The sequence below is a fragment of the Nocardia sp. NPDC003269 genome (assembly GCF_042888005.1).
Classification (GTDB): domain Bacteria; phylum Actinomycetota; class Actinomycetes; order Mycobacteriales; family Mycobacteriaceae; genus Nocardia.
The window spans coordinates 1,823,789-1,933,489 of the sequence record NZ_JBIAPA010000001.1 but is presented as its reverse complement, the minus strand read 5'-3'; the positions used below and the strand labels follow the sequence as shown (position 1 = coordinate 1,933,489).

The following is a 109,701-nucleotide window of genomic DNA, read 5'->3' as shown; positions in this document are numbered from 1 at the left end:
ACTGGCCCCGCTTCCCCAGGAGGGCATGGGTTTCGCCGCGGCGTGGCCCGTCCGGGCTGGCGACGTGGATCCCTATCACCGGCTGCGCTTCGATGCCGTGGCGCGCTATCTGCAGGACATCTCCTGGGACGAACTCCACCAGACGGCCCTGCACCGCACCGACCCCACCTGGATCGTGCGCCGCACCGTCATCGATGTCCTCCGGCCGGTCACCTGGCCCGATCAGGTGCACCTGACCCGCTGGTGTTCGAGCATGTCGACCCGGTGGACGAACATGCGCACCCGGATCACCAGCGACGGCGGCGGCCTGATCGAGACCGAGGGCTTCTGGATCAATCTCAGCGAGTCCAGCAACCTGCCCGCCCGGATCAGCGACGAGGGCCTGGCCTACCTGGCCCGATCCACCGATGAGCACCGGTTACGCTGGCGGCCCTATCTCACCGATCCGGCGCCGCGCGAGTCCGACACCGATCTGCCGTTCCCGGTGCGCGCGACCGATATCGACCAGTACAACCACGTCAATCACACCTGCTACTGGCAGGCCGTCGAGCAGTTCCTGGTCGACTATCCCAAGCTGGTCGCCGGACCGCACCGCGCGGTCATCGAATACGTGGCGCCCGTGCTGGCCCGCGAGCACATCACGGTGCGCGGCCGCTACGAACCGGGTGACCGGACCGGCCGCCCGGTGCTGCGGCTGTGGTTCGTGGTCGGGGGGATCACCACGACCGTCGTCCGGATCATGCCCCTGCCGGACTAGCCCCGGCCCGCCGCGCGGACCGGGGCCTTCCGGCTAGCCCTTGGCCGCTTTGAGCAGGTCGGCGCGGGTGGTGAACTTGACCCGCGGCCTGCCGGCCGCCTTGCCCGCCGCCTTCTCGGCCTGGTCGATGGTCTTCCAGCCCTTGCGGTCGACCAGCTCCGGCTGCCGCTGCGCGAGCAGGGCCTGCAGCGCCGCCCGGTCACCGGTCGGCGCGGTCAGCTTGCCCGCGATGAAGTCGGCGATCAGCGCCTCCACCGTCTCCTCGGCGTCGACCCGGTTGGAGCCGATCACGCCGCGCGGACCGCGCTTGATCCAGCCGGAGACGTACACGCCCGGCACCGGCTCGGTCGCCTCGATGACGCGGCCGTGCTCGCTGGGCACGGTGCCGCGCCGCTCGTCGAACGGCAGGCCCGCGATCGGCACGCCGCGGTAACCGATCGAGCGCAGCACCAGACCGGTGTCCAGCGACTCGGTGCGGTCGGTGGCGGTGGCCACCAATTGCCCGTTCTCCTCGGTCAATTCGTTGTGCGCGAATTCGATCGAGGTGGCATTGCCCTCGCCGTGCACGGCGGTCGGCGTGGTCAGGTAGCGGAAGACGATCCGCTTGTGCGCCGGGTCGTGCTCCGCGGTGGCGTACTCCTGGGCGAGGGTGTACTTCAGCCGCAGCGACGGCTCGATGTTCGGGTCGTCCAGCAGGGCCTGGCTGTGCGGGTCCAGGACCATATCGGCCGGATCGACGACGACGTCGACACCCTTCAGGTGCGTCAGCGACAGGAACTCCGGGGTGCTGTAGGCGGCCTGCAGCGGGCCGCGCCTGCCGAGGATCACCACCTCGCGGATGTTGCTGTTGCGCAGCGCGTCCAGGGCGTGGTCGGCGATGTCGGTCTTGGCGAGCTCGTCCGGGTCGACGGTGAGCACGCGGGCGACGTCGAGCGCGACGTTGCCGTTGCCGACGATCACCGCGCGCTCGCCGGACAGGTCGAACTCGCGATCGGCGAAGTCGGGGTGACCGTTGTACCAGGCGACGAACTCGGTGGCCGAGTGGCTGCCGGGCAGGTCCTCGCCGGGCACGCCGAGCTTGCGGTCGCTGGACGCGCCGACCGCGTAGATCACCGCGTGGTGGTGATCGAGCAGTTCCTGGTGGTCGATGTGCTGCCCCACCTCGACGTTGAGGTAGTACTGCAGCGTCTCGCGGCGGAAGGCCGAGTCGAACATGTTCGCCACGTTCTTGGTGCCCGCGTGGTCGGGCGCGACGCCCGCCCGCACCAGACCCCAGGGGGTCGGCAGCCGGTCGAACATCTCGACCTCGACATCGCTGCGGCGCAGCAGTTCGTCGGCGGCGTAGCAGGCGGCCGGGCCCGCGCCGACGATCGCGACGCGCAGGGTGCCCAGGTCCTTGGGCGGACGGGTCGGGGTGGCCAGCGGATCGAAGTTCGACTCCAGCGGGTGGCGCTGGAAGTAGGCGGCGTTGATCTCGCGGTACCTGGCCAGCGAGGCGAGCAGGTCGTCCTCGGAGAAGATGGCGTCCACCGGGCACGCGTCGACACAGGCTCCGCAGTCGATGCAGGTGTCGGGGTCGATGTACAGCATCTCCGCCGTGGCGAACTCCGGCTGATCCGGAGTCGGGCGAATGCAGTCGACCGGGCACTCGGTGACGCAGCTGGCGTCGTTGCAACAACGCTGCGTGATGACGTAGGCCATAGTGTGCAGATCCTCGAAATGTGTGGTCGGTGGCTCGAGACGTCGTCCGGAGCGGGCCCGCGGCGGGTGTGCCACGAACACATCTACGGTGACGCAGCTTTCAGTGTGCCTCGAGTGTGACCGCGACCTCACCCGCGGTCGGGATTACGGTGGTTCCCATGGTGGCGACCCTCATCCTGATGCGGCACGGAAAATCGGCGTACCCCGACGGAGTCGGCGATCACGCCCGCCCGCTGGCGCCGCGTGGGCAGCGGGAGGCGGCCCTGGCCGGTGCCTGGCTGCGCGACACCCAGCCGCCGATCGACGCGGTGCGCTGCTCGACGGCCACCCGGACCAGGCAGACGCTCGCCGCGACCGGGATCGACGCGCCGGTGGAGTACACCGACGACATCTACGAGGCGAACCCGCACACCCTGATCGAGCTGATCCAGCTCACCGACGATGCCGTCGGCACCCTGCTCGTCGTCGGCCACGTGCCCGGAATCCCGTGGACCGCTTGGGAACTCGCGGCCAATCGCGACTCGGATCAGGCGACCGAGCTCAGCCGCAAGTTCCCCACCTCGGCGCTGGCCGTGCTCGAGTTCGACCGGCCGTGGGCACAGCTGGACCCGGGTTCGGGTGAACTCACCTTCTTCCACGTTCCGCGCTGAGGCGGCCGCGGCTACTTGAGCAGCTTGCCGCCGACGACGATGCCGACCCCGAGCAGGGCGAGCAGCACGAAGGCGACGAAACCGTTCGTCAGCCACCACACCACGCCGAGCACCAGCACCACCGGCGCCACCGCGATCGCGGTGATCACCGGGCTCTCCTTGACCGTCTCCCAGGCCGATCGGGCCCTGACGCGGTCGATGTTCTTACCAGCCATGTGATCCAGACTACGTTTCTGTCGGCCACCGGTGCCATGCTGAACGGCATGGATTGGAAAATCGAACTCGTTGCCATCCCGGTCACCGACGTCGATCGGGCCAAGGACTTCTACACCAGCATCGGCTTCAACGCCGATCACGACCACACCCCGAGCCCGGACATCCGCTTCGTCCAGCTCACCCCGCCCGGCTCGGGCTGCTCGATCTGCATCGGCCGCGGCCTGACCAGCGCCGCCCCCGGCAGCGTCGAGGGCATGCAGATGGTCGTCCCCAGCGCGCAGCAGGCCTACGAGCAGCTCGTGGCCGCCGGCGTGGAGGCCAGCCCGGTGCAGGACATGGGCTGGGGCCTGTTCACCTTCTTCGCCGACCCCGACGGCAACCGGTGGGCCGTGCAGGAGCTGCCGAAGTACAACTGAATTCGCTCGTCCCGCGAGAACAAGTCTTGCTTGGAGCGCACTCCAGGTGGATAACGTCGGTGGGGTTCCACGAGAAAGGGACGAGCACGATGGACAAGGACGCGGCCCTGCGCACCACAGCCGGGGGCGACGATCGCGAACGCCCGCGCTACTCGATCGGTGAGGTCGCCGAACGCTCCGGGCTCAGTCGCGACACCCTGCGCTGGTACGAGCGGATCGGGCTGATGGGGTACGTCGGCCGCGACCACACCGGCAACCGGCGCTTCAGCGACCGCGACCTGGAATGGCTGGAGCTGATCAGCCGGTTGCGGCTCACCGGCATGCCGGTGGCCGACATGATCCGCTACGCCGAACTGGTCAGGGCGGGTGAGCAGACCTACCCGGAGCGGCTCGAGATGTTCCGGCAGACCAGGTCCGACGTGCTCGACAAGATCGCGGAACTCCAGCAGACCGTGGCCGTCCTCGACTACAAGATCGCCATCTACGAGGGCAGATCCGAGGCCGATCGGCCGGCCACGGGCACCGCGCACACGAGCGAAGGAACCGATACATGAGCACCACCGCGACGCTGCCGACCACCGCCCTCGGCACCGACGGGCCGCTGGTCGGCGTGCAGGGCCTGGGCTGCATGGGCATCAGCGAGTTCTACGGCGAGACCGACGAGGCCGAATCGCGCGCCACCCTCGAGCACGCGCTCGAACTCGGCGTCACCCTGTTCGACACCGCCGACATCTACGGCTCGGGCCACAACGAGGAGTTCCTGTCCGGGTTCGTCCGCGCGCACCGCGACGAGCTGGTGATCGCGACCAAGTTCGGCATCGTCCGCAAGGCCGACGACCCCGGCTACCGCGGCTTCGACAACTCCCCGGGGTACATCCGCGCCGCGGTCGACGCGAGCCTGCGCCGCCTCGGCATCGACACCATCGACCTGTACTACATGCACCGCCGCGATCCGCGGGTGCCGATCGAGGAGACCGTCGGCACGCTGGCCGAACTCGTCACGGCGGGCAAGGTCCGCGCGCTCGGGCTCTCCGAGGTGACCGGCGACGAGCTGCGGGCCGCGCACGCGGTGCACCCGATCGCGGCCGTGCAGTCGGAATGGTCGCTGTTCTCCCGCGACGTGGAGCGCACCGCGGTGCCCGCCGCCGCCGAACTCGGCGTGGCCTTCGTGCCGTACTCGCCGCTGGGCCGCGGCTTCCTCACCGGCGCCTTCCGCACCGCGAACGACCTCGGCGACAAGGACTTCCGCCGGTTCCAACCCCGCTTCACCGGCGACAACGCCGAGCACAACGCCGAGCTGCTCGCCCCGCTGGCGGCGATCGCCGAGGCCAACGGGATCACCAGGGCCCAGGCGGCGCTGGCGTGGGTGCACGCGCGCGCCGAGGCGCACGGCCTGCCGGTCGTGCCGATCCCCGGCACCCGCAAGCGCGCCCGGCTGGCCGAGAACGTCGCGGCGGCCACGGTGCGGCTCACCGCCGAGGAGCTCGCGACGCTGGAGCCGATCGCCGCGCAAGTGGCGGGCAACCGGTACGCCGACATGTCCTTCACCTCCGCGGGCCGGGAGTAACCGTCGGCGCGCCGCGGTCCGACGGGCCGCGGCGCGCGGCGCTAGCATCGCCAGGGTGACCGAACGCCACGACCGCGTGTGGATCGACAAGCAGCATCCGGCGATCTTCAAGGCGCTCAGCGCGACCGCCGCCGAGATCCGCGCCGCCGCCGCGGCCGCGGGGATCGAGCGGCGGCTGATCGAATTGATCAATCTGCGGGTCTCCCAGATCAACGGCTGCCCGTACTGCCTCGACGTGCACGAGCACGCGGGCCTGGGCGCAGGCCTGTCGGCGCAGGAGATCGCGGTGCTGCCCGCGTGGCGGCGCGGCGGCACGTATTCGGCCGCCGACCGGGCCGCCCTCGGGCTGGCCGAGGCCGTCACCACGCTGCCCGACGAGGAGCGCACCGATCGGGAATACGAGATCGCGCGCGAGCATTGGTCCGATGAACAGATCTCGGTGATCGTCTGGATCGCCGTCGCGATCGGCGCGTTCAACCGCGTGTCGATCCTGAGCGCGCACCCAGTTCCGGTGCGGAAGGAGCGCAAGAAGATGTCCGAGACCACCCCCGCCGCCCAGCCCGCGTCGACCGAGCCGGAGCGCCGCGTCGCCAACAACCCGGCGAAGAACCGCTACGACGTGTTCTACGACGGCGAACTGGCCGGCTTCGCCGAGTACATCGAGCGCGACAACGACACCGATTTCATCCACACCGAGATCGACGGCGCGTACGCGGGCAAGGGTCTGGGCGGTGTGCTCGCCCGCCAGGCCGTCGAGGACGTGATCGCGCGCGGCCGCACCATCACCGCGCACTGCCCGTTCATCCGCGGCTGGCTCGACAAGCACCCCGAGTACGACGCGCACGTCGTCGGCAAGGGCATCGCCAAGTGAGCGATATGGAGCTCGATCCCGCCGAGGCGCTGTGCGAACCGTCGCCGAGTCCGGGACCGATCACCGAGCTGTACCCCGCCAGGGAGGTACCGCTGGGTGGCGTGCGCGGCGTGTACGTGGAACGCACCCTGCCGCAACGTGACCTGCCGACCGTCGGCGCGTGGTGCTTCCTGGACCGGTTCGGCTCACCGACCGTCACCCGGACCGGCGCGTCGCCCGATATCCTGCCGCACCCGCACATCGGCTTGCAGACGGTGACCTGGCCGTTCGACGGCCGGATCCGGCACCGGGATTCGGTGGGCTCCGATGTCGAGATCGAGCCGGGCCAGCTGAACCTGATGACCTCGGGTCGCGGCATCGCGCATTCGGAGTTCGGCGTCCCCGGCGCGCACGCGGGCAACGGCCTGCAGCTGTGGATCGCCCTGCCGGGCACCGCGACCGGCGTCGAACCGCATTTCGAGCAGCATCGCGAGCTGCCCGTATACGAGGAGCCGGGGCTGCGGGCCACCGTGCTGATCGGCTCGCTGGGCGGTGTCACCTCGCCGGCGCGGGCCTACACCCCGATCGTCGGGGCCGATGTCGTGCTCGACCCCGGCGCCGAGGTGCGGCTGCCGCTGGAACGCGCGTTCGAGCACGCGGTGCTGGTCGTCGAGGGCACGGTCGTCGTGGACGGCACCGAGCTCACCGCCGGGCCCCTGCTCTATCTGGGCACCGATCGGGCCGAACTGCGCCTGGCGAGCTCCGAGGGCGCGCACTTCGCCCTGATCGGCGGCGAGCCGTTCGCCGAGGAGCTGGTGATGTGGTGGAACTTCGTCGGCCGCAGCCACGACGAGATCATCGCGGCCCGCGATGCCTGGGAAACGCACGACACCAGCCGTTTCGCCGGGGTGGTCGGCCATCCGCCCGAGGAGCGGATCCCCGCTCCGCCGCTGCCGCCGCTGCGCTTGAAGCCGCGCAAGCGGGCCACCGGCTGCGCCCACCGCTGATCCGGCACCGCCTGCCGCGGCGCCGGATCGGCGATCGCTAGCGACCCTCGGCCAGCAGTACGTCGAGGGCGCGGTAGCTGTCGTTGAGGCCGCCTTCCATCCCGGAGGCGAGCATGCCCGCGCATTCCTCGGCGGTGTGGAAGATGCTGTCGGTGACCACCCTGGTGCGGCCGTTGCCCAGGTCGACGAAGGTGGTCGAGTCGATCGAGATGTGCGCGGGCATGCCGTCCCATTCGAAGGACTGCACGATCCGCTCCTTCGGGGTGATCTCGCGGAAGCGGCCCTCGAACCCGTAGGACTCGTCGCCGTCGTGCTCGACGAAGCGCCAGTGCCCGCCCTTGCGGAATTCCCAGCGTTCGACGTCGACCACATGCCCGCGGCCCCACCAGCGCGAGAGCTGCTCGATCCGGCTGTAGGCGTTCCACACCCGGTCCAGCGGTGCGTCGAAATCGCGTTCGATGTGGACTTCGCGGTCCGAGGTCGAGGTGATGACCGCGTCGTTGGTCGTTGTGCTCATTGCTCTGGCTCCGTTCGTTCGAGGAATTCACCGAGACGGTCCATCCGGGCTTCGAGCATCTGCCGATAACCCTGCATCCAGGCCACCTCCCGGTCGAAGACGTGGTCACCGATCCGGCAGTACCGGACCCGCCCACGCTTCTCGGTGACCACCATGCCCGCGTTCTCCAGCAGACCGATGTGCTTCTTGATGCCGGTCAAGGTCATCTCGAAGTGCTCGGCCAACTCGCTGATACTGGCGGGCCCACGCCCGAGTCGCTCGAGGATGCCCCGCCGGGTGGGGTCCGCGAGCGCCCCGAACGAGGCATCCAGGAAGTCATACTGAACCATCTAGTTCAGTATTGCGCGCCCACCTCCGGTCGTCAAGGGCTGCCCGGAATTTCCGAAAACCATGGACCGCGCCCGGACTCGCCTACTACGCTTTGTCGTAGACAATGGCGTTCGAGGGGGTTCTGATGGACAAGACCACGTGCTGCATCGTCGGCGGCGGACCGGCGGGCACGATGGCGGGCCTGCTGCTGGCCAGGGCGGGCGTCGAGGTGACGGTGCTGGAGAAGCACCCCGACTTCCTGCGGGATTTCCGCGGCGACACCGTGCATCCGTCGACCGTGCGGCTGCTCGACGAACTCGGCCTCGGCCCGGACTTCGCCCGGCTGCCGCAATCCGCGCTCACCAGGATGTGCATGTACGCGGGCGACCGGATGGTCGTCGCCGCCGATCTCACCCGGATCCCCGGTCGGTACCGGCACATCGCGATGGTTCCGCAGTGGGATTTCCTCGATCTGCTGGTCCGTGCCGCCGCCACCGAGCCGACCTTCACCCTGCGCATGCGCTCGACCGTCATCGGCCTGATCCACGAATCCGACACGGTCACCGGCGTGCGCTATCGCGACGCCGACGGCATCGAGCACACCCTGCGCGCCGACCTGGTGCTCGCCTGCGACGGCCGCGATTCGGTGGCGCGCGAGGCCGCGGGCCTGCGTCAGCGAACCGAGGACGTACCGATGGACATGTGGTTCTTCCGCATCCCGAAATCCGCCGACGACACCGAGGGCGGCGCGGTACAGGCCCGCTTCACCAGCGGGAACTCCGCGGTGGCGATCGACCGCGGCGACTACTACCAGACCGGCTACATCATCGAGAAGGGCCGCGATGCGACGCTGCGCGCGGCCAACGACGTGGCCTGGCTGCGCGACCGGATCACCGAACTGTTCGGCTGGCCCGCCGAGGCGACCGCGGCGATCGGCTCCTGGGACGACGTCAAGCTGCTCGAGGTGACGGTCGGCATGCTCGACCGCTGGTACGTGCCCGGCCTGCTGTGCATCGGCGACGCCGCGCACACGATGTCGCCGGTCGGCGGTGTCGGCGTGAACCTGGCGATACAGGACGCCGTCGCCGCCGCGCGCCTGCTCGCCCAGCCGCTGCTCGACGGCACGGTGGGCCTCGCCGACCTGGACAAAGTGCAGCGCAGGCGGATGCTGCCCGCGAGTTTCACCCAGCGTTCCCAGCGCGGCGAACACGACCTGCTCATCGCCCCCGCCCTGCGCGGGACCCTGCACACCGCTCCCCTCCCGCTGCGAGTCGTCGACGCGGTGCCGGTCCTGGCCGGGCTCACCGCGTACCTGGGCGGTATCGGCCTGCGCCCGGAACACGCACCGGAGTTCGCCCGTCGTCCACCCATGGCCGACCTGTCGTCCGCGGCCCGCTGACCACCGGCCCCACGCACGCGCGCGACAGTCCGACAACTTTCCGAAAAGCGTGCCAGCGGTTAGGTTTGCCGCGACGGACGGGACGATCGGCTCCCGGATAGGACAGCGGGAGGCTTGGCGGGATGAGGATCGGCACGGGGATCGGCGCGGCGCTGCTGGCTATGGGGGTCACCCTGGCGGGTACGGGAGTTGGCGCCGCCGAGCCAGCGCAGCCCGGCATCCAGCTGCGCGGCGTCGACAAGGACGTGAACTACCAGGTCGGCGTGTCCGAGGATCGACGCGCCGTGGTGACCACGCTCGACGCTGGCCGGTTCCAGCTGGCGCACGACGCGAAGGTCGTCACCGTCACCGATGCCGCGGGCGCGGTGATCGCCGCGCTGCCGATGGTCGTGCGGCTCGGCGAGCACGAGGTGCCGCTGACGCCCGCCATCGACGCGGCGGGCACCAGCCTCACCCTCACCCCGATCGGCGAGTCCGATACCCCGGTGCGCGACATCAGCGCCCAGGAACGCTTCTTCGCCGAGACCCAGCGGTTGCAGCCGGAGATCATCCAGGGCGCGGTGATCGGGGCCGCGATCGGGTTCGTCCTCGGGTTCCCGCTCGGGCTGTTCGTCCTCGATTTCATCACCGTGCCGGTGGCGACCGTGGCGGGCGCCGCGATCGGCGCGCTGGCCGGATACGCGCTGGCGGGCGGGCAGCCCGCCGTCGACACCGCGCTCGCCTACGTCACCGGGGCGCCCTGACGCCTCACGCCGGGCTCAGCCGCTGGGTGCCGATCACCCGCAGCAGCGCCATCTTCTCCGCGGCGTCGGTACCGGGCCGGGGCAGGTAGACCAGCAGGCGCTGGGCCGCGTTCCGGGTCACCAGCACCTCGCAGACGGTGTCGATCAGTCCCACCTCGGGATGGACGAAGCGTTTGGCGTCGGTGACCCGCACCGCCACTTCGTGTTCGTTCCACAGCGCCTCGAATTCCGGGCTGTTGCGCCGTAATTCGGCGATGTAGTGGGTGACCTCGGGGTCGTCGGCCCGGCGCGCCGCGGTGGCGCGCAGGTCGGCGACGTGGCTGCGGCCGAGCCGGCCCCAATCCTCTTCCGGGAAGACGGTTCTGGCGGCGGGATCGGTGAACCAGCGCCAGGCGTAGTAGCGATCGAGCCCGCTGCGGTCGCCGTGGTCGCCAGCCAGCAGCGTGTGCATGCGGTTCTGCACGAGCACCTCACCCAGCTCGGTGACCACCGCGGCCGGCGTGTCGTCGAGCTTGGACAGCATGTGCAGCAGCCCGGGGCCGACGTGCTTGTCCCGCAGCTCGCGGTCCGGTGACGGGTGCCCGCACAGGTGGAACAGGTGGTCGCGTTCGTCGGCGCTCAAGCGCAGGGCCCTGGCCAGCGCGGTGAGCACCTGGGTCGACGGACGCGGACCGCGCGCCTGCTCGAGCCGGGTGTAGTAGTCGGTCGACATGCCGGTGAGCAGGGCGACCTCGTCGCGGCGCAGGCCCGGCGTCCGGCGGCGCACCCCGGGCGGCAGGCCGACGTCGGCGGGCGTGAGCTGTTCACGATGCCTGCGCAGGAAGTCGGCGAGCTCGGTGCGGTCCATGTCTCCATGGTGCGCCTACCCAGCTCCGCCCAGCCAGGGACCGGCGATCCCCCGATGAACGCTCTCTGCCGCGCGCCGCCCGGCCCGCGCAGGCTGAGGTCATGACGAACTCCCCGCACACCCCCTCGACCACCCTCGGTACCGGCGGCCCCCGCGTCAGCCGCATCGGCCTCGGCGCGATGGGCATGTCCGGCATGTACGGCGCGACCGACGACCGCGAATCCACCGCCACCCTGCACGCCGCGATCGACGCGGGCATCACCCTCATCGACACCGGCGACTTCTACGGCGCGGGCCACAACGAACTGCTGATCGGCAAGGCCATCGCCGAACGAGCCCGCGAGGACGTACTGCTCAGCGTGAAGTTCGGCGCGCTGCGCGGCCCCGACGGCTCGTTCGCCGGCTTCGACGGCAGGCCCGCCGCCGTCCGCAACTCCCTCACCTACAGCCTCACCCGGCTCGGCGTCGACCACATCGACATCTACCGCCCGGCCCGGCTCGACCCCGATGTGCCGATCGAGGACACCGTCGGCGCCATCGCCGACCTGGTCGAGGCGGGCTACGTCCGCCACATCGGCCTGTCCGAAGTCGGCGCCGACACGCTGCGCCGGGCCGCCGCGGTGCATCCGATCGTCGATCTACAGATCGAGTACTCGCTGATCACGCGCGGCATCGAGGACGAGATCCTGCCGGTGGCACGGGAACTCGGCGTCGGCATCACCGCCTACGGCGTACTCTCCCGCGGCCTGCTCAGCGACACCTTCCGCGCGGGCGGCGCACCCGCCGATGCCACCGACTTCCGCACCCACAGCCCGCGCTTCCAGGGCGAGAACCTCACGCGGAACCTGCGTTTGGTCGACGCGCTCGCCGACATCGCCGCCGCACGCGGTGTTTCGGTGGCGCAGCTGGCGATCGCCTGGGCGCTGAGCCGGGGCACCGACATCGTCCCGGTGATCGGCGCTCGCACCCGGGCCCGGCTGAGCGAGACACTCGACGCCCTCACCGTCGCCCTCACCCCGGCGGAACTGGCCGCGCTGGAGGCCGCAGCCCCGGCCGCCGCGGTCGCGGGCGATCGCTACGCGCCCGCGCAGATGGCGGCGCTCGACAGCGAGCGCTGAGGGCCGTGCGGACTCTCCGCTACCGTTGACGGAAGGAGAGTTCACACGTTGTGAGTGGGTGGTGAGAGACGTGTTCGACCCGCTGGCCGATATCGATCGGGCCCTGGCCGAGCAGGCGGGCTGGACCTGGTTCGACGACTACCTGCTGTACACGTGCGGCGTGGTCGAACTGCTTGCGGCGGGCCACGGCGACCGGATCCCGTCCACCGCGACCAGGGTCCGGCTCGATCCCGGCGAGATCTGCTTCGCCGACGGCGGCGTCCAGTGGTTCACCTGGCGTGGACCGGGCACCGGCAAGTGGGTGCGCGGCCAGGTGCGGGCCGACGGGCGGACCCCGCTCGGCGCCGTCGCGCACCTGGGCAACGCGGTGCGCAACGAGTCACGGCGGCTGCGGGCCGAGGCCGCGGCGCAACCGCGCTGGGTGGCCGAGCGGCCCGGGTCGGCGATGATCTCCGATCGGCGGATCCACCTGGCCAATCCGGAGCGGTCGTTCTCGCTGCACTGGTCGGCGCTGGAGAGCGTCGACCTGACCGCGCCCGACCTGGTCGGCTGCCGGTTCCCCGACCGCGGCGGGACCATGCAGCAGTTGCAGATCCGGAGTGCTTGGGCGCCACTGATCTTCGTCACCGCGGCCCTGCGGCATTTTCCCCACCATCCCCTGCTGCGCACCGGGACGTGGCTGCCCGCGGGCTTCGAGGACAAGTGTCATCTGGCGGGCAAGAAGTGCCCGAAGGTGCGATCGCTCTAACGCTGCCTGGCCCGATAGGCCGCGACCGCGTTGCGGTTGCCGCAGGCGGTGCTGCAATAGCGGCGGGACCGGTTGCGGGACAGGTCGAGGACCAGGCCGTCGCAGGTGTCGTCGGCGCAGATCGACAGGCGGCTCAGGTCGTCGGCGCGGATCAGGTCGATCATGGCCATCGCGGTCTCGACGGCGATGCGGACCGGCAGCGGGGCCTCGGGCGGGACGGCGTGCACGTGGTAGTCGACGTCGCCGTGCCGGACTAGCTGGGGCACCGCGCGATGCTCGGCCAGCGTCTCGTTCACCAGCACGACCGCGCTGTCCCGGTCGCTGGTGAGCATCCGGCGCAGCGGCGCGCGTAGGGCCCGGACCGCGGCCAGCTCCGCGGCGTCGCCGGTGTGCACACCGGTGTAGACGTGCCGCACGAAGAACTCGTCGAGCTGGTCGGCGCCGGTGAGGGTGTCGGGGTCCTCCGCGGAATTGACCAGTTCGACCGCCGCCAGCAGCGCCGCCTCGGTGTCATGAGCGAAAACCACGTTGACATATTACCGCAGCCTCCTTACCGTCATTAGTCATGGCGACTTTGACTCATGACGGACTGGCGAGCAGCCGGATCCGCACCGGCCTGCTCTTCGCGCTGGCCTCCGCCACCTCGTTCGGCCTGTCCGGCCCGCTCGCGCGCGGCCTGATGGACGCGGGCTGGAGCGCGGCCGCCGTGGTCGCCGCGCGGGTGCTGCTCGCCGGAGTCGTCCTGCTCCCCATCGCCCTCCCCCAGCTGCGCGGCAACTGGAATCTGGTGCGCGCCAACGCGACCCTGATCGGGCTGTACGGACTGCTCGCCGTCGCGGGCACCCAGCTGGCCTATTTCAACGCGGTCGCGCACATGGAGGTCGGCGCCGCGCTGCTGATCGAGTACACCGCGCCGATCGCCGTCGTCGGCTGGATGTGGGCGCGCCACCGCCAGCGCCCCGGCGCGGCCACCCTCGCCGGGGCCGCGCTCGGCATCACCGGGCTGCTGCTGGTGCTCGACATCCTCGCCGGGGTGTCCACCGATCCGATCGGCATCACCTGGGCGCTGGCCGCGATGATCGGCGCCGCGGCGTACTTCGTGCTCTCCGCCCAGGGCGGCGAGTTGCCCGGCACGGCGCTGGCGGCGGGCGGTCTGCTGATCGGTGGGGTCACGCTGGTCCTGGCCGGACTGGTCGGCATCGTGCCCCTGCGCGCCACCACCGCGACGGTCGTGTTCGACGACTTCAGCACGCCGTGGTGGGTGCCGATCCTGCTGATCGGCGTCGTCACCGCCGCGATCGCCTACGTCACCGGCATCGCCGCCACCCGCCGCCTCGGCTCCCGGCTGGCCTCGTTCGTCGCGCTCACCGAGGTGCTGGCCGCACTGCTGTTCGCCTGGGCCCTGCTCGGCGAGGCGCCCCGGCCGATCCAATTGCTCGGCGGGGCGCTGATTCTCGCCGGCGTGATCATCGTCCGCCTCGGCGAACCCGAACCGCTGCCGGTCGGTGATCCCGAGGCACGGGCCGTCGCCGAGGTGCCCGCGCGCCCCGAGGCCTGAACTACCAGCGGTAATCGAGGAACTTGCCGTCGAGGGTGATGACGACGCGGTCGCCGTCGGGGTGCGGGCGGCGGGCGATGTCGATGTTGAAGTTGATGGCGCTCATGATGCCGTCGCCGAATTCCTCGTGGATCAGCGCCTTGAGCGCCGGGCCGTAGACCGAGACGGCCTCGACGAGGCGATAGATGGTGGGATCGGCCAGTTGCGCCGGGTCGGCGCCGCGCGAGGGCTGCAGGCGCAGACTCTCCGCGACCGTCTCGTCGAGTTCGAGCAGCGCGCAGACCGCGGCCGCCTGCTCCTCGGTCATCGGGTGCTGACCGAGCAGGGCCGCCGTCGTCCAGACCAGCGGCGCGCCCAGCGATTCCGCGATGGCGGCCCAGGTCAGGCCCTTGCGGATGCGGGCGGCGACGACCAGGTCGGCGGCGGCGGACTTGCTCATGATCGGTTGCATTCGGGCTCCTCGGTCGGGGACCCCGCCAGCCTGCCATCCGCCCACACTCGACCGCCATAGTGGAATACCACTATTTACCGGGCGGCAACTTCCGGTGATCGCGAGGCAATCTCGACCGCGAAAACTACTGTGCTGGAAGCACTACGAAGGGGTCGTATGTCCTATCTCAAACCAGCGGACTTCGTCGAGAAGATGGTCGACGCGGGCGAAGCCAAGGCGTTCATGTCCACCAGGGACACCGTGATCCGCGCCTACATGGCGGGCGCGATCCTCGCCCTCGCCGCGGCGTTCGCGGTCACCATCACCGTCAACACCGGCCAGCCACTGCTGGGCGCCGTCCTCTTCCCGGTCGGCTTCTGCATGCTGTACCTGCTCGGATTCGACCTGCTCACCGGCGTTTTCACGCTGGTGCCGCTGGCCCTGCTGGACAAGCGCCGCGGCGTCACCGTGCGCTCGATGCTGCGCAACTGGGGCCTGGTCTTCGTCGGCAACTTCGCCGGCGCGTTCACCGTCGCCGTGATGATGGCGATCATCCTGACCATGGGCTTCTCCATGGACCCCAGCGCCGTCGGCCAGAAGCTCGGCGAGATCGGCGAGTCCCGCACCCTCGGCTACGCCGAATACGGCGCCGCAGGCATGCTCACCCTGTTCATCCGCGCCGTCCTGTGCAACTGGATGGTCTCCACCGGCGTGGTCGCCGCCATGATGTCCACCTCGGTCTCCGGCAAGGTCATCGCGATGTGGATGCCCATCATGCTCTTCTTCTACATGGGCTTCGAACACTCCATCGTCAACATGTTCCTCTTCCCCTCCGGCCTCCTCCTCGGCGGCGACTTCTCCCTCGCCGACTACCTCATCTGGAACGAAATCCCCACCGTCGTAGGCAACCTCGTAGGCGGCCTCACCTTCGTAGGCCTCACCCTCTACGCCACCCACGCCCGCACCGCCCCCACCCGCCAACCCGCCGAGTCGACGACCGATTGATCGTCTGAGCCCGCCCGCGCGGGTTACACAGACCAGCCGACCGGAGCGATCCGGGCCGGATGCCCCGCTTCCGGCCCGGCGGGAGGTGCCTGACGACGGGTTCCGGATGCGGTCGAGACCGCTATCCTGGATAACCCGAAGCAGCGCGACCCAGGCGGTGAAGGTGCACGATCCGATGGCAGACGTCGACAGGGCGCTGGCCGCGCAGGTCGGCTGGAACTGGGTCGACGACCACCTCGTCTACGCCTGCGAGATGCTGGCGCGGCTGCGGGCGGGCGGCGTTGCGGCACTCGAGCCGTACGCCACGTCGATCGTCATGGCGGAGCAGGAGACCTGCCTCGGTGAAGGCCAGGGCGTATGGGCGGCGTTTCGCAGTCCCGACGTGCCACCGCCCCCGCCGCCGACCATTGCCCCACCGGTGATCGCGGCTGTCGCTCCGACGACGCCGGTCTTCGTGCCGCCGCGCGGCAGCTCGCGCCGCGATATCCAGCGGGCGCGCACGGCAGCCAATGCCGCGGCCTTCAACGCCAGACAACGCAGCGAGCGCATGGCGGTCCAGATGGTCCAGGCGGCGGCCGAGGCGGCACGCGCGGCGAATGCCGCGGCGGCAGCGGCCCGCGACCAGGCGATGCGGCCACGCTGGATAGCGGAGCCGAGCGGTCGCATCACCCTCACGAATCGGCGAATCCACCTCACCAACCAATACCGCTCGTCGCCGATCCCACTAACAGCGCTGGAGCACATCGAGTTGACCCAACCCGACCGGCTCCGAATCCGATTCACCGAAGCGGCCACCTCGCACTACCTCGAATTGGCGACACCGTGGGCGGCACCGGCGTTCCTCATCGCCAGCCAAGCGAGATTCCCCCATCACCCACAACTGGTCAGCGGCTCTTGGCTACCCCACGGCTTCGAGGAACGCTGTCACATCGCAGGCAAAAACTGCCCCCGAGTCCGCTGACTCAGAAGTCGGGGCCGCCGTAGGACCGCATCACGTACGAGGCCGAGCAGGTTGTCGTGTTCATATCCTCAGTTACCGACTATTTGATGACATAATGGGCGGATGGAGTCAGATACCGCGTGGCCCCCTGTCACGTGGGAATCCCACGACTGGGTCCCGACGATTCCGGTCGAGTTGCTCTCGCGACGAGTGCGAGAACGTCATCGTGGGCCGTATCAGTCGGCGATCGCACCGTCGATCGCCGCACGAGCGGTCCACTTACCCACCGATGTCCTAGCCGTAGCGGACGCGGCAACCTTCGAGATCACCCGGTTCGACGCCATGGTCGGCGCCGATCTCACGCCGTTCGGCGCGATCCTGCTGCGAACGGAGTCTGCGTCCTCGTCCCAGATAGAACACCTGACCTCGGGGGCGAAAGCGATCGCGCTGGCCGAGATCGGCGGGAGCGACCAGCGCAACGCGGTCGAGATCGTCGGCAACGTGCGCGCGATGCGAACCGCGATGAATCTGGCCGAAGGCATCGACGACGAGCTGATCTTGGCGATGCACGCCGCACTGATGGTCCACGATCCCGCGACGGCAGGCCGGTGGCGGTCTCAGCAGGTATGGATCGGTGGCGACAACGTCGGCCCCCACGAGGCAGCGTTCGTCGCGCCGCACCATGCCCGCGTGCCGGATTCGATCGACGATCTCCTCGGGTTCATCCGGCGCGACAACATTCCCGTGCTAGCCCATACCGCCATCGCGCACGCGCAGTTCGAGACGATCCACCCCTTCATCGACGGCAACGGCCGAACCGGTCGGGCACTGATGCACGCGATGCTGCGGACGAAGGGCGTCACCGAGAAGGTGATCGTCCCGATCGCCGCGGGACTGCTGACCCGGGTGGACGACTACTTCGCCGCACTGAACGCCTACCGCGCCGGCGATCCGGCGCCGATCGTGAACCAGGTGGCCGAGGCTACCTTCACCGCCCTCGCCAACGCGCGGTTGCTGGTCGAGGACATCCACGGCATCCGTGCGCGGTGGGAGTCGGTGATCCGTGCCAGGCGCGGATCCACCCCGTGGCGTTTGATCGACATCGCGCTGCGGCAACCTGTTTTCGACGCCACGACCGCGGCGAAGGCCCTCGGCATCGCCGACTCCAACGCGGTGCGGGCCATCAACGCACTGGTCGAGGTCGGTGTGCTCACCGAATTCACCGGCATGCGGCGCAACCGCCTGTGGCAGGCGCGCGAGGTTCTCGACGCGCTCGACGACTTCGCCCGCCGGTCGGGCAAACGGACCCACGGAAACTGAACAGGCCTGTCACCACCAACCAAAACGGCCCCCGCTCCGGAGAGCGGGGGCCGAATTGTTGTGCCTGGCTAGGACTTAGCGGTAGTCGCTGAAGCCGTAGTCGTCCAGCGGCACCGCGGCACCGGTGGAGGAGCCGAAGCTGTCCGGCGAGTAGTAGGTGTCGTCGTAGGACGGCACCGCGTACGCGGCGGCGCGGGCTTCTTCGGTCGGCTGCACCTGGATGTTGCGGTAGCGGTTGATACCGGTACCGGCCGGGATGAGCTTACCGATGATCACGTTCTCCTTCAGGCCGATCAGCTTGTCGGAGCGGCAGTTGATGGCCGCGTCCGTCAGCACTCGGGTGGTCTCCTGGAAGGAGGCCGCCGACAGCCACGAATCGGTGGCCAGCGACGCCTTGGTGATACCCATCAGCACCGGACGGCCGGAGGCGGGCTCGCCGCCCTCGGCCACCACGCGACGGTTCGAGGCCTCGAACTCGGCGCGCTCGGTGAGCGAACCGGGCAGGAACTCGGTCGCACCCGAATCGATGATCGTCACGCGACGCAGCATCTGGCGCACGATGACCTCGATGTGCTTGTCGTGGATCGACACACCCTGCGAGCGGTAGACCTCCTGGACCTCGTGGACCAGGTGGACCTGCACCTGACGGGGACCCATCACGCGCAGCACCTCGTGCGGATCGGCAGCGCCCTCGAGCAGCTGCTGACCCACCTCCACGTGGTCACCGTCGGCCAGCAGGCGCTCGGTGCCGTCGTCGTGCTTGAACACACGCAGACGCTGACGCTTCGAGAGCTTGTCGTAGACGACCTCGTCCGACCCGTCATCAGGGATGATCGTGATCTTGTAGAAGCGGTCGTCGTCCTCGAGCCGCACGCGACCCGAGACCTCGGCGATGGGCGCCTTGCCCTTGGGCACACGAGCCTCGAAGAGCTCCTGCACGCGGGGCAGACCACCGGTGATGTCGTCACCCGCGACACCACCCTGGTGGAAGGTACGCATGGTCAGCTGGGTACCCGGCTCACCGATGGACTGGGCGGCGACGATGCCGACGGCCTCGCCGATGTCGACCAGCTTGCCGGTGGCCATCGAGCGGCCGTAGCAGGTGGCGCAGACGCCGGTGCCGGTGGTGCAGGTCAGCACGGAGCGGACCTTCACCTCGGTGATACCGGCCTCGAGCAGCGCCTCCAGGGCCGGGTCGCCGAGATCGGCGCCCTTGGCCACGACGACGTTGCCGTTGGCGTCGACCGCGTCGGTCGCCAGGGTGCGAGCGTAGGTCGAGGTCTCGACGTGCGCGTCCCGGATGAGCGAGCCGTCGGCCTGCTTCTCCGCGATCGGCACGACGATGCCGCGCTCGGTGCCACAGTCGTGCTCGCGCACGATGACGTCCTGCGAGACGTCCACCAGACGACGGGTCAGGTAACCCGAGTCGGCGGTACGCAGCGCGGTGTCGGCCAGACCCTTACGAGCACCGTGGGTGTTGATGAAGTACTCGAGCACGGTCAGGCCCTCACGGAACGAGGACTTGATCGGGCGCGGGATGAACTCACCCTTCGGGTTCGTCACCAGGCCCTTCATACCGGCGAGGGTACGGGTCTGGGTGAAGTTACCGGTCGCGCCCGAGTCGACGATCGTGATGATCGGGTTGTCGGCCGGGTAGTGCGAACGCAGCGCCGTACCGACCTCTTCGGTCGCTTCCTGCCAGATCTTGACCAGGGCGTTGTTGCGCTCCTGGTGATCGAGCGCACCACGCTGGTACTTCTTCTCGATCTGATCCGCCATGGCCTCGTACCGCTCCATGATGTCGGCCTTCTCCGGCGGAACGAGCACGTCCGACATGGAGACGGTGACACCCGAACGCGTGGCCCAGTAGAAGCCGGCGTCCTTGAGCTTGTCGACGGTCTGCGCGACGACGATCATCGGGTAGCGCTCGGCCAGATCGTTGATGATCGTGGCCTGCCGCTTCTTCGGCATCGGCTCGTTGATGAACGCGTAGTCCGCCGGGAGCAGATCGTTGAACAGCACGCGACCCAGGGTGGTCTCGGCCAGCCACGCGTCACCGCGGTGCCAGCCCTCCGGGAACAGCTCCGCCTCGATCTCGCGCGGCGGGCGCTGCTCGGTGAGGCGCACCTTGATCATCGAACGCACGGTCAGCTCACCGCGGTCGACGGCCATCTGGGCCTCGGCCGGCGAGGAGTACACGCCCGACTCCGGCTCGTCCTTGCCGCCGGCCTGGTAGGTGCCGACACCCATCTCGTCGAGACGGGTCAGGTAGAACAGGCCGGTCACCATGTCCAGACGCGGCATCGCCAGCGGGCGACCCGACGCCGGGGACAGGATGTTGTTCGACGACAGCATCAGGATGCGCGCCTCGGCCTGCGCCTCCGCCGACAGCGGCAGGTGCACGGCCATCTGGTCACCGTCGAAGTCGGCGTTGAACGCCTCACACACGAGCGGGTGCAGCTGGATGGCCTTGCCTTCGACCAGCTGCGGCTCGAAGGCCTGGATACCCAGGCGGTGCAGGGTGGGCGCGCGGTTCAGCAGCACCGGGTGCTCGGCGATGACCTCTTCGAGGACATCCCACACCTGGGGACGCTGACGCTCGACCATCCGCTTGGCGGACTTGATGTTCTGCGCGTGGTTCAGGTCGACCAGACGCTTCATGACGAACGGCTTGAACAGCTCGAGCGCCATCAGCTTGGGCAGACCACACTGGTGCAGCTTCAGCTGCGGACCGACCACGATGACCGAACGGCCCGAGTAGTCGACACGCTTGCCGAGCAGGTTCTGACGGAAACGACCCTGCTTGCCCTTGAGCAGATCGCTCAGGGACTTCAGCGGGCGGTTACCCGGACCGGTGACCGGGCGACCACGACGGCCGTTGTCGAACAGGGCGTCGACCGACTCCTGCAGCATCCGCTTCTCGTTGTTGACGATGATCTCGGGCGCGCCCAGATCGATCAGTCGCTTGAGGCGGTTGTTGCGGTTGATCACGCGGCGGTACAGGTCGTTCAGGTCGGAGGTGGCGAAGCGGCCACCGTCGAGCTGGACCATCGGGCGCAGCTCCGGCGGGATCACCGGAACGGCGTCGAGCACCATGCCCATGGGCGAGTTGCCGTTGGCCTGGAAGGCCGCGACGACCTTGAGCCGCTTGAGCGCGCGCAGCTTCTTCTGGCCCTTGCCCGAGCGAATGGTCTCGCGCAGGTTCTCGGCCTCGGCGTCGATGTCGAAGTTCTCCATCAGCTTCTGGATGGACTCCGCACCCATGGCGCCGGTGAAGTACTCGCCGTAGCGGTCGACGAGCTCGCGGTAGAGCACCTCGTCGACGATGAGCTGCTTGACCGACAGCTTGGTGAAGGTCGTCCAGATCTCGTCGAGGCGGTCCAGCTCACGCTGGGCGCGGTCGCGCAGCTGACGCATCTCGCGCTCGCCGCCGTCCTTGACCTTGCGGCGCACGTCGGACTTGGCGCCCTCGGCCTCCAGCTCGGCCAGGTCAGCCTCGAGCTTCTGCGCGCGGGCCTCGAGATCGGCGTCGCGCTGATCGGCGACAGCCTTCTTCTCGACCTCCATCTCGGCCTCGAGGGTGCTGAGCTCGTTGTGGCGCAGCTCCTCGTCGACACCGACGATGACGTAGGCGGCGAAGTAGATGATCTTCTCGAGATCCTTCGGCGCCAGATCCAGCAGGTAGCCCAAGCGCGACGGAACGCCCTTGAAGTACCAGATGTGGGTGACCGGTGCGGCCAGCTCGATGTGGCCCATCCGCTCACGACGCACCTTGGCGCGAGTCACCTCGACGCCACAGCGCTCACAGATGATGCCCTTGAAGCGGACACGCTTGTACTTGCCGCAGTAGCACTCCCAGTCCCGGGTGGGGCCGAAGATCTTCTCGCAGAAGAGCCCGTCCTTCTCCGGCTTGAGCGTGCGGTAGTTGATGGTCTCCGGCTTCTTGACCTCGCCATAGCTCCACTGGCGGATGTCTTCAGCGGTGGCCAGGCCGATCCGGAGTTCATCGAAGAAGTTGACGTCTAGCACGTAACTTCCTTTCCCCTGTTCGGGTCGAATTCGAGCAAAAGTTCACTAGTTGATCGTGCGCGGTGCGCGGTGCGGGACGAGCCCGCACCGCGCGTACCACCTAGTTCGCCAGATCGTCGACTGTGGCCGCTTCGTTCCTGGACAGGTTGATGCCCAGGTTCGCCGCGGCGCGCTCCAGATCCTCGTCGTCGCCGTCACGCATCTCGATCGCGGCGCCGTCCGAGGACAGCACTTCCACGTTGAGGCACAGCGACTGGAGTTCCTTGAGGAGCACCTTGAACGACTCCGGAATGCCCGGCTCCGGAATGTTCTCGCCCTTGACGATCGCCTCGTAGACCTTCACGCGGCCGACCACGTCGTCGGACTTGATGGTCAGGAGCTCCTGCAGCGTGTACGCCGCGCCGTAGGCCTGCATGGCCCAGCACTCCATCTCACCGAAACGCTGACCACCGAACTGCGCCTTACCACCCAGCGGCTGCTGCGTGATCATCGAGTACGGACCGGTCGAACGGGCGTGGATCTTGTCGTCGACCAGGTGGTGCAGCTTCAGGATGTACATGTAACCGACCGCGACCGGGTACGGGAACGGCTCGCCGGAGCGGCCGTCGAACAGGGTCGCCTTGCCGTTCTCGTCGACCATGCGCTCGCCGTCACGGTTCGGCAGGGTCGAGCCGAGCAGACCGGTCAGCTCCTCGTCGCGGGCACCGTCGAAGACGGGGGTCGCGATGTTGGAGTCGGCCGGGGCACCCAGCATCTCCTCCGGCAGGTTGGCCGCCCAGTCCGGACGGGTGCCGTCGGTCGCCACGTCGACATTCCAGCCGGCCTTGCCGATCCAGCCCAGGTGGGTCTCCAGGATCTGGCCGATGTTCATACGACGCGGAACACCGTGGGTGTTCAGGATGATGTCGACCGGGGTGCCGTCGGGCATGAACGGCATGTCCTCGGTGGGGAGGATCTTGCCGATGACGCCCTTGTTGCCGTGGCGGCCTGCGAGCTTGTCGCCGTCCTGGATCTTGCGCTTCTGGGCCACGTAGACGCGGACCAGCTCGTTGACACCGGGGGGCAGATCGTCGTCGTCCTCGCGCGAGAACACGCGGATGCCGATGACCTTGCCGGACTCGCCGTGGGGCACCTTCAGCGAGGTGTCGCGCACCTCGCGCGCCTTCTCACCGAAGATCGCGCGGAGCAGGCGCTCCTCGGGGGTCAGCTCGGTCTCGCCCTTCGGGGTGACCTTGCCGACCAGGATGTCGCCGTCGCGAACCTCGGCGCCGATGCGGATGATGCCGCGCTCGTCCAGGTCGGCCAGCACCTCGTCGGAGACGTTCGGGATGTCCCGGGTGATCTCCTCGGCGCCCAGCTTGGTGTCGCGGGCGTCGATCTCGTGCTCTTCGATGTGGATCGAGGTGAGAACGTCCTCTTCCACGAGGCGCTGCGACAGGATGATCGCGTCCTCGTAGTTGTGGCCTTCCCACGGCATGACGGCGACAAGAAGGTTCTTGCCGAGCGCCATCTCACCGTTCTCGGTGCAGGGGCCGTCCGCGAGGACCTGCCCCTTCTCCACCCGCTGGCCCTCGTCCACGATCGGACGCTGGTTGGAGCAGGTGCCCTGGTTCGAGCGGTTGAACTTGCGCATCCGGTAGGACTTGCGGCTGCCGTCGTCGGCCATCACGGTGACGTAGTCGGCCGAGACCTCCTCGACCACACCCGGCTTCTCGTTCACCACGACATCGCCGGCGTCGACCGCGGCGCGCAGCTCCATGCCGGTGCCCACGATCGGGGACTCGGAACGGATCAGCGGCACGGCCTGACGCTGCATGTTCGCGCCCATGAGGGCACGGTTGGCGTCGTCGTGCTCGAGGAACGGGATCATGGCCGTCGCGACCGACACCATCTGGCGCGGCGAGATGTCCATGTAGTCGACCTGCGCCGGGGTCACGAACTCGACCTCTTCGCCGGCGCGCCGCACGAGGACCTTCTCCTCGATGAAGCGGCCCTGCGCGTCGACCGGGGAGTTGGCCTGCGCGCGGACGTAGCGGTCTTCCTCGTCGGCGGTGAGGTACTTGACCTCATCGGTGACGGCGCCGTCGACGACCTTGCGGTACGGGGTCTCGATGAAACCGAACGGGTTCACCCGCGCGTACACCGACAGCGAACCGATCAGGCCGATGTTCGGGCCTTCCGGGGTCTCGATCGGGCACATGCGGCCGTAGTGCGACGGGTGGACGTCGCGGACTTCCAGGCCGGCGCGCTCACGGGACAGACCACCCGGGCCCAGCGCCGACAGGCGGCGCTTGTGGGTCAGACCCGACAGCGGGTTGTTCTGGTCCATGAACTGCGACAACTGGGAGGTTCCGAAGAACTCCTTGATCGCGGCGACGACCGGGCGGATGTTGATCAGGGTCTGCGGCGTGATCGCCTCGACGTCCTGAGTCGTCATCCGCTCGCGGACCACGCGCTCCATGCGGGACAGGCCGACCCGGATCTGGTTCTGGATCAGCTCGCCGACGGTGCGCAGGCGACGGTTGCCGAAGTGGTCGATGTCGTCGATCTCGACGGGGACCTCTTCGCCACCGGGGGCGGTCATCGAGCGATCACCGGCGTGCAGACGCACCAGGTACTCGATGGTGGTGACGATGTCTTCCTTGGTCAGCACCGAGGAGGTCACCGGCTCGTGCACGTGGATGCCGAGCTTCTTGTTGATCTTGTAGCGACCGACGCGCGCCAGGTCGTAGCGCTTCTCCTTGAAGAACAGGTTCTCCAGCAGGGTCTGCGCGGACTCCTTGGTCGGCGGCTCGCCCGGACGCAGCTTGCGGTAGATGTCGAGCAGCGCCTCGTCCTGGCCGGGGGTGCTGTCCTTCTCCAGGGTGGACATCATGATCTCGGAGAAGCCGAAACGCTCGACGATCTCCTCGGTGGTCCAGCCCAGCGCCTTGAGCAGCACGGTGACCGGCTGACGGCGCTTGCGGTCGATGCGCACGCCGACGGTGTCGCGCTTGTCGACGTCGAACTCCAGCCACGCGCCGCGCGACGGGATGACGCGCACGCTGTGCAGGTCCTTCTCGGTGCCCTTGTCGATGCTGTGATCGAAGTAGACGCCCGGGGAGCGGACCAGCTGCGAGACGACGACGCGCTCGGTGCCGTTGATGATGAAGGTGCCCTTGTCGGTCATCATCGGGAAGTCACCCATGAAGACCGTCTGGCTCTTGATCTCACCGGTGTTGTTGTTGATGAACTCCGCGGTGACGAACAGGGGCGCCGCGTAGGTCATGTCCTTCTCTTTGCACTCTTCGATGGAGGCCTTGACCTCTTCGAAGCGCGGATCGGAGAACGACAGGGACATCGAACCGGAGAAGTCCTCGATCGGCGAGAGCTCCTCGAGCACCTCCTCCAAGCCGCCTGCGAGACCGACGTCGCCGCGTGCGGCCGCCTTCTCACGCCAGTCGGGGGTACCGACCAACCAGGCGAACGAGTCCGTTTGTAGGTCGAGAAGTCCGGGCACCTCCAAGGGCTCACGGATCTTCGCGAACGAAACCCTCAACGGGGCTCCGGGGATTCCAGCCTTGGTCTGGGTGGAGACTGCCAAGATGCGTCCTTCCAGCACCTCACGCGCGTCGCGTGGTGGTCCGCGACCGTCGCTTGTCTGCTACGAATTCCGCTGGTTACAACCCGAACGAAACCCGAACAGGCAGCAGCGGAAGTAACACCGGAAGGTGGAACTTACGTGTGCGAATCAAGGTGTGGACAGGAGGCAGCCAGCGCAACGTCCAAACTTACACCCACATATAGAGGGGTGTCAACATACCATCCGTGCGACCGCTCACACGGCAAACGCGCCGAACTCCCGTGACGCTGGCCGCGTCGGTCGTTCTGGGCGCTGGGGCCCCTGCGCAGCTGACACTGCTGTGAATAGGGTGACGGTTCGCGCGCGCCTCGTCAAGTGGCGCGGCGCGGTCTGTCCGAGAAGTGAGATCGCCTGGCGCGCTGGGCATCCCCGGCCGGAACCGCGGCTATTTTACTCGCGACACGCCGAAGACGCCAACCCGGGAAATGCCCGTTCAGCGGCTGTTTTCCGACATGAACGCAGCGAGCCCCGGCCGTGACGGCCGGGGCTCGCTGGTATCGCCGGGTGCGCTCAGCCGTTGATCTGGCCGTGCGGAATCGTCTTGCTATCGAAGGCCGCGGTGGGGTGCTCGCTGCCGTAGGCGGCCATCACCTGGGTGTCGTCGGACTGGTCCAGCGACTCGCGAATGGCGACCTGAGCCGCGTGCGGCAGGGTGTGCATGATCTCGCGCACCCGCGCCTGGCGGCGGAACACGGCCTGGCGCACCGGCATGCCGGGCTCGGCCTTCATCTGCGGGATGATGCCCTCGATCTCCTCGGCGCCACCGTGGTGGTGACCGGCGTCGACGAGCGCCTGCTCGCGCGCCATCTGCGCCTCGTCCTTCTCCTCGGACATACCGATCGGGCCGATCATGCGGCCGTTGAGGAACTGCTTGACCACGGGCTCGTCGCTGGTCAGCAGCACCTCACGGGGGCCGAACATGACCAGCTGGCGGCGGAAGAGCATGCCGATGTTGTCCGGCACGGTACGGGCCAGGTTGATGTTGTGCGTCACGATCAGGATCGTGGCGTCGATCTGCGCGTTGATGTTGAGCAGCAGCTGCGCCAGGTACGAGGTACGCACCGGGTCCAGACCGGAGTCGGGCTCGTCGACGAGGATGATCTGCGGGTCGAGGACCAGGGCGCGGGCCAGGCCGGCGCGCTTGCGCATACCGCCGGAGATCTCGCCGGGCAGCTTGCCCTCGGCGCCGAGCAGACCCGTCAGCTCGAGCTTCTCCATGACGATGCGCTTGATCTCGGTTTCCGACTTCTTCGTGTGCTCACGAAGCGGGAAAGCGATGTTGTCGAACAGATTCATCGAGCCGAACAGCGCGCCGTCCTGGAAAAGGACGCCGAACAGTTTGCGGATCTCGTAGAGCTCCTTGTTGGAGCAGGTGGTGATATCGGTGCCATCGATGAAGATGGAGCCGCGCTCGGGCCGCAACAGGCCGATCAGCGACTTCAGGAACACCGACTTACCCGTACCCGAAGGGCCGAGCAGGGCGCTCACCTCGCCCGAAGGGAGCGTGATCGACACGTCCTGCCAAATACGCTGCGACCCGAAGGATTTGGTAACACCCTCGGTCCTGACCTCGACGCCCACGCCTACCTCCATTGTTGCCTGCGAGCAGCCCACCCCGCTGACCGCGCGCTTACATCACGGCGGTGCGTCACGACACTGTGGGTCCGGTCACTGTATCCCATCAGTGAGACAGGGCACACCCTTCATCTGACTGAAGAGTAACCCACCCGGTTGATACAGCGCGTATCACCATCCCATGTCCGGATATACAACAAACGGGCGGCCCCCGAAGGGACCGCCCGTTCGCGAACGCGAAGCGCCGAATTACTTGACGGCAACCTTGGCGCCGGCCTCTTCCAGCTTGGCCTTGGCGGCGTCGGCGGCCTCCTTGGTGACCTTCTCCAGGATCGGCTTCGGGGCACCCTCGACCAGGTCCTTGGCTTCCTTCAGGCCCAGGCCGGAGACGATCTCACGGACCACCTTGATGACCTGGATCTTCTTGTCGCCGGCACCCTCGAGGATGACGTCGAACTCGTCCTGCTCCTCGGCGGCGTCAGCCGGAGCGGCGCCACCGGCGACCGCGGCGACGGCGACGGGGGCAGCAGCGGTGACCTCGAACTTCTCCTCGAACGCCTTCACGAAGGAGGACAGCTCCAGGAGGGTCATCTCCGAGAAAACGTCGAGCAGCTCTTCGGTGGACAGCTTGGCCATGATTGTTCCTTTCGGTAGTGAATGTCTGTTTGCGCGGGCGGTAACACCCACACGGGGGTATTACTCGGCAGCGCCTTCGGCCTGCTTCTTCTCCTGCAGCGCGGCGGCCAGACGGGCCACCTGACCGGCAGGAGCCGAGAACAGCCCGGCAGCCTTGGACATGTTGCCCTTCATCGCACCGGCCAGCTTGGCCAGCAGGACCTCGCGGGTCTCCAGGTCGGCGATCTTCTCGACCTCGGACACGGACAGCGCAGCGCCGTCCATGTAGCCGCCCTTGATGATGAGCGCCTTGTTGTCCTTCGCGAAGGTCTTGAGGGCCTTCGCGGCGTTGACCGGCTCACCCTGGATGAAGGTGATGGCGGTCGGTCCGACGAACAAGTCGTCCAGGCCCTCGACGCCCGCTTCCGCGGCCGCGAGCTTGACCAGGGTGTTCTTGGCGACGGAGTACGTGGCCTCGGCGCCGAGCGCGCGACGCAGCTCGGTGAGCTTGCCGACCGAAAGACCACGGTATTCCGTGACAACAGTGGCCGTGGAGTTCTTGAACTGCTCCGCGATCTCCGCGACAGCGGTGACCTTTTCAGGCTTCGCCATACTTCGCCTCCTCTCTGATGTCGGTTCGTGAACGCGCACTACCGAATTCAGGGGCCGGCGACAAAACTAACGCCCCGGACGCAAGGCGTACCGGGGCGCGAAAATATCGGCCTCAGCTCTCCCTGCGTGGGCCGCCGGCAATGTCGCCGGACCTTCGATCGACACCGCGCAAGCGACATCGACGACCAACGGTCTTCGGTAGAACGAATGGGTAGTCATCGAACATGTCGATGACCGGAGTCCACTGTACCGGCACCCGCCCCGATCTGCCAAAACGCCCCCGGCGGTGCCGGATTCGCCGACTTTCGACGTGACTCAGCTCACATTCGATGGTTCGAAGTGGCAGCAATCTCACCGGAAAGGTGTTACGTTCGGTGACAGTAACCTGCTTCACTTCTCAACTATGGCAACCTCCATAGTCGCTCCATCAGTGCTGCTGGACCGGCGTCCGCAGCGATTCCTCGCACTCGTCGTCATCTGCCTGGCCGAACTGCTGGTCGTCCTCGACAACACGATCGTCAACGTCGCTCTCCCCTCCATCGGCGTCCAGTTGCAGACCGGCGTCTCCGGCCTGCAGTGGGTCGTCGACGCCTACACCCTGACCTTCGCCGGATTGCTGCTCGCCGCGGGCAACCTCGGTGACCGCTACGGCCGCAGGCGGATCATGATCGTCGGCCTGATCGGCATCGCGGTGATGTCGGTCGGCGGCGCGCTCGCCGGATCGATGACGCAGGTCATCGCGGCCCGCGCGGCGATGGGCGTCTTCGCCGCCGCGGTCTTCCCGGCCACCCTGGCCCTGATCATCAACATCTTCACCGACAAGCGCGAACGCGCGCTGGCCATCGCCGCCTGGACCGCGATGGCGGGCTTCGCCATCGCCATCGGCCCGATCTCGGGCGGCTGGCTGCTCGAACACTTCAGCTGGCACTCGGTGTTCTGGATCAATGTGCCGGTGGCCCTGGTCGCGCTGGTCGCGACGCTGATCTGGGTGCCGGAATCGCGCGCCGAACAGGTCGGCAGGCTGGACCTGCCCGGCATCTTCCTCTCGATCGCGGGCATCACGCTGGTGGTGTGGGCGATCATCGAGGCGCCGCACAACGGCTGGCTCTCGCTCACCACCCTGTGCACCGCGACCCTCGGCGCGCTGCTGCTCGCCGCATTCGTCGTCTGGGAATTGCGTTCCGCCGCACCGATTCTCGATATGCGGCTGTTCCGGAACCGCCGATTCTCGCTGCCCGCCTTGGCCATCGCGATCGGGTATTTCTCGATGTTCGGCTTCCTGTTCCTGATCACCCAGTATTTCCAGGGCGTGCGCGAATACACGCCACTCGAATTCGGTATCGCGTCTTTGCCGTTCGCGTTCTCGGTCGCGATCGGCGCGCCGGTGGCCACACTGCTGGCACAGCGGGTCGGCACGACCGCGGTCCTGGTGATCGGCCTGCTGCTCACCGGGCTGGGGCTCTATCTCGGCGGCCAGGTCACCGTGGACAGCACCTACCTGATCGGGGTGCTTCCGTCGATGGTGTTCATGGCGCTGGGCCTCGGCATCGTGCAGGGCCCCGCGACGGAATCGATCATGTCCTCGCTCCCGCTGGACGAGGCGGGCGCCGGGTCGGCGGTCAACGACACCACCAGGGAGATCGGCGGCACCCTCGGCGTCGCCGTGCTCGGCTCGATCGTGGCCTCGTACTACACCAGCCGAATCGGTTCCAGGATCGACGCCATCCCGGTCGGCATCATGAACGAGCGGGAGAAGGAACTGGTCAAGGCGAGCCCGCTCAGCGTGCTCGAGCTGCGCAAACGCGAACTGGCCCCGTTCTTCGAGACCCAGCGCGAGAACCTCATCGTCGCGATGAAGTCCGCGACGCTGCAGGGCGCGCACACCGCCTCCCTCGTCGCCGCGGGCGCCGTGCTGGTGTGCGCGATCATCGTGGCGATCTTCCTGCCGTGGAAACCGCAGGGCGGCGATTCGGTGCTGCTCGGCTGGCGCACCACCACCGACGACGACCAGAACTGACCCGGAAAACCGCGAGGGTGGGAACGCAGTGCGTTCCCACCCTCGTGGTCGATCAGGAGCTACCTGTCAGTCGAAGCTCACGCATCCTCGTCGAGGAGGTTGCGGGTGCGGTTCGGGTCCACCGGGATGCCCGGTCCGGTGTTGGTCGAAACCGTGATCTTCTTGACGTAGCGGCCCTTGGCGGTCGACGGCTTCACACGCAGGATCTCGTCCAGCGCGGCGCCGTAGTTCTCCACCAGCTTGGCGTCGTCGAAGGACGCCTTGCCGATGACGAAGTGCAGGTTGGCCTGCTTGTCGACGCGGAAGTTGATCTTGCCGCCCTTGATGTCGTTGACGGCCTTGGTCACATCGTTGGTGACGGTGCCCGTCTTCGGGTTCGGCATCAGACCGCGCGGGCCGAGGACACGCGCGATGCGGCCGACCTTGGCCATCTGGTCCGGGGTGGCGATCGCGGCGTCGAAGTCCAGCCAGCCGCCCTGGATCCGCTCGATCAGGTCCTCGGCGCCCACGGCGTCGGCACCGGCGGCCTCGGCCTCGGCGGCCTTCTCGCCGGCGGCGAACACGATGACGCGGGCGGTCTTACCGGTGCCGTGCGGCAGGTTGACGGTGCCACGGACCATCTGGTCGGCCTTACGGGGGTCGACGCCGAGACGAACGGCGACCTCGACGGTCGCGTCGGTCTTGGTGGTCGAGGTCTCCTTGGCCAGGCGCGCGGCGGCCAGCGGGGAGTACAGCTTGTCGCGATCGACCTTCTCAGCAGCGGCGAGATACGCCTTGCTTCGCTTTGCCATGATTCTCTGTCCTTAATGTTCTGGTGTCAGATGTGGTTTTCCGGGCCTGGCCGGCCCTCCCACATGGAGCGAGAGTTCGCTCAGCCCTCGACGGTGATACCCATCGAACGGGCGGTACCGGCGATGATCTTCGCGGCCTGATCGAGATCGGTGGCGTTGAGATCCTCGGCCTTGGTCTTGGCGATCTCCCGGACCTGGTCCATGGTGACCTTGGCGACCTTGGTCTTGTGCGGCTCGGCCGAGCCCTTCTGCACACCGGCGGCCTTGAGCAGCAGACGCGCGGCGGGCGGGGTCTTCAGCTTGAAGTCGAACGTCCGGTCCTCGTACACCGAGATCTCGACCGGGATGACGTTGCCACGCTGCGACTCGGTCGCGGCGTTGTACGCCTTGCAGAACTCCATGATGTTGACGCCGTGCTGACCGAGCGCGGGGCCGACCGGAGGAGCCGGGTTCGCGGCGCCGGCCTGGATCTGCAGCTTGATGATCCCGGCGAGCTTCTTCTTCTTGGGGGGCATCTTTCTTCCTTGGGTTTCGGGTTCCTTACGGTTGCCGTAAGCCTGTTGCGGGATCGCTCCCACGCCGGGTCCAAACCCGGCATTCGCGCACGACCACGACACCGGGCGGAAAACGCCTGGCGCGGGTCTACACACGAACTGTCACACTCTACCGAACCGCGCCGAAGCGGCCGCAGCCGGGAGGGTCGATCAACGACAACGGCACCGCCGAGGCGGTGCCGTTGCGAAGCTGGTTCGAGCTAGATCTTGGAGACCTGGGTGAAGTTCAGCTCGACCGGGGTCTCGCGACCGAAGATCGAGACGAGCACCTTGAGCTTCTGCTGCTCGGCGTTGACCTCGCTGATGCTGGCGGGCAGCGTCGCGAACGGGCCGTCCATCACGGTCACCGACTCGCCGACCTCGAAGTCGACCTCGATGATCGGCTTGGCCGACACCTCGCCGGTGGACTCGGCACCGGTCGACGTCGTCGCCGCCGCGGCCGCCTTCTTCTGCTGCGCACCGGCCGGGACCAGGAACTTCACGACCTCGTTGATGGTCAGCGGGGTCGGCTTGGCGCCGGGGCCACCGCCGGTCATACCGACGAAACCGGTGACGCCGGGGGTGTTGCGGACCGCGCCCCACGACTCGTTGTTCAGTTCCATCCGGACCAGGATGTAGCCCGGCAGCACCTTGCGGTTGACGTGCTTGCGCTGGCCGTTCTTGATCTCGGTGACCTCTTCGGTCGGCACCTCGACCTGGAAGATGTAGTCCTCGAGGCCGAGGTTCTGCACGCGGGTCTCGAGGTTGGTCTTGACCTTGTTCTCGTAGCCGGCGTAGGAGTGCACGACGTACCAGTCGCCGGGGACGCGGCGCAGCTTGGCCTTCATCGACTCGACCGGGTCGGCTTCGGGGTCTTCCTCGGTGGCGACGGCCTCGACGACGGTCTCGTCGGCGTCAGCGAGCTCGGTGGTGGCCTCGACCTCGTCGGTGGCGTTCTCCGCCACGGCGTCGTCGACCGGGAACTCGTCGTTTGTTTCGTTCTCCGGGGTGCTCACTGGGGCACTCGCTTCCTGTGTCGTCACTACATCCTCTGGGCCGGGTCGGGAGTGCGGAGCGCACACTCCGCCGTTCCGGCCCGGGATCGGCTACCGGCGTCGGTGTCGGCGATCAGCCGAACAGCCAGTCGACACCCTTGATGAACGCCGTATCCAACCCGAATATGAACGCGACCATGAAGACCACGAACACCAGAACGACGGTCGTATACGTGACCATCTGCTTCCGGTTGGGCCAGATCACCTTACGCAGTTCCGCGATGACCTCTCGCAGGAACTTGATCAGCCGCTTGAACGGGTTGCCCGTGGACTTCCCCGCAGTCTTGTCCGCCTTGCGAGGGGACCGATCCAGCGTGGCCACCGAACCGGTGTCCACCGGAGCATCCGACGTGCGCGCACGGCGAGCTGTCCGCTTGCCGCTCGGCCGAGTGGCAGCGGCGGTGTCGTCGCCGTCTTCGGCGCGAGTATCCCGCTCGTCGCTCACGTCGATCCTTCCTCGTCGCTGGCATTCAGGGCAGGGGCGACAGGACTTGAACCTGCAACCTGCGGTTTTGGAGACCGCTGCTCTGCCAATTGAGCTACGCCCCTTCGGTTGGACCAGCCTGAGCTGTAGTGCCCAACCACAGTCGATATTCGATTATCGAGCTCTGGTGCCACACAACATGCGCGCCGCTTCCATGGGGATCAGATCCCCGGGAAGATCAGCGCGCAGCAGCCGGTGACCCCAGAGTCCCGAGTGTACGTTACCGCGTGCGGTATTTGCCAATCCGGGACAGCCGACCAGGTCAGGACAGCTGAACGGTAGCCGTGGCCCGCCCGAAGATCTTCTTGCCCGCCGACTTCGCCGTGATGGCGACGACCGCGGTCCTGGTCTCCGGATCGACCGACTTCACCTTACCGGTGAACTCGACCTCGGCCGGTGCGTCGGACCCGACGTAGACCGGGCTCGTGAAGCGGACGTTGTACTCCTTGACCGCGCCGGGATCGCCGAGCCAGGAGGTGACGAAACCGCCGCCGAGACCCATCGTGAGCATGCCGTGCGCGACCACGTCGTCGAGGCCGACGAGCTTGACGATCTCGTCGCTCCAGTGGATCGGGTTGGCGTCACCGGAGACGCCCGCATAGTTCACCAGATCGCCACGGGTGAGCCGGACGGTGCGCGGGGGCAGTTCATCGCCGGCCGTCACGCTGTCGAAGGACCGGGCGTGGGTGCTGAAGAACGGCTCCGGCTGCTTGGTGACCGGATCCGGGGTGATCTCGGTGGGCAGGTCGGCGGGCGCGTGATGCGCGGGCTCCTCGAGGCCGTGCATCAGGATGTTGCGCACCGCGTCCGACATCGTGGGATCGATGTCACCGCCGCTGCGGCCGATGAGCGTGGTGTAGGTGGTGAGCACCAGCTCGTCGTCCTGCGCGGTGACGATGTTCTTGGTCACGATGATGTCGCCGCCGAAGGCCTGCCGGAAGGAATGCAGGTACACATCACAGGTCAGCTGGTCGCCCACCCGGATGGGGCGGTGGAATTCCAGGATCTGGTCGGTCTGCATGATCTGGCTCAGGTCGTAGCCCGTGACGATCTGCTCGAACAGCTTGCGCTGGGCCAGGATGCCGACCAGCGAGATGAAGGTGAGCGGGGCGAGCAGGCCGTCGTGGCCGTGCTCGCGCGCGACCTCTTCCTCCCAGTGCACCGGGTGGTAGTCCTGGACGGCACGGGCGTATTCGCGCACCTTCTCGCGGCCGACCTCGTAGTAGTCGTCGACGCGGTAGTGGTGGCCGACCATCGCCGCGGCGTGCGCGGCGGGATCGACCGGTGCGGCGGCTGCGGCGGTGACCGCTTCGTCGGTTCCGGTGTTCACTGTCACACCGTGGACCTTACTCACACGTAGCCGGGTCACAACGTCGAGCGGGGTGTATTCACCCGCTCGGCGGGGTACTGTATCGCCCCCGCAAACGCACGAAAGGCCGGACTCTCGTCCGGCCTTTCGGCAAAGCTTGGTGAATCAGCGCGACTCGCGGTGCGCCCGGTGGGTTCCGCAGTTCGGGCAGAACTTCTTCAGCTCGAGGCGGTCCGGGTCGTTGCGCCGGTTCTTCTTGGTGATGTAGTTGCGGTGCTTGCACTCTTCGCAGGCCAAGGTGATCTTTGGCCGGACATCGGTGGACTTCGCGGCCACGATTTGCCTTCTTTCCGGTCTGGGCTGAGTCGTTATTGGTAGCGATGGCCGGACTTGAACCGGCGACACAACGATTATGAGTCGTTTGCTCTACCGACTGAGCTACACCGCCACGGCGGACCTGTTACGGTGGGCCGGCGGGAATGTCGGTCACCACCGGCAATCCGGCGAGCCCCCTAACGGAATCGAACCGTTGACCTTTTCCTTACCATGGAAACGCTCTGCCGACTGAGCTAAGGGGGCATGACTACGTGGCACAAGGTGTCTTGGTCGGCGAACCGATCCGAGCGACCCCGTGCTCCGGCGTCCTGAAAGAGATTACACACTTCCACCGAAGAGCACCAAATCGCCAGGTGAGACCCTATTTTTACCCCCTGGCAACCCACTGATCACGCACGAACATGGGTAACTCCCCCACCACCTCGATGCCCAGCGAGAACGACGCGAGCCCGAGGACGAACAGTCGACCTACCGGAAGACCCGCAGAATCTCGGGGAGGCGGGCCAGCGCATACCAAAGAACCCCGCCGATCTGATGATCGACGGGGTTCGATGTGGCAGATGTAGGATTCGAACCTACGTAGGCTTTCACCGACAGATTTACAGTCTGCTCCCATTGGCCGCTCGGGCAATCTGCCTTGTGCGCCGTTTCCGGTGCGCTGAGCAGCTTACAACGAACCCACACCCACAATGCAAACCGCCTGCACAGCGACCCTGCGAGCACGGTCGACGGGGGCATACGGGTACAACTGTCTCGGTGGCCGGCACACCTGTCGGCCCACCCGTTGGCAGACCGTGAGGGACAGGAGCGCAGTGTGGCTGATTCGTCATTCGACGTGGTGAGCAAGGTCGATCGTCAGGAGGTCGACAATGCGCTGCACCAGGCGGAGAAGGAGCTGAACTCCCGCTACGACTTCAAGGGCACCGATGCGGCGATCGCGTGGTCGGGCGAGGAAGCCATCGTGCTGACCGCGAACGCCGAGGAGCGGGTCAAGGCCGCGCTCGAGGTGTTCAAGGAGAAGCTGATCCGCCGCGACATCTCGCTGAAGGCGTTCGACGCGGGCGAGCCGCAGGCCTCGGGCAAGGTGTTCAAGATCACCGGCACGCTGGTGCAGGGCATCGACACCGAGAAGGCGAAGAAGATCTCCAAGAAGATCCGCGACGAGGGCCCCAAGGGCGTGAAGGCGCAGATCCAGGGCGAGGAGCTGCGGGTGAGCAGCAAGAAGCGCGACGACCTGCAGGCAGTGATCTCGCTGCTCAAGGGCGAGGATTTCGGCATCGCCCTGCAGTTCGTGAACTACCGCTAGTCGGCGGCACGGCGGCGCTCAGTGCCGGTGGGTGCCGCCCGCCATCTCTTCCAGCCGCTTGATCCGCTCCGCCATGGGCGGGTGCGTCGAGTACCAGCGGGCGATGCGGTCGCCGGCGCGGAACGGGTTGGCGATCATCAGGTGCGATTCGCTGGTGAGTTTGGGGTCCGGCGGCAGCGGGGCCACCTGAACGCCGCGTTCGATCTTGCGCAGGGCCGAGGCCAGCGCCAGCGGGTCACCGGTGAGTTCGGCGCCGGACTGATCGGCCTGGTACTCGCGGGAGCGGGACACGGCCATCTTGATCAGGCCCGCCGCGATCGGGCCGAGCAGCGAGACCAGCAGCACGGCGATGATGTTCGGGCCCTGTCCGTCCCGGCTGCCGAACGAACTCGCGAAGAAGGCCATGTTGGCCAGGCCGGTGATGATCGAGGCCATCGCGCCCGCCACCGACGAGATCAGGATGTCGCGGTTGTAGACGTGCGACAGCTCGTGCCCGAGCACCGCGCGCAGCTCCCGCTCGTCGAGCAGCTGCAGGATGCCGCTGGTACAGCACACCGCGGCATGGCGGGGATTGCGCCCGGTCGCGAACGCGTTGGGGGCGTTGGTCGGGCTGATGTAGAGCCGCGGCATCGGCTGCCGGGCCGTGGTCGCCAGCTCGCGCACGATCCGGTACATGACCGGTGCTTCCAGTTCGCTGACCGGTTGCGCGTGCATCGCCTTGAGCGCCAGTTTGTCGCTGTTGAAGTAGGCGTAGGCGTTCATGCCGACGGCCAGCCCGATCGAGATGATCAGGATCGTCGGGCTGCGGAACATCGCCCCGATGGCGACGATGAGCGCCGACAGCCCGACCATCAAACCGAAAGTTTTGATCCCATTGGGCATGATCGGAGAACGTGTCTGCGGCCGGGATAGTTCCTGGTCAGCCGACCCGTTCGATGGTGTAGCGAACCAGGCGGGTGAGGGCCTCGTTGGCCGGGCCTGCCGGGAGGGCGGCCAGTTCGGCGTCGGCGAGGTCGGCGTATTCCTGGAGCTTGGCCTTGGCCTTGGCCATGCCGGGTGAGCGGCGCAGCAATTCCAGCGCCTCCTCGACCTCGGCGTCGGTGTCCAGCGGGTGGTCGAGCAACGTGCGCAGGCGGTCGCTGTCGGCGCCGGACTCGCGCAGGGCGTAGAGGACGGGCAGGGTGTGCACGCCCTCGCGCAGGTCGGTGCCGGGGGTCTTGCCGGACTGCTCGGCCGAGGACGAGATGTCGATGATGTCGTCGGAGATCTGGAAGGCGGTGCCGACGGCGTCACCGAGGCGGGCCAGCCGCTCGACGTGCTCGGGGCCCGCGCCGGAGAAGGTGCCACCGAAGCGGCCCGCGGCGGCGATGAGCGAGCCGGTCTTCTCCCAGACCACGCGCAGGTAGTGCTCGACCGGGTCCTGGGTCTGCTTGGCACCCATGGTTTCCCGCATCTGGCCGGTGACCAGCTCGGCGAAGGTCTCGGCGATGATCCGGACCGCGTCGGGGCCGAGCGTCGAGGTGAGGCGGGAGGCGTGGGCGAACAGGTAGTCGCCCGCCAGGATCGCGATGTTGTTGCCCCACCGCGCGTTGACGCTGACCGCGCCGCGCCGCTGGGGCGCCTCGTCCATCACGTCGTCGTGGTAGAGCGTGGCCAGGTGCACCAGCTCCACCACCGTGCCCGCGGTGACCAGGGCCGGATCGGTGGGATTGGGACCGAGCTGACCGGTGAGCACGGTGAACAGCGGCCGGAAGCGCTTGCCGCCCGCGCGCGCGAGATGCAGCGCCGCTTCCTGCAGGAATTCCGCACCGTCGGAGAGTTCGTCGACGAGCAGTTTCTCGACCGCGGCCAGGCCGTCGCGCACGGTGGCGGCGAGTTCGGGATCGACGAGATCGACCCCGGCAACCACGGTGCTCTCGTCGCTCACAGCCGATGTGCTCATTATCTTCTCCCAGCGATGCGTCCGACCCCGACGGGTAGCAACCTAGCGTGTTCCGGCGCCAGGGCCGATGAACACGGTCACACAGTGACTATTCCCGGTGTACCCGACACTCTCGCACAGCGGCCGGGGGTGCCAGTATTGAGCCATGGGTTCACCGGATCTCACCCCCGCCGACCACGCGCCGCTGCCCGCCCACGTCGAGGTGCTGGTGGTCGGGGCCGGACCGGCGGGATCGGCGTCGGCGGCCTGGGCCGCGCGGGCCGGACGCGATGTCCTGCTGCTCGATTCCGCGGTCTTCCCCCGGGACAAGACCTGTGGTGACGGCTTGACACCGCGCGCGACCGCCGAGCTGGAGCACCTGGGTCTGGGCGAGTGGCTGCGCGCGCACACGGTGAACCACGGGCTGCGGATGGCCGGCTTCGGCCGGGAGGCGCTGCTGCCCTGGCCGGGCGGGTCGTTCCCGACCTACGGGAGTGCCGTTCCCCGAACCGAACTCGACGACAAACTGCGCGAGACCGCCATCAAGTCGGGTGCGCGGATGGTCGACGGCGCCAAGGTCACCGAGGTGCTGCGCGAGGGCGAGCGGGTCGGCGGGGTGACCGTGCGGATCGGCGAGACCACCCACACCGTGCGCTGCCGGGTGCTGGTGGTGGCCGACGGAGTGCGCTCCCCCATCGGAAAACAGCTGGGCCGCACCTGGCATCGGCGCTTCGCCTACGGCACCGCCGCGCGCGCCTACATCAAGTCGGGGCGCAGCGACGATCAGTGGATCTCCTCGCACCTGGAACTGCGCAATGCCGCCGACGAGCTGGTCCCCGGCTACGGCTGGATCTTCCCGCTGGGCAACGGCGAGGTGAATATCGGCGTCGGCTCGCTGGCCACCGAGCAGCGGCCCTCGCACATCGCGCTCAAGCCGCTGATCGAGCACTACACCCGATTGCGCCGGGAGGAGTGGGAGCTCGAGGGCGAGCTGCGCGCGGTCGCGTCGGCGCTGCTGCCGATGGGCGGTGCGGTCTCGAACGTGGCCGGGGTGAACTGGGTCCTGGTCGGCGATGCCGCGGGCTGTGTGAACCCGCTCAACGGCGAGGGCATCGACTACGGCCTCGAAGGCGGGCACCTGCTGGCCGGGCTGCTCGACGAGCCCGATCTGAGCCGGGTCTGGCCGCGCCTGCTGCGCGAGCGCTACGGCCGGACCTTCTCGGTGGCGCGCAGGCTGGCCGGGCTGGCCACGCACCCGAAGATGGTCCCGCTCGGCGGCCCGCCGGTGATGCGCTCGAAGTACCTGCAGCGCACAGCGGTTCGGGTGATGGGCAATCTGGTGACCGACGAGGACGCCGACCTCACCGCCCGCGCCTGGCGAGCCGCGGGCCTGGCCTCGCTGCGCGCCGACGAACTGCCACCGTTCAGCTGATGACGCCGTGAGCGGGACAGCGCGTCGACCGGTCCTGGCCCTGCTGCCGCATCTGCGCAGGGCCCGCGATCTGATCGATCAGCGCTACGCCGACCCGCTCGATCTGGACGACCTCGCCCGCGCGGCCGGGGTCTCCAAGTACCACTTCCTGCGCGCGTTCACGGCCGTGTACGGGCGCACGCCGGGCGCCTATCTGGCCGAACGGCGGATCGAGCGGGCCCAGGACCTGCTGCGGGCGACCAATCTGACCGTCACCGAGGTGTGCATGCTGGTCGGGTACTCGAGTCTCGGCTCGTTCAGCAGCAAGTTCCGTCAGCTGGTCGGGGTCACGCCGAGCGAGTACCAGGCCAGGTTCGCCGACGGCGCGCCGCACATTCCGGGCTGCTACGTCTTCATGCACGGGCTCTCCGACCGGGTCCGGCCCGACACCGCAATTTCGGAGAAGCCCGGCGGCACCGGCCCGTCCTAGCCTCGGATCATGACAACGATCACGAACGTTTCGCTGGTCACCGTGTATGTGACCGATCAGGACGCCGCCAAGCAGTGGTACGTCGACAAGCTCGGATTCGTCGAGACGGCGGATGTGAGCATGGGCGACAACGGCTTCCGATGGGTGACCGTCGCCCATCCGGAGCACACCGAACTCGAGGTCACGCTGATGGTGCCGGGGCCGCCGCTGACCGACGACCTGGCCGAGGCGATCCGGCGGGCCCTCGCCGACGGCACGCACGGCGCGCTCGGGCTGCGCACCGCGGACTGTCAGAAGACCTTCGAAGAGCTCACCGCCAAGGGCGTCGAGTTCATCCAGCCGCCCGCCGCGCGGCCGTACGGCACCGAGGCCATCATCCGCGACAACTCGGGCAACTGGCTGGTCCTGGTCGAACCGAGCGAGTGAGCGCGGTGCCGCCCGGCCCGGCGGGCGGCACCTTCCGGCGATCTATTTGGTGGCGAAGCGGTTCTCGATGAACTTGCGTTCACTGTTGAGCACACGCTGGTGCAGCTGCTCGGCCAGCGGCTCGATCGCGCCGCCGACCAGCGGCACCTTCACGGTGACGGTGCCGACGACCTCGATCTCACTGCCCTCGGCGGTGGGACGCAGTTCGTAGGTGCCCGACATCTCGGTATTGATACCGCCGGTCTTGCCGGTGAAGCTGCCCTTGGCGATCTCGCCCTGCAGCGGCTGCCAGTTGTCGGTCCTGGACAGCACCAGATCGCTCTTGAGCACCTTGCGGACCAGGCCGGGGACCTTGTCCCGGCCGGGCGTTTCAGTCATATGGAGGCGAATCGAACCCGGCCCGTCGGGATGGGAGAGTTCGAGGGTCGCGGTCTCGGCGGCAGCGAATCGCTCCTGCCAGACCGCATCGTCGACGAGTGCCCGGTGAAGATCTTCGACCGGGACTGCGTAGGGCACGGTGAAGCTGAATTTTCGGGACATGGCGGCAACGGTACTGTGTGCCGGGTGTCGGATGTGAGCCTGTCGGAGCGGCGGACCAAGCGCCTGCGACGGGCGCGGACGTCGGTGCTCGGCGTGGCCACCGTGATCAGCGTGCTGATGGTGCTGCTGGTTCTCGCGGCCTGGCGCAACGACTTCGAGATCGAGCATCATCGCGGCACCACCTCCGGTGAGGTGCTCTCGGCGGGCAGGCTGCGGTCGGCGGTCATGTACGTGACGCCGGACAGCGTCACGCACAATCCGAAGGTCGGCATCCTGTATCCGACCAATCTGACGGCCGGGCAGCGGATCAATGTCGAGTACAGCACCCGCGACCCCGATCTGGTCCGGGTCGCCGGGCGCGACGCCCGGGTGGCGATCATCCCCGCGGCGTCGGTGATCGTGGTGGTCTGGGCGCTGGCGCTGCCGGTGCTGTGGCTCATCCGGCGCAAGCAGCGCGAGGCGTAACTTCGCCTGCTGTTCGTCCCGGCTTCACGTCGGTGTGAGGGTGTCGCGCGGTGTGGCGGTCACCCTGAGGTGGTGCGCGTAGCCATCGTGGCGGAGTCCTTCCTGCCGAACATGAACGGCGTCGTCAACTCCGTGTTGCGGGTGTTGGACCACCTGGACCAGCACGGACACGACGCGATGATCGTGGCACCCGACACTCTGCGCGGCGCCCCGCCCGCACCCCGCTTCCACGGCCGCTTCCCGGTGCACCGCGTGCCCGCGATGATGGTGCCGAAGGTCAGCTCGCTGCCGGTGGGGCTGCCGCAGCCCGGGATCACCGCCGCGATCGCCGCCTTCGATCCCGATGTGGTGCATCTGGCCTCGCCGTTCCTGCTCGGCGCAGGCGGGCTGGCCGCGGCGACCCGGCTCGATCTGCCCTCGATCGCGGTGTACCAGACCGATGTCGCCGGTTTCGCCAAGAGTTACGGCCTCGGCCTGGCCGCCCGCGCCGCCTGGGCGTGGACGCGCCGGATCCACGAGGGCGCCACCCGCACGCTGGCGCCGTCCTCGGCGGCCGCCCAGGACCTGGCCGAGCACGGCATCCCCCGGGTGCACCGGTGGGGCCGCGGCGTCGACATCGACCGGTTCAACCCCGCCGCGCGCAGCGCCGACCTGCGGGCGAGCTGGCTGGGCGGCGAGGACCGGCTGGTGGTCGGCTTCGTGGGCAGGCTCGCCCCCGAGAAGCACGTCGACCGGCTCGCGGCGCTGGCGGGCGATCCGTCGATCCAGCTGGTCGTGGTGGGTGACGGCCCGGAACGCGCGCGGCTGAGCAGGCTGATGCCCGGCGCGGTGTTCACCGGCGAGCTCGGTGGCAGCGAACTGGCCACACACTACGCGAGCCTGGACGTGATGGTGCATCCGGGCGAGCACGAGACGTTCTGTCAGGGTGTGCAGGAGGCGCTGTCCTCCGGTGTGCCGGTGATCGGCCCGGACGCGGGCGGACCGCGCGATCTGATCGCGCACTGCCGCAACGGCTACCTGCTGCCGGTCGACCGCTTCGCCGAACTGCTGCCCAGCGCGGTGTCGGCCCTGCGCGACCAGGGCCAGCGCGCCCGGTTCGCGACGGCGGCCCGCAAGTCGGTGCTGCACCGCACCTGGCCCGCGATCTGCACCGAGCTGATGACCCACTACGCCGAGGTGACCGGCATGCGGGACCGCTTGCCCCGCTCGGCGTAGAGCGCCGGGACGCGCGCCGGATAAGCTCGAATCGTGGCGACAACAGAGCAGCGGGAACCGATTCGGGCATCGCTGGACAAGCAACCCCACGAGGTCGCGTCGATGTTCGACGGTGTGGCCAAGCGCTACGACCTCACCAACACGGTCATCTCCGCGGGCCAGGATCGATACTGGCGGTGGGCGACGCGCCGCGCGCTCGGATTGCGGCCGGGTGAGCGGGTTCTCGACCTCGCCGCGGGCACCGGCGTCTCGACCGTCGAACTCGGCAAGTCGGGCGCCTGGTGCGTGGCCACCGACTTCTCCCAGGGCATGCTGGCCGCCGGCCGGTTCCGCCAGGTGCCGATGGTCGCCGGTGACGCGATGGCCCTGCCCTTCGCCGACGACTCCTTCGACGCGGTGACCATCTCCTTCGGCCTGCGCAATGTCGCCGATATCGACCTCGCGCTGCGCGAGATGCTGCGGGTGACCAAGCCGGGCGGCCGGGTGGTGGTGTGCGAGTTCTCCACACCGGTGTTCGGGCCGTTCCGCACCGTCTACATGGAGTACCTGATGAAGGCGCTGCCGCGGGTGGCGCGCGCGGTCAGCTCCAACCCCGACGCCTACGTCTACCTGGCCGAGTCCATCCGCGCGTGGCCGAACCAGCGCAGGCTGGCCCGGCGCATCGCCGACGCCGGGTGGGATTCGGTGCAGTGGCGCGACCTCACCGGTGGTGTGGTGGCACTGCACCGCGGCTACAAACTGGGCTGAACCGCCCGAATCCCGGGGTGAGTCCCGTCACCCCGGGGCGGCGCGCGACGCTCGGCGGTGCGCCGGAATGCGCCCTGATCAGGCCCGATATTCGCGGCCGGACCTCACGACGGAAATTTTGACGTGTGAGGTCGATTGTCACCTGGACATAACGTTCGGTAAATCGAGCGCAACGACAGGTGCGGATGATCGAAGGCATGACAGGGGAAGCTGACATCCGCGACACGGACACTGTGCGTTCACAGTGCTCGTACTGCGGCGTCGGCTGCGGCATCACCGTCCAGACCAAGACTGATCAGTCGGGTGCGCGGTTGATCGCCAAGGTCAGTGGCGACAAGCTGCATCCGGCGAACGCGGGCAGGCTGTGCACCAAGGGCGCGACGCACGCCGAGATGATGGCCGCCCCCGGCCGGATGGACACCGCCTATCACCGCCCCGAGCGCGGCCAGGTCCCCGTCCCGCTGCCGGTCGACGAGGCCGTCCACGAGACCGCCACCCGGCTGCGGGCCATCCTCGACGAGCACGGGCCCGACGCGATCGCCCTCTACGTCTCCGGGCAGATGTCGCTCGAGGCCCAGTACCTGGCGACCAAGCTGGCCAAGGGCTACCTGCGCACCAAGCACATCGAGGCCAACTCCCGGCTGTGCATGGCCAGCGCGGGCACCGGCTACAAGCAGTCGCTCGGTGCCGACGGCCCGCCCGGCTCCTACGACGACTTCGAGCACGCCGACCTGTTCCTCGTCTCCGGCGCGAACATGGCCGACTGCCACCCGATCCTCTACCTGCGGATGGCCGACCGGCTCAAGGCCGGCGCCAAGCTGATCGTGGTCGACCCGCGCCGCACCGACACCGCGGCCCGCGCCGACCTGTTCCTGCAGATCGCGCCCGGCACCGACCTCGCGCTGCTCAACGGCCTGCTGCACCTGCTCGTCGCCGACGGCGCGATCGACACCGCGTTCATCGCCGAGCACACCGAGGGCTGGGACGCGATGCCCGAGTTCCTCGCCGACTACCCGCCCGCCCGGGTCGCCGAGCTCACCGGCCTGGCCGAGGCCGACATCCGGACCGCGGCGACGATGATCGCCGAGGCGGGCGAGTGGATGTCGCTGTGGACGATGGGACTCAACCAGTCGACCCACGGCACCTGGAACACCAACGCCCTGGTGAACCTGCACCTGGCGACCGGCGCGATCTGCCGCCCCGGCAGCGGCCCGTTCTCGCTCACGGGCCAGCCCAACGCCATGGGCGGACGCGAGATGGGCTACATGGGCCCCGGTCTGCCCGGCCAGCGCAGCCTGCTCTCCCCCGCCGACCGGACCTTCGTCGAGACCGCGTGGGACCTGCCCGCCGACACCCTGCGCACCGAGGCGGGCCCCGGCACCATCGACATGTTCCGCGGCCTGGCCGACGGCGAGATCAAGGCCGCGTGGATCATCTGCACCAATCCCGTCGCCACCGTGGCCAATCGCAAGACGGTGATCGCGGGGCTGGAGGCGGCCGAGCTGGTCGTGGTGCAGGACGCCTACACCGAGACCGCCACCAACGCCTACGCCGATCTGCTGCTGCCCGCCACGCTGTGGGCCGAGGCCGACGCGGTGATGGTGAACTCGGAGCGCAATGTCACCCTGCTCCAGCAGTCCGTCGATCCGATCGGTGACGCGCGGCCGGACTGGCTGCTGATCGCGCAGGTCGCCACGGCCATGGGCTTCCCCGGATTCGACTTCGGCTCGAGCGCCGAGGTTTTCGCCGAGATCCAGCGGTTCACCAATCCGGCCACGGGCTACGACCTGAGCGGCATGAGCTACGAGCGGTTGCGTGAAGGCCCGATGCAGTGGCCGTGCAACGACAGCGCCGCCCCGCGCAATCCGATCCGCTATCTCAACGACGGCGTCCACCAGCCGCAGCACGTCGAATCCGACGGCACCACACCGCGACTGGCGTTCGCGACCCCGAGCAGGCGCGCGGTGTTCTTCCCCCGCCCGCACCTGCCCGCCGCCGAACTGCCCGACGACGACTACCCGTTCCTGCTGAACACCGGCCGGTTGCAGCATCAGTGGCACACGATGACCAAGACCGGCAAGGTCGCCAAGCTGACCAAGCTCAACGGCGCTCCCTTCGTCGAAGTGCATCCCGAGGATGCGCGAAATCTGGATCTGCAGCCCGGCGACCAGCTCGAAATCGCCTCGCGCCGCGGCCGTGCCGTGCTGCCGGTACAGATCAGCGATCGGGTCCGGCCCGGCGACTGCTTCGCTCCTTTCCACTGGAACGACGAACAGGGCGAATATCTGACGATCAACGCCGTCACCAACGACGCGGTGGACCCCGCTTCGCTACAACCGGAGTTCAAGGCGTGCGCGGTGGCGTTGCGCCGGGTCGGGCCCGCCGCCGCTCCCGAGCAGGCACCGGCCCAGCCCACCCAGCTGTCCGCCCCGCCGAGCGCGCATCCGCTGGCCGGGATCCTCGGCCTCGACGCGGGTAGCTCGCCGACACTCAGCGAGACCGAACGCATCTACCTCGGCGGATACCTCGCCGCGTTGCAGTCGCTGCCGGTGTCCGGGCAGCCGGTGCTGCCCGCGAGCGCGCCGCTCTCGGCCCAGTCCCGCCTCTGGGTCGACGGGCTGCTCGCCGGGATGTACTCCCGCACCTCCGGCGCCACCGCCGACGCTCCGGCCGCCGATGCTCCGGCGGCCGCCCCGGTGACGGTTCTGTGGGCATCACAGACCGGCAATGCCGAGGAACTCGCGGCCACCGTCGCCGCGCGCCTGTCCGCCGCCGGATTCCTGCCGTCGCTGCTCGACATGGATTCCTGCGAGCTGTCGGCACTCACCGGCGACATCCTCATCGTGACCAGCACCTTCGGTGACGGCGGCCCGCCCGACAACGGCGCCGACTTCTGGAGCAGGCTCGAGGACAGCATCGTCCGGCTCAACGACGTCCGCTACGCGGTCTTCGCCCTCGGTGACTCCTCCTACGACGACTTCTGTGGCCACGGCCGCAAACTCGACCGCCTCTTCGCCGCGCGCGGCGCCAAGCCGCTGGCGCCCCGCGTCGACAGCGAACCCGACTTCGCCGATGCCGCCGAGCAGTGGCTCGACGACGTGCTCGCCGCGCTCGGCGGGGCGACGCCCGGCGACGACACCCCGCCGAGCGGGCCGGGCACCGATGCCCCGGAGCCGCACCAGGTTTCCGGCTCGTCGCTGCCGCAGCCGACCGGTCGCGGCGGCGCGATCGTGCTCGATCGCCCGCTCGCGCCTGCGCCCACCCGGGTCAAGCGCACCGCGCCCGCGCCCTTCACCCGCCAGTCCCCGGTCCGCGCGATGCTGATGCGCAACGAGATCCTCAGCGCGCCGGGTTCGCCGAAGGAGGTGCGCCGCTTCGGCTTCGACCTGCACGACCTCGACGCCAGCTACGAAGTCGGTGATTCGCTGGGCGTCCTGCCCGCCAACAGTCCGGAGCTCGTCGAAGAATGGCTCACCGCGACCGGCCTGGACGGCCGCCGCGTGATCGAGCTCGACGACCGCGAGCTCACCCTCACCGAGGCGCTGCGCACCCACTACGACATCACCAAGGTGAGCCAGGACCTGCTCGGCTTCATCGCCGAACGCAATCCGCACCCGCAGCTGGCCAAGCTGCTGCGGCGCGACAACCGCAACGAACTGGCCAACTACCTGTGGGACCGGCAAGCCGCCGACGTGCTGCGCGACTTCCCGGTGCGCACCGATCTGGTCGACTGGCTCGGCACCATGAAAAAGCTGCAGCCGCGCCAGTATTCGATCTCCTCCAGCCCACTGACCACCCCCGACGAAGTGCAGCTGACCGTCGGCGTCGTCCGCTACGGCGAGCCGGCGGGCAACTCCGCCCGGCGTGGCGGCGTGTGCTCGACCTTCCTCGCCGACCGGGCCGGCGCGGAGGTGCCGATCTTCCTGCAGCGCGCGCCGCACTTCCGTCCGCCGCTGGACCCGAACGCCCCGATGATCATGGTGGGTCCGGGCACCGGTATCGCTCCCTTCCGTGGATTCCTGCACGAACGCCGGGCCATGGGCGCAGCCGGGCGCAACTGGCTGTTCTTCGGCGACCAGCACGCCGCCCAGAACTTCTACTACCGGGCCGAGCTGGAGGACATGTTCCGCTCCGGCTTCCTCACCCGACTGGACCTGGCCTTCTCCCGCGATCAGCGCGAGCGGGTCTACGTCCAGCACCGGATGATCGAGCACGGCGCCGAGCTGTGGTCGTGGCTGCGCGACGGTGGCCACTTCTACGTCTGCGGCGACGCGGCCCGGATGGCCAAGGACGTCGACGACACCCTGCTGCGCATCGCCCAGATCCACGGGAAGCTGGACGAGGCCGGTGCCCTGGCCTTCAAGAAGCAGCTGGTCGCCGAGAAGCGCTACGTCCGCGACGTGTACTGATCACGCCGCCCGGACGGTCGGCGGGTTCAGCCGGGTGAAGTCGGGCAGCCGGTGGTACGGGTAGTACGGGTACGGCGGCGTGGTCGTGCTCGCGGCGTCGAGGGCGGCCCGATGCTCCGGTTCCAGCTCCCAGCCGACCGCGCCGAGGTTCTGGCGCAGCTGTTCCTCGTTGCGGGCGCCGATCAGCACGCTGGCGACGGTGGGGCGGGTGAGCAGCCAGTTGAGGGCGATCTGCGGGACGCTGCGGCCCGTCTCGGCGGCGATCCGATCGAGGACGTCGACGATGTCGTAGAGGTGTTCGTCGTCCACCGGCGGACCCGCCTGCGCGGTCTCGTGCAGCCTGCTGCCCGCCGGTAGCGGCTGGCCACGACGGACCTTGCCGGTGAGCCTGCCCCAACCCAGTGGACTCCAGACGATCGCGCCGACACCCTGATCGGCGGCGAGCGGCATGAGCTCCCACTCGTAGTCGCGGCCGACCAGCGAGTAGTACACCTGGTGCGCGACCGGCTTTTCCAGGCCGAGCGCCTCGGCGGTGGACAGCGTCTTCATCAGTTCCCAGCCGGCGAAGTTGGAGACGCCGACGTAGCGGATCTTGCCCGCGCGGACGAGATCGTCTAGGGCCGTGAGGGTTTCCGCGAGCGGGGTGCCCGCGTCGAAGGCGTGCAGCTGGAACAGGTCGAGGTAGTCGGTGCCGAGCCGGCGCAGCGACGCGTCGACGGCGCGGATCAGCCGGGCCCGGCCCGCACCGGCCTCGTGTGCGCCCGGCCCGGTCGGCAGCGCGGATTTGGTCGACAGCAGCACCTGCTCGCGCCTGCCCTTGATCGCCGCGCCGAGCACCTCCTCCGAGGCGCCGTCGGAATACACGTCCGCCGTGTCGAACAGGGTGACGCCCGCCTCCAGGCTGATATCGACCAGGCGCCTGGCCTGCGCCGCGTCGGTATCGCCCCAGGCGCTGAACAGCGCGCCCCGTCCGCCGAACGTGCCCGCGCCGAAACCGAGCGCGGGAACGTGCAGACCCGATGCGCCGAGCCGCCGGTACTCCATGAGAACTCCTAAAGGGTCTATAGTTCCGTTAACACTTCGGACAGTACACCCGTTGCGCGCTAAATGAAACTGGAGTTCCGTTATGAATCACGACATCGCCTGGCCGGGGTCCGTTCGCCCAGGTGGACGCACCGCCCGGGTCCGCGAATCGGTCCTGCAGGTGGCCGGCGATCTGATTGCCGACCGGGGCTTCGTCAGCCTCGATCTGGCGGAGGTCGCCGCGACGGCGGGCGTCGGCAAGACGACGGTCTACCGGCGCTGGCGCACACCGGCGGGCCTGGTCGCCGATCTGCTCGTGGACATGGCCGAGCAGTCGCTGCCGCGCGCCGACACCGGCGCCCTGCTCGACGATCTGACCGCCAATGCCCGGCTGGTGGCGAAGACGCTCGCCGACCCGCGCCAGGGCAACCTGTTCCGCGCCGTCATCGCCGCGGCCACCGGCGACGAGGTCACCGCCACGGCGCTGCACACCTTCTACGACACCCGGCTCACCGAGTGGGCGCCCTGCGTCGAGGACGCCGTGGCGCGCGGCGAGGCGCCCGCGGGCACCGACGCGCGCGCGGTCCTGTCGGCGGTGTCGGCGCCGCTGTACTACCGGCTGCTCGCCAGCGGTGACCCCATCGACGACAGCGCCGCCGACCAGTCGGCGCGGGCGGCCACCCTCGCCACGATCGGCGGCGCCTTCGTCCGCTGAACCGGCCTACTTCGAGACGAATTCGGCCAGCGCGCGCTGGTATTCGGCGAGATCGGGCTCGGTGTGGATCTTCGGGTTGTCGCCCTTGGTGAGCGCCGAGAACGGGCAGTCGGGCGTCGACTTGCCCGCCAGTTCGACGGTCCCGACCTTGCGGCCGGTCCGTGCCTCGCGGATGGTCACGTCGTAGCGACCCTGATAGAGCGGCAGCGTGCTGCTGGTGAACTTGCAGTCGGTGAGGAACTTGCCGTCCTCGGCCTCGTCGAGGCAGGCGATGAGCTGCACGTCGGCGGGTTTCAGCCCGCGGCCGCCCCACTCGCGCGGCGCGTCGGAACCACCGATCTCGGCCTCCGAGGTCCCACCCACCTGCTCGTCGACGAACGCGACCACCGGATGCGGTGCGGGCCCGCCGAATTCGGCCGCGGACGGGAAGAACTTGCCGCCCATGTCATGGCAGGCCGACTCCATGTCGCGCACGTCCGCCAGCTGGCCCTCGTATTCCTTCGGCGTCCAGAAGGTCCAGTACACCGCGTAGCCGACCGCCCCGATGACGGTCACCAGCGCGATCACCCCCACCACCCTGGACTGCTTGCCGAACAGCGGACCGGTGGCCCCGGTTCGCTTGCGCACCATGGCGACCACGATCGCGATCAGCGGCGCCAGCGCCAGCAGCGCGAAGATCACGGCGACGACCACGCTGCCGTTGGTGAAGGCCATCCAGGAGAACAGCCCGGCCAGGGCCATCAGGATCAGAACGAGTTGCAGCACAACGAAACCCCCCAGGTTTACCGTCAAACGTGCTGCGACCGTATCAAACCCGCCGGTCCGCTGCGATCGCAGCCGGACGCCAGCCCGGATCGCGGCCGGTCAGCCCGAGCAGGCGGTCGAACGCGGGCGCGGCGTCAGGCACGGCGACGACCGGACCGAACAGCCCGGGGGTGCCGTCCGGGTCGGTGTCGCGCAGGAAGTCGAGCAGGATCACCAGGTGGTCCGGATCGACCGTCACGGACTGCTCCGTGGCGACCGCGAGATCCCAGGCGTGCACGGTGACCTCGTCGAGCGCGACGGTGGCCATGATCGCCGCGGGCAGCACGATGCCACCGGCCTCGGCGTCGCCGTCCCAGGCCGCGGGGACCCGCCAGGCCGCGGTGAGCGCGGCGAGCTGGGCGGGGATCAGGGTGCGCCAGTCGGCGGCCAGCGGGCTGTCCAGGCTCGGCGGCTCCGAACGGCCGACGGACTCCTTGGTGGCGGCCTGCCGAAAGGCCTCGGTCAGCCCGACGACGTGGGCGAGCACCTGGCGCACGGTGGTGTCCTCGCACGGCGTGAGGGCGTCGAGCCGGTCGTCGGGGATCCCGGCGACGACGGCGGCGAGGGTGCGGGCGGCGAGGGCGAAGTCGAATTGCGGTTCCATGGACGCTCCTGGGCGAGGACGGACTCGGTCACCAATGCAGACGACACGAGCCGCGCGATCTCATCGGCGCGCGGGTTGCCGAGCGCTGCCGATCGGCGCACGCTGGATGGCGGAACGATCAGCGACACCGTGCGAGGCGACAACCGAGGAGCACCGATGATCGACTACACCGCCCGGCCGCTCGACGAAGTCCCCGAGGCCGATCGGATCGAACAGGAACAATCGGCCTTCGCCGCCGACGATCCCGACGACCCGGCGTTCTTCGACGCCGCCCGGTACTCCGACGAGATGGCGGCCACCGTCGACCGTGACGCGGAGACCGCGAACGCCGCCGACGTGATCGAGCAGACGATCCCGGTCCCCTACGAGGACGAATTCGTCGAGGAGCCGTGACCGGCCCCGCCTAGCCCGCGATCTTGGCGCGCACGGTGGCGTGCAGTTCGCGCAGGCTGGAGCGCTCCGTCGCGACCTCGAGCACGCGCAGTCCGTGCGCGTCGCCCGCCAGCTCCACGGCCAGCTCCGCCGGGTCGACCTGGCGGTGCGGGATGCGGTAGGCCGCGCACAGGGCGGCCAGGTCCATGCCGTGCGGGGTACCGAAGACCCGCTCGAACACGCCCGCGTACTGCGGATCACCCTGTTCGAGCAGCTCGAAGATGCCGCCGCCGTCGTCGTTGGCGACGACGATGGTGAGGTTGTCGGGTCGCGGCTCGCCACGGCCGATCAGCAGGCCGGACGCGTCGTGCAGGAAGGTCAGGTCGCCCATCAGCGCGACGGTGCGGCCGGGATGGGCCAGTGCGGCGCCGACCGCGCCGGAGACGGTGCCGTCGATGCCGGCGACGCCGCGGTTGGACAGCACCCGGACGCCGGGACGTGGATGCGAGACCAGCGCCGCATCGCGGACCGGGTTGGAGGCGCCGAGCAGCAGCTGATCGCCCTCGCGCAGCGCGTCCATGACGACGGCCGCGACGTGCAGGCCGGTGGCCTTCGGGTGGGTGGCCAGTTCGGCGCGCACCACCGATTCCGCCTGCCGGTTCAGATCGGCACAGCGCGCCAGCCACTCCGGTCGCGGCGCGCCGGTGGTGACCGCGCGGGTACCTGTACCGACGACATTGCCGGAGACATCGGGCCAGCGCGGGCCGGTGGTGAGCGCGAAGACGGTGACATTCGGGTCGGCGAGCACCCGCGAGACCTGCCGGTGCAGGGTCGGGCGGCCGGTGATGATCGCCTGCGTCGGCTTCAGCAGCGGCAACGCGAGCGGATGCAGGGCGGGACCGTGCATCGGCGCCGTCGGCTCGGCCACGGTCGGCAGCTCGGCGAGTTCGGGCAGCAGGCGCGCGCCGTGGCCGGAGATGACGACGGTGTCGGGCGTCAGGTCGATGTCGAGCGGCACGTCGAGGGTGGCGTACTGGGTGGCGGTCCAGGGCTGTTCGCCGTCGCGGCCCGTGGGCAGCGGGTCGTCGGAGAGCTCGGGGACCAGCGGCTCGCGCAGCGGGATGTCGAACTGCACCGGACCGGCATTGCCCGACCTGGTGCCGCGCGCGGCGGCGAGCACCCGGCACACCGAGGAGCGCCAGACGCTGTTCTGGCGCGGATAGGCCGACTCCCCCGCCTCGGCTTCGGCGAGCCCGAGGCTGATGGTGGCCCGCACCTGACTGCCGAACAGACCCAGCTGCTCGACCGTCTGGTTGGCGCCGGTGCCGAGCATCTCGTACGGCCGATTCGCGCTGACCACGATCAGCGGCACCCGGGCGTAGTTGGCCTCCAGCACGGCGGGGCCCAGATTGGCGACGGCGGTGCCCGAGGTCATCACGACCGGCACCGGCCGCCCGGAGGACACCGCGAGCCCGACCGCGAGGAAGCCCGCGGTGCGCTCGTCGATGCGCATGTGCAGCCGCAGCTGTCCGGCCACGTCCGCCGCCTGCAGCGCGAAGGCCAGTGGGGCGTTGCGCGATCCGGGGCAGAGCACGACCTCGCGGACGCCGCCGCGCACGAGCTCGTCGACGACCACTCGTGCCTGCGCAGTTGACGGATTCACAATCCCAGAGTGTCAGACCGGACCACACGCGTCTGCCCCCGGCCCGCGTTGTCTGCGTCACCGGCCGGGCCGACCGGCCACCGCAACCGGCGGATCGGCGGTACGGTCACGTTTTTCGACCGTCCGATATCGGCACTCGCCGAAGCGTTTCCGTAATTACGTGGGAGTTATTCGGCGACCGGGTGTCCGATATGCCGAAAAAGGGGAATTCGGCGACAGATTCACCCCTGCCGCCGAATTCCGGAAAAAACACACAGATCAGCTCAGGACGCGGCGGGCGCGGGCAGCAGACCGTTGATACCGGTGATCAGGTCGATGACGTTGACCAGTGCCGAGGTACCGCCGTCGAGCGCCGAGCTGCCCGAGTCGAGCACGCCGGCACCGGCGGCCGAACCGGTGGTCAGCGCGGCCGAACCCGAGGACAGGTCGGCGGAGCCACTGGCCAGATCGGCGGAGCCACTGAAGGATCCGGTCGCCGAACCCGAGTCGGCGCTCGCGACGGCGACGGGACCGAGGAACATCACGGCGGCGGCCGCGGCGGCACCGGTGGCGGCGAGAGTCTTGCGAGAGATCATGGGACCGAACTTCCTTCTCGAACCGAACCGAGCGGAAAGGATATTTTCCGCGTCGCGGTAATTCGCCTTCCGAATCACCTGAAATCGAACGTAATCGATTCGGAACGGAAAGAGTCAATCGCGCGGAACCGTCGCCGCGCGTCCGGAATTGTCGGCAACCCGCGATTTTCCAGCTGTTCACCGACGGCGTTGCCCGGCTCACAATCGCGGCTCCGGAATTTACCGCCGACCGGGAAATGCTGTGGCGGCGACCGCCCCATCCCCCGTTACGTGAGTGTGGTCACCCACCGACGCGAAAGGCCGGTGCGGACGGGTTCGCACCCGGGCCGCACCGGCCTCACGTTCGATCTGACGCGGGGGCTACCCCGCCATGGGACTCAGCCCGCGTGCTTCTGCACCAGGTCGGCCACCCGCGGCAGGGCCTCGACGACGTGCTTCTTGGCCGAGCCACGCATGGAGGAGTACACCTTCTGCAGGGCGGGACGGCTCGACGCGTCGGCGCGGGCGTCGGTGACGGCCAGCAGCGACTCGGCGACCTCATCGGACTTCGAGGTCAGCAGGTCGGCGAAGGTGCCCGCACCCGAGGTGGTGTATTCGGCCCAGTACGGCTGGAGCTGATCGAGCAGCTTCGGCGCCAGCGAGGCCAGCGCATCGGGAACGATGGTCGGGCTGATCTTCTTGACCGCCGCGTAGCCACCCTTCACGGCCAGGCCGGACGCACCACCTTTGTCCGAGACCTCGGCGTCGAGAACTTCGACGGCGTCGGCGAGAAAAGCCGGACGCTTGGTGTCGTCGAGCAGGGATTCAGACAGCGCTGCAACCACTTTCAGGTTCCTCCGGATCGGTTCGTTGAACGAGCAGCCGCAACTATACGCACCGGGTCCGGGAAACACGCGCCGACCGCTCGAGCTGCGGTGTTACGACCTCGTACCGGTCCGCCGGACGGTAGGGCAATAATCAGGGTCGTGACTTTCGATCCGAAGCTGTGGCGGCCCGTCCCCGGGTTCGAGGACCTGACCGACATCACCTACCACCGACATATCGAGCAGGGCACGGTGCGGGTGGCGTTCGACCGGCCGGAGGTGCGCAACGCGTTCCGTCCGCACACCGTCGACGAGCTCTACCGCGCGCTCGATCACGCGCGGATGTCACCCGATGTCGGCGCGGTACTGCTCACCGGCAACGGCCCCAGCCCCAAGGACGGCGGCTGGGCCTTCTGCTCCGGCGGCGACCAGCGCATCCGCGGCCGCAACGGCTACCAGTACGCCGAGGGCGAGACCGCCGACACCGTCGACACCGCGCGCGCGGGCAGGTTGCACATCCTCGAGGTCCAGCGGCTGATCCGTTTCATGCCCAAGGTCGTCATCGCGCTGGTGAACGGCTGGGCGGCCGGTGGCGGGCACAGCCTGCACGTGGTCTGCGACCTGACGCTGGCCTCGCGCGAGCACGCGCGGTTCAAGCAGACCGACGCCGATGTCGGCTCGTTCGACGGCGGCTACGGCAGCGCGTACCTGGCGAAGATGGTCGGGCAGAAGTTCGCCCGCGAGATCTTCTTCCTCGGCAGGCCGTACACGGCCGAGGAGATGCACCAGATGGGCGCGGTGAACAAGGTCGTCGACCACGACGAGCTGGAGAACGTCGCGCTGGAGTGGACCGCGGACATCAACGGCAAATCCCCGCAGGCCCAACGGATGCTGAAATACGCTTTCAACCTGCTCGACGACGGCCTGGTCGGCCAGCAGCTCTTCGCGGGCGAGGCGACCAGGATGGCGTACATGACCGACGAAGCGGTCGAGGGCCGCGACGCGTTCCTGGAGAAGCGCACGCCCGACTGGGCGCCCTACCCCTGGTACTTCTGAGAACGGACGGCCCCATGGACATTCTCAACAGCCGGATCATCGTGCGGCCCAGCGACTATGCCACCACGCTGGCGTTCTACCGGGACGGCCTCGGCCTGGCGATCGCGCGGGAGTACCCGGGCGGCACCGTGTTCTACGCCGGACAGGGCCTGATCGAGGTCGCCGGGCACGGCGGCAGCGGCGAGCCGGGCCGGTTCGACGGCGCGATCTGGCTGCAGGTGCGCGATGTCGCCGACGCAGCGGCGGAGTTGGCGCTGAAGGGAATTGCGATCGAGCGCGCACCCGAGCTCGAGCCGTGGGGCCTGTGGGAGATGTGGGTGCGCGACCCGGACGGCATCGCGATCGTTCTGGTACAGGTTCCTGCCGAACATCCGATCCGGCGGGATCCGCGCTGGTCGGCGGAGTGAACGAGTGGTTATCGCGGCGGACCCGAGTTGCCGATCCGGGTCCGGCCGCGCACGATAGCTGCGAGCAAGCGCCCGACCGTCGTCGTCCGGAGCGCAGTGCGAGTCGTCGTCCATCTACTGAATCGCAGTCGCTATGCCTGCCTTGTGGCGAACGTTATCCCGGCAAACCGACCCGTTGGCCGGGTCTCGGCCGTCGCATGACACGATCGAAGCCGTGAGGGAGCGCAGCAAGCTGTATCCGGAGGTGGTGGCGTGAGTAGAACCCTGCGGACGCTGCAGATGCCGACCGGTTCCGGTGTCGGCGAAGTGCTTCCCCACCTGCGTCAGGCGCTCGACGGCAACGGCCCGGCGTGGCTGCCGATCCCGACCACCGATCGCCGCGAGGCGCGCAGGCTCTCCGACGCGCTCAAGCCCGGCGATCCGATCGACGACGACGTCGCGCTGGTGGTGACCACCTCCGGCACCACCGGCATCCCCAAGGGCGCGCTGCTCGGCGCCGAAGCCCTGCGGGCCAGCGGTAACGCCACCCACGAGCGGCTCGGCGGACCCGGCAGCTGGCTGCTGGCCCTGCCGACCCATCACATCGCGGGCATCCAGGTGCTGCTGCGCAGCATCCTGGCCGGCACCGAGCCGACCGTGCTCGACGTGTCGGGCGGGTTCCTGCCCGAGGCGCTGGCCGGCGCCGTGGCCGCCATGCGCGGGCCGCGCCGCTACACCGCGCTGGTGCCCACCCAGCTGATCAAGTCGCTGGATTCGCCGGTGGCGGCCAAGGCGCTCGCCGAACTCGACGGCGTGCTGGTCGGCGGGGCGGCGACACCGCTGCCGGTCTACGAACGCGCGCGCGAGGCGGGCATCACCGTCGTGCGGACCTACGGCATGAGCGAGACCTGCGGCGGCTGCGTCTACGAGGGCGTGCCGCTCGACGGCACCGAGGTGCGGATCGAGGACGGCCGGGTGCTGCTCGGCGGCGCCATGATCGCGCACGGGTACCGCAATCTGCCCGATCATCCGGCCTTCGCCGAACCCGGCTGGTTCCGCACCGAGGACGCGGGCGCCTACGAGGACGGCGTGCTCTCGATCAGCGGACGCCTCGACGAGGCGATCATGACCGGCGGTCTGCTGGTGATTCCGCAGGTGGTGGAGGCCGTGCTGGCCAACCATCCCGGGATCAGGGAGTGCATCGTGCTGGGGTTGCCCGACGAGCGGCTGGGTCAGCGGGTCGCGGTCGCGATCGTGCCGACGCCCGGCGCCGCGCCGACGCTGGACGAGATCCGGGCCCACGTGGTCGCCGAACTCGATTCCATCGCCGCGCCGCGTGAGCTGGCCGTGCTGACCGAGATCCCGCTGCGCGGCCCCGGCAAGCCCGACCGCGCCGCCCTGCGCGAACACCTGCTGGCCAACACCCGGAGCTGACGCTCACCGGCCCCTTGCGTGGCCACGCCATCGCGACGCAAGGGCCGTGCAAGGCGGGCCGGGCACCGTAGGTCCCATGACTTACACACCCACTGCAGCCCTCGCCGTCGAGGCGGACGGTCTGGTCAAGGTGTTCGGCAAGCAGCGCGCCGTGGACGGGGTGAGCCTGGCGGTGCCGCGCGGCTCGGTCTACGGGGTGCTCGGACCGAACGGCGCGGGCAAGACGACGACCATCAAGATGCTCGCCACGCTGCTGCGGCCCGACGGCGGCAGCGCGCGGATCTTCGGCCACGACGTCGTCGAGCGGCCCAACGCGGTTCGCTCGCTGATCGGCGTCACCGGGCAGTACGCCTCGGTCGACGAGGCGCTCTCCGCCACCGAGAACCTGATCATCTTCGCCCGCCTGCTCGGCCTGAGCAGGCCCGACGCCCGCCGCCGTGCCGTCGAGCTGCTCGACGAGTTCGACCTCACCGAGGCGGCGAACAAGCCGCTGAAGAACTTCTCCGGCGGCATGCGCAGGCGCCTCGATCTCGCGGCCAGCCTGATCTCCACCCCGCCGCTGCTGTTCCTCGACGAACCGACCACCGGCCTCGATCCGCGCACCCGCGCCCAGATGTGGGACACCATCCGCAGGCTGGTCACCGAGGGTGCGACCGTGCTGCTCACCACCCAGTACCTCGACGAGGCCGACCAGCTGGCCGACCGGATCGCCGTGATCGACCACGGCCGGGTGATCGCCGACGGCACCGCCGACCAGCTCAAAGCCTCCATCGGCGGTTCCTCGGTGCACCTGACGCTGCTCGATCGCGAACAGCTCGAGGAGGCCAAGCGCATCGTCGGCGACTTCCTCGGCGTCGCCGCGCAGATCAGCCCGGAGGCGGGCAGGCTCACCGCGCCACTGCCCGATCCGAACCTCACCGCCGACCTGCTGATCCGCCTGCGCGACTGGGAGATCGGCGTCGAGGAGATCACCGTCTCCAAGCCGACCCTCGACGAGGTATTCCTCACCATCACCGGCCACCCGGCCGACGAATCCGACGACACCGAACGGAGCGCGGCATGACCGCTGTCCTCACCGCTCCCGCAGCTACCAAGGACGTCGCTCAGGTCAGCGACCGGGTGGGCCTGCGCGAGACGATCTCCACCTCGTTCACCATGGCCTATCGCGGCCTGCTCAAGATCAAGCACAATCCCGAGCAGCTCTTCGACGTGACGGTGCAGCCGATCCTGTTCACCGCGCTGTTCACCTACATCTTCGGCGGCGCGATCTCGGGCAGCGTCGAGGGCTACCTGCCCGTCCTGATCCCCGGCATCCTCGTGCAGACCGTCGTGCTCACCTCGGTGGTCACCGGCACCCAGCTGCGCGAAGACATGGACAAGGGCGTCTTCGACCGCTTCAAATCCCTGCCCATCGCCCGGGTGTCGGCCCTGGCCGGCGCGCTGCTGGCCGACATGGTGCGCTACGGCATCGCCTCCACGCTGACGATCATCGTCGGCCTGTGCCTGGGCTACCGGCCCGGCGGCGGCGTCGCCGGGGTCGTCGCGGCCTGCCTGGTGGTCGTGGCCTGCTCGTTCGCGATCAGCTGGGTGTGGGCGCTGGTCGGCGTCACCGGCAAGAGTGCCGCCTCGGTGCAGGGCATCTCGATGATGGTGATGTTCCCGCTGACCTTCATGTCCGGCGCCTTCGCCCCGGTGAGCACCATGCCGGGCTGGATGCAGGCGATCAATCACGCCAACCCGGTGTACTACATGGTCAACACCTGCCGGGACCTGATGAACGCCAACGTCTACAGCAGTGACCTGCTGTGGTCGCTGGTCGGTTCGCTCGTGGTCATCGCGGTGTTCGCGCCGCTCACCGTGCGGGCCTACATGCGCAGGGCCTGAACCCGCGCGGGCACAACGGCATCCGATCCGTCAGGGTCGGGTGCCGTTGTCGTGTCCGTCCAGGTGCGTGACCAGCTCGACGATGCGGGTGGCGGCCGCGAGCCTGCGCACCCCCGCCGCCGCGCGCTCGGCCCCGGCCAGCGCTTCCGCGCCCACCCGGTCCCGGTGCAGGGCACGGTGGCGGGCCAGTTCCATCGACGGATAGTCCTGCCTGGCCGCCGAAGCCGCGGCGAGCGTGAATAGTTCGAGTCCCTCGGGCCGCCGCGGATCGGTCGTCAGCAGGTAGGAGCCGACCGCGCAGGCCACCGCGCCGATCTGCGGCAGGTCCAGGTACTGCGAGAGCCTGCGATCGGTGGTCGCGACGATCTGCGCCACCAGATCGTCCGCCGCGCCCGCCCGGCCGTACAGCACGTGGGCGCTGACCGCCGCCGCCGACACCATCAGCGCGCCGGGACCCGGGCTGAGCTCGAAATCGGGCCAGCCGAGCAGCTCCAGCGCCCGGCGGTAGTGCCGGAGACCGGCGTCGATGTCACCGTCGGCCAGCTCCAGCTCGGCCACCGCGGTCGCGACGGTCGAGAGCCGGTGATTGCGGCGGATGGTGGGATCGTCGACCTGGCCCAGCCCCGAATCCTCCGACCGCAGGACGAAATCGAGCTCGGCGCGGGCCTGCTCGCGCTGACCGGCGCCGATCAGGACGGCCGACAGGAAGCACCGTCCCTCCAGGATCTCGTCGTCGACCCGCAGGCGGCTCATCTGCGTCAGCGCCCGGCGGTAGTGGGTGGCCGACTCGGCGTACCGGGCGGATTGACCGCACAGCTGGGCGAGATGCTGGCTCATCATCGCCGCGCCCCAGACGTCGCGCGACTCCATCTCGGCCAGCGCGCGCACCGCGTCGCGAGTCGAGCCCGCCACGTTCCCCGCGTTCTCCCAGAAGTTGGCCCGCGCGGCCAGGGCGGCCACCCGCGCGCTGCGCTCCGGTGCGTGGGCGCCCTCGGCCAGCAACCGGCCGAGGCGGAAGCCGTGCGGCCGCACGGTGATCAGCGCGCCGAGCAGCCGCAGACCCGGATCGAGCCCGGGATGCTCCAGCAGCCTGCGGGCGCGCATCCGCGCCAGCGCCACCGGGCGCGCGTCACCACCGTTGTGGAACATCAGGTGCAGGCAGGTCAGCATGTGGGTGACCATCTGGAGGTCGGCGGCCACCCCGGAGACGGGCCGCGGCGGCGGGATCGCGACCAGCCGCACCGCCCAGCCGATGAACTCCAGGTGCGCGCCCCGCATCACCCACAGCGTCGCGACCACCGGGAACACGGTGTAGACCGTGTCGGCGTCGGCGTGCGCGGTGGCCGTGCGCAGGACCGCGACCAGATTGTCCAGCTCGGCGGTCACCGCGAGCACCACCGGCACCTGGTCGACGGCGGGGTAGTCGCGGACGGCGCCGAGCACGAATTCCCGTGCCCACCCGGCCATCCGCTCGCGGACCAGCGTGGTCTCGGCGCCGTCGGTCACGGCGTCGACGGCGGCCAGCTGCTCGGCGCCGAACTCCCGCACGGTCTCGAGCATGCGATACCGGATGCCGCTGCCGTCGGGATCGTCGAGCACGGTGAGCAGCGACTGGCCGACCAACCCGTCGACCGCGGCGGCGACATCGGCCACCTCGGGTCCGGCCGCGACGACTTCGGCCGCGGACAGGATGAAGCCACCCGGGAACCGGGACAGCCTGCGCAGCACGATCTGCTGATCGAGGTCGAGCAGGTTCCAGCTCCACGCGATCACCGCGTGCAGCGTGCGATGCCGCTGCGGGGCGGCCCGATCACCGCTGCGCAGCAGGGCGAATCGATGTTCGAGCCTGGCTTCGATCTCGGCGACGCTCATCGTGCGCACCCGGGCCGCGGCCAGTTCGATCGCCAGCGGCAGGCCGTCCAGGGTGCGGCACAGCCTGGCTACGATCTCGGGATCGAGCCGGACATCGGGGCGCACCGCCCTGGCCCGCGCGGTGAACAGGTCCGTGGCGGGCGAGCCCGCCGCGTCGATCGCCAACGGGGCCAGCGGATAGACGGATTCGGCGGTGATCGCCAGCGGGGAGCGGCTGGTCGTCAGGACCGTCAGCTGGGCACAGCTGCCGACCAGATCGGCGACGACCTCGGCGGCCGCCTCGATCACGTGCTCACAGTTGTCCAGGATCAGCAGGGTCGGCCGGGCGGCCAGCGCGTCACGCAGTCGGGTGCGCTGGTCGACCTGCCGTCCCAGGCGGAGACCGCCCGGCTCACGGATCACCTCACCCAGACCCATGACGTGCCCGATCGCCGCTTCGATGTCGACCACGGCCTGCGTGCCCTGCGACTCAGCCCGCGCGCCTGCCGACTCGGCCCGGACGCTAGCCGACTCAGCCTGCGCGCCCGCCGACTCGGCCTGCACCGGGGCCAGCTCGACCAGCACCACCGGCAGGGTGCCGGTGAGTCGTTCGCCGACCGCGTTCGCCACCCTGGTCTTGCCGGTGCCACCGGGGCCGAGCACCGTCGTCACCCGTGACCGGCGCACCAGATCGGTGATCGCGTCGAGATCGGCCGCGCGACCGAGCAGTTCGTTGGGGGCGGCACGCAAGCCGAGAGAGGTGGGCGGGAGGGTGCGCGGTTGGCCGTTGGGGCGGTCGGCCATCGGAGCGACCGCGCTGCCGGGTAGTCCTGCCGCAGGCGTGTCCCAGGTGCTCGCCGACCAGCCGTCCCGGGACCCGGTCGCATCCGTGGCGCCTGCCCGCGCCGTGGGGTCGTCGATTGTGGTGCCGGGCAGTGATGCCGCAGACGCGTCCCGGCCGATGCTCGCCGCTGACCAGTCGTCCCGGGAGTGCGGATCGTTTTCGCCTGCCCGTGCGGCCGGGTCGACGATCGCGGTGTCGGCGGCCGGTGTTCGGTCGTCTATGCCAGGGTTCGCCTGTGCCGACCCCGCGGCATCGCGCTCCGAGATGCCGGTCGCGGAGGGCTGAGCGGAGGGCCGCTGCCTAGCGCCGGGGAGCTCGATCGGATCGCCACGCAGCACCGCGGTGTTGAGCGCGAGCAGGGTCGGGCCCGGGTCGGCACCGAGTTCCTCGATCAGCCGCAGCCGGTAGGTGGCGAAGGCTTCCAGCGCGTCGCTGGTGCGGCCCGCCGCGGCGAGCAGGCGGATGAGCGTGGTGTGGGCAGGCTCGTCCAAGGGGTGGGCGGCGGCGTCGGCGGCGGCCAGCGGGAGGGCGGCGGCGAGGTCGCCCCGCGCGGTGTGGGCGGCGAGCTCGGCGCGGTCGAGGTCGCGGCGCAGCTGATCGGCGGCGGCGCGCAGGTCGTCGGCGGGGCCGGATTCGGGCAGGTCGGCGCCCGGATCGCCGCGCCACAGCGCCCGGGCGGCGGCGATCGCGGCGAGGCTCGCCGCGGTGTCGCCGGTCGCGCGCAGGTCGTCGGCGCGGTGGACCAGGGCGGCGGCCGCGGTCAGGTCGACGCTGTCGGCGGGCAGGGTCAGCCGGTAACCGGCAGGGCCGATCTCCAGCGCGCCGTCGGGCAGCAACGCCCGCAGCCGCGACACCTGCGTGTGCAGGGCGTTCATCGGCGCACGTGGCGGCTGGTCGCCCCATACCTCGTCGACGAGCGCCTGCGCGCTGCGGGCCCGGCCGGGACGCACGGCCAGCGCGGCCAGCAGCAGCCGGGCCCGCGCGCCGGGCAGCGCGCGCAGCGTCGCGTCGTCGCGGCGGATCGCGATCACGCCGAGCACCCCCACGACGATGGGGGCAGCGGCCACCGCGACGGTGGGAGGCGGCCCGTCGGGGCCGAGATGCTGTGCAGACATGCCGCAAGTCATCGTAGGCGAGCACGGCGACCAGCTCCTGTTCCACGCGGACGACCGGCGCGACACCACCGCCGCACGCCGCGAAAATGTCGGTACCCCGGCCTAGGCTGACCCGCATGGGCGACTTCGAGGTGACCCGGCGCACGACCATTGCCGCCGAACCCGCACGCATCCACGGTTTCATCGACGATTTCCGCCAGTGGCGACTGTGGTCGCCGTGGGAGGACGCCGATCCCCAGCTCGCCCGCACCTACACCGGGCCCGAGTCCGGCGTCGGCGCGCGCTACACCTGGCGCGGCAACCGCAAGGCGGGCGCGGGCGCGATGGAGATCAAGGCCGACGCCGCGCACGAGATCGGCATCGAGCTGGCGTTCGAGAAGCCGTTCAAGGCCACCAACTTCGTCACCTTCACCCTCACGTCGAGCGGCAGCAACACCGAGGTGACCTGGCGGATGACCGGCACCCACTCGGGCCTGATGGGCGTGCTCGGCAAGGTCTTCCCGATCGACAACATGATCGGCAAGGACTTCGACAAGGGGCTGGCCCGGCTCAAGACCATCGCCGAATCCGCCTAGGACACCGGCCGGGGCTAGGCTTCGATCCATGGCTACAGCAGCGGAATGGATCGAAGGCGCCCGGCCGCGGACGCTGCCGAACGCGATCGCCCCGGTACTCGCCGGGACCGGCGCGGCGGCGTCGATCGACGGGGCCGTCTGGTGGAAAGCGCTGCTGGCGCTGCTGGTTTCGCTGGCGCTGATCGTCGGTGTCAACTACGCCAACGACTACTCCGACGGCATCCGCGGCACCGACGACGTGCGTGTCGGCCCGCTGCGGCTGGTCGGCTCGAAACTGGCCTCCCCCACCGCCGTCCGCAATGCCGCGGTGCTCAGCCTGGCGATCGGCGCGGTCGCGGGCCTGGTCCTCGCCGTGACGACCGCGTGGTGGCTGGTCGTGATCGGCGCGGTGTGCCTGGCCGGTGCCTGGTTCTACACCGGTGGCAGCAAGCCCTACGGCTACAGCGGTTTCGGTGAGATCGCGGTGTTCGTGTTCTTCGGCCTGATCGCGGTGCTCGGCACCCAGTACGTGCAGGCACTGCGGGTGGACTGGGTGGGGCTGCTGCTGGCGATCGGCGTCGGCGCGTTCTCCAGCGCCGTGCTGGTCGCCAACAACCTGCGCGACATCCCCACCGACACCGAGGCCGGGAAGGTCACCCTGGCGGTGAAACTCGGCGACGCCCGCACCCGCACGCTGCACGTGGTGCTGCTGGCCGCGCCGTTCGTGATCAGCCTGGCGCTGGTGGCCCGCACCCCGTTTGCACTGGCCGGACTGCTGGCGTTGCCGCTGGCGATCCGCGCCAATGCCCCGGTGCGCACGGGCAAGGGCGGGCTGGAACTGATTCCCGCCCTGCGTGATTCCGGGCTCGCGCTGCTGGCCTGGTCAGCACTGAGCGCGCTCGCCGTCGGACTGGCTTAGTCGTCGCCGTCGGGCACGAGGATGCCCAGCGCCCAGTTGACCAGCGAGATGATCACACCGCCCCAGAACGCCGCCCAGAAACCGTCGACCCGCAGACCGTAGTCGGACAGTTCGGTGATCTTCGCGGTGAGCCAGAGCATGCCCGCGTTCACCAGCAGCAGGAACAGCCCGAGCGTGAGGATCACGAACGGCAGGGACAGGAGCTTCACGATCGGCTTGATGACGGCGTTCACCGCGGTGAACACCGCCGCGACGATCAGGATCACCAGGGCTTTGCCCCAGTTGCCCGAATCGGCCGGGACCAGGATGTCGATCTTGTCGATCCACGCCGCCGCGGCCCAGATGGCAATGGCGTTGATGACCAGTCGAATGGCTAGCTGCATGGAGCCATGCTAGGCCGAGAATCGGACATCGCGGCGGGTCTGACACACACCCGACACGGAATTCACGCTGCGCGGTCGAGCATTCCGTAGACGTCGGCGCGCAAGGCGGCGGCCCCGTCACGGCCGCCGAGCAGGTCGGTGGTGGCCGGGTCGGCGCCGCGCAGAATGCCGAGCAACAGGTAGGCCGTGGAAATTTCGCGTTCCTTGCGGTGGATCGCCTCGCGCAGTGCGAGTTCGAGCGTCTTCTTGGCCGGGTTCGTGAACGGGATGTGCCCGGCCCCGAGCAGCCGGCCGAAGACGCCGCGCCGGACCTCCGGTTCGGCCCGGTCCCAGGCGTCGGGGCCGAAATTCTCGGTGACGCTGGCCCGCACCGCGTCCAGGTCGATGCCGATCGAGCGCAGGGCCTCGGCGTCGTCGGCGCCCAGCGGTGGCGTGCCCGTCCGGGCGGCGAGCGCGGCCCGCGTCCCGTCGGCGGTGATGCCCCGCGCGTCGAGCACTGCCCGCAGGCCCGGTTCGGCGTTCGTGATCACGCCGAGCAGCACGTGCTCGGGACCGATCCGGCCGGCGCCGAGTTCCTTGGCGTCGTCCTGGGCACTGACGACCGCCACCCTGGCCTGTCGGCTGAACTTCTCGAACATCAGCGGGTACCGCCCTTCCGATTGTGTTTCTGATGCACCGCCTGCTTGCTCACCTCGAGCGCTTCGGCAATCGCCTGCCACGACCAGCCATGGGCCCTGGCATTGGCCACCTGGATGGATTCGAGCCGGTCGGCCAGCCTGCGCAGGGCGAGCACCGCGCGCAGGCCGACCGCCGGATCGGGATTGCCCGCCGCCGAGGCGAGCGTTGTTGCATCGGTCATGGCGTCAATTTTGATTGACGATTCCGGCGGTGTCAACAAAAATTGACGAATCAGCGCAATCGGTAGACGAGCTTGGCGAACTGGCCCAGCTGTTCGACCTCGACCAGCCGCAGCCGATCGGAGAGCAGGCGGCGCGGCAGCAGCGGGGCGCCGCCGCCGAGCGTCACCGGCGCAACGCCGACGATCACCTCGTCGAGCAACCCGGCATCGGCGAACTGTCCGGCGAGATCGCCGCCGCCGATGATCCAGATATCGCGGTCACCGGCCGCGGCGACCATCTCCGCGTGCACCGACTCGACCCCGCCCGCGACGAAACGCACATTCGCGCCGGGGAACTCGGGCAGCACGCGATGGGTGAACACCCAGGTCGGACGGTCGCCGTAGTTGTCGTGCCAGGACTCGGGCGGTTCGTTGGCCGCCATCCACTCGTAGGTCGTCGAACCGAGGCACAGCGCGCCGACGCCGAGCAGGAATTCGCCGACATCGCCGGTCGCGGTGCCCGCGTCGGGGACGGCCATCAGCCAGTCCAGCGAATTGTCGGGGTCGGCGATGTAGCCGTCGAGGCTGGTAGCGGTGTAGTAGCGGGTCGTCATGGACACCGATCCTGACAGCGAAACCTGACACCTTCGGTCAGGTTTCGCCGGTCAGCCGTGCCAGCGACCGGTGGCGGCGAATTCGGTGAGCACGGCGGTGGGTCCGGCCAGGTCGAGGTGCTGGGCGTCGACCCAGGCGTCGTCGAAATACGTTCCGGCATACCGGTCGCCGCCGTCGCACAGCAGCGTCACGACACTGCCGCGACGGCCCGCGGCGAGCAGCTCGGAGACGAGATGGAAGGCGCCCCACAGGTTCGTTCCCGTCGAACCGCCGACCCGCCTGCCCAGCACCGTGCTGGCGTGGCGAGCCGTCGCGACCGAGGCCGCGTCCGGGACGACGATCATCCGGTCGACGACCTGCCCGACGAACGACGGCTCCACCCGCGGCCTGCCGATGCCCTCGATCCGCGAGGGCATCCCGGTCTCGTAGCCCGCGTCACCGGTCTCGTAGCCGCCGAAGAACGCCGAGTGCTCGGGGTCGACCACGGCCAGCCGGGTCGCGTGCCTGCGATAGCGGATGTAGCGGCCGATCGTGGCGCTGGTGCCGCCGGTGCCCGCGCCGACCACGATCCACTCCGGGATCGGATTGGTCTCCAGGGCCAGCTGCTGGAAGATGGATTCGGCGATGTTGTTGTTGCCGCGCCAGTCGGTCGCGCGCTCGGCATGGGTGAACTGATCCATGAAGTGTCCGCCGGTCTCGGCGGCGAGCCGCTTGGCCTCGGGATACATGTCGGGTGCCCGCTCGACGAAATGACATCGGCCACCCTGCGCTTCGATCAGCGCGATCTTCTGCGGCGACGTGCTCGCCGGCATCACCGCGATGAAATCCAGACCGAGCAGCTTCGCGAAATACGCCTCGCTCACCGCCGTCGACCCCGACGAGGCCTCCACCACCGTGGTGCCCTCGGTGACCCAGCCGTTGCAGATCGCGTACAGGAACAGCGAGCGCGCCAGCCGGTGCTTGAGGCTGCCGGTGATGTGGGTGGACTCGTCCTTGAGGTACAGCTGCACCGGCCAGCCGGCGGGCAGCGGGTACCGCAGCAGGTGGGTGTCGGCGGAGCGCTGGGAGTCGGCGTCGATCAGCCGGACGGCGTTGTCGACCCAGTCACGCGGGGCGCTGCGGTCGAGGTATTTCACGCGGTCGGCCCGTCGTCGTCACCTCGCAACCGGGCCCGCAGCTGCGCCTTGTCCTGGCGGCGGCGCGCGTCGACGACGGCGATGTCCTCGTTGACCTTCGTGCGCAGCTTCTTGAACAGGGTGAGCGAGAGCGGCATCGCGACGATCAGCGCGAACAGCGCGGCCACGATGATCGGCACCTCGACGCCGATGAGCTTGGCGACCCCGACGATCACCGCCGCGATCAGCACGACCAGCCCGAGCCGGGCCAGCGTGTAGAGGGCCAGATTGCGGACCAGCCGCTTCCCCGCGCCAGAACCTTGCTGACCAGTTGCTTCACTCACGCCCAACAGCCTAACCCCGCCGCGGCCTGGCCCGATGCAGCCCCGTTCGCGGCTTTTGTCTATTACTTCCCCTTTACCAACAGTAGGTGGTTCGACTACGTGGGGGTCGCAGTGCGACGATGGCGCCATCTGATGAGGGAACTGTCGAGAACGGAGAGGTTAGCTATGACTGCGATCACCGTCGGCGGCCAGGACACTCTGCTGACACCAGGCCAAGTAGCCGCAATGTTCCACGTAGACCCCAAGACCGTCACCCGGTGGGCTCATGCGGGCAGGCTCGGTTCGCTGCGCACGCCGGGCGGACATCGCCGATTCCGCGAGTCCGAGGTTCTGCAGTTGCTGAAATCGCTCACCACGGAGGCAGCACCCCGCTGACCCCACCGGCCGGCGCGAGTCCGCAACGGGCTCGCGTTTGCCGGGAATTTCCCTTCCGTTACGGATGTGCACACGGCGCGGACACGGCTACCCTCGATAGCAGGAGGTGAGCGACGTGACGTACCTGTTGGCACTCATCGCGATCGTGGCCGTCGCGGTGTTGTGCTGGAAGGCGTTCGGCCCGGAGAAGATCGGCCCCAGTTCCGGCCCTCCGTCGCGCCGGCCGATCCTCGGCCCCGACGACGACCCGGAGTTCCTCTGGCGACTCGGTAAGCAGCACCGCGACGATTCGGGTCAGTCCGACTCGTGATCCGCGCGCGTGACCTTACCCACATACCCCCCGATGCACCGCGAAAAACCCGGGTAGATAACGTATTCCGGTGATCGATGTGCAGCAGAGTTCCATCCCGACCACTTGGCGCGCGGCCGACGGCAGCGCCGTGACGTTCACCGAGGCACGGTCGGCGTGGACTCGCGCGGCACACGAGGTGCTCGCCGACACCGCGACCAGGTTCAACAACTTCATCGTCAACACCGAGCTGGCCGAGCTGGTCCAGGAGGAATCCGGGATCCGCACCCAGGTGAAGTGGCAGCACTGGCTGCCGGTCGTGCTGGACAAGGTCGCCGAGCACTGTCACAAGAACAACGAGCCGCCGCTGAGCGCGCTGTGCGTGCGCAAGAACCAGACGGTGGGCACCGGCTACCGCTACATCCTCGAACTCGCGGGCCTGCCCATCCCCGACGACCTCGAGATGCACGCCGCCGCCGCCCGCTGGCAGTGCTACCAGCACTACGCCACCGACCTCCCCGCCGACGGCGGCCTCCCCACCCTCCCCCCGAAGGTCGCGGCCCTGCGCCACCAGACCTCCCAGGACCTCGCCACCGCCGAAGCGGCCGAAGCCGCCGCCAAGCCCAAGCGCACCTCGACGTCCGCCCGCCGCAGCGTCACCGTCCCCAAGCCGGAACCGGTCCGCAAGCCCGTCTGCCTCAACTGCCACGTCGAACTCCCGGCCAACAAGATCTGCTACTACTGCTGATCCCGATCACCCCAAGGCCCGGCCGCTCCCCGAGCACCGGGCCTTCGCCGTATCCACCGCCGATCGCACTGCACACTGGGGTGATGACGCACGTCGACCACCGCCGGTATACGGGCGCCGCCCGCGCGGCGATGAAACGAGCCGCCGCGCAGACGGCTGACCGGGGCCGCCCCGTCGTGACACCGATGGACCTGCTGAGCGCCCTGGTCGACGAGGACGCCACCGGCATGGCCACGGTGCTGCTCGAGTCGGGTGATCTGGGTGTCCGGCGAAGCGATGTCCGACGCGCCATCGCGCAACAACAGGCGACTCGAGGCGCGCCAACGCTCGATTCCGTGCTCGACTACGCCATGCTGGAGAACCCCACCAGGCCGATCGGCACAGACCACCTCCTGATCGCCCTCCTCGAAGCCGACAATGCGACCGCAGACCTGCTCGCCGCGTCTGGAATCACGACGCAAGCGGTTCGTGCAGTGCGCGCGACCACGACGGATTCGCAGTGCTACGGCTGTACCGAAGCCGACGCACGGCCGACGAGATTCTCGATCCCCCGCCCGAACCTGCCGCCCGAACTCACCGCCGTCCTGCACGATGTCGAGCACTGGCGGAGGGAGAAGGAAGCCGCCGTCGACGCGAGCGATTTCGAGCGCGCGGCACACATGCGCGATCAGGAGAAGACCGCACGCAGATCCATTGCCGCCTGGGACGAGTCCACCCTCATCGCCCAATTCGGCAGCGCGATCGACGAAGTTCTCCGGCTACGCGCCGCAGTCGATTACCTCACAACCCAACTCCATGATGGCCATGCCGCCACCGGACCTGATGGCGGAACGGCCGACTCGCCAGTCGAGTAGAGCTCGGATCACGTCTCGATGTCGGCCGTTCGGACCACGAACCGGACCTGATCGGTGGTCGACTCCATCCAGCGGAGATCTATCGCGGTGCGATCGCCTTCGAGGTGCTCGACGATGGCTACCGCGAGGGGGCACGGGATCGGGTATGGCGAAGACCGACCTATGCCGAAGGCCCGGCTGCTCGTTCAAGAGACCGGGCCTTGTTGTCCTGACCTGGGATCAGACGCAGGTCGGCATCCCCATGGACACGCTGGTGCCGGTGCTCAGGCACCGCAGCAGCAAGGCGGGGAGCGCGGCCGAGCCCGAATCCGGATCCGCGGACGCGGTGTACGGGGTGGCCGAGCCCGAATCGACGGCAACCGGCTCTACCGCTACCGCGGGTGCGGCAGCCGCGATCGCCGCACCCGACACACCGCATCCCAGCGAAATCGCCACGGCCGCAATCACGCTTACACTCCGACGACGCATGTCTTCCACCTCTCGAGCAACCAACAGACACCGAAACGGTAGCGCTGCCCGCCAAAAGTGAAACGCCCATACTTCCGTGGGCGGTACGGCTAGTTCAGGCCCGCGTAGCTGTGCAGACCCGAGATCACCATGTTGATGATGAAGAGGTTGAAGAGCATGGCGACGAAGCCGGCGATGTTGATCCAGGCGGCCTTGGTGTCGCGCCAGCCGGAAGTCGCGCGGGCGTGCAAATACGCCGCGTAGAGGACCCAGGCGATGAAGGAGCAGGTTTCCTTGGGGTCCCAGCCCCAGAAGCGGCCCCAGGCGGCTTCGGCCCAGATGGCGCCGAGGATGACGCCTGCGCCGAAGAGGGGGAAGCCGATGATGGTGGTCTTGTAGGCGAGCTGGTCGAGGGTGCGGGCGTCGGGGAGGCGGCGGGCGATGGTGCCGAAGATCGAGGTCGACTCCTCGCCCGCGGGCTGACGCATGCGGAACAGGTAGAGCAGGCTGGCGACGCCGGAGACCAGGAAGACGCCGCTGCCGACGCTGACGATGGTGACGTGGATCGGCAGCCAGAACGAGCGCAGCGCGGGGACGACCGGCGCGGCGTCGGCGTAGAGGACGGTGCCCGCCAGGAACATCAGGATCAGCACGGGGACCAGCAGGAAGACCCACATGGACCGGTAGCGCTGATCGCGCAGGAAGTACAGGCCGATCACCACGGCGGCCGCGGTGGCCATGGTGGTGAACTCGTACATGTTGCCGAGCGGGAAGCGGTGGGTGGCGAAGCCGCGCAGCACGATCGAGCCGACGTGCAGCACCGCACCGACCAGCAGCACCGAGAACGCCATGTTGCCGAGGCGCTCGGAGGTCGGCTTGGCGGCCGGTGTCTCGATGCGGCCGGGCAGCGACGGGTCGACGGGCGCGCCCGCGGTGACCAGCTCGCGCGCCGCGACCTTGTTGGCGCGCGCCGAGGCGTACTGCACCAGCAACAACACCAGCGCCAGGGCGTAGATCGCCATGGCCGACATGAAGGCGAAGTCGCTGTAGCGCGCCACCGTTTCGTCGATCGGCATCAGTTCTCCGTTTCCGCGTCCAGTACCCGCGCGCGCAGCCGGTCGAATTCGCCGCCCCAGCCCGCCTGATCGCTTCTGGCCAGACCGCCCATTTCTACTACGGTCCGTCGTTGATCCACGGTACCTGCCCCGCTCTCGGCGGGGTACGCCCGGATCCAGATTCGGCGCCGCTTGACCAGCAGCGACACCAGCAGACCCGCCATCATCGTCAGCGCGCTCACCAGCACCCACTGCTGGGCCGGATCGTGCGAGACCTGGAGGTTCACGAACTCCTTGGCGCCGTCGAAGGTGACCTTCGCGCCGTTGGGCAGGGTGGTCGACTCGCCCGGCCGCAGGTTGACCCGCGCTTCCTTGGTGAGCCTGCCCTGCTTGATCATCTCCGGGTCCAGCGCGAACAGCGACTGCGACCGGCCGGTGTCCAGGCCGGTGTTGCCACGGTAGATGTCGACCGCGACGGCCGGATCGTCCATCGTCGGGAACGACGAGGTGAGCAGGCTGCCGTGGAACAGTGCCGTCGGCGCGAACAGGCCCTCGATGGCGATCTGGTTCTGGCGGCGCTCCTCGTCGGTGGCGTACATGCCGCCGGGCGGGTCGATCCGCAGGACGCCGCTGGACAGGAAGGTCCTGGCGTCGTCGGGGCGCCACTGGATGGTCTCGGTGCGGGTCTGCCCGTTCGGGAAGGTGACGGTGAACGTCGGCGCGAAACCGTGGCCCTGCAGGTAGACGCGGTCACCGGCGACGCGCAGCGGATGGTTCACCCGCAGTTCGGTGGAGCGCCAGGTGTCGGTGCTCAGATCCTCGCCCGCCTGGTACTCGATGTTCGAGGTGAACATCTCGGCCTGGCCGGTGGGCAGGTAGTCGGCCTTGAAGTCCTTGACGCGCACGCACAGCGGAGTCATCCCGGTGCCGTCGTTGACATTGCCCGCGCGGAACGAGTCGAACACCGCGGGCGAGGTGGTGCAGAAGCCGGCGCCGTTGTCGGCGATCACGATGACATTGCCCTCGTAGCCGAACAGCTTGCCCAGCGCGATCGAGGCCAGCAGCCCCACCAGCGACAGGTGGAAGACCAGGTTGCCGAACTCGCGCAGGTAGCCCTTCTCGGCCGACAGCGTGACCTCGCCGGCGCGCTTGCCGGCGCGCACCTCGGTGCGCCAGCCGCGCAGCTGCCCGCGCGCCTGCTCGACGACGGCGTCGACGTCGCGGTCGACGGTCTCGCTGAAGTGGTGTGGCAACCGGCCCAGGTTGCGTGGCGTCGGCACCGGCGGGGTCCGCAGGGCCCGGTAGTGGTCCAGGCAGCGCGGCAGGATGCAGCCGACGAGTGAGATGAACAGCAGCGCGTAGATGGCGGTGAACCAGAAGCTGCCGAACACGTCGAACAGCTCGAACCGGTCCATCCACGGACCCAGCGTGGGGCGGTCGGCGATGTACTGCTCGACCTTCTGCGTGTTCAGGCTGCGCTGCGGAAGCAGGGCGCCGGGAATGGCGGCCAGGGCCAGCAGGAACAGCAGCACCAGGGCGGTGCGCATGCTGGTGAGGCCGCGCCAGGTATTGCGGACCAGGGCCCAGGCCCGGCCCGGCAGGGACTGCCGGACGGGCGGGTTGGGGGTGGTCGGCGGAGTCAGTGTGTCAGTCATCAGATCGGGAGAGTCACCTCGGAGACGAACCCGTCACGCACCCAGCTGACGAACTGGTCCCATGCCCCCGTGACCAGCGCGACGCCGACGGCGACGAGCAGAACACCCCCGATTACCTGAATGGTGCGCGAATTGCGCCGCAGCCAGCCGACCCCGCGCAGGGCCCCGGCCGAGCCGAACGCCAGCACGACGAACGGCAGCCCGAGCCCGAGGCAGTACGCCACGATGAGCACGACACCGCGCGCCGCGGTGGTGCCCTCGGTCCCCGCGGACACCGCCATCACCCCGGACAGCGTCGGCCCGAGGCACGGCGTCCAGCCCAGCGCGAACACCCCGCCCAGCAGGGGCGCGCCGACGATGCTGGTGAACCGGCGCGGTTCCATCCTGGTGTCGCGCTGCAGCGCGGGCACCAGGCCGATGAAGACCAGACCCATCAGGATCGTCACCACACCGCCGATGCGCTGCAGCAGCTCCCGGTTGACGTTGAGGGTCTGGATGACACCGAACACGGTGGCCGTGGCCAGCACGAACACCACCGTGAACCCGGCGACGAACAGTCCGGCGGCACCGGCCACCCGCATCTTGGCACTACGGCGCTGCGCGGTGAGCGTGCTCGCCTGCGCGGCGCTGGCCGGTGGCGCCTCGGCGCCGACCAGCCCGGCCAGATAGGACAGGTACCCCGGCACCAACGGCACGACACACGGTGAAGCGAACGACACCAGGCCCGCGAGCAGGCAGGCACCCAACGCCAACAGCAACGGACCCGATGCCGCCGTCTGCTGGAAGGAATCCCCGACTGCGGCGAGCACCATCACTCGGAGGTGTCCTCGTCACGCTGCTCGTCGCGGGGCAACGACAGGGTGCGCTCGGTCTCGGCCGGTTCGGCCGGGCCGAAATCGAACAGGCCCGCACCGGCGACGCTGCGCGGGACGGTCGCGATGCCCGCCCAACGATCGTCGACGGTCCACCCCGCTCCCATGCGGCGCGCGCCCTGACGGGGGCGACACGCGGTCAGATTTCCGGGACGACGACGGCTCACTGCTTCTCCTCGGCGGCGATGCGCTCGACCACGGGCTGCAGATCTTCTGCCAATAGCGAGCGAAGGAAGACCGCGGCGACCCGGTGTTGACGATCCAGGATCAACGTGGTCGGAATGACACTGGTGGGAAAGTTTCCGCCGAGAGCGAGCAAGGTTCGCATCGACGGGTCGTAGATGGACGGGTATTCGATCTTGTTGTCCACTACGAAGTCCTGGGCTTTGTCCCGCTGATGGTCGCGGACGTTGATTCCCAGAAACGCGACGCCCTTGTCCTTGGTCGCCGCGTAGACCTTTTCGAGTGCGGGTGATTCGGCGCGGCACGGGCCACACCACTGTCCCCACAGATTCACGACCACGATCTGGTTCGGGAAATCGTCGACCGAGACGGTCTTTCCCTCGTTCATCAGATCGGGCCCCGAGAGCTTGCCGATCGTCCCGCGCGTGGCGGGCGGGTCGTAATAGATATCGGTTCTACCACCGGGCGACACGAATTCGAAGGTGCCGCCGCCGGTTGCCACCGCATCGGTACCTGTCGAGCAGCCGGCCGCCGCGACGATCACGAACAGCGCGGACAGGACGGCAGTGATCGCCCGCAGCCGATAGCTGCGGGCGGGGCCCGACGCGGTGGAGCGTGTCATGCGCCGTGAACCGAAGGGTCGGAGGCGCCCGCTGGTTCGGAGTACACGATGTCCACCAGGGTATCCCCGTGGTAGACCAGCGAGGTCAGCGAGGCGAGCGAGCACTGCCGGTTGCGCGGGTCGTGCCAGAGCCGCTGGCCCTGCAGGAACCGGCGCAGCGTCCACACGGGCAGCTGATGCGAGACCAGCACGACCTCGTGCCCCGCGCCCTCGACCCGCGCCTTGTTGACCGCGGCCAGCATGCGGTGCGCGATCTGCAGGTACGGCTCGCCCCAGGACGGGGTGAACGGGTCGCGCAGCTTCCACCAGTGCCGGGGCTTGCGCAGCGCGCCGTCACCGACGGACACGCGCAGGCCCTCGAAGGTGTTGCCCGCTTCGATCAGGTTCTCGTCGGTGCGCACGATGACGTCGTGGGCGGCGGCGATCGGGGCCGCGGTCTCCTGGGCGCGCTGCAGCGGGGAGGCGATCACCAGGGAGACGTCGTGGTCGGCCAGCGAGCGCGCGACGGCGGCGGCCTGCGATCGGCCGGTCACCGAGAGGCTGAAGCCGGGCAGGCGCCCGTAGAGGATGCCGTTGGGATTGTGCACCTCGCCGTGGCGCAGCACGTGCACGATGGTTTCCACGGTCGCGGGGTCGTCGTCGAGGGCGGGCGGCGCGGCGGCGGGCGTGGGATGCGGCGCCTCGTCACCGTCGACCTGGGTGGCGAATTCTGCGTCGGGCTGGTCGGAGCTCACGCTAGGGATCCTTCGGGGGTTGCGGCCGCGGCCGCGAGGGCGGCGGCGGGCAGAGCGGCGGCGATACGGTCGAACGCGTCCTCGTCGAGCGCCGCGGAGACGAACCAGGCCTCGAACGCGCTCGGCGGCGCGTACACGCCCGCGTCGAGCAGGGCGTGGAAGAAGGCTGGGTAACGCCAGGTCTGGCTCGCCTTGGCGGCGGCGTAATCGGTCACCGGGCGGTCGGCGAAGAACACGCTCACCATATTGCCTGCGAACTGCACTTGATGCTCGACCCCGGCCTCTGTCAGGGCTTTCGCGAACAGACCACCGAGCCGATCGGCGTTGCGGTCGAGGGCCGCGTACACCTCGGCGTCGGCGGCGCGCAGCGTCGCCAGCCCGGCCGCGACGGCGACGGGGTTACCGGAGAGCGTGCCGGCCTGATAGACCGGGCCGAGCGGGGCGAGGTTGTTCATGATCTCGGCGCGACCGCCGAACGCGGCGGCGGGCAGGCCACCGCTCATCACCTTGCCGAAGGTGTAGAGATCACCGGCGACGCCCTCGCGGCCGTACCAGCCCGACGCGCTGACCCGGAAGCCGGTCATGACCTCGTCCATGATCAGCAGCGCGCCGTTGTCGTGCGCCAGCGTGCGCAGGCCCTCGTTGAAGCCGGGCAGCGGCGCGACCGCGCCCATGTTGCCCGCGGCCGCCTCGGTGATGACGCACGCGATCTGGCCGGGGTTGGCCTCGAACGCGGCCGCGACGGCGGCGAGGTCGTTGTAGGGCAGCACGATGGTGTCGGCGGCCTGGGCACCGGTGACGCCGGGCGAGGTCGGCAGGCCGAGGGTCGCGACGCCCGAGCCCGCGTCGGCCAGCAGCGCGTCGACGTGACCGTGGTAGCAGCCGGAGAACTTGACGATCTTGGACCGGCCGGTGAAGCCGCGGGCCAGCCGCACCGCGCTCATGGTGGCCTCGGTGCCGGAGTTGACCAGCCGGACCCGCTCGACCGGCTCGACCCGGGCCGCGATGGCCTCGGCCAGCTCGATCTCCGCCTCGGTGGGCGCGCCGAACGACAGCCCGCCGGTGGCCGCCCGCTGCACCGCTTCGACGACGGCGGGGTGCGCGTGGCCCAGGATCATCGGACCCCAGGAGCAGACCAGATCGACGTAGTCCCGGCCGTCGGCGTCGGTCAGCGTGTAGCCGTTCGCCGAGGCGATGAACCGCGGCGTTCCGCCGACCGAATTGAACGCACGGACCGGGGAATTGACACCACCCGGGATCACCGAAGCGGCCCGCTCGAAGAGCCGAGCGGACATCGGAACCTGCGACGGACTGGCCTCGGCCGCGCGCGGAGAAGAACTCACGGATTCCAGTCTCTCAGCTCGCCTCGGCGCGCCGGACGACAGGGTGGAGCACAGTGACCCAGACCGCAGCGACCCACCGGCGACACGCCCGACACGCCGCCCCCAGGCGCGGATGATTTCGATCCGGGTGCGCTGGCCTGCGGCTACGCTGCGGGCTGCTCAGGCACTGAGCGGTAGACATCAGCTATCAGCGGAAGGGTATTTCATGCGTTTCGGCGTCACCAGCACTGCCCTCGGCGTGGGTTTCGCCGCGGCCGGAGTGGTCTTCGGCGCGGGCTCGGCCACCGCCTTCGCACCGCAGGTCCAGTCGGACCGGATCGGCGCCCAGCTGAGCCACGAGGAGACCGTCGCGCTCGGCGCCGGTCCGATCCCGGCGCTCACCGCGATGTTCGTCCCCGCCAACCGGATCGGCGCGGGGCTGCACGGGGACACGAACCTGCACCGCGACGCCGACGGCGGCATCCGCGCCACCCTGCGTCAGGTGGTGACGGAGGCGGCGAGCCATCCCGACGGCACCGTCACCGTGTTCCTGAACGCGCCGGGCACGCGCGGCGGCCGCGTCGTCGACGTCTACCAGCAGTGGGCCGGCTAGGTGTACATGCAGGGGACCTCGGCCGAGATCGTGTGCAGCTGGCACATGATGCCGTTGTAGATACCGCTCGAGCCGGTCTCCGGGGCGAAGCCACCGGCGGCCGGCTCGGCGATCATGGGGGTCAGGGGCAGGCCTGCGGCCTGGGCGGGTGCCGCAGCCAGGGCGATCGCCGCCGTGGCCGCGGCCGCGGTACAAAATCCTGCGATGAGCTTGGTCATCGGTGGTCCTCCGTGGTGCCCGCCGAGGCGGGCGGTCGAGATGTGTCCCGAATCCCAACGCGCGCATTGGGATTCGGCTGCACTCAGGACATCGGTTCGGCGGACCGCAGTGCTACAGATCCGGTCACGACCCGGGCGACGGCGTCGATCGCCAGCACCCCGGCGACGATGACCAGCGCCGTCGCGAGCAGCAGCAGGGGCGGCACGTAGCGAACGGCCTCGAATCCCGGGTGCTCGTCGGAGGTGACGAAGCCGGTGACCCGCCGCGCGTGGCTCCAGCTGTAGACCGCACCGGCCAGGCAGATCACGGCGAGGCCCAGTTCGCACAGCGCCGTGGCGATCCAGCGTCTCATCCCTGCGATCCTGCCAGGGCCGAGCCGAGTGCGGCGCGCAGCCCGGCGTGGTCGATCGCCCATGCCTGCACGATCCGGCCGTCGACCAGGCGCAATCCGATGCCGCGACGGCGCCGCGGCACGCCGCTGAGGGCGCCGAGCGCGCGGCCGTCGGCGGCGTCGTCGTCATCGGTGGGCAGCACGGCGGCGATCTCGGTCAGCGCCATCGACTCGACGCCCTGATGCAAGGTGGTGCCGGTCAGTTCGACCCGGGCGTGGGTGCGGCCCGCGATCACCTGCAGCACCGTGAAACCACCGATGGCGACGGCGCAGAAACCGAGGGCGAACCCGTGCAGGGTGCTGCCCGCGAGCCATTCCACCAGCAGGATCACCGCGCACAGCAGCGGGCCGTAGGCGACCGCGCGCCACCGCGCGCCGGGCTCGGAGAACAACACCATGGGAGGACCGCGGCGCCTGGGCGCCCGAGGATCAGCCGACCAGGCTCGGCAACAGGATCAGGGCGATGGTGACGACGGCCAGCAGGACCATCAAGCCGATGACCAACAGGTCGCGCCGCAGGCGGTGCTGCTGCTCGATCACCACGCGCATCATTGCCTCCGAATCCCCCGGTTCTGCCACCGGTCACATCACCGGGATTACCCCAAATCCCTGTGATCATGCTCACCATACACTGTGGCGTGTCAGTGACCAAAGACGTCGGTGTTCAACCTCGCGTTCACCGACGGTTCAGCTGGAAGTACTTCGTCGATTCCGGCCGGTAACTCAGGTACGCGGCGCCGACCGCAAGCACGCCCTGCACGATGGCGGTGCCACCGGCGATCATCGTGGCCACCGAGGTGTCGCCGGAGAAGGCGAACATCGTGGCCACCGCGCCCATCCCCAGCCAGACCGCGACAACGGTGAGCACCGTGCGCGCCCAGGACTTGCCCTTGCCGAGCTGCTGCGCGATCAGCACGGTGACCCCGGCGAGCACGAGCCCGACGACCGCGGTCAGCCCGAAGGCGAGCAGCACCATCACATCGACCGTGGACGCGGGGAAATTCGGGTCGCTCTTGTGCATCTCGTCGAGGAACTGCTTGCTCAGCTCGTCGCGCTGCCCGGTCATGGTGGCGATGCCTGCGCCGGTGTAGACGACCCCGAGCCCGGACACGGCCCACCACAGCTGACGTGCGGTGCCGACATCCTCGGGCATCGGGCGGGATTCGGGTTTCTGCGGTGGAACGATCACGACAGCCAGTGTGCAGCCTCGGTCGCCCAATAGGTGAGCACGATGTCGGCGCCCGCCCGGCGGATGCCGATCAGCGACTCCAGGACCGAGGCCCTGCGGTCGATCCAGCCGCGCTCGGCGGCGGCGGTGATCATCGCGTACTCGCCGGAGATCTGGTACGCGGCGACCGGGACCGTGGAGCGGTCGGCCACGTCGCGCAGGATGTCGAGGTAGGACATCGCGGGCTTGACCATCACGATGTCGGCGCCCTCGGCGAGGTCGAGATCGAGTTCGCGCAGGGATTCGCGACGGTTGGCCGGGTCCTGCTGGTAGGTGCGGCGATCGCCTTCCAGCGACGAGCCGACGGCCTCGCGGAACGGGCCGTAGAAGGCGGAGGCGTACTTGGCCGCGTAGGCGAGGATGGCGGTGTCGGTGCGCCCGACCGCGTCCAGGCCGCGCCGGATCGCGCCGACCTGGCCGTCCATCATGCCGCTGGTGCCGAGCAGGTCCGCGCCCGACTCGGCCTGGGCCAGCGCCATCTCGACATAGCGATGCAGGGTGGCGTCGTTGTCCACCGCGCCGTCGGCGCCGATCACACCGCAGTGGCCGTGATCGGTGAACTCGTCCAGGCAGGTGTCGGCCATGACGACGGTCGCGTCGCCGACCTCCTCGGCCAGCGCGCGCAGCCCCCGGTTGAGGATGCCGTTCGGGTCGCTGGCCTGGCTGCCGGTGGCGTCCTTGTCCTCGGGCAGCGGGACGCCGAACAGCATCAGGCCGCCGACCCCGGCGGTCACCGCTTCGACCGACGCCTTGCGCAGCGAGTCCAGCGAGTGCTGATACACGCCGGGCATCGAGCTGATCTCGCGCGGTTCGTCGATGCCGTCGGCGACGAACATCGGCAGCACCAGCTGACGCGGCTCCAGCGTGGTCTCGGCGACGAGCCGACGCAATGCGGGTGTCCTGCGCAACCGCCGCGGGCGGTCGAAAGCGGTCATAGACCGGAGAATACGCCTGCGCGCGGAGCCTCGCGTCGGCGCCTACGCGGGGTCGTCCGCGCGGGCCACCTCGCCCAAGATCGACTCGAACGTGGCAAACACCGGGAGCGGTCCGGCCGAGTTCCAGGTCTGGTTGGTGAGCAGGATTCCGGTCACCGCGCCATCGTTGGACCAGGTGGAGCCGAGGCCGCCGGACCAGCCGTAGGAGCCGGCGCGCGGGCCGTCCGGCAGGTCGCTGAGCTGGACACCGACGCCGTAGCCCCAGCCCGCGCTGCCGTCCGGGTTCGGCCCGCCGCGCGCGAGCTGTTCGGCGGTGAGGTGGTCGCGCGTCATCGTCGCCACCGCCGCTTCCGACAGGATCCGCTCGCCGTCCAGGACGCCGCCGTCGCGCAACATCCGGGCGAACCGGTGATAGTCGGCGAGGGTGGAGACGAGTCCGTCGCCACCGCCCTCGAACGCGGGTGGCATGCTCCACTGTCCGTCGACCGGGTCGAAGACGACGCGCGTGTCATCGCGGTCGGCGTAGTGCGGACCGAAGCGGTCGAGCTTGTCGGCGGGGACGGCGAAACCCGTGTCGTCCATGCCGAGCGGACGCAGCACCCGCTCGGCCAGGAACTCCGAGAACGGCGTGCCCGCGGCCCTGGCGACCAGGAATCCGAGGATCGGCGCGCCGACGTGATAGAGCCAGCGCTCCCCCGGCTGATATTGCAGCGGCAGCGTGCCGAGCCTGGCCAGCCAGACATCGGGCGAGGGCAGCCGGGCCGGGGTGGGCGGACCCCAGCCGAGACCGAGTTCGCTCCAGGCCGCGTCCAGCGGCTTGGGCGTGAAGTCGGCGAAGTCCATCCCCCAGCCGAGCCGGAAGGTGAGCAGGTCGTCGACGGTGATCGGGCGCCGGGCCGCGACGGTGTCGGTGATCTCGGCGGCCGGATGCGTCAGTACGCGACGGTCGGCGAGTTCGGGCAGCAGCCGGTCGACGGGTTCGGCCGGGTCGAGCACGCCGTCCTCGATCAGGATCGCGGCGGCCACGGCGGTGAGCGGCTTCGTCATCGAGGAGATGCGGAAGATCGTGTCGGTGCGCACGGGCGCCGCGCGCGACTCGTCGAGATGGCCCGCCGTTCCGGTGCGCACCTCGTCGCCGACCGCGACCAGCCAGGCCAGGCCGAGCAGCTCCCCCGCCTCTACGTGCGTGCCGAGCCGTGCGCCGACCCCGTCCACCGTCATCGTGTCTCCTCCCGTGACATCGGTGCCCACTAGACCACACGGGTCCGACACCCGCCCGGCGGCAGGCCGTCGCGAACCTGTGGATAACATCGAATCCCACTGGAGCTCAATGGCTTCCGCGAGAGATCGGCGAAACTTGTCGGACCCCCTCGCTACAATCGAAAGCGTGTTCGAGGGTTCCCGACGATCGGGGGCGGGACCCATTCGCGACGGGAGGACGCCATGAACGCCATTGCCGCAACGTCGAAGTCCGGTTTCATCACCGCACCGTATGTGCCGCTGGAGAAGAAGCGGCTGCCCGCGGGCAGGCCGCGGCGCTGGTATGTCACGCACAACCGCAGGCTCAAGGCCATGCGGTTGACGATCGCGCTGCTCGATTCCGGTGTGTACCTGCCGAATCAGGCGACCAACGAGACGATCCGCCGCACCGCCGACCAGATCGAGCTGCGCCCGCCGTCGGATGCCACCTGCCGGCTGGTCCGCACGCTGCTGCGCTACAGCCGATGATTCCGATACGCCGAAGGCCCGCCACGGTGGGCGGGCCTTCGGGCGGTCTCGGCAGGCTAGCGGCTGCTGCTGCGGCGGCTCTTCTTCCGCGGCGGCGGCAGCAGGCCCTCCGCGCGCAGGCGCGAGGCGTGCTCGGCCAGCGCCTCCACCAGCGGACCCACCTGCGCGGTCTCGGGCTGCACGTCCACGCGCAGGCCGAATTCGATCGCGGTCTCGGCCGTCTTCGGGCCGATACAGGCGACGATGGTGCGCGCGTGCGGCTTGCCCGCGATGCCGACCAGGTTGCGGACCGTGGAGGACGAGGTGAACAGGACCGCGTCGAAACCGCCGGTCTTGATCATCTCGCGGGTCTCCGCCGGCGGCGGCGACGCGCGCACGGTGCGGTAGGCGGTGACGTCGTCGATCTCCCAGCCGCGCTCACGCAGGCCCTCGGCCAGGGTCTCGGTGGCGATGTCGGCGCGCGGCAGCAGCACCCGGTTGACCGGGTCGAACACGTCGTCGTAGGGCGGGAAGTCGGCCAGCAGGCCCTCGGAGGACTGCTCGCCGCTCGGCACCAGTTCGGGGTTGATGCCGAAGGAGCGCACCTTCTCCGCGGTGGCCTCGCCGACACAGGCGATCTTCACGCCGGAGAACGCCCGCGCGTCCAGGCCGAACTCGGCGAACTTCTCCCACACCGCGCGCACCGCGTTCGTGGAGGTGAACACCACCCACTGGTAGCGGCCGTCGACCAGGCCCTTCACCGCGCGCTCCATCTGCGCGGGGCTGCGCGGCGGCTCGACCGCGATGGTCGGCACCTCCATCGGGATGGCGCCGTGGGTCACCAGCCGCTCGCTCATCTCGCCGGCCTGGTCCTTGGTGCGCGGCACCAGCACGGTCCAGCCGTAGAGCGCCCGCGACTCCCACCACGACATCTTCGAACGCTTGTCGACTTCCTTGCCCACGGTGACGACCAGCGGGCCGACCAGTTCGGAGGCGGCGTTGTTCAGCGTGGCCAGGGTGGCCTCGATGGTGCGCTGCTGCCGGGTGGTGCCACGCACCGTCACCGCGACCGGGGTCTGCGGGGCCAGCCCGTGCTCGACCAGCGCGCTCGCGGTCTCGGCCAGGTGGCCGGAGGTGGCGCTGAGCACCAGCGGACCGGGGGCGGCGGCCAGCGCCGCCCAGTCGACCTCGCCGCGCACATCGGCCTCGGTGTGCCCGGAACCGAGGGCGATGCCCGCGTAGCTGGGCACCGCGGAGCCGTTGGGCAGGCCCGGCAGCACCTCGAACACCATGTGCGAGCGGGTGACGGCGTTGACCTCGTTGATCACCGAATCGGTGGTCAACGGATCACCGGCGACGACGCGCACCACATCGTGGCCGTTGCGGGCCTCGGCGATCAGCGTCTTGGCCACCTCGGCGGGCTCGCCGAGCGCGGGCCGCACGTCCACCGGACGCTCGCCGTCCTCGGCCGCCTCGACGCCGATGCCGATCAGCGCGAGCACGCCCTTGTCCACGTCGGGGTCGGTGAACGCCAGCGTCGCCCGCTCGAGCACCTCACGGGCGCGCACGGTCAGCAGGGCCGGGTCGCCGGGGCCGGATCCGACGAAAAGGATCCGCCCTGGTTGCTTCTTGGTGCCTCGGCTGCTCATCGGTTGTTCTCCATCGGGCTGGAATTGGTGAAGTCTGGGGCGGGAGTGTTCACCGCCTGTGTGGGGGAACCGACCTCCGGTTCCGGCTCGTCCGCGACGCTCAGCAGTGCGCGAGCGCCCAGATCCAGCAGTTCGCGCGCGAGCGTGCGGCCGAGCTCCTCGGCATCGGCGGGCGCGCCGACGATCGAGGCGCGCAGCACGTCGGAACCGTCGATCGCGGCGGCACAGGCCCGCAGCGACAGCTCCTCGAAGATCCGGCCGTCCTCGTCGATCGACTCGACGACCTCGGCGATCGCGCCGATCGGAGCGGTGCAGCCCGCCTCGAGCTCACCGAGCAGCGCGCGCTCGGCCACGACCGCGGCCCTGGTCGGCGCGTCGTCGAGGCCGGTGAGGATCTCGATCAGCTCCGGGTCGTCGCTGCGGCACTCCACCGCGAGCGCGCCCTGCGACGGCGCCGGCAGCATCTGCACCGGCTCGAGCGACTCGGTGATCGCGTCGGTCCGCTCGATCCGGGACAGGCCGGCGCGGGCGATCACGATGGCGTCGAGCTCGCCCTCGCTCACCTTGCGCAGCCGGGAGTCGATGTTGCCGCGCAGCGGGACGATGTCGAGACCGAGACCGAGCGCGCGCAGCTGGGCGGCGCGCCGCGGCGCGGAGGTGCCGACCCTGGCGCCCGCGGGCAGCTCGCCGAGGACCAGGCCGTCGCGAGCCACCAGCGCGTCGCGCGGGTCCTCGCGGGGCGGGATGGCGGCGATGGTGAAGCGGGGGTCCTGGGCGGTGGGCAGGTCCTTGTAGGAGTGCACCGCGATGTCGATGCCGCCCGCGGCGAGCTCGTCGCGCAGCGCCGAGGTGAACACGCCGACGCCGATCTTCTGCACCGGATCCGACGACAGGTCGCCCGGCGTCTTGATGACGACCAGCTCGGCGGGCTGACCCGCGGCGATCAGCGCGTCACGGATGGTGCCCGCCTGGGTCAGGGCGAGCAGGCTGCCGCGCGTGCCGATCCGCCACGGCGCACGAATGCTGCCTGCGGTCACGGTGTCCTCTTCCTGCACTGTCGTGGTCATGATGCGTCCTGCCCGTCGCCGAGGTGTCCTGCGGTGAAGTCGTCGGCCAGCGCGGACTCCGCCGCAGCGACCTCCATGGGAGCGGCAACCGCTTGCACCGCACCGGGTTTCAGTTCGAACAGCTCACGCAGCGCCTCGGCGTAGCTGTCGCCGCCCGGCGTGGAAGCCAGCTGCTTGACCCGCACCGTCGGCGCGTGCAGCAGCTTGTCCACGACGCGGCGCACGGTGCGCGCTACCTCGTCGCGGGCCGGGTCGGCCAGGTCGGGCAGCCGCGAATCCAGCCGCAGCAGTTCGGCTTCCACCACTTCGGCGGCCCGCTGCCGCAGCGCGGCCACCGTGGGGGTGACCTCCGCCATGCGTTGCCCGGCAAGGTATTTGGCGAGTTCGTCGGCGACGATCTGACGCGCGGCGGCGGTGTCGTCGGCCGCGGCGCCCGCGGCCGGATCGCGCTGCAGCGATTCGATGTCGATGACGGCGACGCCGGGCAGCCCGGCCACGGCGTGTTCCACGTCGCGCGGCAGGCCGAGGTCGCAGAAGACCAGCGGCCGGTCGGCGGCTTCGGTGTTGACCCGCCCGGCGAGCGCGCGGTGGGTGTCGGCCAGGGTGACGACCGCACCGACCGCGCCGGTACAGGTGATGACGACATCCGCGGCCGCCATCGCCTCGGTCAGCCGCGACATCTCCACCGCTTCGGCGTCGACGCCGTGCATGCTGCGGCCGGTCTCGGCCAGGCGCTGCGCGCGGTCGAGCGTGCGGTTGACGACCACGATCCGGCCGATCCCGGCCCGCGACAGATGCGCGACGGCCAGGCCGCCCATCGCGCCGGCGCCGAGCACCACCGCGGTGCGCCCGGCCAGCTCGCCGACGACGCCGCGCGCCCGGTCCAGCGCCACCGACACCACCGACGCGCCCGCCCGGTCGATGCCGGTCTCCGAGTGCACCCGCTTGCCGACCCGCAGCCCGTGCTGGGCCAGCTCGTGCAGGGTGCGCCCGACCGCCTGCTGCCCGTCGGCGCTGGCGTAGGCGCTGCGGATCTGGCTGAGTACCTGCTGCTCGCCGACGACCATCGAGTCCAGGCCGCTGGCGACCGCGAACAGGTGCTCGGCGGCGGCCTCGCTGTAGCGCACGTAGGCGTGCCGGGTGAGATCGCCGAGCGGCAGCCCGGAATGCTTGGTGAGCAGTTCGCTGACCTCGCCGAGCCCGCCGTGGAAGGCGTCGACCACGGCGTAGACCTCGACGCGGTTGCAGGTGGAGACGATCATCGCCTCGGACACGTGGCTGGAGGCGAGCAGCCGGTCGACCAGCTTCGGGCGGTCGGCCTCGCTGATCGCGACCTTCTCGAGCACCGAGACCGGCGCACTCCGATGAGAAATTCCGACGAGCAGGACGCTCATGGCGTGATCACCGATCCCTTGGTGCTTGGCTCCGTTGCCGAATGCGGGGTGGCCGAGTGCGGCGCGGTGCGTCGCGTCGGCCTGCCGCGCGCCGGTTCGACCGGCGCGGGGTGCGTGAGGGCGGGATGGTTCTGCGCCGGTACCCGGCGGGCGATCCGGCCGGATCCGGCCTGGGCCACCTCGGGCAGGGCGGGCGCGTCGTTGCGAGCGGCGTCGAAGGAGAGCATCTGCAGCTCCATCGCCAGGTCGACGCGGCGGACCTCCACGTGGGCGGGTGCGCGCAGTTCACACGGGGCGAAGCTCAGGATCGACGGGAGCCCGGCAGCGACGAGCCGGTCGCACACGTCCTGGGCGGCCTCGTCCGGCACGGCGAGGACCGCGATGGTCGGCGCGAGCGCCGGGATCTGCTCGGTGAGCTGGTCGACATCGCGCACGACGAGACCGGCGTACGCCTGGCCGATCACCGCGGAATCGTTGTCGAAGATCCCGACCACGGTGAAACCACGTACCCCGAAACCGCCGTAGCCGACCAGGGCGCGGCCCAGATTGCCCGCACCGATCAGCACCACCCGATGTCCCTGTGACAGACCGAGCACATCTTCGATCCTGGTGCGCAACTTGGCTACGTCATAGCCGACACCCCGCACACCGTTGGGTCCGAGGAAGGAAAGATCCTTGCGCAGCTTGGCCGAATTGACACCCGCCGCGACAGCCAGTTCCTCACTCGATACGATGGCTACACCCTCGTCGGCCAACCCGGCGAGAACCCGGAGATAGGTAGCAAGACGAGTCACCGTGGCCTGGGGGATATCCCTCTGAAGAGCCTTGCCGGAGACGCCACCTGGCGTCTCATGCTGCTCTGTCACGTCGTCGGCTCCTCGTGCCGGGCCTGATCGCGGTCCGGTTCCTGTCGTTCGTTCACCGGTGGGGGTCACTGCGTCGCGAGAGCGCGACCGGTGCCATGGGGGGCTGTACAAACCCGGTCACCGCCGCTGCTGAGCGCGGCGGTGCGGATTGCGTGCCACCACCGTAACCGCTTGTGCAGGCGTTCACAAAGTCGGTGAAATTGGCCTCATTTTCCGCCGCGACCAGCGAAACGGCTCAGGTCGGCCCGCAAACGTGGCTCGTCGACGTCGAAATAGCTGTGTTCACGGCCATCCAACAGGACCACGGGCAGCCGATCGCCGTATTCTGCGCGTAGTCCGGGGTCGTCGGCCGCGGCCTCGTCGACGTCGACGGTGTGCACCGGGAGACCGAAATCACCACAGATCGTCTCCAATTGCGCCAGTGCCGTGGTGCACAGGTAGCAACCGGCGCGCGTCAACAGGGTCACGGTGGGTGTGGGATTAGTCATGAGCCCTATTTAATCCTCGAGCCCGCCGCGGCTTGTCGGTGAATCCGGTTACTGTGGACATGGTTCGCGCGACTAGCGGAGGGTACTGGTGCCGGAACGTTCGAAGGTGGCTAGGGCCGGATTCGTCGCAGGGCGATTCGGGGAGTTCCCTGCGCGGTGGCAACCCAGCCGCCTGGGCCAGGAACTGCAGGAACAGTTCGCACGGCTGCCCCGCAGCCCGTTCGGGCCGAGCGAGGAGGAGCTGCGCGCCAACCTGGCCGGTGAGGCCAGCGCCGACGCCGCGCTCACCCTGCACGAGTCCGAACTCGCCGAACAGGGCGAGCCGACGGGCCGGGAGGTACCCCGCGATCTGACGGCGGCGGCGTTCTTCGACGTCGACAACACCCTGGTCCAGGGTGCCTCGATCGTGCACTTCGCCCGCGGGCTGGCCGCCCGCAAGTACTTCAAGACCTCCGATCTGGTCGACGTCGCCTGGAAGCAGGTGAAGTTCCGGGTCACCGGCAAGGAGAACTCCTCCGACATGGCCTCGGGCCGGGAGAAGGCGCTCAGCTTCATCGCGGGCCGCCCGACCGCGGAGCTCGCCGCGCTCGGCGAGGAGATCTACGACGAGATCATCGCCGACAAGATCTGGCCAGGCACCCGCGCGCTCGCCCAGATGCACCTGGACGCGGGCCAGCAGGTGTGGCTGGTCACCGCGACGCCGGTGGAGCTGGCCAATGTCATCGCCAAGCGGCTCGGGCTCACCGGCGCGCTGGGCACGGTGGCCGAGAGTGTCGACGGCAAGTTCACCGGCCGCCTGGTCGGTGACATCCTGCACGGCCTCGGCAAGGCGCACGCGGTGCGCACCCTGGCCATCCGCGAGGGCCTCAATCTCAAGCGCTGCACGGCCTACTCCGACAGCCACAACGATGTGCCGATGCTCTCGCTGGTCGGCACCGCGGTGGCGATCAACCCCGACTCCGACCTGCGTGAGGTCGCCAAGAACCGGGGCTGGGAGATCCGTGACTTCCGCACCGGCCGCAAGGCCGCCAAGATCGGCGTGCCCACCGCGCTCGCACTCGGCGCGGCGGGCGGTGCGGTCGCGGCGGCGGTCGCCCGCCACCGGGAGCGCTAGGCGCCGCTACCCCAGCACGGTGTTGCGGCGCTTGGCCAGCAGCTTGTAGAGGGTCTGCTGGATGGTCTCGCGGACCTGGTCGGTGACCTCGAACATCGTCATCGGGTCGTCGGCCTCTTCCGGCTCGTAGGCCGTGGTGGCGATCGGCTCACCGAATTCGATGTACCACTTCGAGGGCAGCGGCACGGCGCCCAGCGGGCCCAGGTGCGGGAACAGCGGGGTCACCGGGAAGTACGGCAGGCCGAGCAGGCGGGCCAGCGGCTTGATGTCGGCCAGCTTGGGGTAGATCTCCTCGGAGCCGACGATCGAGCACGGGATGATCGGCACTCCGGTGCGCACGGCCGCCGAGACGAACCCGCCGCGCCCGAAGCGCTGCAGCTTGTAGCGGTCGGCGTAGTTCTTGCCGACGCCCTTGAAGCCCTCGGGGAACACGCCCGCGATCTGGCCGGAGCGCAGCAACCGCTCGGCGTCGGGGTGGCAGGCCAGCGTGTGCCCGGCCTTGCGGGCCAGCGCGCCGAGCAGGGGCAGCTCGAAGATCAGGTCGGCGGCCAGCAGCCGCAGCGCGCGGTGGCTCGGATGCTTGTCGTGGATGGCCAGCTGCAGCATCAGCCCGTCGAGCGGGACGGTGCCCGCGTGATTGGCGACGATCAACGCGCCGCCGGTGGCCGGGATGTTCTCCAGGCCCGTGGCCTCGACCCGGAACCAGTAGTCCGACAGCGGCCGCAGCGCGGGCAGGATGACCGACTCGAGCAGATGCTCGTCGTAGCCGAACTCGTCGACCGAGTAGTCGCCGGTGAGCCGGCGACGCGCGAACTGCGCGGCGTTCTCGATCTGGCCCGCGACGGTGTCGCGGACGAGGTCGGACAGGGTCTTGGGTGGCCGGGTCGGCATCCCCGGCCTGCGTTCACTCAGCGAAGTGACCGGGGTGGCTTGCCTCGGCTGGTCTGGCCAGCGGCGCGCCTGCGGTCGTTGTCGGGCCTCGACATTCACGTCGAGACGAATGACTTTCGCTCCCTCGTTCATGTATGCGCTCCCGAACCGGCCCCGATGAGGCCGAGCAGTTTGGTTTCCGCGGCGTCGATCCATGCCGGATCGAAGACGGGCCGCAACGCTGCGCCCGCGATGAAGTCGTCGAATGCCTGGACCGTGGTCCAGCGGGGGGTGAAACCGAGTTCGGTCCGCATGCGGGTGGTATCCAGCCCGCAACCGAAGTAGAAGTAGTCGGGTTGTTCACCGCTGAATCCGCGCATGACCGGGCCCATCAGCGTGCGCCCGACAGTGCGGAAAACGAAGAACGGCACCGGCGCGACAATGCGGCCCGCCCTGCGGATGGCCTGGGACATGGCCAGCGCGCCGTCGCCCGCGATATTCACCGTGCCGCCGTGTGCCCGAAATGCCGCGTGCACCAGGACGGCGACAGCGTCTTCTTCATGCAGCAATTGCAGCCTGGCTTCGCGCCCGAGGACGGTCGGGGTGATCGGCGAGCGCAGATATTGCACTCCCCGATCGGCCAGCCGGGGACCCACGATCGGCGCGAAACGCAGAATCGAGGCGGAAATATCAGGCCTGCGTCGCGCCATTCCGCGCACCAGTGCCTCGATATCGATCATGTCGCGCGCAAACCAACCGGACGGTGGGGTACGCGCGCCCATTTCCTCGGTGAATTTCGCCGGGTCCTTGGCACTGCAGCCGTACACCGCCGAGGACGACCGGACGACAACGCGCCGCACCGACGGCGCCTTCTGACAGACCGCGAGCAACTGCATCGTGCCGAGGACGTTGAGATCCTTCATCACCGCGCGACCGCCACCGGCGGGCGGACGGGTGAGCACGGCCGCGTGGACGACGGTGTCGACGTCGTTGCCCTCGACGACCTTGCGGATCAGCGGATTCCTGATGTCGGCGCGCACGAACTCGGCGCTGCCCATGCGACGGCGGAGCTCCCGGCTGGGGGTCATCGTGTCGACCGCGATGACGCGCTCGACACCCGGTTCCGCGGCGAGCCGGGACGCGACATTGCCACCGAAGAAGCGGCTGGCTCCGGTCACCAGCACTACCTTCGGTACGTGTCGTTCCCGTGTATCGGAACTCGGTCCTGGCCCCACTCAAAGCCCCCTGCTTCTCATGTTTTCCCGCGTACCAGAGTAGCCGCATTCGTGCCACCCACCGACACGATCAACAAGCTTTTAACGAGGTCGACTCGTCAGCGCATGACGAGATTCACAAACCTGATCTTTTCAAAACGAGAGCCCGCCACCTCGAAGGTGACGGGCTCGCGTGGCACGCAGGCTTACTTGCCGAGTTTGCGCCGCTGAACACGCGTGCGGCGAAGCAGCTTGCGGTGCTTCTTCTTCGACATACGCTTGCGGCGCTTCTTGATCACAGAACCCATAGGGTTTCCTCGCGTTTCTCTTCTCGGCATACACACGCGGTGTCGCGTGCGTCGTCTGGTGTCCGCGCCGCCGGGGCGCACCGGACACCACGAAGCGGTGCCACCGGCAGGCGGACACGAACCGAGGGTTCATGCTACCGGGACACCCGAGCAGCGACGAAACCGCCCTTGTGGCCGACCTGGGTCAGCCGGCGTCGAAGTACGACGTCTCCAGGTAGTCGTGCACCGCCTTCGCGTGCACCCGGAACGAGCGGCCGACCCGCACCGCGGGCAGTTCACCCGAGTGGACGAGCCGATACACCGTCATCTTGGACACCCGCATGAGATCGGCGACTTCGGCGACGGTGAGAAACTGAGTGCCACCGCCGATCACCGGTTGTCCCTGTGTGGAGCCGACCCGCGGACTCGGCGAACCCGATCCGCCGCCCGACGCCGGTGAATTGCTTGCAGACATTCTGTTCGCAGACATCATGGCACCATTGACCTCCGGCACGTCCGCGCCGCCGGCTTCCCCACCGGCGGAACAGACACGCACGTGCTTCTACGAGCTTAGCGGGACCAGTGGGATTACTGCGACGGGTGTGAGAAATCGGTTTTCATCCCGGGTACCCGATCGTCATTCGTTCGACGCGCCCTGTTCCGCGGAGCGTTGCTTGGAGGCGTGCAGCGCCTCGATGAACGTCGAGCGCAACGCGCCGCGCTCGAGCACCCGCAGTGCCGCCGCCGTCGTACCGGCGGGCGAGGTGACCGCGGCCCGCAGATCGACCGCGTTCTGCCCGGTCTCGTCCAGCAGCGCCGCCGAGCCGATCATGGTCTGCACGACCAGCTGGGTGGCCACATCGCGCGCCAGCCCCAGGCTCACACCGGCATCGATCATCGCCTCGACGACGAGGAAGAAGTACGCCGGTCCGGAACCCGACACCGCGGTGACCGCGTCCATCTGCGATTCGGCCACCGTCACCACCTTACCCACGGCCTCGAGCATCTCGCCGACGAGCTCGAGCTGCTCGGCGTCGGCGTAGCGGCCCGGCGCGAGCACGCTCATGCCCTGCCCGACCAGCATCGGGGTGTTCGACATGACCCGGACGACCGGGAAGCCCGCGGGCAGCTTGGACTCCAGCCGCGCGGTGGTGACACCCGCGGCCAGCGACACCAGCACCTGCTCGCTGCCGGTGTCGAGATCGGCCTTGGACAGATCGGTGAGCACCGAGTCGACATCGCCCGGCTTGACCGCGACGACGACGATGTCGGCCCCGACGACCGCCTCGACGACCGAACCGCTCACCCGCACCTTGAAACGCTCGGCGAGCTGCGCGGCCCGCGCGGCGACCGGCTCGACGACGACCAGGTCCTTGGTCGCCCGGCCGGACTCCAGCAATCCGGCGACCAGCGCCTCACCGATCCGACCGCCACCGACTACCGCAATTCTCGTCATGGAATCCAGGTTAGTGGTGCGGCACCCCTCAGCGCGCCGCCGGGATCAACGCCAATTGGCGACTCTGCGCGACGACCGCGCCGGTGGAGTCGATGACCAGCTGGTCCTCGTCGAACATGCGCTCACCGACCTCACGGGCGGTCGCGATGACGCGCAGCCAGCCGGGGGCGGGGATGCGGCGCAGGTAGGTGGTCATCTGGACGGTCGGCGACCAGCCGAACTGGCCCAGGTTGATCGGCACCGGCGGGCTCATGTCGGCGGCCATCATGGCGAAGGCGGCGCGCACCCGCGGGTCGGCCTCGTCGCCGTCCAGCGGGCGGATCCACAGCCGGGCCCGGGGCGCGCCGGTCTCGCCGCGGGCGAAGTCGGCCCACTTCGCGTCGAGGTAGACCCGGGCCACCTCGCCGACGTGCACGATCTTGCCCATCGGCGAATCGGGGGTGTACTCGAGCGCGGTGGCATCGGGCTCGGCGGGCATGTCGGTGCCGGTGTCGCTCCAGCGGGTGCCGTCGGCGTCGAGGTGGCCGAAGGTGAAGGCGGTGCGCACGAGGGTGCGGCCGTTCTGGATCAGCTCCGCGTCGGCGAGGCAGATCTGGCGGCCCTTCTTGCGGATGTGGACCGCGTACTCGACCTCGCCGGGCTCCGGGGCGCCGAGGAAGTCGGAGCTGGCCGCGATCGGCGCCATCTGCGCGAGCGAGGCGTCGGACTCGGTGAGCCAGCGGGTGGCCGCGGCGGCGCTGGCGGCGACCATGGTGCCGCCGTGCACCTTGGGACCGATGGTCCAGGCGGGCGCGATGATGCCGACGTAGCGCCCGGTCTCGGCATCGGTGGTGGGGAGTTCGGTCAGGTCGACGACCTGACCGAACGGCGCGTCGGTCGCGAGTTCTCGCGTCATCGTCACTCCTGGTCGCGGTTCACTTCGGTTCGTACAGCGTACAAGCATGCTATGCAAGGCACCATACTGCGGCGGTGTGACGTAGCAGATGCCTCAGCTGAGGTCGGCGTGGGTGGCGCCGGTGAGGTGCCTGCGCGCGAAGTCGAGCGTGCGGCCGAGCAGGGCCGAGCGTTCGGCCGTGGTGCGCGCGGTCTGGGTGTTGATCTCGGCGACGGCGTGCCCGGTGAAACCGGTGTGCACCAGGTGCTCGCACAGCTGCGCGCACGGCTGGGTGCCGTCGCCAGGGACCAGGTGCTCGTCGTGGGCGGCGCCGCGGCCGTCGGCCAGATGCAGGTGCACCAGGCCCTCGCCCATCCGCTGGGCCAGCTCGAGCGCGTCGGCGCCCGCGGTCGCGGTGTGCGAGAGATCGAGGGTGTAGTGCTCGAAGCCGATATCGGTCGGATCGAAGGACGGGCTGAACGCGCTCACCGCCGGACCTGGCCCGGAGCGGCGTTCGAGCCTGCGCACCGCGCCCTCGCGGAACAGGGTGTCGGCCCGCATCGGGAACATGTTCTCCACCGCGACCTTGATCGGGTAGTTGGCCTCGAGCTCACCGACCTGGTCGGCGAAACCCTTGGCGTAGCGGCGCTGCCAGCGGAACGGCGGATGCACCACCACGGTGTCGGCGCCGAGCGCCTGCGCGGTGCGCACGCTGCGCTCCAGCTTGGCCACCGGGTCGGCGCCCCAGACCCGTTGGGAGATCAGCAGACACGGCGCGTGCACGGCGAGCACCGGAACGCCGTAGCGCTTCACATAGGACTGCACGGTCGCGATGTCCTGGCTGGCCGGCTCGGCCCACACCATCAATTCCACACCGTCGTAACCCAATTCGGCCGCGTAGCGGAACGCCGCCTGGGTGTTCTCCGGATACACCGACGCCGTCGAGAGCCCGATTCCGATATCCGCCCGCGCGTTCCCCACAGCCCACTCCCTGCTTCAGCTGGTACTGAGGAGAAAGGCTAGCGGTCCGAGCGTCACGAAGACGCCTACGACGACGGCGATCACAGTGCTGTAGATGTCGTCGGTGCGGCGCAGTATCCGCACCAGCGCCACCAGCCCGAGGATGACGACCATGGCCAGGGCCAGCGCGACCCAGGGCAGCGTCTCCCACATCGTCTCGAAACCCTTGAACAGCAACATTCCGGCGATCGCCGCGCCGACGCTCTGCCCGCCGAGGATCAGCCACTGACGGCGGTTGTCGTCCTCGGTGGCGCCGCGCGCCAGCTGGGAGAAGCGCCCGCCGCTCGCGCGACTGGCCGCGACCCGGCTCGCCGCGCGCGACTTGGCCCGGCTCGCCACCTTGGACGCGGCGGCCTTGGTCGCGGCCCGCCTGCTCGCCCTGGTCGGCTTCGGTTCGGGCTCGTAGTCGTCGTAGTCGTCATCGTCGTAGCCGGTGTCGTAGTCGCCGGTGGTGTAGTCGTTGTCGGCGTAGTCGCGGTCGACGTAGTCGGACTCGGCGTAGTCGTCGGTGTCCGGCTCGGCGGCGCGGTTACCGCCGACGCGGTAGACCTCGGTGCGGGCGTCGGCGTCGTCGGCCTGCTGGCGCAGCAGGTCACCGGCCACCGACTGACCCGAGATCAGCGGCTGCTCCTGGCTGACCGGCGACCAGGCGGCGGTCGGGAAGCCGCCGCTCTCGGGCGCGGACGGCGCCGGGTCGGGCCGGTGCCTGCGCGCCGACCAGGACGGCAGCCCACCGGTCTTGCCCGCCTCGGGCCCCGGCCTGCGGCGATCCAGCGACGGCCGCTGCTCGGCCTCGGGGGCGGGCCAGCCGGTCCCCCGCGCCTGCGGGACGTCGGGGGCGGGCGGGGCGTTGTAGACCTGCGTGGCGTCGATGTCGGCGCGCGGGCCGAACTCGGGGAACGCGTTGAAGCCGGGCGCCGCGCCACCGGGAGCGGGGAAACCACCGAAACCGGATCCCGAGTCCTGGCGGCCGGGGAAACCACGGGCGGAGTCCGGGGCGGGTGCGGGGGGTTCGTAACCGGCCGGCGCCGCGTATCCCGACGCGTCCGGCGTCCACGGCGCGGGCGCCGCTGCGGCCTCCTCGGCGGCCTCGGCCGCGCGCCTGCGGGCAGCCCGGCCACCGGTGGCGGGCGGCGCCTGCGGCGGCTCGGGCAGCGGAGCGGGTTCGGGCGCCTCGTCCGGCTCGGCCCGGCGACGACGGCCGCCACCGACCGCGGGCAGCGCGCCCGAGCCGAACATCTCGGCGATGCCGGGGTCGACCGGCTGGGCCGAGCCGGGCGCGCCCAGCCGGCCGGGACCACGTCCGGCACCGCGCGAGCCGGTGTCGCGCGCCTCGGCGCGATACGGGCCGAACGGATCGGCCGACGGGCGCTGGCCCGCCACACCGAGCGGATCGCTCGGATCGGGGGCGGAGAACCCGGAATGGGGATCGAAGCGGGTGATCGGCCCCGACATCGGCGAGTACGCCGGCTCGGCCGGGCCCGGCGGCGGATACGGCGCGGGCTGATAACTCGCGGGCGGTTCGTAGGCGGGCGCCGGCTCCGGCTGATAGGCGGGCGGCTCGGGCTCCGCGCTGGGCGCGGCGTGCGAGTTCGGCCGGACGGCCGCGTTCTCCCCGGTCAGATCGTTGACCGAGAGCCCGCGACCACTGCGCCGCCGCCTGCCGCCGCCACCGCTCGCCGGCGGCGACGCGCCCTGCGCGGCATTGCGCGCGAGTAGTTCGGCGACCGATAGCTGTTTCGAATCGTCAGCGCTCATGCCGACTCCGCTCTCGCCACCGACGCGACCGGCGGGACGACCGACGGGCCCCCGTTCGGCTCGGTATCCAGCTTGCGCAGGATCAGGCCTTCACGCAGCGCCCATGGGCAGATCTCGATGCTGTCGAGCGACAACGCCCGCATACTCGCCTCCGCGACCAGTGCGCCGGCCACCAACTGCTGGGACCGGTCCGAACTCACGCCTTCCAGCTCCGCGCGGTCGGCCGCGGTCATCCGGGAGATGAACGCGATCAGCTGGCGCAAACCGGAGCTGGTCAGTGTACGGCGCACCCGCGGACCGGCGGCCGAGGGTGCCGCCCCGGTCAGCCTGGCCAGCGAGCGGAACGTCTTCGAGGTGCCGACGGCCAGGTCGGGCTTGCCCGCTTCGATGATGGTCCGGGTGGGGGCGACGAGCTCGGCGTCGAGCCAATCGCGCAGGACCGCGATCTTGCGCTTGCTCGGCGGATCGTCGCGCAGCCATTCCCTGGTGAGCCTGCCCGCGCCGAGCTGCAGCGACAGCGCGACATCGGGTTCCTCGTCGCCGCCGTTGGACATCTCCAGCGAGCCGCCGCCGATGTCGAGGTTGATGATGCGGCCCGCGCTCCAGCCGAACCAGCGGCGCACCGCGAGGAACGTCAGCCTGGCCTCGTCGTCGCCGGAGAGCACCTGCAGATCGACTCCGGTCATGCCGCGCACCCGGGCCAGCACCTCGTCGGAATTGGTGGCCTCACGCAGGGCCGATGTGGCGAACGGCATCAGCTCGACGCACTTGGAATTGCGCGCCAGATCGGCGAATTCCTCGATGGTCGCGACCAGCCTGGCCTCGCCCGCCTCGGTGATGCGGCCGTCCCCGTCCATGTTCTCCGAGAGCCGTAACGCCGACTTCGACGAGCTCATCGGCATCGGGTGACCACCACGATGCGCGTCCACCACGAGCAGGTGAACGGTATTGCTTCCGACATCGAGAACACCAAGCCGCACAGGAATACGGTACTTGGTGATCCGGTACTACAGGTCAGGCGACTGAACTGTTAGCGTCACAAGTTGTGACCGAAGGCGCATCTGGCACCGCGGAGACCGGGCTCCGACCTGGGCGAAAGATCGATCCGAGCCCCGAGGTCGAGCTCGACTTCCCACGCGAATGGATCGAGTTCACCGACCCAGCAAACGACGAGCACCAAATCGTCGCCGATCTGACCTGGCTACTCTCCCGCTGGTCGTGTGTATTCGGCACACCCGCCTGTCAGGGCATCATCGCCGAACGCCCCGACGACGGGTGCTGCTCGCACGGCGCTTTCCTCGCCGACAAGGACGATCGCAAGCGGCTGGCCGGTGCTGTGAAGATGCTCACACCCGAGGATTGGCAGCTGATGGGCGAGGCCACCGAGAAGGGCAAGGTCGTCAAGAAGGGTTACCTCGAGCTCGACGAACTCGAGGACGAACCGGCCCTGCGGACCCGCCGCTTCGACGGCGCCTGCATCTTCCTCAACCGCCCCGGTTTCGCCGCGGGCCCCGGCTGCGCGCTGCACATCATGGCGGTGCGCAAGGGCATCGAACCGCTCGAGGTGAAGCCGGACGTCTGCTGGCAGCTGCCGATCCGCCGCACCCAGGACTGGGTGGAACGTCCGGACGGGGAACAGATCCTGCGCACCGTGGTCACCGAATACGACCGCCGCGGCTGGGGTCCGGGCGGCCTCGATCTGGACTGGTACTGCACCGGTTCGCCCGACGCGCACGTCGGCGCCAAGCCGGTGTGGCAGTCCTACGGCCCCGAGCTGCGGGAACTGCTCGGCGCGCCCGCCTACGAGGAACTGGCCCGGCTGTGCCGCCGGCGCGAGGGCCTCGGCTTGATCGCGGTGCATCCGGCGACGGTGGAGGCGGAACGCATCCACCCCGAGGCTCACATTTCGAATCAATCGGCGTGAAAACCTCGTAACCTGCTGGTTCACCCCGTGGTCATGCGGAAGTCACTCCGATCGGGTTGGATCGTTATCCATGTCGAAGAAAGCGCTCTCCCTGGCGACCCTCGTGATCGGCGCCACCCTCTCCATGACCGGCCTGGCCAACGCCGAACCGAACGGTGACCCGGCCAAGTACGCGGACTTCACCTCGAGCTTCGTGAACTACAACTCCCCCGAGGCCCTGACCGCGGCCCAGGACGGCAAGTACATCATCGTGAGCCCCCAGGGCACCTCGACCACGATCGCCTGCCGTGGCACCGGCACCGACGTGGCGATCTACGACTGCATGCAGGAAGACCAGTTCGGCTGGTACAACCTGCGCAAGATCGACACCCCGCTCGGCCCCGCCTGGAGCTCCGTCTAAGTCCCTCCGAACACGAGAGCCCCGTCGGCGGACCGACGGGGCTCTGTTCGTTCGCGGGATCAGGCTTCGAGCTTGTACCCCAGGCCACGCACGGTGACCAGGTGCTCCGGCTTGGCCGGGTCGGCCTCGATCTTCGAGCGCAGGCGCTTGACGTGCACATCCAGGGTCTTGGTGTCACCGACGTAGTCGGCGCCCCACACCCGGTCGATCAGCTGCCCGCGGGTGAGCACGCGACCCGAGTTGCGCAGCAGGTATTCGAGCAGGTCGAACTCCTTGAGCGGCAGGGTCACCTGCCCGCCGTTGACGTGCACCGTGTGCCGGTCCACATCCATCCGCACCGGACCGGCCTCGAGCACGCCGTTCTCGCTGCCGGAATCCAGCTCGTCACCAGCGCCGCGGCGCAGCACCGCGCGGATGCGGGCGATCAGCTCGCGCGCCGAGTACGGCTTGGTGACGTAGTCGTCGGCGCCCAGTTCCAGGCCGACGACCTTGTCGATCTCGCTGTCGCGCGCGGTCACCATGATCACCGGCACGCCGCTGCGGGTGCGCAGCTGCTTGCAGACATCGGTGCCGCTCATGCCGGGCAGCATCAGGTCGAGCAGCACGATGTCGGCGCCGGAACGATCGAACTCGGCCAGCGCGGACGGGCCGTCGCCGACAACGGTGACGTCGAAGCCCTCCTTGCGCAGCAGGAACGCCAGCGGATCGGCCAGCGACTCCTCGTCCTCGACGATCAACACACTCGTCATCTGCGTGCCTCCACACCGTTCGTTCGTCCAGCGGGGGTGCGCTGGACAATGGTTTCTCTCGTGGCGAGCTCCGGCCCCTGCTCCGCGTCCTCGTCCCCATCGGTTTCCAGATGGGCGGGGATGCGCAGCGTGAACGTCGAGCCGGTGCCCAGTTTGCTCCACAGGGTGATCTCACCGTTGTGGTTGGCCGCCACGTGTTTGACGATGGCCAGGCCGAGCCCGGTGCCGCCGGTCGACCGCGAGCGGGCCTTGTCGGAGCGGAAGAACCGCTCGAACACCCGCTCCTGGTCTTCCTTGGCGATGCCGATGCCACGGTCGGTGACGGCCATCGCGACGTGATCGCCGCGCAGCGACCGGCTCACCGACACGTGCGACCCCTGCGGCGAGTACGCGATGGCGTTCTCGACCAGGTTCGACAGCGCGGTGACCAGCAGCGTCTCGTCGCCGAGCACTTCCAGCCCACTGGGCCGGTCGGTGCTGACGGTGATGCCCGCGGCCTCGGCGGCGGTGCGCGACCGGTCGACGGCCTGCTGCACCACGGTGTCGACGTCGACCACGGCCAGATCCGGCAGCTTCTCGGCGCCCTGCAGGCGCGAGAGCGCGATCAGCTCGGTCACCATCTTGCCGAGGCGCCGCGATTCGCCGAGCACGCGCGAACCGAAGTGGCGCACGGCCTCGGGATCGTCGGCGGATTCCAGCATGGCCTCGGCCAGCAGGCTCATCGCGCCGACGGGGGTCTTGAGCTCGTGGCTGACGTTGGCGACGAAATCGCGCCTGGTCGCCTCCATCCGCGCCTGCTCGGAGTCGTCGTCGGCGAACAGCACGACGAAGCTGGTCTCCTCGCGTGAGAGCTTGCGGGCGACGCCGCGCACGGCGATCCGGCCACGGCCGGGCAGCGGGTTCTTGGCGGTGAGGTCGTATTCGGCGGACTCGCCGGTGGCGAGCACCTTCTCCACGGCGGCCCACGCGCGTTCGTCGAGCAACCGGTTGCGGACCAGGCCGAGTTCCTCGGCGCGCGGATTCACCAGGACCACGTCGCGGTACTCGTCGACCACGGCGATGCCGCTCTCGGAGGCGAGCACGATCAGGTCGAGCACCTGGGACATGGTCAGCCCGGTGTCTTCCTGGGTGCGGGCGGCCTGCCTGGCGTTGACATACGGGATCAGCAGGCCCCCGACTGCCAGTCCGACGACAGCCGCGAGGACTGCCAACAGCACGGCCTGCGGAACACTCACGCTTTGATCGTACGAGTGCCGACCGACGTATCGGTGGCGGGTCGTCGAAGTTTCGCGCAGGTCACAGGCCCTTGGCGTGGCGTTCTCGTGCCGTTCACCCGGCGGGCACCTGGAGTGTCCTCGGCGTGTCAGTCCGGCGGTTCGCCGTACATCGCGAGGGTCACCGCGGCCCCGTGCCGGTCGACCCATGCGCCGAGCGCATAAATCGGCTGGAGCAGATCGCGGCCCGCTTCGGTGAGTTCGTATTCCACCCGCGGCGGCGCTTCGGCATACCGCTGCCTGCGCACGAGCGTCATCTGTTCCATCCGCCGCAGCGTCTGGGTGAGCATCTTCTGGCTGATGCCCCCGACGGCGGTGCGAAGGTCACTGTGACGAAGCGGACCATCGCGCAGCATGTACACGATCACGGGCAGCCAGGAATTCCCGAACAGATCGACGCCCATCCTGGCGGGGCAGTCGGACTCGTAGTCGCCGTACGGCGCGTAGTCGACCCGTTCGGCCGGTTCCGCGGTCATGCGATCCAGCCTGCCACCGCCGAAAGGCACCCGGGAGTGCCTATCGGAATTCCTACCGTCGGTGTGGTCGATGCCATCGGGCGTCGGCACCCGCGAACCCTGGGAGTTCTCATGCGAATCGGAATCATCGGCGCCGGTGCGATGGCGGCCGCGCTCGGCGGCGGCTGGGCGGCGGCGGGCCACGAGGTGCGGATCGGCGCGCGGTCGGCCGAGGCCGGGCAAGAGCTCGCCGCCCGGATCGGCTCGCGCCAGCCGGTGCGTCGATCCACCGAGGTGCCGGGCATCGGCTCGGCGGCGACGCCCGTTGTCCGCGCGGGCGACATCGTCTCGGCGATCACGGACGCCGACGTGGTGCTGCTGGCGGTGCCGGTCGACGCGCTCACCGCCGTGCTCGGCGAACACCGCGACGCGCTGGCGGGCAAGGTCCTCATCGATTGCACCAACGCCTTCCTGCCCGACGCGGCCGCGCCCGAGGGCGTCACCGCGTTCGTCCTGAGCGAGGACGCGGTGGCCGAACGCATCGCGGCGACCGTCCCGAAAGCCCACGTGGTCAAGGCTTTCAACCTGCTCGCCGCCGAGGTGTGGGCCGGACCGGACCGCGTCTTCGACGGCGAGCGACTGGCCGTCCCGCTCTGCGGTGACGACGCCGACGCGATGCGCACCGTGGCGTCGCTCGCCGAAGACCTTGCCCTGCAACCGTTCCCGGCCGGTGGCCTCCATCGGGCGAAATACCTGGAGGCCACCTCGGTCTTCACCGTCGGCCTGTGGTTCGCCGGGGCGAACGCGCGGGCCATGCTGCCACCGCTGTCGGCGGCGTTCGCGGTGGCCGACGCCTAGGCCCAGCCGCAAAACCCCAGCAGGACAAGCGTTCCGGATCTCAGTCGCCGCGCGCGGGAGCGGTCGCGATGGCTTCGATGGCGTCGATCAGGCGTTGCTTGCCCGCTGGTTCGATATGCAGATCCTGGAATCGCCGGTAGCTCAGGTAGCGGCCGTCGTCGGTGACGTCGAGCCAGGTCAGGTACCGGGCCGGGGTCGCGCGCTCGGCGTGCAGGCCCACCCTGGCCTCGATGTACCCGGACGCCGCGCGCGGCGACGCGGTGAGCCGGTGCATCCGCTCGGCGACGGAATCCGCTGCGCGCTGCCAGGATTCGAAGTGCGCGGCCAGGCGGTCGACGTCCTCGACGAGGTGGCCCGCCTGTCCCGCGGGCAGCTCGCCGAGGAAGGAGGCGAAGGCGCGCGTCACCATCCCGGCGCTGCCGGAGAACACCTCGACACTGTTGTCGTCGTACTGCCGGATCACGACACCGCGCTCCCCCGACCGCGCGCCATAGGCCCGCAGCCGGGGCCCGGCCTGATCGAAGACCGCCATTGCGGTGTCCGGTCGCGCCGCGTGCCGCAACACCGCGGTCAGATCGGGGTCGGCGCCGGTCGGCCAGAGCTGCGCCGCGGCGCGGGCCAATTCCTCGTAGCGGCCCTGGGTCGGAGCGTCCGAAAACACGGTCAACGGGAAGGGGTACCGGTCGGCGCCGGTCTCCCCCTGCCAGACGAAGGCGAACTCGTCGGCGGTGAAGGTCCAGCTCACGATGCCCCCGCGCCGCCCTGGTCCGCGACCCGCGTCGACGGCGCGTCCGAGCCGATCGCTTCGGGCACCGCGGGAATCTCGTCCCCGAACAGCTCCGGCTGCACCCGGCGCAGGTAGTCGGGTGCGTTGTGTTCTTCCTCGTCGTCCTTCCCGCCGCCGCGCGCACCCGGCGCGCCCATCATGCCCGGGCTCATACCACGCCCGGCCGCCGCGCCCGCCGCCCCGGAAAGCCCTGCGGCAGCGAGGTTCTGGCCGACACCCGCCGGCGCCCGACCAGCGACGGACCCACCCGGCGTCAACGTGGCGCCACCCGGGCTCGAACCGCCCGGCGACCCCGACCCCGGCGAACCGCCACCACCCGGGCTGGTCCCCGGGGTGGTCGACGCCGGTGTCGTCGAGGCGGGCGTGGTGCCCGCCGGGTTGGTGCTGCTGTCGTCGCCCTGCGAGTCGTCGGAACCGCCGCTGTCCTCGGTATCCGTACCCGCCGTGGTCGTCTCGTCGTCGTCGGTCGTCGTCCCGGGTTGCGTGGTTTCCTCGGTGGTGCCGGGGTCCTCGCCGGTCGTCGTCCCGTCGTCGGTGGTGGTTCCACCCCCGCCGTTGGTGGTGCCGCCGTTGTTCGAGCCGCCACCACCGGTGCCCGGATCATTGGGATCGACGGTGCCCGGCTGGGTGGGTGCGACGAAGGTCGGCACGTTCTCCCCGGCGGGGCCGTAGGTCGGCTCGTAGGTCAGTTTCATCGCCGCGATCGCCTGTAGGCGCCGGTCTTCCTTCTCTCGGTCGGTAGCCGCCGCCGACCCGGGAACCGCGAGTTCCGCCAAGGTCGCAGGCACCGACGTCCCCGGGTCGGCCACCACAGTCGCGTTGATCGGCGCCGGCACAGCTACTTTCACCGCCTCCGCGCCATAGGCCGCGGCCTTCACCCGATGCCCTACCGCCGACAGCACCGTGTACACGTCCGTCGCCTCGGTGACGAACTTCCGCCCGGCAGCCTCACCGGCGGAGGCGAACTCGCCGTGCAGACTCGACGATGCCCGCGCGGTCTGGATCATCAGTCCGGTCACCGCACCGGAGATCTCGGTGAACATCGCGACCCACTGATCACCGAATTGCTGCATCACGCCGGGCTGCATCTGCTGCACGGCGTCGTAGATCTCCTGGTGCGAAAAACTATCGAACGGCTCGAATTGAGAGATGTACTTCGGATCGACACCGCCGTGACTGAGCGATTCCTGTTGCTTCTCAGCACCCGACTGCTGCTGTCGCCCGCTGACCTGCTGATCCAGCCCTGGCAGAATCACGCTCAGCGGATTCTGCGATCCTCCCCCGTCAGCCATGGTCAGTTCTCCTTACCGATGGATTTCTCTACGACCGAGGCGATTTCCATGATGTTGGCGCAGGGGTCGAGGTTCTGGCTCCGTCCGAGGTCCAGACTGTGGGTCCGGACGATGACGATGCCGGCATTTGTTCGCAGGTGGACTCTGCACAGCGACTCGTCCCCCTTCTCGCCGCGCAGAAGTCCCGCCTGGCGACCGTTGACCGTCGTCGGCTCCAGCACGTACCCGTTCTTTTGCAGGTCTTCTTCCCACGTGACGTTGCCGGAGTCCAGCCCGAGCGACATGGCGCTGTCCGGGGTACGGAAATCACAGGTCAAGAACGTGTACTCCGCGACGAGATCGGATCCGCGCTTCCGCGAGCCGGGACGGAAACCCACCGACTCGATATCGGCGTCGGTGATCCAGGTGCAAGGGTCGAAGACGACCTTCGGCCGCCCGGTCGATTGCGTGTACTTGTTGTCCTGCGACGGCGGCTGGAGCTTCGGATCCGTCAACGTCGGACGCGCCGCCTGCGTCGCGGTCGAAGTCCCCGATCCCGACGGATCGGCGCTGTCGGAACCTGTCGACGAACTGCACCCAGATGCAGCCAGTGCGACAAGGACACAGCCCGTGATCAGTGCGGCCTTCATTGTCCTGCCTGTCCAGCAATCGTGCTCAACGCCGTTGCGTTGAGCTGGTCCGCCTCGGCAAGGATTCCCGCAGCCTGCAGGTATCCGTCCGCCATCTTCCGTGCTGCCGACTCCAGCTGCTCGAGCACTTGCCGCGCAGCTGCCGCCTTGTCCGAGAAACCCTTCTGCAAGCTCAGCGCCGAGTCGAGTGCCCCGAACCCTGATATGTCCTGCAGACGCCCGGCGTCAATACTCCAGGTCCCGCACATCGCCGCGAACCGCAGATACGCCTGAGCCACGTCCCGAGCCGCATCCGGCTCCATCGTCAACTGCCCCGACGACGCCGCATTCCACAGCTGCGCGGCAGCATCCCCACCGATAGCCACAGGATCCCCTCCCAACGATGCCCACCCGCATCCTAGCGCCCGATCTTCCGCACACGATATAGGTGCTCGAGTGGTCATGGCGCACGAGACCGACCGCGGCCACCACCGCCCATTCCAGCCCAGGCCGGTGCGCCGATCGGCTGGTAGCCTCACGGCGGACATGGAACGGGGGAGAAATGTCGCGACCAGCCACCTATGCGGGGACCACCCGCCGTCGTGTGCGCCGCCCGACTCACCGCCGCTTCGGCGCGTTCGTTCCGGTCACCAGAATCCGTCCCGGCGATCAGCTGAATGCTCCAGCACCGCCGAGCAGCGAACTCATTTCCGCCGGAGTGCGGTCAACCCATGGAGAACAATGCTGAAGGCCGACATCGACCAGATACGCGCGCTCACGGTGAAACTCACCAACGCGGGCGAGAGCATCGATGCGTTGGACGTCCGTTCCAGCGCGAGCACGCTGGACGCGTCGCTCCCGGACGGCACGAATGACGCGACATTCCTGATCCCGGAAGCTGCCGCGCAGGCCGCACTGGCCGTCGAGGGCGCCTTCCTGCGGGCCGCCGAGCGCTACAAGCAGGTCGCCACGCTGTGCACCACCTGCGCCGACAACCTGCAGATGACCGACGAAGAGTTCGGCAGCAAGCTTTCCGAGCTGGACGTGCACAATGCATAAGCGTTCAGCGGTCGAGAAGTGGGACCTGGAAGCGGTGAAGACGTGGGGCACCCAGGTCGCCGCGGCACGTAGTGCGCTGATGGTGTGCGCCGATACGACGATTACCCATATGCGGGACATGCAGGCCAGTTGGTCGGGGGCCACGTACCTGGCGGCGTACGACCGCGTCGCGGGCGATCATCTCCAAGTCCAGAAGCTGGCGCTGGAGGTCGACGAACTCGTCACCGTTATCAATGAGCAGGTCGACAACGTGGTTTCGCACCGTACGACGCTGCTGGGCAAGGTATCCGACGCGCAGAACCTCGGAATGACCGTCGACGACGTGTGGAAGGTGATGGACTACGACAACGTCGAAGCCGATGTGCGTCGCGACCATCAACAGCTGATCAACAACGCCCTGTATCCGTTCGAGGACGCCGTCACCAAAGCGGTCCAGGCCATCACCGGGCAGGCGACCGAGATTCGGTCTGCTGGCGATCTACTGGGCTCCAGCCTGGACGTCAGCGCGGCCGACACCCAAGCCGGGCGCTTCGGCAAGGACGACGGCGCAGAACTGGCCGAGGCCGTCAAGAATAACGACAAAGCCAAGATCGACGAGATCCTCGCCCAGATGCCGCAACCGGCACTCACCCAGTTCGAGATCGATCAGCTGGCCGCCGGCAACGAGGTCAACACTCTTCCCCAGAGCACGCAGGATTACTACAAGACGTTCTTCCAGGCTGCGGGCAAGGACGGCCTCCTCGGCCTCAACGAGCAATTGCTCGCGCGCGAGAACGCCGGCGACACAACTGCTGCCGCGCAACGGAACAACCTCGCCAACACCGTGCTCGCGATGACCAACGAGAAGGTGGGAACCAGCAATGGTTCCAAAGGCTCGTACGCCAACCTGCCGCCGGACATGCAAAACCTCATCTCGGGTCGCGCCGAAGACTTCACCGGGGTGTACAGCGGCGATAATCAACTGGTCGATCGCTATCAGGAATTGGGCCAGTTCAGCGAACTGCTGAGCCAGTCCGACGCAGGCATGCAGCCCGGCAAGCAACTCGGCGTCGAACTCGGTCGCCAGAGCGAAAGCATGGTCTCCTACCTCAACAACGTCGACAAGAACATGAGCGGCCAGATGCCGCCCGGATTCCCCGAAGGCGCCAGAGAGGAGATGCAAGAGGGCGCACAGCGCTTCCTCGACGTCGCGACCCGCAACGACGATGTGAGCTACTCGCTGCTGACCGGCAACGACCTGCCCGCAACGCCCGACATCGGCTCCGAGTACAAGAACGATCGCCCGTTCAACGCGGAGGAATTCCGGAACACCATCTTCCGCAACGAGTGGCCGGACGACGGCCAGGCCGCATCAGGGTTGCTGGACTGGATCGCCGAAGACACGCAGAAGCCGGGCGAAGAAGGCGTGCGCGCTCGGCAAACCCTCGCCGAACTACCCGACTACTTCGCACCGGAGAGCAATCCCAACAGCGAACTTTCGGTGTCGGAGCGAGCTTCACTCAAAGCCGAAGGCGACACGACCGTATTCGCCAACAATGTCAGCGCATTCAACACCAACCCCCACCTGTCCGACTCGATGGCGAATATCATGGCCAACAATATCGATTCGTACATCGATCCCGATACCGACCAAACCAAGGTGGGGGACGACCCGACCCAGCCGGGCCGCAATGATGGGGACACGGTACTCAGCCAGGATGATGCCGACCGATTGTTGTTCTTGTCCAGCCAATCCGAGGGCGGTCGACTGATCCTGGAGACGGCACGTCAAGAGTATCAAACCGAAATGATTGACAGAGCATTCACCGAGGGGGCCGGCAACCCCGGACAGTGGCTCCAAACAAACGCGCCCGATCTCGGCAGCCTCGACGGCCGGTACACCAATGCCATCTCCAACGCATTGACGTACCAGGATCAAAACAAGATCAGCGAGCACAACAACACACAGCAGGAGGTGTACGACAACAGGCAGAAGGCGGGGGAGATAGTCAAGGCGCTGACCATCGACAATCTCGAAGTGCCCAACCGTGTCCCGGGTGCCCCGATCGCCAACCAAGTATTCGACGTGCTCAAGGATGAGGGCTACGGCGCGGTGATGGAGAAGATCAACCCCGAACCGAAGCCCGAGGGATGGGTTCCCCCCAGCGTGGGAGACTTGCAGTCCGGATCCAACCTCGGTATCCGCCAGGTCGTCTTGGACGAACTGCACCAGCAGGGCCAGCTACCGGAGTACGTCCTCGACAAGGACGGCAAGCCCGTAACGCTGATTGACAGCTCAGGGAATCCGGTCGATGCAAGCACTCTTACCGGTGCAGATTCGAAGGCTGCAGTGAACGGCGTGTTCCAGAATGCCAAAATCAACGACTTCACCCAGTTCTATTCGACGACCTACACCGGCGCTCTCAACAGCGGCCTGGTGACCAATACGGACCAAATGACACGATTCTTGGCAGGAAAAGAAATTGTACCGGCAAAGCCCTAGAAAAATGCCCGGCCGCATCTTGGCTGTCTTGGCATTCACGTCGGTCGGCGGAGTGATCGCGTGTGGCGTGCCCGAGTCCTCGTCGCCGAGGGCGGACACCGGGTTTCCGACGACGTTCAACCCATGCACCGATATTTCGCCTGCGCTGCGCAGTCGGCATCACCTCGATGATCCCGAGCTCGCCGGCCTGTCCCAGAGCGGGAGAATGGCGCCCGCCAGCGAGGCCGCTGCCGGCTGTACCTACTCCGGCACCGGAGCCGTCGGCCAGGACTACACCTTGCAGGTGGCCGCGAGTAGCGACTGGATCCCCGGATCGCCGAAGGTCGGAACTCGGGAGTTTCGCGCGATTCAGGTTGCCGGCCGGGACGGCGAAATAGGTTGTGTCACAGAGGCGGTCTACGACAAGCCGTACTGCGACCTGGTCATCCCGCAGAGCAAGGGAAAGGTCTGGTTCAGTCTCCGTTTCGACCTCTCGCAGGGTGATATCGAAACGTCTCGATCCGCAACCGAGGGGAAACTCATCGAGCTGGCATCGGCAATCGCCGCCGAATTTCCACCTGGGTGATCGGGTGATTGCGCGATGTAACCAACCGGTGATCCGGCGCTTCGTTTACCCAGGTGAAGGCGAGGCGTGGCCGCGGCCGGGGGCTGCGGCCACGTAGCGGAATCTGGGCTATGGAAGCGGCGAAACCGAGGTGGGGCGTGGCCACACCCGACGCGTGCCGGTCAGGTGAAGACTTCGTCGAGGGTGTCGGCGGTGAGTACTCGGCGTGCCCACAGACGCAACCGATCCAGATCCGCCGTCCGGACCCGTGCCGACAGCTCGGCGGGCACAGTGCCGAACTTCTCGATCAGCTGCTCGACCAAGATCTCGGCTCTGCCCCGCGCTTCACCACGAGCCTCGCCCTCGGCGCGCAGGCGCTCAGCTGTCGTCATGATCGCCTCCTTGGCGCGCGGACCGAGCTGTTCGATCACCGGATCCAGGTCTTGTTCGGGCGTATCGCCCACGATCAGGATATAGCTGAATGTCGGGCGGAGGTCGACGGTGGGATCGGCTTCCATGGCGCGTAGGTCCTCGACCAGCTCGAGAAATTCGACGGCGGCGAGACCATGCGAGCGAACCTACGCCGCCGGTGATGCCTATACGAATCACTCAAATCGACTATGCGCCAACCAGATACGAGAGACCACCTGGGATCCGGCGCTCCGGATCCCAGGGACGGGTCAGTCAGGCGGCGGCGCCGAGGCCCAGGGCTACCGCGACCGGGAGGAGGTAGAGCAGGGGGAAGGCGACGGTTTTGTACGAGCGGGCGCGGAGGACCGTGATGACCGCGCCGAGGAAGTAGAGGATGAGGGCGATGGCGGCGGTGATGCCGAGGGCGGGGATCCAGAGGCCGAGGAGCAGGCCGAGGGCGCCTGCGGCTTTGGCGAGGCCGAGGGGCGTCCACCAGGTTTGGGGGACGCCGTATTCGATCAGGGGGTCGACGACGAAGGGGGCTCGGCGCAGGAGCGAGAAGGCCGAGAAGCCGACCCAGAGGGCGGCGATGACGGTGACGATGATGTACGCGGTGTGCATGGGGAGCCTCCTTCGGCAGCCGCGTTGT

Annotated in this window: 116 protein-coding genes, 4 tRNA genes and 1 pseudogene (1 of these 121 running past the window's edge); 47 read left to right on the top strand and 74 right to left on the bottom strand. The window is 69.0% G+C overall.

What is annotated here, in order from left to right; genetic code table 11:
* Positions 1–757, top strand: partial view of an acyl-ACP thioesterase domain-containing protein gene (locus tag ACFYWJ_RS09095; RefSeq protein ID WP_355273769.1) — the 3' portion only. 17 nt of this gene lie to the left of the window's left edge; only the last 757 of its 774 coding nucleotides appear in the window; its start codon lies off the left edge, out of view; the stop codon is at positions 755–757.
* Between the two features lie 33 nt (positions 758–790).
* On the opposite strand, the gene ACFYWJ_RS09090 is transcribed toward ACFYWJ_RS09095, so the two are convergent.
* Positions 791–2,458: an FAD-dependent oxidoreductase gene (locus tag ACFYWJ_RS09090; RefSeq protein ID WP_355273772.1), complete on the bottom strand. Its 1,668-nt coding sequence runs from the start codon at positions 2,456–2,458 to the stop codon at positions 791–793.
* 158 nt (positions 2,459–2,616) lie between these two features.
* Between ACFYWJ_RS09090 and ACFYWJ_RS09085 the strand changes: the two genes are divergently transcribed.
* Complete coding sequence (locus tag ACFYWJ_RS09085; RefSeq protein ID WP_355273775.1) at positions 2,617–3,108, top strand: histidine phosphatase family protein; 492 nt, start codon at positions 2,617–2,619, stop codon at positions 3,106–3,108.
* 11 nt (positions 3,109–3,119) lie between these two features.
* Here ACFYWJ_RS09085 and ACFYWJ_RS09080 read toward each other — a convergent pair whose 3' ends face one another.
* Entirely contained in the window at positions 3,120–3,323 is a 204-nt protein-coding gene (locus ACFYWJ_RS09080) for a hypothetical protein (protein WP_355273778.1), read from the bottom strand.
* Between the two features lie 48 nt (positions 3,324–3,371).
* Here ACFYWJ_RS09080 and ACFYWJ_RS09075 point away from each other — a divergent pair, with 48 nt between their 5' ends.
* The 6 genes and pseudogenes from ACFYWJ_RS09075 (at position 3,372) to ACFYWJ_RS09050 (ending at position 7,164) form a co-directional block, all read left to right on the top strand.
* Positions 3,372–3,740 carry a VOC family protein gene (locus ACFYWJ_RS09075; RefSeq protein ID WP_218719632.1) on the top strand — a complete coding sequence of 123 codons (369 nt, stop codon included), beginning with the start codon at positions 3,372–3,374 and terminating at the stop codon, positions 3,738–3,740.
* 89 nt (positions 3,741–3,829) lie between these two features.
* On the top strand, positions 3,830–4,294 hold the full coding sequence (locus tag ACFYWJ_RS09070) for a MerR family transcriptional regulator (RefSeq protein ID WP_355273782.1): 465 nt from the start codon (positions 3,830–3,832) through the stop codon (positions 4,292–4,294).
* Positions 4,291–5,307 (top strand): aldo/keto reductase, encoded by a 1,017-nt coding sequence (locus ACFYWJ_RS09065; RefSeq protein ID WP_355273785.1) that lies wholly within the window; start codon positions 4,291–4,293, stop codon positions 5,305–5,307. Before ACFYWJ_RS09070 ends, ACFYWJ_RS09065 begins: the two co-directional genes overlap by 4 nt.
* Before the next feature lie 55 nt (positions 5,308–5,362).
* A pseudogene (locus tag ACFYWJ_RS09060) lies at positions 5,363–5,824 on the top strand (carboxymuconolactone decarboxylase family protein); the annotation flags it as partial.
* Between the two features lie 15 nt (positions 5,825–5,839).
* Positions 5,840–6,178, top strand: a complete 339-nt coding sequence (locus ACFYWJ_RS09055; RefSeq protein WP_355274638.1) for a GNAT family N-acetyltransferase — start codon at positions 5,840–5,842, stop codon at positions 6,176–6,178.
* 5 nt (positions 6,179–6,183) lie between these two features.
* A complete protein-coding gene (locus tag ACFYWJ_RS09050) occupies positions 6,184–7,164 on the top strand; it encodes a pirin family protein (protein WP_387161443.1) in 981 nt (326 codons plus the stop codon).
* 37 nt (positions 7,165–7,201) lie between these two features.
* Here ACFYWJ_RS09050 and ACFYWJ_RS09045 read toward each other — a convergent pair whose 3' ends face one another.
* Together ACFYWJ_RS09045 and ACFYWJ_RS09040 are read right to left on the bottom strand one after the other, a co-directional pair.
* On the bottom strand, positions 7,202–7,681 hold the full coding sequence (locus ACFYWJ_RS09045; RefSeq protein ID WP_355273790.1) for an SRPBCC family protein: 480 nt from the start codon (positions 7,679–7,681) through the stop codon (positions 7,202–7,204).
* A complete protein-coding gene (locus tag ACFYWJ_RS09040; protein WP_355273792.1) occupies positions 7,678–8,010 on the bottom strand; it encodes a metalloregulator ArsR/SmtB family transcription factor in 333 nt (110 codons plus the stop codon). The genes ACFYWJ_RS09045 and ACFYWJ_RS09040 overlap by 4 nt, the downstream gene beginning before the upstream one ends.
* Before the next feature lie 125 nt (positions 8,011–8,135).
* Here ACFYWJ_RS09040 and ACFYWJ_RS09035 point away from each other — a divergent pair, with 125 nt between their 5' ends.
* A complete protein-coding gene (locus ACFYWJ_RS09035) occupies positions 8,136–9,389 on the top strand; it encodes an FAD-dependent oxidoreductase (protein ID WP_355273795.1) in 1,254 nt (417 codons plus the stop codon).
* A gap of 122 nt (positions 9,390–9,511) precedes the next feature.
* On the top strand, positions 9,512–10,132 hold the full coding sequence (locus ACFYWJ_RS09030) for a hypothetical protein (RefSeq protein WP_355273798.1): 621 nt from the start codon (positions 9,512–9,514) through the stop codon (positions 10,130–10,132).
* A gap of 4 nt (positions 10,133–10,136) precedes the next feature.
* Here the strand turns inward: ACFYWJ_RS09030 and ACFYWJ_RS09025 are convergent, their stop codons facing one another.
* On the bottom strand, positions 10,137–10,979 hold the full coding sequence (locus ACFYWJ_RS09025; protein ID WP_355273800.1) for a helix-turn-helix transcriptional regulator: 843 nt from the start codon (positions 10,977–10,979) through the stop codon (positions 10,137–10,139).
* A gap of 101 nt (positions 10,980–11,080) precedes the next feature.
* Between ACFYWJ_RS09025 and ACFYWJ_RS09020 the strand changes: the two genes are divergently transcribed.
* Positions 11,081–12,097, top strand: a complete 1,017-nt coding sequence (locus ACFYWJ_RS09020; RefSeq protein WP_355273803.1) for an aldo/keto reductase — start codon at positions 11,081–11,083, stop codon at positions 12,095–12,097.
* A 61-nt stretch (positions 12,098–12,158) separates the two neighbouring features.
* Positions 12,159–12,845 carry a hypothetical protein gene (locus ACFYWJ_RS09015; RefSeq protein WP_355273806.1) on the top strand — a complete coding sequence of 229 codons (687 nt, stop codon included), beginning with the start codon at positions 12,159–12,161 and terminating at the stop codon, positions 12,843–12,845.
* On the opposite strand, the gene ACFYWJ_RS09010 is transcribed toward ACFYWJ_RS09015, so the two are convergent.
* Positions 12,842–13,372, bottom strand: a complete 531-nt coding sequence (locus ACFYWJ_RS09010) for a CGNR zinc finger domain-containing protein (protein ID WP_355273809.1) — start codon at positions 13,370–13,372, stop codon at positions 12,842–12,844. The genes ACFYWJ_RS09015 and ACFYWJ_RS09010 overlap by 4 nt on opposite strands.
* 38 nt (positions 13,373–13,410) lie before the next feature.
* Here ACFYWJ_RS09010 and ACFYWJ_RS09005 point away from each other — a divergent pair, with 38 nt between their 5' ends.
* Entirely contained in the window at positions 13,411–14,403 is a 993-nt protein-coding gene (locus tag ACFYWJ_RS09005) for a DMT family transporter (RefSeq protein WP_355273812.1), read from the top strand.
* Between the two features lies 1 nt (position 14,404).
* Here ACFYWJ_RS09005 and cynS read toward each other — a convergent pair whose 3' ends face one another.
* On the bottom strand, positions 14,405–14,854 hold the full coding sequence (gene cynS / locus ACFYWJ_RS09000) for a cyanase (protein WP_355273815.1): 450 nt from the start codon (positions 14,852–14,854) through the stop codon (positions 14,405–14,407).
* Between the two features lie 156 nt (positions 14,855–15,010).
* Between cynS and ACFYWJ_RS08995 the strand changes: the two genes are divergently transcribed.
* The 3 genes from ACFYWJ_RS08995 (at position 15,011) to ACFYWJ_RS08985 (ending at position 18,098) form a co-directional block, all read left to right on the top strand.
* A complete protein-coding gene (locus ACFYWJ_RS08995; protein ID WP_355273818.1) occupies positions 15,011–15,838 on the top strand; it encodes a formate/nitrite transporter family protein in 828 nt (275 codons plus the stop codon).
* 175 nt (positions 15,839–16,013) lie between these two features.
* Positions 16,014–16,799, top strand: a complete 786-nt coding sequence (locus ACFYWJ_RS08990; RefSeq protein ID WP_355273820.1) for a hypothetical protein — start codon at positions 16,014–16,016, stop codon at positions 16,797–16,799.
* A 102-nt stretch (positions 16,800–16,901) separates the two neighbouring features.
* On the top strand, positions 16,902–18,098 hold the full coding sequence (locus tag ACFYWJ_RS08985) for a Fic family protein (RefSeq protein WP_387161235.1): 1,197 nt from the start codon (positions 16,902–16,904) through the stop codon (positions 18,096–18,098).
* 75 nt (positions 18,099–18,173) lie between these two features.
* Here the strand turns inward: ACFYWJ_RS08985 and ACFYWJ_RS08980 are convergent, their stop codons facing one another.
* The 5 genes from ACFYWJ_RS08980 to rplJ all read right to left on the bottom strand — a co-directional run bounded on the left by ACFYWJ_RS08980 (position 18,174) and on the right by rplJ (position 28,551).
* Positions 18,174–22,127, bottom strand: a complete 3,954-nt coding sequence (locus tag ACFYWJ_RS08980) for a DNA-directed RNA polymerase subunit beta' (RefSeq protein WP_355273825.1) — start codon at positions 22,125–22,127, stop codon at positions 18,174–18,176.
* Between the two features lie 100 nt (positions 22,128–22,227).
* Positions 22,228–25,728 (bottom strand): DNA-directed RNA polymerase subunit beta, encoded by a 3,501-nt coding sequence (locus ACFYWJ_RS08975; protein ID WP_355273827.1) that lies wholly within the window; start codon positions 25,726–25,728, stop codon positions 22,228–22,230.
* Positions 25,729–26,259: 531 nt separating this feature from the next.
* Positions 26,260–27,330 (bottom strand): ABC transporter ATP-binding protein, encoded by a 1,071-nt coding sequence (locus ACFYWJ_RS08970; protein ID WP_355273829.1) that lies wholly within the window; start codon positions 27,328–27,330, stop codon positions 26,260–26,262.
* 243 nt (positions 27,331–27,573) lie between these two features.
* Complete coding sequence (gene rplL / locus ACFYWJ_RS08965; RefSeq protein ID WP_355273832.1) at positions 27,574–27,960, bottom strand: 50S ribosomal protein L7/L12; 387 nt, start codon at positions 27,958–27,960, stop codon at positions 27,574–27,576.
* 60 nt (positions 27,961–28,020) lie between these two features.
* Entirely contained in the window at positions 28,021–28,551 is a 531-nt protein-coding gene (gene rplJ / locus ACFYWJ_RS08960; protein WP_218719611.1) for a 50S ribosomal protein L10, read from the bottom strand.
* A 403-nt stretch (positions 28,552–28,954) separates the two neighbouring features.
* On the opposite strand from rplJ, the gene ACFYWJ_RS08955 reads away from it, so the two are divergent.
* Entirely contained in the window at positions 28,955–30,568 is a 1,614-nt protein-coding gene (locus tag ACFYWJ_RS08955) for an MFS transporter (RefSeq protein ID WP_355273834.1), read from the top strand.
* 77 nt (positions 30,569–30,645) lie between these two features.
* Here the strand turns inward: ACFYWJ_RS08955 and rplA are convergent, their stop codons facing one another.
* From rplA to ACFYWJ_RS08905, 10 genes are all read right to left on the bottom strand, one after another.
* The gene (rplA, locus tag ACFYWJ_RS08950; RefSeq protein WP_336084266.1) at positions 30,646–31,359 is read right to left on the bottom strand and encodes a 50S ribosomal protein L1; all 714 of its coding nucleotides are present in this window, start codon (positions 31,357–31,359) and stop codon (positions 30,646–30,648) included.
* 80 nt (positions 31,360–31,439) lie between these two features.
* Positions 31,440–31,874, bottom strand: a complete 435-nt coding sequence (gene rplK, locus ACFYWJ_RS08945) for a 50S ribosomal protein L11 (RefSeq protein WP_019049397.1) — start codon at positions 31,872–31,874, stop codon at positions 31,440–31,442.
* A gap of 239 nt (positions 31,875–32,113) precedes the next feature.
* Positions 32,114–32,908 carry a transcription termination/antitermination protein NusG gene (gene nusG, locus ACFYWJ_RS08940; RefSeq protein WP_355273838.1) on the bottom strand — a complete coding sequence of 265 codons (795 nt, stop codon included), beginning with the start codon at positions 32,906–32,908 and terminating at the stop codon, positions 32,114–32,116.
* A gap of 112 nt (positions 32,909–33,020) precedes the next feature.
* Positions 33,021–33,392 carry a preprotein translocase subunit SecE gene (gene secE / locus ACFYWJ_RS08935; protein WP_355273841.1) on the bottom strand — a complete coding sequence of 124 codons (372 nt, stop codon included), beginning with the start codon at positions 33,390–33,392 and terminating at the stop codon, positions 33,021–33,023.
* Between the two features lie 31 nt (positions 33,393–33,423).
* Positions 33,424–33,496 (bottom strand) — tRNA-Trp (locus ACFYWJ_RS08930).
* A 197-nt stretch (positions 33,497–33,693) separates the two neighbouring features.
* The gene (locus tag ACFYWJ_RS08925; RefSeq protein WP_355273843.1) at positions 33,694–34,761 is read right to left on the bottom strand and encodes a fused (3R)-hydroxyacyl-ACP dehydratase subunits HadA/HadB; all 1,068 of its coding nucleotides are present in this window, start codon (positions 34,759–34,761) and stop codon (positions 33,694–33,696) included.
* A gap of 144 nt (positions 34,762–34,905) precedes the next feature.
* Positions 34,906–35,076 carry a 50S ribosomal protein L33 gene (rpmG, locus tag ACFYWJ_RS08920; RefSeq protein ID WP_019049401.1) on the bottom strand — a complete coding sequence of 57 codons (171 nt, stop codon included), beginning with the start codon at positions 35,074–35,076 and terminating at the stop codon, positions 34,906–34,908.
* A gap of 36 nt (positions 35,077–35,112) precedes the next feature.
* Positions 35,113–35,188 (bottom strand) — tRNA-Met (locus tag ACFYWJ_RS08915).
* Positions 35,189–35,246: 58 nt separating this feature from the next.
* A tRNA-Thr gene (locus tag ACFYWJ_RS08910) sits at positions 35,247–35,319 on the bottom strand.
* A gap of 311 nt (positions 35,320–35,630) precedes the next feature.
* A tRNA-Tyr gene (locus ACFYWJ_RS08905) sits at positions 35,631–35,713 on the bottom strand.
* A gap of 177 nt (positions 35,714–35,890) precedes the next feature.
* On the opposite strand from ACFYWJ_RS08905, the gene ACFYWJ_RS08900 reads away from it, so the two are divergent.
* Positions 35,891–36,382 carry a YajQ family cyclic di-GMP-binding protein gene (locus ACFYWJ_RS08900; protein ID WP_316576178.1) on the top strand — a complete coding sequence of 164 codons (492 nt, stop codon included), beginning with the start codon at positions 35,891–35,893 and terminating at the stop codon, positions 36,380–36,382.
* 18 nt (positions 36,383–36,400) lie between these two features.
* Here the strand turns inward: ACFYWJ_RS08900 and htpX are convergent, their stop codons facing one another.
* Both htpX and ACFYWJ_RS08890 read right to left on the bottom strand, forming a co-directional pair.
* Entirely contained in the window at positions 36,401–37,264 is an 864-nt protein-coding gene (gene htpX, locus ACFYWJ_RS08895) for a zinc metalloprotease HtpX (protein WP_355273848.1), read from the bottom strand.
* Positions 37,265–37,301: 37 nt separating this feature from the next.
* Positions 37,302–38,324 (bottom strand): polyprenyl synthetase family protein, encoded by a 1,023-nt coding sequence (locus tag ACFYWJ_RS08890; RefSeq protein ID WP_355273851.1) that lies wholly within the window; start codon positions 38,322–38,324, stop codon positions 37,302–37,304.
* A 145-nt stretch (positions 38,325–38,469) separates the two neighbouring features.
* On the opposite strand from ACFYWJ_RS08890, the gene ACFYWJ_RS08885 reads away from it, so the two are divergent.
* From ACFYWJ_RS08885 to ACFYWJ_RS08875, 3 genes are read left to right on the top strand one after another with little or no spacing between them, the layout of a single operon-like run.
* Positions 38,470–39,735: a geranylgeranyl reductase family protein gene (locus tag ACFYWJ_RS08885; RefSeq protein ID WP_355273853.1), complete on the top strand. Its 1,266-nt coding sequence runs from the start codon at positions 38,470–38,472 to the stop codon at positions 39,733–39,735.
* 7 nt (positions 39,736–39,742) lie between these two features.
* Positions 39,743–40,204 carry an AraC family transcriptional regulator gene (locus tag ACFYWJ_RS08880; protein WP_355273855.1) on the top strand — a complete coding sequence of 154 codons (462 nt, stop codon included), beginning with the start codon at positions 39,743–39,745 and terminating at the stop codon, positions 40,202–40,204.
* 9 nt (positions 40,205–40,213) lie between these two features.
* The gene (locus ACFYWJ_RS08875; RefSeq protein WP_355273857.1) at positions 40,214–40,630 is read left to right on the top strand and encodes a VOC family protein; all 417 of its coding nucleotides are present in this window, start codon (positions 40,214–40,216) and stop codon (positions 40,628–40,630) included.
* Positions 40,631–40,672: 42 nt separating this feature from the next.
* Here ACFYWJ_RS08875 and ACFYWJ_RS08870 read toward each other — a convergent pair whose 3' ends face one another.
* Positions 40,673–41,170: a DUF2505 domain-containing protein gene (locus ACFYWJ_RS08870; protein ID WP_355273860.1), complete on the bottom strand. Its 498-nt coding sequence runs from the start codon at positions 41,168–41,170 to the stop codon at positions 40,673–40,675.
* A gap of 117 nt (positions 41,171–41,287) precedes the next feature.
* Here ACFYWJ_RS08870 and ACFYWJ_RS08865 point away from each other — a divergent pair, with 117 nt between their 5' ends.
* The 4 genes from ACFYWJ_RS08865 to ACFYWJ_RS08850 all read left to right on the top strand — a co-directional run bounded on the left by ACFYWJ_RS08865 (position 41,288) and on the right by ACFYWJ_RS08850 (position 48,006).
* Positions 41,288–41,635, top strand: coding sequence for a DUF3592 domain-containing protein (locus tag ACFYWJ_RS08865; RefSeq protein WP_387161441.1), 348 nt, complete (start codon positions 41,288–41,290; stop codon positions 41,633–41,635).
* A gap of 72 nt (positions 41,636–41,707) precedes the next feature.
* On the top strand, positions 41,708–42,850 hold the full coding sequence (locus ACFYWJ_RS08860) for a glycosyltransferase family 1 protein (RefSeq protein ID WP_355273863.1): 1,143 nt from the start codon (positions 41,708–41,710) through the stop codon (positions 42,848–42,850).
* A 33-nt stretch (positions 42,851–42,883) separates the two neighbouring features.
* Complete coding sequence (locus ACFYWJ_RS08855) at positions 42,884–43,597, top strand: demethylmenaquinone methyltransferase (RefSeq protein WP_355273866.1); 714 nt, start codon at positions 42,884–42,886, stop codon at positions 43,595–43,597.
* Positions 43,598–43,782: 185 nt separating this feature from the next.
* On the top strand, positions 43,783–48,006 hold the full coding sequence (locus ACFYWJ_RS08850) for a bifunctional nitrate reductase/sulfite reductase flavoprotein subunit alpha (RefSeq protein WP_355273869.1): 4,224 nt from the start codon (positions 43,783–43,785) through the stop codon (positions 48,004–48,006).
* Here ACFYWJ_RS08850 and ACFYWJ_RS08845 read toward each other — a convergent pair whose 3' ends face one another.
* A complete protein-coding gene (locus ACFYWJ_RS08845) occupies positions 48,007–49,050 on the bottom strand; it encodes an aldo/keto reductase (protein ID WP_355273872.1) in 1,044 nt (347 codons plus the stop codon).
* A gap of 82 nt (positions 49,051–49,132) precedes the next feature.
* On the opposite strand from ACFYWJ_RS08845, the gene ACFYWJ_RS08840 reads away from it, so the two are divergent.
* Positions 49,133–49,744 (top strand): TetR/AcrR family transcriptional regulator C-terminal ligand-binding domain-containing protein, encoded by a 612-nt coding sequence (locus tag ACFYWJ_RS08840; RefSeq protein ID WP_355273874.1) that lies wholly within the window; start codon positions 49,133–49,135, stop codon positions 49,742–49,744.
* A gap of 6 nt (positions 49,745–49,750) precedes the next feature.
* Here the strand turns inward: ACFYWJ_RS08840 and ACFYWJ_RS08835 are convergent, their stop codons facing one another.
* Both ACFYWJ_RS08835 and ACFYWJ_RS08830 read right to left on the bottom strand, forming a co-directional pair.
* A complete protein-coding gene (locus tag ACFYWJ_RS08835; protein ID WP_355273877.1) occupies positions 49,751–50,509 on the bottom strand; it encodes a hypothetical protein in 759 nt (252 codons plus the stop codon).
* Between the two features lie 43 nt (positions 50,510–50,552).
* Complete coding sequence (locus tag ACFYWJ_RS08830; protein ID WP_355273879.1) at positions 50,553–51,152, bottom strand: TIGR03086 family metal-binding protein; 600 nt, start codon at positions 51,150–51,152, stop codon at positions 50,553–50,555.
* 156 nt (positions 51,153–51,308) lie between these two features.
* On the opposite strand from ACFYWJ_RS08830, the gene ACFYWJ_RS08825 reads away from it, so the two are divergent.
* On the top strand, positions 51,309–51,545 hold the full coding sequence (locus ACFYWJ_RS08825) for a hypothetical protein (protein WP_355273882.1): 237 nt from the start codon (positions 51,309–51,311) through the stop codon (positions 51,543–51,545).
* A 10-nt stretch (positions 51,546–51,555) separates the two neighbouring features.
* Here the strand turns inward: ACFYWJ_RS08825 and menD are convergent, their stop codons facing one another.
* The 3 genes from menD to ACFYWJ_RS08810 form a co-directional block, all read right to left on the bottom strand.
* Entirely contained in the window at positions 51,556–53,187 is a 1,632-nt protein-coding gene (menD, locus tag ACFYWJ_RS08820) for a 2-succinyl-5-enolpyruvyl-6-hydroxy-3-cyclohexene-1-carboxylic-acid synthase (RefSeq protein WP_355273884.1), read from the bottom strand.
* 263 nt (positions 53,188–53,450) lie between these two features.
* Positions 53,451–53,762, bottom strand: a complete 312-nt coding sequence (locus ACFYWJ_RS08815) for a hypothetical protein (protein ID WP_355273887.1) — start codon at positions 53,760–53,762, stop codon at positions 53,451–53,453.
* Between the two features lie 377 nt (positions 53,763–54,139).
* Positions 54,140–54,586: a DUF6918 family protein gene (locus ACFYWJ_RS08810; RefSeq protein WP_355273890.1), complete on the bottom strand. Its 447-nt coding sequence runs from the start codon at positions 54,584–54,586 to the stop codon at positions 54,140–54,142.
* 141 nt (positions 54,587–54,727) lie between these two features.
* On the opposite strand from ACFYWJ_RS08810, the gene ACFYWJ_RS08805 reads away from it, so the two are divergent.
* The 5 genes from ACFYWJ_RS08805 (at position 54,728) to ACFYWJ_RS08785 (ending at position 59,325) form a co-directional block, all read left to right on the top strand.
* Positions 54,728–55,621 (top strand): 1,4-dihydroxy-2-naphthoyl-CoA synthase, encoded by an 894-nt coding sequence (locus ACFYWJ_RS08805; protein WP_355273893.1) that lies wholly within the window; start codon positions 54,728–54,730, stop codon positions 55,619–55,621.
* 14 nt (positions 55,622–55,635) lie between these two features.
* On the top strand, positions 55,636–56,028 hold the full coding sequence (locus ACFYWJ_RS08800) for a VOC family protein (RefSeq protein WP_355273895.1): 393 nt from the start codon (positions 55,636–55,638) through the stop codon (positions 56,026–56,028).
* A gap of 279 nt (positions 56,029–56,307) precedes the next feature.
* The gene (gene menE, locus ACFYWJ_RS08795) at positions 56,308–57,441 is read left to right on the top strand and encodes an o-succinylbenzoate--CoA ligase (RefSeq protein WP_355274643.1); all 1,134 of its coding nucleotides are present in this window, start codon (positions 56,308–56,310) and stop codon (positions 57,439–57,441) included.
* Between the two features lie 76 nt (positions 57,442–57,517).
* Complete coding sequence (locus tag ACFYWJ_RS08790) at positions 57,518–58,504, top strand: ATP-binding cassette domain-containing protein (RefSeq protein ID WP_355273898.1); 987 nt, start codon at positions 57,518–57,520, stop codon at positions 58,502–58,504.
* The gene (locus ACFYWJ_RS08785) at positions 58,501–59,325 is read left to right on the top strand and encodes an ABC transporter permease (protein WP_355273900.1); all 825 of its coding nucleotides are present in this window, start codon (positions 58,501–58,503) and stop codon (positions 59,323–59,325) included. Before ACFYWJ_RS08790 ends, ACFYWJ_RS08785 begins: the two co-directional genes overlap by 4 nt.
* 30 nt (positions 59,326–59,355) lie before the next feature.
* Here the strand turns inward: ACFYWJ_RS08785 and ACFYWJ_RS08780 are convergent, their stop codons facing one another.
* Positions 59,356–63,135: a BTAD domain-containing putative transcriptional regulator gene (locus tag ACFYWJ_RS08780; protein WP_355273902.1), complete on the bottom strand. Its 3,780-nt coding sequence runs from the start codon at positions 63,133–63,135 to the stop codon at positions 59,356–59,358.
* A 116-nt stretch (positions 63,136–63,251) separates the two neighbouring features.
* On the opposite strand from ACFYWJ_RS08780, the gene ACFYWJ_RS08775 reads away from it, so the two are divergent.
* A complete protein-coding gene (locus ACFYWJ_RS08775) occupies positions 63,252–63,710 on the top strand; it encodes an SRPBCC family protein (RefSeq protein ID WP_355273905.1) in 459 nt (152 codons plus the stop codon).
* Positions 63,711–63,738: 28 nt separating this feature from the next.
* Positions 63,739–64,608, top strand: coding sequence for a 1,4-dihydroxy-2-naphthoate polyprenyltransferase (locus ACFYWJ_RS08770; RefSeq protein ID WP_355273907.1), 870 nt, complete (start codon positions 63,739–63,741; stop codon positions 64,606–64,608).
* On the opposite strand, the gene ACFYWJ_RS08765 is transcribed toward ACFYWJ_RS08770, so the two are convergent.
* The 6 genes from ACFYWJ_RS08765 to ACFYWJ_RS08740 form a co-directional block, all read right to left on the bottom strand.
* The gene (locus tag ACFYWJ_RS08765; protein ID WP_218716646.1) at positions 64,605–64,991 is read right to left on the bottom strand and encodes a phage holin family protein; all 387 of its coding nucleotides are present in this window, start codon (positions 64,989–64,991) and stop codon (positions 64,605–64,607) included. The two genes, ACFYWJ_RS08770 and ACFYWJ_RS08765, sit on opposite strands and share 4 nt — an antisense overlap.
* Before the next feature lie 62 nt (positions 64,992–65,053).
* Positions 65,054–65,629, bottom strand: coding sequence for a Clp protease N-terminal domain-containing protein (locus tag ACFYWJ_RS08760; RefSeq protein ID WP_355273910.1), 576 nt, complete (start codon positions 65,627–65,629; stop codon positions 65,054–65,056).
* Positions 65,629–65,850 carry a helix-turn-helix domain-containing protein gene (locus ACFYWJ_RS08755; protein WP_355273913.1) on the bottom strand — a complete coding sequence of 74 codons (222 nt, stop codon included), beginning with the start codon at positions 65,848–65,850 and terminating at the stop codon, positions 65,629–65,631. The genes ACFYWJ_RS08760 and ACFYWJ_RS08755 overlap by 1 nt, the downstream gene beginning before the upstream one ends.
* 50 nt (positions 65,851–65,900) lie before the next feature.
* On the bottom strand, positions 65,901–66,443 hold the full coding sequence (locus ACFYWJ_RS08750) for a dihydrofolate reductase family protein (protein WP_355273916.1): 543 nt from the start codon (positions 66,441–66,443) through the stop codon (positions 65,901–65,903).
* A 51-nt stretch (positions 66,444–66,494) separates the two neighbouring features.
* Positions 66,495–67,580: a PLP-dependent cysteine synthase family protein gene (locus ACFYWJ_RS08745; RefSeq protein WP_355273919.1), complete on the bottom strand. Its 1,086-nt coding sequence runs from the start codon at positions 67,578–67,580 to the stop codon at positions 66,495–66,497.
* Positions 67,577–67,903 (bottom strand): DUF4229 domain-containing protein, encoded by a 327-nt coding sequence (locus ACFYWJ_RS08740; RefSeq protein ID WP_355273922.1) that lies wholly within the window; start codon positions 67,901–67,903, stop codon positions 67,577–67,579. Before ACFYWJ_RS08740 ends, ACFYWJ_RS08745 begins: the two co-directional genes overlap by 4 nt.
* A gap of 165 nt (positions 67,904–68,068) precedes the next feature.
* On the opposite strand from ACFYWJ_RS08740, the gene ACFYWJ_RS08735 reads away from it, so the two are divergent.
* From ACFYWJ_RS08735 to ACFYWJ_RS08720, 4 genes are all read left to right on the top strand, one after another.
* A complete protein-coding gene (locus ACFYWJ_RS08735; RefSeq protein WP_019049435.1) occupies positions 68,069–68,278 on the top strand; it encodes a BldC family transcriptional regulator in 210 nt (69 codons plus the stop codon).
* Between the two features lie 115 nt (positions 68,279–68,393).
* Positions 68,394–68,588, top strand: a complete 195-nt coding sequence (locus tag ACFYWJ_RS08730) for a hypothetical protein (protein ID WP_355273925.1) — start codon at positions 68,394–68,396, stop codon at positions 68,586–68,588.
* Positions 68,589–68,658: 70 nt separating this feature from the next.
* Positions 68,659–69,315: a hypothetical protein gene (locus tag ACFYWJ_RS08725; protein WP_355273928.1), complete on the top strand. Its 657-nt coding sequence runs from the start codon at positions 68,659–68,661 to the stop codon at positions 69,313–69,315.
* 83 nt (positions 69,316–69,398) lie between these two features.
* Positions 69,399–70,169 carry a Clp protease N-terminal domain-containing protein gene (locus ACFYWJ_RS08720; RefSeq protein WP_355273931.1) on the top strand — a complete coding sequence of 257 codons (771 nt, stop codon included), beginning with the start codon at positions 69,399–69,401 and terminating at the stop codon, positions 70,167–70,169.
* Positions 70,170–70,726: 557 nt separating this feature from the next.
* Here the strand turns inward: ACFYWJ_RS08720 and ccsB are convergent.
* From ccsB to hemL, 7 genes are all read right to left on the bottom strand, one after another.
* Positions 70,727–71,692, bottom strand: a complete 966-nt coding sequence (gene ccsB, locus ACFYWJ_RS08715) for a c-type cytochrome biogenesis protein CcsB (RefSeq protein WP_355273934.1) — start codon at positions 71,690–71,692, stop codon at positions 70,727–70,729.
* Entirely contained in the window at positions 71,692–73,326 is a 1,635-nt protein-coding gene (locus ACFYWJ_RS08710) for a cytochrome c biogenesis protein ResB (RefSeq protein WP_355273937.1), read from the bottom strand. The genes ccsB and ACFYWJ_RS08710 overlap by 1 nt, the downstream gene beginning before the upstream one ends.
* The gene (locus ACFYWJ_RS08705) at positions 73,326–74,138 is read right to left on the bottom strand and encodes a cytochrome c biogenesis CcdA family protein (protein WP_355273940.1); all 813 of its coding nucleotides are present in this window, start codon (positions 74,136–74,138) and stop codon (positions 73,326–73,328) included. Before ACFYWJ_RS08705 ends, ACFYWJ_RS08710 begins: the two co-directional genes overlap by 1 nt.
* Positions 74,138–74,305, bottom strand: coding sequence for a hypothetical protein (locus ACFYWJ_RS08700; RefSeq protein WP_355273943.1), 168 nt, complete (start codon positions 74,303–74,305; stop codon positions 74,138–74,140). Before ACFYWJ_RS08700 ends, ACFYWJ_RS08705 begins: the two co-directional genes overlap by 1 nt.
* Before the next feature lie 56 nt (positions 74,306–74,361).
* The gene (locus ACFYWJ_RS08695) at positions 74,362–75,003 is read right to left on the bottom strand and encodes a TlpA disulfide reductase family protein (protein ID WP_355273946.1); all 642 of its coding nucleotides are present in this window, start codon (positions 75,001–75,003) and stop codon (positions 74,362–74,364) included.
* On the bottom strand, positions 75,000–75,626 hold the full coding sequence (locus tag ACFYWJ_RS08690; RefSeq protein WP_355274646.1) for a histidine phosphatase family protein: 627 nt from the start codon (positions 75,624–75,626) through the stop codon (positions 75,000–75,002). Before ACFYWJ_RS08690 ends, ACFYWJ_RS08695 begins: the two co-directional genes overlap by 4 nt.
* A gap of 107 nt (positions 75,627–75,733) precedes the next feature.
* Entirely contained in the window at positions 75,734–77,032 is a 1,299-nt protein-coding gene (gene hemL / locus ACFYWJ_RS08685) for a glutamate-1-semialdehyde 2,1-aminomutase (RefSeq protein WP_387161437.1), read from the bottom strand.
* 253 nt (positions 77,033–77,285) lie between these two features.
* On the opposite strand from hemL, the gene ACFYWJ_RS08680 reads away from it, so the two are divergent.
* Complete coding sequence (locus ACFYWJ_RS08680) at positions 77,286–77,672, top strand: hypothetical protein (protein WP_355273952.1); 387 nt, start codon at positions 77,286–77,288, stop codon at positions 77,670–77,672.
* On the opposite strand, the gene ACFYWJ_RS08675 is transcribed toward ACFYWJ_RS08680, so the two are convergent.
* The 6 genes from ACFYWJ_RS08675 to ACFYWJ_RS08650 all read right to left on the bottom strand — a co-directional run bounded on the left by ACFYWJ_RS08675 (position 77,669) and on the right by ACFYWJ_RS08650 (position 81,666).
* The gene (locus ACFYWJ_RS08675) at positions 77,669–77,890 is read right to left on the bottom strand and encodes a hypothetical protein (RefSeq protein ID WP_355273954.1); all 222 of its coding nucleotides are present in this window, start codon (positions 77,888–77,890) and stop codon (positions 77,669–77,671) included. The genes ACFYWJ_RS08680 and ACFYWJ_RS08675 overlap by 4 nt on opposite strands.
* 83 nt (positions 77,891–77,973) lie before the next feature.
* Entirely contained in the window at positions 77,974–78,243 is a 270-nt protein-coding gene (locus ACFYWJ_RS08670; protein ID WP_355273957.1) for a hypothetical protein, read from the bottom strand.
* Positions 78,240–78,680: a hypothetical protein gene (locus ACFYWJ_RS08665; protein WP_355273960.1), complete on the bottom strand. Its 441-nt coding sequence runs from the start codon at positions 78,678–78,680 to the stop codon at positions 78,240–78,242. The genes ACFYWJ_RS08670 and ACFYWJ_RS08665 overlap by 4 nt, the downstream gene beginning before the upstream one ends.
* A 278-nt stretch (positions 78,681–78,958) precedes the next feature.
* On the bottom strand, positions 78,959–79,471 hold the full coding sequence (locus ACFYWJ_RS08660) for a hypothetical protein (protein WP_355273963.1): 513 nt from the start codon (positions 79,469–79,471) through the stop codon (positions 78,959–78,961).
* A complete protein-coding gene (hemB, locus tag ACFYWJ_RS08655; protein WP_355273966.1) occupies positions 79,468–80,445 on the bottom strand; it encodes a porphobilinogen synthase in 978 nt (325 codons plus the stop codon). Before hemB ends, ACFYWJ_RS08660 begins: the two co-directional genes overlap by 4 nt.
* A 42-nt stretch (positions 80,446–80,487) precedes the next feature.
* On the bottom strand, positions 80,488–81,666 hold the full coding sequence (locus tag ACFYWJ_RS08650) for a serine hydrolase domain-containing protein (RefSeq protein ID WP_355273969.1): 1,179 nt from the start codon (positions 81,664–81,666) through the stop codon (positions 80,488–80,490).
* Positions 81,667–81,888: 222 nt separating this feature from the next.
* Here ACFYWJ_RS08650 and ACFYWJ_RS08645 point away from each other — a divergent pair, with 222 nt between their 5' ends.
* Complete coding sequence (locus ACFYWJ_RS08645) at positions 81,889–82,173, top strand: hypothetical protein (protein WP_355273972.1); 285 nt, start codon at positions 81,889–81,891, stop codon at positions 82,171–82,173.
* 56 nt (positions 82,174–82,229) lie between these two features.
* On the opposite strand, the gene ACFYWJ_RS08640 is transcribed toward ACFYWJ_RS08645, so the two are convergent.
* The 5 genes from ACFYWJ_RS08640 to ACFYWJ_RS08620 form a co-directional block, all read right to left on the bottom strand.
* Entirely contained in the window at positions 82,230–83,801 is a 1,572-nt protein-coding gene (locus ACFYWJ_RS08640; RefSeq protein WP_355273975.1) for a bifunctional uroporphyrinogen-III C-methyltransferase/uroporphyrinogen-III synthase, read from the bottom strand.
* Positions 83,798–84,868: a hydroxymethylbilane synthase gene (gene hemC, locus ACFYWJ_RS08635; RefSeq protein ID WP_355273976.1), complete on the bottom strand. Its 1,071-nt coding sequence runs from the start codon at positions 84,866–84,868 to the stop codon at positions 83,798–83,800. The genes ACFYWJ_RS08640 and hemC overlap by 4 nt, the downstream gene beginning before the upstream one ends.
* Complete coding sequence (locus ACFYWJ_RS08630) at positions 84,865–86,262, bottom strand: glutamyl-tRNA reductase (protein ID WP_355273979.1); 1,398 nt, start codon at positions 86,260–86,262, stop codon at positions 84,865–84,867. The genes hemC and ACFYWJ_RS08630 overlap by 4 nt, the downstream gene beginning before the upstream one ends.
* Positions 86,259–87,128, bottom strand: a complete 870-nt coding sequence (locus tag ACFYWJ_RS08625) for a redox-sensing transcriptional repressor Rex (protein ID WP_355273982.1) — start codon at positions 87,126–87,128, stop codon at positions 86,259–86,261. The genes ACFYWJ_RS08630 and ACFYWJ_RS08625 overlap by 4 nt, the downstream gene beginning before the upstream one ends.
* Before the next feature lie 206 nt (positions 87,129–87,334).
* Positions 87,335–87,616, bottom strand: a complete 282-nt coding sequence (locus ACFYWJ_RS08620) for a glutaredoxin family protein (RefSeq protein WP_355273984.1) — start codon at positions 87,614–87,616, stop codon at positions 87,335–87,337.
* Positions 87,617–87,800: 184 nt separating this feature from the next.
* On the opposite strand from ACFYWJ_RS08620, the gene ACFYWJ_RS08615 reads away from it, so the two are divergent.
* Entirely contained in the window at positions 87,801–88,730 is a 930-nt protein-coding gene (locus tag ACFYWJ_RS08615; RefSeq protein WP_355274648.1) for an HAD-IB family hydrolase, read from the top strand.
* Positions 88,731–88,736: 6 nt separating this feature from the next.
* Here ACFYWJ_RS08615 and ACFYWJ_RS08610 read toward each other — a convergent pair whose 3' ends face one another.
* The 9 genes from ACFYWJ_RS08610 to ACFYWJ_RS08570 all read right to left on the bottom strand — a co-directional run bounded on the left by ACFYWJ_RS08610 (position 88,737) and on the right by ACFYWJ_RS08570 (position 97,189).
* Positions 88,737–89,753 carry a lysophospholipid acyltransferase family protein gene (locus ACFYWJ_RS08610; RefSeq protein WP_387161207.1) on the bottom strand — a complete coding sequence of 339 codons (1,017 nt, stop codon included), beginning with the start codon at positions 89,751–89,753 and terminating at the stop codon, positions 88,737–88,739.
* The gene (locus tag ACFYWJ_RS08605) at positions 89,750–90,784 is read right to left on the bottom strand and encodes an NAD-dependent epimerase/dehydratase family protein (protein ID WP_355273990.1); all 1,035 of its coding nucleotides are present in this window, start codon (positions 90,782–90,784) and stop codon (positions 89,750–89,752) included. Before ACFYWJ_RS08605 ends, ACFYWJ_RS08610 begins: the two co-directional genes overlap by 4 nt.
* A 236-nt stretch (positions 90,785–91,020) precedes the next feature.
* Positions 91,021–91,122 (bottom strand): 30S ribosomal protein bS22, encoded by a 102-nt coding sequence (locus ACFYWJ_RS08600; RefSeq protein WP_003402602.1) that lies wholly within the window; start codon positions 91,120–91,122, stop codon positions 91,021–91,023.
* A gap of 184 nt (positions 91,123–91,306) precedes the next feature.
* Entirely contained in the window at positions 91,307–91,576 is a 270-nt protein-coding gene (locus tag ACFYWJ_RS08595; RefSeq protein WP_355273993.1) for a helix-turn-helix domain-containing protein, read from the bottom strand.
* Between the two features lie 162 nt (positions 91,577–91,738).
* Positions 91,739–92,557, bottom strand: a complete 819-nt coding sequence (gene proC, locus ACFYWJ_RS08590; protein WP_355273996.1) for a pyrroline-5-carboxylate reductase — start codon at positions 92,555–92,557, stop codon at positions 91,739–91,741.
* A 28-nt stretch (positions 92,558–92,585) separates the two neighbouring features.
* Complete coding sequence (locus ACFYWJ_RS08585) at positions 92,586–93,452, bottom strand: thioesterase family protein (protein ID WP_355273998.1); 867 nt, start codon at positions 93,450–93,452, stop codon at positions 92,586–92,588.
* 93 nt (positions 93,453–93,545) lie between these two features.
* Positions 93,546–94,385, bottom strand: coding sequence for a sugar phosphate isomerase/epimerase (locus ACFYWJ_RS08580; RefSeq protein ID WP_355274651.1), 840 nt, complete (start codon positions 94,383–94,385; stop codon positions 93,546–93,548).
* Positions 94,386–94,427: 42 nt separating this feature from the next.
* Complete coding sequence (locus ACFYWJ_RS08575) at positions 94,428–96,209, bottom strand: hypothetical protein (RefSeq protein WP_355274001.1); 1,782 nt, start codon at positions 96,207–96,209, stop codon at positions 94,428–94,430.
* Positions 96,206–97,189, bottom strand: a complete 984-nt coding sequence (locus tag ACFYWJ_RS08570) for a Ppx/GppA phosphatase family protein (protein ID WP_355274004.1) — start codon at positions 97,187–97,189, stop codon at positions 96,206–96,208. Before ACFYWJ_RS08570 ends, ACFYWJ_RS08575 begins: the two co-directional genes overlap by 4 nt.
* A 65-nt stretch (positions 97,190–97,254) precedes the next feature.
* Here ACFYWJ_RS08570 and ACFYWJ_RS08565 point away from each other — a divergent pair, with 65 nt between their 5' ends.
* Together ACFYWJ_RS08565 and ACFYWJ_RS08560 are read left to right on the top strand one after the other, a co-directional pair.
* The gene (locus tag ACFYWJ_RS08565; protein WP_355274007.1) at positions 97,255–98,133 is read left to right on the top strand and encodes a hypothetical protein; all 879 of its coding nucleotides are present in this window, start codon (positions 97,255–97,257) and stop codon (positions 98,131–98,133) included.
* 70 nt (positions 98,134–98,203) lie between these two features.
* Positions 98,204–98,533 carry a hypothetical protein gene (locus ACFYWJ_RS08560; protein WP_355274010.1) on the top strand — a complete coding sequence of 110 codons (330 nt, stop codon included), beginning with the start codon at positions 98,204–98,206 and terminating at the stop codon, positions 98,531–98,533.
* A 59-nt stretch (positions 98,534–98,592) separates the two neighbouring features.
* Here the strand turns inward: ACFYWJ_RS08560 and ACFYWJ_RS08555 are convergent, their stop codons facing one another.
* The 3 genes from ACFYWJ_RS08555 to ACFYWJ_RS08545 form a co-directional block, all read right to left on the bottom strand.
* A complete protein-coding gene (locus ACFYWJ_RS08555; protein WP_019049472.1) occupies positions 98,593–99,282 on the bottom strand; it encodes a response regulator transcription factor in 690 nt (229 codons plus the stop codon).
* Entirely contained in the window at positions 99,279–100,517 is a 1,239-nt protein-coding gene (locus ACFYWJ_RS08550) for an ATP-binding protein (RefSeq protein WP_355274013.1), read from the bottom strand. Before ACFYWJ_RS08550 ends, ACFYWJ_RS08555 begins: the two co-directional genes overlap by 4 nt.
* Positions 100,518–100,645: 128 nt before the next feature.
* On the bottom strand, positions 100,646–101,032 hold the full coding sequence (locus ACFYWJ_RS08545) for a helix-turn-helix domain-containing protein (RefSeq protein ID WP_355274016.1): 387 nt from the start codon (positions 101,030–101,032) through the stop codon (positions 100,646–100,648).
* Positions 101,033–101,143: 111 nt separating this feature from the next.
* Here ACFYWJ_RS08545 and ACFYWJ_RS08540 point away from each other — a divergent pair, with 111 nt between their 5' ends.
* The gene (locus tag ACFYWJ_RS08540; protein WP_355274018.1) at positions 101,144–101,869 is read left to right on the top strand and encodes an NAD(P)-binding domain-containing protein; all 726 of its coding nucleotides are present in this window, start codon (positions 101,144–101,146) and stop codon (positions 101,867–101,869) included.
* A 40-nt stretch (positions 101,870–101,909) separates the two neighbouring features.
* Here ACFYWJ_RS08540 and ACFYWJ_RS08535 read toward each other — a convergent pair whose 3' ends face one another.
* Genes ACFYWJ_RS08535 through ACFYWJ_RS08520 form a run of 4 tightly spaced genes read right to left on the bottom strand, consistent with a single transcriptional unit; the run spans position 101,910 to position 104,942 of the window.
* Positions 101,910–102,614 (bottom strand): ESX secretion-associated protein EspG, encoded by a 705-nt coding sequence (locus tag ACFYWJ_RS08535; RefSeq protein ID WP_355274021.1) that lies wholly within the window; start codon positions 102,612–102,614, stop codon positions 101,910–101,912.
* Entirely contained in the window at positions 102,611–103,948 is a 1,338-nt protein-coding gene (locus ACFYWJ_RS08530; protein WP_355274023.1) for a hypothetical protein, read from the bottom strand. Before ACFYWJ_RS08530 ends, ACFYWJ_RS08535 begins: the two co-directional genes overlap by 4 nt.
* 2 nt (positions 103,949–103,950) lie before the next feature.
* A complete protein-coding gene (locus ACFYWJ_RS08525; RefSeq protein WP_355274025.1) occupies positions 103,951–104,577 on the bottom strand; it encodes a DUF3558 domain-containing protein in 627 nt (208 codons plus the stop codon).
* The gene (locus ACFYWJ_RS08520; RefSeq protein WP_355274028.1) at positions 104,574–104,942 is read right to left on the bottom strand and encodes a hypothetical protein; all 369 of its coding nucleotides are present in this window, start codon (positions 104,940–104,942) and stop codon (positions 104,574–104,576) included. The genes ACFYWJ_RS08525 and ACFYWJ_RS08520 overlap by 4 nt, the downstream gene beginning before the upstream one ends.
* 355 nt (positions 104,943–105,297) lie before the next feature.
* On the opposite strand from ACFYWJ_RS08520, the gene ACFYWJ_RS08515 reads away from it, so the two are divergent.
* From ACFYWJ_RS08515 to ACFYWJ_RS08505, 3 genes are read left to right on the top strand one after another with little or no spacing between them, the layout of a single operon-like run.
* The gene (locus ACFYWJ_RS08515) at positions 105,298–105,615 is read left to right on the top strand and encodes a hypothetical protein (protein ID WP_355274030.1); all 318 of its coding nucleotides are present in this window, start codon (positions 105,298–105,300) and stop codon (positions 105,613–105,615) included.
* Complete coding sequence (locus ACFYWJ_RS08510; RefSeq protein WP_355274032.1) at positions 105,608–108,097, top strand: hypothetical protein; 2,490 nt, start codon at positions 105,608–105,610, stop codon at positions 108,095–108,097. The genes ACFYWJ_RS08515 and ACFYWJ_RS08510 overlap by 8 nt, the downstream gene beginning before the upstream one ends.
* 28 nt (positions 108,098–108,125) lie before the next feature.
* Positions 108,126–108,662: a hypothetical protein gene (locus tag ACFYWJ_RS08505; protein ID WP_355274035.1), complete on the top strand. Its 537-nt coding sequence runs from the start codon at positions 108,126–108,128 to the stop codon at positions 108,660–108,662.
* Between the two features lie 161 nt (positions 108,663–108,823).
* Here the strand turns inward: ACFYWJ_RS08505 and ACFYWJ_RS08500 are convergent, their stop codons facing one another.
* Both ACFYWJ_RS08500 and ACFYWJ_RS08495 read right to left on the bottom strand, forming a co-directional pair.
* On the bottom strand, positions 108,824–109,159 hold the full coding sequence (locus ACFYWJ_RS08500) for a hypothetical protein (RefSeq protein ID WP_355274038.1): 336 nt from the start codon (positions 109,157–109,159) through the stop codon (positions 108,824–108,826).
* A 166-nt stretch (positions 109,160–109,325) separates the two neighbouring features.
* The gene (locus ACFYWJ_RS08495) at positions 109,326–109,673 is read right to left on the bottom strand and encodes a DoxX family protein (RefSeq protein ID WP_355274041.1); all 348 of its coding nucleotides are present in this window, start codon (positions 109,671–109,673) and stop codon (positions 109,326–109,328) included.
* Positions 109,674–109,701 lie beyond the last annotated feature (28 nt).

What these genes read in the sequence shown, in the direction of transcription:
- ACFYWJ_RS09090 (WP_355273772.1), bottom strand. Translation starts at nt 2,458, where the DNA reads ATGGCCTACGTCATCACGCAGCGTTGTTGCAACGACGCCAGCTGCGTC.
- ACFYWJ_RS09085 (WP_355273775.1), top strand. Translation starts at nt 2,617, where the DNA reads ATGGTGGCGACCCTCATCCTGATGCGGCACGGAAAATCGGCGTACCCC.
- ACFYWJ_RS09080 (WP_355273778.1), bottom strand. Translation starts at nt 3,323, where the DNA reads ATGGCTGGTAAGAACATCGACCGCGTCAGGGCCCGATCGGCCTGGGAG.
- ACFYWJ_RS09075 (WP_218719632.1), top strand. Translation starts at nt 3,372, where the DNA reads ATGGATTGGAAAATCGAACTCGTTGCCATCCCGGTCACCGACGTCGAT.
- ACFYWJ_RS09070 (WP_355273782.1), top strand. Translation starts at nt 3,830, where the DNA reads ATGGACAAGGACGCGGCCCTGCGCACCACAGCCGGGGGCGACGATCGC.
- ACFYWJ_RS09065 (WP_355273785.1), top strand. Translation starts at nt 4,291, where the DNA reads ATGAGCACCACCGCGACGCTGCCGACCACCGCCCTCGGCACCGACGGG.
- ACFYWJ_RS09055 (WP_355274638.1), top strand. Translation starts at nt 5,840, where the DNA reads ATGTCCGAGACCACCCCCGCCGCCCAGCCCGCGTCGACCGAGCCGGAG.
- ACFYWJ_RS09050 (WP_387161443.1), top strand. Translation starts at nt 6,184, where the DNA reads ATGGAGCTCGATCCCGCCGAGGCGCTGTGCGAACCGTCGCCGAGTCCG.
- ACFYWJ_RS09045 (WP_355273790.1), bottom strand. Translation starts at nt 7,681, where the DNA reads ATGAGCACAACGACCAACGACGCGGTCATCACCTCGACCTCGGACCGC.
- ACFYWJ_RS09040 (WP_355273792.1), bottom strand. Translation starts at nt 8,010, where the DNA reads ATGGTTCAGTATGACTTCCTGGATGCCTCGTTCGGGGCGCTCGCGGAC.
- ACFYWJ_RS09035 (WP_355273795.1), top strand. Translation starts at nt 8,136, where the DNA reads ATGGACAAGACCACGTGCTGCATCGTCGGCGGCGGACCGGCGGGCACG.
- ACFYWJ_RS09030 (WP_355273798.1), top strand. Translation starts at nt 9,512, where the DNA reads ATGAGGATCGGCACGGGGATCGGCGCGGCGCTGCTGGCTATGGGGGTC.
- ACFYWJ_RS09025 (WP_355273800.1), bottom strand. Translation starts at nt 10,979, where the DNA reads ATGGACCGCACCGAGCTCGCCGACTTCCTGCGCAGGCATCGTGAACAG.
- ACFYWJ_RS09020 (WP_355273803.1), top strand. Translation starts at nt 11,081, where the DNA reads ATGACGAACTCCCCGCACACCCCCTCGACCACCCTCGGTACCGGCGGC.
- ACFYWJ_RS09005 (WP_355273812.1), top strand. Translation starts at nt 13,411, where the DNA reads ATGGCGACTTTGACTCATGACGGACTGGCGAGCAGCCGGATCCGCACC.
- cynS (WP_355273815.1), bottom strand. Translation starts at nt 14,854, where the DNA reads ATGCAACCGATCATGAGCAAGTCCGCCGCCGCCGACCTGGTCGTCGCC.
- ACFYWJ_RS08995 (WP_355273818.1), top strand. Translation starts at nt 15,011, where the DNA reads ATGTCCTATCTCAAACCAGCGGACTTCGTCGAGAAGATGGTCGACGCG.
- ACFYWJ_RS08990 (WP_355273820.1), top strand. Translation starts at nt 16,014, where the DNA reads ATGGCAGACGTCGACAGGGCGCTGGCCGCGCAGGTCGGCTGGAACTGG.
- ACFYWJ_RS08985 (WP_387161235.1), top strand. Translation starts at nt 16,902, where the DNA reads ATGGAGTCAGATACCGCGTGGCCCCCTGTCACGTGGGAATCCCACGAC.
- rplL (WP_355273832.1), bottom strand. Translation starts at nt 27,960, where the DNA reads ATGGCCAAGCTGTCCACCGAAGAGCTGCTCGACGTTTTCTCGGAGATG.
- rplJ (WP_218719611.1), bottom strand. Translation starts at nt 28,551, where the DNA reads ATGGCGAAGCCTGAAAAGGTCACCGCTGTCGCGGAGATCGCGGAGCAG.
- ACFYWJ_RS08955 (WP_355273834.1), top strand. Translation starts at nt 28,955, where the DNA reads ATGGCAACCTCCATAGTCGCTCCATCAGTGCTGCTGGACCGGCGTCCG.
- rplA (WP_336084266.1), bottom strand. Translation starts at nt 31,359, where the DNA reads ATGGCAAAGCGAAGCAAGGCGTATCTCGCCGCTGCTGAGAAGGTCGAT.
- rplK (WP_019049397.1), bottom strand. Translation starts at nt 31,874, where the DNA reads ATGCCCCCCAAGAAGAAGAAGCTCGCCGGGATCATCAAGCTGCAGATC.
- htpX (WP_355273848.1), bottom strand. Translation starts at nt 37,264, where the DNA reads ATGCCCAATGGGATCAAAACTTTCGGTTTGATGGTCGGGCTGTCGGCG.
- ACFYWJ_RS08890 (WP_355273851.1), bottom strand. Translation starts at nt 38,324, where the DNA reads ATGAGCACATCGGCTGTGAGCGACGAGAGCACCGTGGTTGCCGGGGTC.
- ACFYWJ_RS08885 (WP_355273853.1), top strand. Translation starts at nt 38,470, where the DNA reads ATGGGTTCACCGGATCTCACCCCCGCCGACCACGCGCCGCTGCCCGCC.
- ACFYWJ_RS08875 (WP_355273857.1), top strand. Translation starts at nt 40,214, where the DNA reads ATGACAACGATCACGAACGTTTCGCTGGTCACCGTGTATGTGACCGAT.
- ACFYWJ_RS08870 (WP_355273860.1), bottom strand. Translation starts at nt 41,170, where the DNA reads ATGTCCCGAAAATTCAGCTTCACCGTGCCCTACGCAGTCCCGGTCGAA.
- ACFYWJ_RS08865 (WP_387161441.1), top strand. Translation starts at nt 41,288, where the DNA reads ATGGTGCTGCTGGTTCTCGCGGCCTGGCGCAACGACTTCGAGATCGAG.
- ACFYWJ_RS08850 (WP_355273869.1), top strand. Translation starts at nt 43,783, where the DNA reads ATGATCGAAGGCATGACAGGGGAAGCTGACATCCGCGACACGGACACT.
- ACFYWJ_RS08845 (WP_355273872.1), bottom strand. Translation starts at nt 49,050, where the DNA reads ATGGAGTACCGGCGGCTCGGCGCATCGGGTCTGCACGTTCCCGCGCTC.
- ACFYWJ_RS08840 (WP_355273874.1), top strand. Translation starts at nt 49,133, where the DNA reads ATGAATCACGACATCGCCTGGCCGGGGTCCGTTCGCCCAGGTGGACGC.
- ACFYWJ_RS08830 (WP_355273879.1), bottom strand. Translation starts at nt 51,152, where the DNA reads ATGGAACCGCAATTCGACTTCGCCCTCGCCGCCCGCACCCTCGCCGCC.
- ACFYWJ_RS08825 (WP_355273882.1), top strand. Translation starts at nt 51,309, where the DNA reads ATGATCGACTACACCGCCCGGCCGCTCGACGAAGTCCCCGAGGCCGAT.
- ACFYWJ_RS08815 (WP_355273887.1), bottom strand. Translation starts at nt 53,762, where the DNA reads ATGATCTCTCGCAAGACTCTCGCCGCCACCGGTGCCGCCGCGGCCGCC.
- ACFYWJ_RS08800 (WP_355273895.1), top strand. Translation starts at nt 55,636, where the DNA reads ATGGACATTCTCAACAGCCGGATCATCGTGCGGCCCAGCGACTATGCC.
- menE (WP_355274643.1), top strand. Translation starts at nt 56,308, where the DNA reads ATGCCGACCGGTTCCGGTGTCGGCGAAGTGCTTCCCCACCTGCGTCAG.
- ACFYWJ_RS08790 (WP_355273898.1), top strand. Translation starts at nt 57,518, where the DNA reads ATGACTTACACACCCACTGCAGCCCTCGCCGTCGAGGCGGACGGTCTG.
- ACFYWJ_RS08785 (WP_355273900.1), top strand. Translation starts at nt 58,501, where the DNA reads ATGACCGCTGTCCTCACCGCTCCCGCAGCTACCAAGGACGTCGCTCAG.
- ACFYWJ_RS08780 (WP_355273902.1), bottom strand. Translation starts at nt 63,135, where the DNA reads ATGTCTGCACAGCATCTCGGCCCCGACGGGCCGCCTCCCACCGTCGCG.
- ACFYWJ_RS08775 (WP_355273905.1), top strand. Translation starts at nt 63,252, where the DNA reads ATGGGCGACTTCGAGGTGACCCGGCGCACGACCATTGCCGCCGAACCC.
- ACFYWJ_RS08770 (WP_355273907.1), top strand. Translation starts at nt 63,739, where the DNA reads ATGGCTACAGCAGCGGAATGGATCGAAGGCGCCCGGCCGCGGACGCTG.
- ACFYWJ_RS08765 (WP_218716646.1), bottom strand. Translation starts at nt 64,991, where the DNA reads ATGCAGCTAGCCATTCGACTGGTCATCAACGCCATTGCCATCTGGGCC.
- ACFYWJ_RS08760 (WP_355273910.1), bottom strand. Translation starts at nt 65,629, where the DNA reads ATGTTCGAGAAGTTCAGCCGACAGGCCAGGGTGGCGGTCGTCAGTGCC.
- ACFYWJ_RS08755 (WP_355273913.1), bottom strand. Translation starts at nt 65,850, where the DNA reads ATGACCGATGCAACAACGCTCGCCTCGGCGGCGGGCAATCCCGATCCG.
- ACFYWJ_RS08750 (WP_355273916.1), bottom strand. Translation starts at nt 66,443, where the DNA reads ATGACGACCCGCTACTACACCGCTACCAGCCTCGACGGCTACATCGCC.
- ACFYWJ_RS08735 (WP_019049435.1), top strand. Translation starts at nt 68,069, where the DNA reads ATGACTGCGATCACCGTCGGCGGCCAGGACACTCTGCTGACACCAGGC.
- ACFYWJ_RS08720 (WP_355273931.1), top strand. Translation starts at nt 69,399, where the DNA reads ATGACGCACGTCGACCACCGCCGGTATACGGGCGCCGCCCGCGCGGCG.
- ccsB (WP_355273934.1), bottom strand. Translation starts at nt 71,692, where the DNA reads ATGCCGATCGACGAAACGGTGGCGCGCTACAGCGACTTCGCCTTCATG.
- ACFYWJ_RS08710 (WP_355273937.1), bottom strand. Translation starts at nt 73,326, where the DNA reads ATGACTGACACACTGACTCCGCCGACCACCCCCAACCCGCCCGTCCGG.
- ACFYWJ_RS08705 (WP_355273940.1), bottom strand. Translation starts at nt 74,138, where the DNA reads ATGGTGCTCGCCGCAGTCGGGGATTCCTTCCAGCAGACGGCGGCATCG.
- ACFYWJ_RS08700 (WP_355273943.1), bottom strand. Translation starts at nt 74,305, where the DNA reads ATGGGAGCGGGGTGGACCGTCGACGATCGTTGGGCGGGCATCGCGACC.
- ACFYWJ_RS08695 (WP_355273946.1), bottom strand. Translation starts at nt 75,003, where the DNA reads ATGACACGCTCCACCGCGTCGGGCCCCGCCCGCAGCTATCGGCTGCGG.
- hemL (WP_387161437.1), bottom strand. Translation starts at nt 77,032, where the DNA reads ATGTCCGCTCGGCTCTTCGAGCGGGCCGCTTCGGTGATCCCGGGTGGT.
- ACFYWJ_RS08680 (WP_355273952.1), top strand. Translation starts at nt 77,286, where the DNA reads ATGCGTTTCGGCGTCACCAGCACTGCCCTCGGCGTGGGTTTCGCCGCG.
- ACFYWJ_RS08675 (WP_355273954.1), bottom strand. Translation starts at nt 77,890, where the DNA reads ATGACCAAGCTCATCGCAGGATTTTGTACCGCGGCCGCGGCCACGGCG.
- ACFYWJ_RS08670 (WP_355273957.1), bottom strand. Translation starts at nt 78,243, where the DNA reads ATGAGACGCTGGATCGCCACGGCGCTGTGCGAACTGGGCCTCGCCGTG.
- ACFYWJ_RS08665 (WP_355273960.1), bottom strand. Translation starts at nt 78,680, where the DNA reads ATGGTGTTGTTCTCCGAGCCCGGCGCGCGGTGGCGCGCGGTCGCCTAC.
- hemB (WP_355273966.1), bottom strand. Translation starts at nt 80,445, where the DNA reads ATGACCGCTTTCGACCGCCCGCGGCGGTTGCGCAGGACACCCGCATTG.
- ACFYWJ_RS08650 (WP_355273969.1), bottom strand. Translation starts at nt 81,666, where the DNA reads ATGACGGTGGACGGGGTCGGCGCACGGCTCGGCACGCACGTAGAGGCG.
- ACFYWJ_RS08645 (WP_355273972.1), top strand. Translation starts at nt 81,889, where the DNA reads ATGAACGCCATTGCCGCAACGTCGAAGTCCGGTTTCATCACCGCACCG.
- ACFYWJ_RS08640 (WP_355273975.1), bottom strand. Translation starts at nt 83,801, where the DNA reads ATGAGCAGCCGAGGCACCAAGAAGCAACCAGGGCGGATCCTTTTCGTC.
- hemC (WP_355273976.1), bottom strand. Translation starts at nt 84,868, where the DNA reads ATGACCACGACAGTGCAGGAAGAGGACACCGTGACCGCAGGCAGCATT.
- ACFYWJ_RS08630 (WP_355273979.1), bottom strand. Translation starts at nt 86,262, where the DNA reads ATGAGCGTCCTGCTCGTCGGAATTTCTCATCGGAGTGCGCCGGTCTCG.
- ACFYWJ_RS08620 (WP_355273984.1), bottom strand. Translation starts at nt 87,616, where the DNA reads ATGACTAATCCCACACCCACCGTGACCCTGTTGACGCGCGCCGGTTGC.
- ACFYWJ_RS08610 (WP_387161207.1), bottom strand. Translation starts at nt 89,753, where the DNA reads ATGAACGAGGGAGCGAAAGTCATTCGTCTCGACGTGAATGTCGAGGCC.
- ACFYWJ_RS08600 (WP_003402602.1), bottom strand. Translation starts at nt 91,122, where the DNA reads ATGGGTTCTGTGATCAAGAAGCGCCGCAAGCGTATGTCGAAGAAGAAG.
- ACFYWJ_RS08595 (WP_355273993.1), bottom strand. Translation starts at nt 91,576, where the DNA reads ATGTCTGCAAGCAATTCACCGGCGTCGGGCGGCGGATCGGGTTCGCCG.
- proC (WP_355273996.1), bottom strand. Translation starts at nt 92,557, where the DNA reads ATGACGAGAATTGCGGTAGTCGGTGGCGGTCGGATCGGTGAGGCGCTG.
- ACFYWJ_RS08585 (WP_355273998.1), bottom strand. Translation starts at nt 93,452, where the DNA reads ATGACGCGAGAACTCGCGACCGACGCGCCGTTCGGTCAGGTCGTCGAC.
- ACFYWJ_RS08575 (WP_355274001.1), bottom strand. Translation starts at nt 96,209, where the DNA reads ATGAGCGCTGACGATTCGAAACAGCTATCGGTCGCCGAACTACTCGCG.
- ACFYWJ_RS08560 (WP_355274010.1), top strand. Translation starts at nt 98,204, where the DNA reads ATGTCGAAGAAAGCGCTCTCCCTGGCGACCCTCGTGATCGGCGCCACC.
- ACFYWJ_RS08555 (WP_019049472.1), bottom strand. Translation starts at nt 99,282, where the DNA reads ATGACGAGTGTGTTGATCGTCGAGGACGAGGAGTCGCTGGCCGATCCG.
- ACFYWJ_RS08545 (WP_355274016.1), bottom strand. Translation starts at nt 101,032, where the DNA reads ATGACCGCGGAACCGGCCGAACGGGTCGACTACGCGCCGTACGGCGAC.
- ACFYWJ_RS08540 (WP_355274018.1), top strand. Translation starts at nt 101,144, where the DNA reads ATGCGAATCGGAATCATCGGCGCCGGTGCGATGGCGGCCGCGCTCGGC.
- ACFYWJ_RS08530 (WP_355274023.1), bottom strand. Translation starts at nt 103,948, where the DNA reads ATGGCTGACGGGGGAGGATCGCAGAATCCGCTGAGCGTGATTCTGCCA.
- ACFYWJ_RS08525 (WP_355274025.1), bottom strand. Translation starts at nt 104,577, where the DNA reads ATGAAGGCCGCACTGATCACGGGCTGTGTCCTTGTCGCACTGGCTGCA.
- ACFYWJ_RS08515 (WP_355274030.1), top strand. Translation starts at nt 105,298, where the DNA reads ATGCTGAAGGCCGACATCGACCAGATACGCGCGCTCACGGTGAAACTC.
- ACFYWJ_RS08510 (WP_355274032.1), top strand. Translation starts at nt 105,608, where the DNA reads ATGCATAAGCGTTCAGCGGTCGAGAAGTGGGACCTGGAAGCGGTGAAG.
- ACFYWJ_RS08500 (WP_355274038.1), bottom strand. Translation starts at nt 109,159, where the DNA reads ATGGAAGCCGATCCCACCGTCGACCTCCGCCCGACATTCAGCTATATC.
- ACFYWJ_RS08495 (WP_355274041.1), bottom strand. Translation starts at nt 109,673, where the DNA reads ATGCACACCGCGTACATCATCGTCACCGTCATCGCCGCCCTCTGGGTC.